The organism is Microbacterium sp. Y355, from assembly GCF_059445345.1.
Genome location: NZ_JCAIUD010000001.1, coordinates 852,165 through 964,102, shown reverse-complemented (window position 1 = coordinate 964,102; position 111,938 = coordinate 852,165). Strand labels below are relative to the sequence as shown.

The window sequence follows — 111,938 nt, the reverse complement described above, 5'->3', positions numbered from 1 at the left end:
TCGTCATCATCCTGGTCGTGGCCTGGAAGGTCGCGCTTCCGAACGTAGCGAAGATGCTCGACGAGCGGTCCGCCGCGATCGAGGGCAACATCGCCAAGGCTGACGAAGCTCAGAAGCAGGCGGAGGCGGCTCTCGAGGAGTACACCCGTCAGCTCGCTGAGGCACGCACCGAGGCCGGTGAGATCCGTGAGGCTGCCCGTGAGGACAGCAAGAAGATCGTCGCCGAGGCGAAGGATGCTGCGACCACCGAGGCTGCACGCGTCACCGCCGCAGCTCAGGCGCAGATTGAAGCAGAGCGCCAGACGACGCTCGTCGCGCTTCGCTCTGAGGTAGGCACGCTCGCCATCGACCTCGCCGGTGGCGTGGTCGGCGAAACGCTCTCGGACGACGCTCGTGCGACTGCTGTCGTTGACCGCTTCCTCGCTGACCTCGAAGCAGCAGAAAAGGCGGCCAAGTAATGGGCAGCGCGACCACTCAGGCTCTCGCGGTTTCGATGGCGGCCCTCGCTCAGGCGAAGGGCGTCACCCTCGACACGGCCAGTGAGCTTTTCACTGTGGCGCGTCTGGTGGGCGAATCCGGACAGCTGAGCGGCGCGCTTGCTGACCCGGCCGCTCCCGCAGGACTTCGGGAGCAGGTCGTGACGTCGGTATTCGGCGGCACGTCAGATGTCACGCGACAGCTGGTCACCGCGGCTGTCGGTCAGAGGTGGTCCGATGAGGACGGCCTCATCGCCGGCATCGAGGAGCTCGCGATTCGCGCTGCAGCCATCGCTGAGCCCAAGGCAGACATCGAGGGGGAGCTGTTCTCCTTCCTCCGCATCGTCGCCGCCAACGCAGAGCTCGAACTCGCGCTCGGCGGACGCCTAGGCGATGACACCGCGAAGGGCAGCCTCGTAGAGAAGCTGCTCGGTGGCAAGGTGAGCGCACCGACCACGTTGATCGTCTCATCGCTGGTGCGCCAGCCACGAGGCCGCCGCGTGCGTCAGCTCCTGAACCGAGCGATGAAGATCGTCTCGGCGCAGGGTGGCCGCATCGTTGCCACTGTGCACACCGCATCACCGCTGTCAGCTGCTCAGCGCACTCGCCTTGGCGAGTCGCTGGCGAAGCGCTACGACGGCCAGATCTCGATCAACGAGGTCATTGATCCCACAGTCGTGGGCGGACTGCGAGTGCAGGTCGCCGACGACGTCATCGACGGCAGCATCTCCGCGCGGCTCGCCGAACTTCGACAGAAGCTCGCGGGCTAATACGATTTCGCGCGGGGAACCGCGCAGACTCTCTCAATACAAAGGGAAGACAATGGCAGAACTATCGATCAGCCCCGACGTCATCCGCGACGCGCTGAAGGACTTCGCCGCTGCGTACGAGCCCTCAGGCGCCGCAGCGACCGAGGTCGGCACAGTCGTGGATGCCGCTGACGGCATCGCCCACATCGAGGGCCTGCCCGGCGTCATGGCGAACGAGCTCCTCACGTTCGCCAACGGCACGCAGGGCCTCGCACTGAACCTTGACGAACACCAGATCGGTACCGTGGTGCTCGGAGACTTCTCCGGTATCCAGGCAGGCCAGGAAGTTCGCCGTACCGGCGAGGTTCTCTCGGTCCCCGTCGGTGACGGTTACCTCGGTCGCGTCGTCGATGCGCTCGGCAACCCGATCGACGGCCTCGGCACCATCGCGTCAGAAGGTCGTCGCGAGCTCGAACTGCAGGCACCAGGCGTCATGCAGCGCAAGAGCGTGCACGAGCCGATGCAGACCGGCATCAAGGCAATTGACGCGATGATCCCCGTTGGTCGTGGTCAGCGCCAGCTGATCATCGGCGACCGCCAGACCGGCAAGACGGCCATCGCGATCGACACGATCATCAACCAGAAGGCCAACTGGGAGTCGGGCGACACGAACAAGCAGGTTCGTTGCATCTACGTCGCAATCGGCCAGAAGGGCTCCACGATCGCCTCCGTCAAGGGTGCGCTCGAGGACGCCGGTGCGCTGGAGTACACGACGATCGTCGCTGCTCCCGCATCCGACGCGGCCGGCTTCAAGTACATCGCTCCGTACACAGGTTCCGCCATCGGGCAGCACTGGATGTACGGCGGCAAGCACGTCCTCATCATCTTCGATGACCTGTCGAAGCAGGCAGAGGCCTACCGCGCCGTTTCGCTTCTCCTGCGTCGTCCGCCGGGCCGCGAGGCATACCCGGGTGACGTCTTCTACCTGCACTCCCGTCTGCTGGAGCGTTGCGCGAAGCTGTCCGACGAGCTCGGCGCCGGTTCGATGACGGGCCTGCCCATCATCGAGACCAAGGCGAACGACGTCTCGGCGTACATCCCGACCAACGTGATCTCGATCACCGACGGCCAGATCTTCCTGCAGTCCGACCTCTTCAACTCGAACCAGCGTCCGGCGGTCGACGTGGGAATCTCGGTCTCGCGAGTCGGCGGTGACGCTCAGGTCAAGTCGATCAAGAAGGTCTCCGGAACGTTGAAGCTCGAGCTCGCGCAGTACCGCTCGCTCGAAGCCTTCGCAATGTTCGCGAGCGACCTCGACGCGACTTCGCGTCGTCAGCTCGACCGCGGTGCGCGTCTGACCGAGCTGCTCAAGCAGCCCCAGTACTCGCCGTACCCGGTTGAGGACCAGGTCGTCTCGATCTGGGCCGGCACCAACGGAAAGCTCGACACGATCGAGGTCGCGGACGTGCTGCGGTTCGAGCGCGAGCTTCTCGACCACCTGCGTCGTAACTCCACAGTGCTCGACACCCTGCGCGAGACGAACCTTCTCACTGACGACACCGTCGCCGAGCTCGAAAAGCAGGTCGACGCATTCATCCTTGAGTTCCAGGGTGGCAAGGGTCAGTCCATCGGTGCCGTCGGCCACGAGGAGCACGCTTCTGCTGATGTGGATGACGTCAATCAGGAGAAGATCGTCAAGGGTCGTCGCGCTTAATCGCGTGAGGAACTAAAAACATGGGCGCTCAACTCAAGGTCTACAAGCAGAAGATCTCTTCTGCTCAGACGACCAAGAAGATCACGAAGGCGATGGAACTCATCGCGGCTTCGCGTATTCAGAAGGCGATGGCGCGTGTACGCGCGTCGTCGCCCTTCGCGCGCGCCGTGACTCAGGCTGTCTCTGCCGTCGCGACGTACTCCAATGTCGACCACCCGCTCACGCGAGAGCCGGAGGCGATCAGGCGGTCTGCCGTCGTCGTCTTCTCCTCCGATCGTGGCCTTGCCGGTGCCTTCAACTCGCAGATCCTTCGCGAGGCGATGGAACTGGGTGAGCTCATCCGCTCACAGGGCAGCGAGCCGGTGTACTTCCTCGTCGGACGCAAGGCTGTCGGTTACTTCCAGTTCCGTGGCATCCAGGCGGATGCCGAGTGGACCGGCGACACCGACACCCCGAAGTTCAAGACGGCGGAGGAGATCTCGGCCAAGCTGCTCGAGGCTTTCAACCGCGGTGGCGGCGAGGGCGGCGTGGACGAGCTTCACCTCGTCTATAACCGTTTCGTCAGCATGATGACGCAGACGCCCGAGACTGTGCGCCTGCTTCCGCTGGAGATCGTGGAGAACGAGGCTGCGGCCGAACCGAGTGGAGCGGTGTACCCGCTCTACGAGTTCGAACCGGATGCCGAGACGGTGCTCGACGCGATCCTGCCGGTGTACATCCAGAGCAGGGTCTTCAACGCCCTGTTGCAGTCGTCGGCCGCCAAGCAGGCCGCGACGCAGAAGGCGATGAAGTCTGCCAGCGATAACGCTGACAAGCTCATCACCGACTACACCCGTCTGCGCAACAACGCGCGTCAGGCGGAGATCACGCAGCAGATCGCTGAGATCGTCGGCGGTGCCGACGCCCTCTCCTCGAGCAAATAGACCATCAAGAAAGAGACGAAGATATGACCCCCACCGCCACAGCTGAGGCTGGGACCGCGGTCGTCGGGCGCGTCGCACGCGTCACGGGCCCGGTCGTCGACATCGAGTTCCCGCACGACTCGATTCCTGACATCTACAACGCGTTGAAGACAACCATCGTCATCGGCGAGGAGTCGACCGAGATTACCCTCGAGGTCGCACAGCACCTCGGTGACGATCTGATCCGCGCCATCGCACTGAAGCCCACCGACGGCATCGTCCGCGGCCAGGAGGTGCGCGACACCGGTGAGCCGATTTCGGTTCCCGTCGGTGACGTCACCAAGGGCAAGGTCTTCAACGTGATCGGCGAGGTGCTCAACGCCGAGCCTGGCGAGCAGATCGAGATCACCGAGCGCTGGCCGATCCACCGGCAGGCCCCGCCCTTCGACCAGCTTGAGTCGAAGACTCAGATGTTCGAGACCGGCATCAAGTCGATCGACCTTCTCACGCCTTACGTGCTGGGTGGAAAAATCGGTCTCTTCGGCGGTGCAGGTGTCGGCAAGACCGTCCTCATCCAGGAAATGATCCAGCGCGTCGCGCAGGACCACGGTGGTGTGTCGGTGTTCGCCGGCGTCGGTGAGCGTACCCGTGAGGGCAACGACCTCATCCACGAAATGGAAGAGGCAGGCGTCTTCGAGAAGACCGCCCTTGTCTTCGGCCAGATGGACGAGCCGCCGGGAACGCGCCTGCGCGTTGCCCTGTCGGCTCTGACGATGGCGGAGTACTTCCGTGACGTGCAGAAGCAGGACGTGCTGTTGTTCATCGACAACATCTTCCGCTTCACGCAGGCTGGCTCTGAGGTTTCCACGCTGCTCGGCCGCATGCCCTCCGCCGTGGGTTACCAGCCGAACCTCGCTGACGAGATGGGCCTCCTCCAGGAGCGCATCACCTCGACGCGCGGACACTCGATCACCTCGCTGCAGGCGATCTACGTCCCGGCCGACGACTACACCGACCCGGCTCCGGCGACGACCTTCGCGCACCTTGACGCGACGACCGAGCTCAGCCGTGAGATCGCGTCTAAGGGTCTGTACCCCGCTATCGACCCGCTGACCTCGACGTCGCGCATCATGGACCCCCGCTACCTAGGCGAGGACCACTACCGCGTTGCGACCACGGTCAAGCAGATCCTTCAGAAGAACAAGGAACTGCAGGAGATCATCGCCATCCTCGGTGTCGATGAGCTCTCCGAGGAAGACAAGATCGTCGTGTCTCGTGCACGTCGCATCCAGCAGTTCCTCTCGCAGAACACCTACATGGCGAAGAAGTTCACCGGTGTCGAGGGTTCGACGGTTCCGCTTAAGGAGACCATCGAGTCGTTCGACGCGATCGCCAAGGGTGACCTCGACCACGTGGCTGAGCAGGCCTTCTTCAACGTCGGTGGTCTCTCCGACGTGGAAGAGAAGTGGGCTCAGATCCAGAAGGACAACGGCTGATCATGGCGCTCAATGTCAGCCTCGTCTCTGCAGACGCGGAGATCTGGACGGGGCAAGCGACTCTCGTCGTCGCGAAGACCGTCGAGGGTGAAATCGGCATCATGACCGGCCACGAGCCGATCCTGGCCATCCTCGCTGAGGGCCAGGTGCGCATCACCCAGCTGGACGGCACCAAGGTGCTTGCCAACGCTCAGGATGGTTTCCTCTCCATGGAGGGAAATCAGCTGACGGTTGTCGCGGGCAACGCGGCGCTCATCGCCTGAAACAACTCATCGCGGACGCGTCCGCCCATCATCCTTGAGAGATGATGGGCGGGCGCGTTCTCGCCTGCTGGAGCAGCTCAGCCGAGTCGGCACTGTGGAGACCATGAAGATTCTGCTTCCTCCTTCGGAGACCAAGCGCGTTGGCGGACGTGGAAGGCCGCTGGACCTTGACGCTCTCGCCTTACCTGAGCTGGCTGCTCAGCGCACGGCAGTTGTCGACGCACTCATCGCCTTGGCGGGGGATTCGCTCGAAGCGCGCCGTGTGCTCAAGCTGAGTGATCGCCAGCTGGGTGACATCGAACACAACGCGGCGTTGCGCTCCGCGCCAACGATGCCCGCGATCGATCGCTACACCGGAGTGCTGTACGACGCGCTGGATGCCGCCGAACTTGATACCAGTGCAAGGCGATGGATCGGGCAGCACGCGTGGATCCACTCGGCACCGTTCGGCCCGGTCGGCGCGCTCGACCGCATCCCCGCGTACCGGCTCGCCGCAGGTGCATCGCTACCAGGAGTTGCGCCATTGCGCCGACACTGGGCGGATGCGACATCCGCCGCTATCGCGCAGGAAGCTCCATCCTTCGTTCTCGACCTCCGCAGCGAGGCTTATGTTGCGCTCGGTCCGCTGCCGGCATCCGTTCCGTCTGCGTATGTGCGCGTGGTCACCGAGCACGGACGCGCCCTCAATCACTTCAATAAGAAGGCGAAAGGGGAGTTGGTACGTGCGCTGTCTGAGGACCGACCGCGGGTCCGGGGAGTGAACTCATTGCGGGAATGGGCGAGTGCACGAGGGATCGACATTCGGCCGGGTGAGCAGCCAGGCGTGATCGAACTAGTCGTGGAGCAGTGACTCGACACGGCACGCTGGCATGGTGTGTCGACCCACAGGCACGCTAATGTGTTTCACGCGACGCGGAATGCGTCGCTTATTCCATGGAGGGGCTAATGGACTATTACTATAACGACAGCGGCGCTGCGGCAGCCGTACTGATCGTGGCGCTGCTGTTCGGCTTTATTTTCGCGGTCATCGCTTATGTGCTGACGTCGCTGTTCCTGATGAAGATCTTTGAAAAGGCTGGCGTCCAGGGCAAATGGCGCGCGTGGGTTCCGGTCTACAACTCGATGATCTTCCTCAAGCTCGGTGACCTGAGCCCCTGGTTGATTCTCTACAGCATCGGTGGCGCTGTCCTGTTGAGCTGGATCGGCATCGGCTACTTGTTCTCGGCTGCTGCTGGTGTGCTCATGGTGCTCGCCGCATACCGCGTAGGTCAGAAGCTTCAGAAGGAGGGCGCGTGGGTCGTTCTCTACATCTTCTTGTCTATCATCTGGCTTGGCATCAACGCCTTTGACAAGTCGCGTTGGAACACCCAGCTTCCGCCCGCTCCGTGGGCTGGCAACGCGTTCTTCGGCGACCGCACGGTCTGGGACGGGATCCCGGCTCAGTCCTCGGTGCAGGCAGCGCCCGGCTACGGCGCAGCACCTCAGGGCTACGCTCCGCCGCAGGGCTACCAGCCGCCCGCACCCGGATACCAGCAGCCAGCATCCCCCGGGTACCCGCAGCCTGCGGCGCCTGGTTACCAGCCGCCGGCTGGACCGGCCACGCCTCCCGCCGCGCCCGCAGCTCCGGCAGTGCCCCCGGTGACACCGCCTCCGTCAGCACCGACGGCGCCCCCGGCTCCTCCCGCGGCACCACCGGTTCCGCCCGCACCGCCGGTCGACCCGACGCAGCCGCCTGCGTGATGAGCTGAACTCGGCAACATGGTGGATGAAGGACTCTCGATTTCGATCGGGGGTCCTTCGTCGTGTCGCCCCGCATACTCCGATAGCGTTGACACATGGTCATGCCGCAGCGCCTTAGCGCACACCGCGCACAGTTCTACTACGATGTCTGAGTACCCTGCGGTTGCCCGATTCGCCGCATTCACACCGGAGGCCCCTTTTGTCTGACACGACCACGCAGACTCAACGCGTTGTCGTCGCCGACGGTGATGACGTCATTCTGACCTGGGCCGGTATTACTGACACTGGCCTTCGCCGTGACAACAACCAGGACGCTTTCCTCGCCCAGTATCCGCTGTTCGTCGTAGCGGACGGCATGGGCGGGCATGCGGGTGGCGAGATCGCCAGCCAGAACACCATCGCTCGCCTGCAAGAAGTCGTCGATTCAGGCACAGTGACGACCGGTGCGATCGAGAACGCACTCGAGCGTGCAGTCGAAGACATTGCGGCTCATCCAGAGACTACTGATGAGGGCACTGGAACGACGCTCACCGGTGTTTTCCTTGAAACGGCCACCGAGGAACCGCGGTGGGTATCTTTGAACATCGGCGACTCGCGGGTTTACCTCCTGCGCGAAGAGCGTCTGGTGCAGGTCACCACAGACCATTCCGTGGTTCAGGAGCTGATCAGTTCCGGCAAGCTCAGCCCAGAAGAGGCAGAGAGCCACCCCTACAGCAACGTCATCACTCGCGCGGTGGGCGCCAGCGAGCTCACCGCACCTGATTACCTCGGTATTGAGGTGCTCGACGGTGACCGTTTCGTGATCTGCTCGGACGGTTTGACCAAGGAACTCACCGATTACGGCATCCAGCATTTTTTGCGGGAGCAGCCGGATCCAGCGAAAGCGGCGGACGCGATGCTCGCGGCGGCGTTGGAGAACGGCGGGCGTGACAACGTGACTCTGATCATCCTGAAGGTTGAGCGTACCGGGACAGCGCATCTCACCGACGCGGTTGCCACGTCGGTGATTTCCACGGTCGATGACTCTTCCTCCACACCGGAGCAGACTGACCAATAGTCCGATCGGGCTGTGGACAACGGCATCCGTCGATATCGGATGTCGTGCAATAGGGGCATGGACCTCGAACCGCTCACGCTTCCGGTTGTCGCCGCGGAACCTCGCAAGCAGCCCGTGCCTGTGCTCGCTGCCGTCGTCCCTATCGCTGCGGGTGTGGTGTTGTGGCTGGTGACCGGATCGATCTTCTCTCTGTGTTTCGCCGCTCTCGGCCCGTTGATGATCGGCGCTTCCTTGCTGGATGGCCTGCGCACCAAGCGTCGAGATCGACGTGTAGCGGCCGAGGAAGAGTCTGCCGGATGGCGTCGTGCTGAGCAGGAGCTTCGCCGGCGGCACCAGCGCGAGCGTCGTGAGTTGCGGCGGGTCCATCCAGATGCCGCGGCGAGCGTGCAAGATCCGCCGCTTCGCGATCTACAGCCCATTGATGACTCCACAGCGTTGGTCATCGGCGCGGGATCTCAGCGCAGCGCACTGCGGGTGACGGGTGATGAGAGCGAACGGGCCCGAACCTTCCGGGAACGCGCGGCGAACGTCACGGATGTTCCAATCATCGTGCCGATGCGACGAGGTGTCTGCTTCCGTGGACCGACACCGATAACCGCGGCCGCTGCGCGCGCCCTCATCGTGCAGCTCTGCCTGCGGCATGCCCCTGCGCAGCTCGCACTGGTGGGTGACGGGCTTGAACCACTGGGGCTGAGTGGGTTTCCGCATGCAGGCCGGCCTCGTCGTGGTGCGTGGCGTCTCGCCGTAGTGATGGGCGACGGAGATGAGGGTTCGGATGCCTCGGCGCAGGTGCGGGTATGCCGCGGTGATGGTGATGTGCCAGAGGGAGTGACGACCGTCGTCGACTGCACTGATCCGACGCATGCGCGGCTTCGAACCAGCGCCGGTGTCGAGGAGATCGTCATTGAGTGCCTCTCACGTGCACAGGCTGTGGCCATCGCGTCGAGTAGCGTCGATCGTGAGGGTGATGTCGCACAGCTGCCGGACAGCGTCGCCCTGGCAGATCTGATGACCACTCCGAGTGATGACGCGCAGGGACTTCGTGCTGCGATCGGACGCACAGAGACTGCGGACGTGTTCCTCGATCTCGTCGAGGACGGCCCACACGCCATCGTGACCGGGATGACGGGGTCAGGAAAGAGCGAGCTTCTCGTCACGTGGATCGCGGCGATGGCCAGGTCACACGGTCCGGAGGAAGTGGCATTCGTGCTCGCGGATTTCAAAGGTGGTACGGCTTTCGACCCGTTGCGAGCGCTGCCGCATGTCGCTGCGGTGATGACCGATCTTGATGAAGAGGGTGCCAGGCGCGGTGTGCAGAGCCTCACGGCCGAGCTGCGGCGGCGGGAGGCGGTACTCGCGGAGCTGGGTGCCCGCAACGTCGCCGAAGCGAATGGTCAGCTGCCACGCCTCGTGATCGTGGTCGATGAGTTCGCCGCGCTCTTGCAGGAGCATTCTGATCTCGGGGTCGTGTTCACGGATATCGCGGCACGGGGACGAGCGCTGGGTATGCACCTGATCCTCGGCACGCAGCGAGCAGCCGGCGTGATCCGCGACGCGCTGGCGGCGAACTGTCCGCTCCGAGTGAGCCTGCGCGTGACGGAAGCGGCAGACAGCCGTCTCGTTATCGGATCGGATGATGCGGCAGAACTGCCGGGCGGCGCCGGTTCACGTGGACTCGCGTTCGTGCGTCGTCCGCAAGACTCGGAAGCTGTGGCCGTTCGCATCGCGCTGACGGGCGCGGCAGATCTGCGCGGAGCCGCGTCACGGTGGGAAAGCTCAGCGGAACCCCTGAGCCCGTGGATGCCACCGCTTCCCGGTCTACTGACCCTGAACGAACTGCGCAGCGCGCATGACCTTGAGGACGCATTGCTTCTCGGATTGGTTGACGAGCCGGATCGACAGCGTCAAACGCTGAGAATGCTGCGTCCCGGCGTTGACCGCGGCATAGCGGTGATCGGAGGCAGTGGATCAGGCCGATCGAGCGTGCTGCGGGTGCTGGCGGCGCAGAGCGACCGGGCGGTTCTGATTCCTGCTGATCATGAACGCGCCTGGGATGTTGTGGCGGAGTTGGCCGAGGGTGGCCAGGGGAGAGCAGATCTTGTGTTGTGTGACGATCTCGACCAGCTCACGGCGTCGTTCCCGGTCGAGCACGCGCAGGTGTTCATCGATCGCTTCGAGAAATTGGTGCGGTCAGCCGCCGCGCGCGGATGCACTGTCGTGATCACAACGGGGCGTGCATCAGGACAGATTGCTCGAGTTGTGGACTCGCTGCCGGCGCGAATGCTGTTGAGGATGGGCACCAAGATGGAGCACCTTGCTGCTGGCGGCGACAACGATGGCTACCGTCGTGATCGTCCGGCAGGACGTGGGCGAATCGAGGAGCTCGAGCTGCAGATCGCGTGGGTCGAGGCGGACGCCGCAACATCTGTCCCGACGAGCGCGGATGACATGAGTGTGGTCAACGGCGAAATAGCAGATTCTGCCACTCGCACGTGGGCGCCGGCCGCGGCCATCGTCGGGGTCATCGCGCCCGGGGTTCGTCGCAGCGTCGAGGCGCTGCGTAGCGCGTTCCCAGAGTGCGAAGTGGTGCCGGTGGGCGAGCGCACTCCGGATCCATCCGTGACGGCGCAGCAGACGTCGACCTTGACTTTCTCATCACCTGCAGCACCGATGATCTTGGTCGGTGATGCCGAGAGCTGGCAGCGGCAGTTCACTCTGTGGCAAAGGATTCGCGTTGAGGGGGAGATGCTGATCCTCGCCGAGTGCCCGAGCGAACTGCGGTCCCTGGCCGGCTGCCGCGAGCTGCCGCCATACGCTGAGACGCACATGGGGCGTGCCTGGTCGCTTTGCGACGGTGGCTCGCCACAACGTGTGATCGTTCCAGGGCTCGGTGGGCGATGACTCTCGGCGGCGATGACTACTGGAGAGCGGCAGCTATTGGAGAGTGGCGGCGAGCGTCTGCGCCTCCAGCCCGTGAGCCATTGCGACGCCCGCGTTGATCACGGCTCCTCCTGCTGTGTTCACACCGGCGGCGAGCGCGGGATCCGCCCGCAGGGCATCCTTCCACCCACGACCGGCAATCTGGCGGATGTACGGCAGGGTCGCGTTGGTGAGTGCGGACGTGGACGTGTTGGGCACGGCCCCTGGCATGTTGGCCACGCAGTAGAACACCGTGCTGTGGACGATGAAGGTCGGATCATCGTGCGTGGTGGGCCTGGTGTCTTCGAAGCATCCGCCCTGATCAACCGCGATGTCGACGAGAACGCTGCCTGGCCGCATCTGCGCGACCATTTCGTTTGTGACGAGCTTGGGTGCGCGTGCGCCAGGGATGAGCACAGAGCCGATGACGAGATCGGAGTCCAGTACGGCTCTTCGCAGGTCCAGCGGGTTGGATGCCGCAGTCTTCACTCGTCCGCCGAAGTGGTCATCCAGCATCCGCAGGCGAGGGATGTTCGTGTCGAAGATCGTGACGTCTGCACCCATGCCGCTGGCAATCACGGCCGCATTCGCACCGGCGACGCCGCCGCCGATCACGGTAACCGTCGCAGGCCTCGTCCCTGGCACGCCAGACATCAGCAGGCCGAGTCCTCCGTTAGAGCGCATCAGGGTGTTCGCGCCGACCAGGGGAGCGAGGCGTCCTGCGACTTCACTCATTGGGGCGAGCAGCGGCAGCCCGCCACCAGGTAGCTGCACTGTTTCATAGGCGATGGCGGTGACTCGATCGGCAATCAGCCGCTCGGTCAGAGCGCGGTTCGCTGCCAGGTGCAGATAGGTGAAGAGCGTCAGATCCTCGCGGAAGTAGTCGTACTCCGAGGCGATCGGCTCTTTGACTTTGAGGAGCAGCTCGGCGCGTTCCCAGACGTCGCTCGCGTCATCCACCAGCGTCGCGCCAGCTTCGACATACTCCGCATCCGGCATAGATGAGCCCGCACCTGCTCCGGACTGCACGAACACCTCGTGTCCTGCGCTGATCAGATCGTGCACACCCGATGGCGTCAGCGCGACGCGGTACTCGTTGTTCTTCACCTCGGCGGGGACGCTGATCCTCATCGTGGCTCCTCTCCACCCTCGACTTTGAGGGGATCATGGCCCTGGGTCAGGGCATCAAATGGCGGCGCCGGGACGGATCATCCCGACGTCGCTCCCGCCACCGAGTACGGCGAGGGGAAGTGCGTTGGATAGGGCGGACACATCAGCGTCGCTGAGGGCTCCGGCGTGTGCAAGCAGAGTCGCCGCGACGATCGTCGATGCCCGTGATGATCCGTCGAGCATCTTCAACGCGACGGTGGCACCGTTCGGCGCGACCATGACCATGATTCCTTCGGCGCCGCCCTTGGTGAATACGCCGACGGTCTCGATCGCGACGGTGTCCGGCTTGCCAGGACCTTCGATCGTCCACGGGTTCTCTTTGACAGCGCGAACGAGGGTGCCGGCAACGCGGTGCAGCGCAAATGGGGAACGCTCTGATGCCGTGCCGATGCGGTGGATGCCACGGGCGAGACCAGAAAGGGTCATGGCGTGCACTGGGGCACCGCAGCCGTCCACGGAAGTGTGTGCGATCTTCTCGCCGGTCAGCCGCTCGATGACTTCGCGGATGTGCAACTGCAACGGGTGCGAAGGGTCGAGATATCCCTTGACCGGCCAGCCGGTTGCAACGCAGGCGCGTAGCATCGCGGCGTGCTTGCCCGAGCAGTTCATGCGGATGCGCGACTGCTGGCCGTGTTCGCGGACGAGTTCGTCGCGGCTGGTGCTGTCACTGGGCCATGCCGACGGGCACGCCAGGTCGTCTTCAGTGAGTCCGCCGGCCATGAGTACTTCACGGACGACATCCGCATGCCGATCCGTGCCGACGTGACTTGCCGTCGCGAGGGCGAGCTGCTCACCGGCCAGATCTGCACCCGCGGTGACGCATGCGACGGCCTGCAACGGCTTCAGGCTGGATCGGGGGAGGATCAGAGCATCGGGGTTTCCGAGCTTTCGGAGGACCTCTCCGTCAGGGGAGAGCACGATCGCCGCCCCCGAATGACGGGATTCAACGAATCCGCTTCGTTCGACGACGGCAAGTTCGACAGCATCCGCGACAGTAAGAGTCTCCAGCACCTCACAAGCCTAGCCCCGTCGGCTTTCGCCACCGGTCTGGCGCACCGTGTTGGCACACGGCGTTGGCATACGACGCTGGCACCGTGTCGGCGCTCCGTGTCAGACTGACGACATGACTCTCGGTGAACACCACTACGCACTCACAGCCACTTGGGACGGCAACCGCGGCAGCGGCACCAGCGGGTACAGAGACTATTCCCGAGATGTCACCATCAAGGTCGATGGCAAGCCGCAGCTGCTGGCATCTGCCGACAAGCCGTTTCGCGGCGATCCCGAGCGGTGGAACCCAGAGGATCTGCTGTTGGCCGCGCTCTCGGAATGCCACCTACTTTCCTACCTGCATGCCTGCGTGACTGCCGGTGTAGTCGTGGTCTCGTACCGCGACGATGCAAGCGGTGTAATGACCGAAGACGGCAGAAGCGGCGGCGCATTCACCGACGTTCTGCTCCGACCAGAGGTTGTTGTCGCAGATGCGTCGATGATCGAGGCTGCAGAGCGCGCACACGAAGATGCACACCGCATGTGCTTCATCGCGAACTCAGTGAACTTTCCGGTTCGTCACGAGGCGACGGTCACGGCGGCCGCGTAGGTCAGCGTCGCTCGTGCGGCAGGGCCTGCTTGATCTTCTCGATCGCGCCCTGTGCAGGAGGCTCGTTGTAGACGCCGGCGAGTTCCTGACCGCTGAGAGCATGGATCGCTGTCATGATCTCGTCGGTGGCGAGGCGGCGAGCTTTGCCGCTCGTGGCAGGTCCGTGCACTGATACATCGATCGGGTCACCGAATCGGACGGTGACTCGCTTCTTCATCGAGGGCATCTTGGCATCCTTCGGCATCACCGTGTCAGTGTCGATGAGGCCGACCGGAACGACGGGGGCTCCCGTCTGCAGAGCGAGGAACGCCACTCCGGTGCGTCCTTTGTACAGACGCCCATCAGAGGAGCGGGTGCCCTCCGGGTAAAGCGCCACGGCGAGCCCTTCATCCAGCAGCTGTCGCTGCTGGTCCAACGCGTTGAGTGCTGCCTGACCCGCGCCGCGGCGAACAGGGATGGCACCGATGGACTGGAAGAACTTGCGCATCATCGTGCCGCGGAACCCGGTTCCTTCGAAGTACGTCGACTTCGCTAGGAAATGCACAGGGCGGGGTGCGGCGACCGGGATCGCGATCGAGTCGATGAAAGACAGATGGTTGCTCGCGAAGATCACGGGGCCATCTGTCGGGACCTTGCTACGACCCTCGACGTGCGGGCGGTACATGATGCGAGCCAGAGCGCGGCCTGAAGCATAGATTGCCCCTGGATGGCGTGGCGGCGCGGTCTCCTCTGCGTCGGATTCCGCTACGTCGGTCTCCTCTGCTTCCGGCTCCGTAGTCGTCTCAGGGGTCGACTCGGGAGTGCCGGACTGCTCAGAGGTCATCAGATTAGGCTACTCCGCGATCCATGCCATCGATGGCATGGACAAACAGCCGCCGACATCCATGTCGATCAAGGGTGCCTCTCAGCAGGGGCAAAGGCGAATGCGAGAACATGAGTTGTCTCTCCCTACGATCTTGAGGTCTCACTGTGCGCAACCGCTCGCTTATCGCTCTGTCCACCATCGCCGCCGCAACCCTGCTTCTGGCTGGATGCGCTGGCACCGAAGGCGTGACGGGAGACGAAGCCGATCCCAAGGCGACTGATCTCTGCTCATCAACGGTCGAGTCGGGTACAGCAGCCGAGGAGGTCACCATCGATGGTGACTTCGGCACTGCATCGACCGCCACTTTCGAACTCGGGCAGCAGGTTGACGAGGCCCAGCGCACCGTGCTCAGCGAGGGCGATGGCGCCACGATCACCGACGGCGACTTCGTCAGCTATGCGTTGAGCGCCTTCGACGGTGACACCGGGGAGCGCATCGGCGATGCCGGCTACGTCGGTGGCGAGCTCCTTCCCGCCGCGTTGACGGCGGATGCTCCGCTGGGTCAGCTCATCGGTTGCGCGAGCGTTGGCTCGCGCCTCTCCATCGTGTTCCCCACGTCCGAGGACGCAGCCGCACAGTTCTACGTCCTCGATGTTCTCGACATCGTCTCTGCAGCATGGGGTGAGGAGCAGGCGCCGGTGGACGGCATGCCGATCGTCACGCTCGACGAGGATGGCGCTCCGACCGTCGAGATCCCCGATGCTGATGCCCCCGCCGAACTGCAGATCGCTGTACTCAAGGAGGGTGATGGTATTGCCGTTGAAGATGGCGACACCACTCTGCTCCAGTACCACGGCGTCGGCTGGGACAGCGGCGAGGTCTTCGACTCCTCCTGGGCCAATGGTGCGCCGATCTCGAGCGAAGGCAACGGCTACGTTCCTGGCTTCGTTCAGGCACTCGCAGGGCAGAAGGTCGGCTCGCAGGTGCTCGTCGTCATCCCCCCGGCACTGGGCTACGGCGAGGGCGAAGTCAACGACGCTGACCTGAAGGGTCAGACTCTCGTCTTCGTGATCGACATCCTCGCGACCATGCACCCGGTGGCCGGATAATAGGTTCGCCGCACGTCGAGCGACGGGGCCGGGGCATAGGCTGGCGACATGCGTCGCATCATTGTTCTCGGCTCCACCGGCTCCATCGGCACCCAGGCGCTTGACGTCATCCGTGCCAATCCTCGTCGCTTCGAGCTGGTGGGATTGGCCGCTGGCAGCAATGCAGAACTCCTGAGTCAGCAGGCCGAGCAGTTCCAGGTCGATGACACTGCGCTCGGGGCCGAGCAGGCAGAACAACTCGTTCGGGATGTGGAAGCAGATGTCGTTCTCAATGCGATCACCGGATCGATCGGGCTCGGCTCGACACTGGCAGCGCTGAAGGCAGGACGCACGCTCGCCCTCGCTAACAAGGAGTCACTGATCGTCGGCGGTGCTCTCGTCACCGCGGCAGCAGCCGAGGGGCAGATCGTTCCCGTTGACTCCGAACACTCGGCGCTCGCGCAGGCGCTGCGCTCCGGTACGCACGATGAGATCCGTCGACTCGTCGTCACGGCATCCGGTGGTCCATTCCGCGGACGCACCCGTGAGCAGATGGCGTCCGTTACACCTGCTGAGGCGCTCGCGCACCCGACGTGGGACATGGGCCGCGTCGTCACGACGAATTCGGCGACGCTCGTGAACAAGGGGCTCGAGGTCATCGAAGCGCACCTGCTGTTCGACGTCGACTATGACGACATCCAGGTCGTCGTCCACCCGCAGTCGATCGTGCACTCGATGGTTGAGTTCATCGACGGATCGACGATCGCGCAGGCTTCGCCTCCCGACATGCGGCTGCCGATCTCGCTCGCGCTGGACTGGCCGCATCGCATCGGCGGCGTCGGACGGCCGCTGGATTGGACTCAGGCGAGCAGTTGGGACTTCGAGCCGCTTGACGACGAGGCATTCCCTGCCGTTGCGCTTGCAAAGAGTGTTGGTCGTGCCGGCCGCACGTTCCCTGCGGTGTTCAACGCGGCCAACGAGCAGGCCGTCGACGCGTTCCACGAAGGTCGGCTACCGTTCCTTGGCATCGTCGACACGATCGCACGAGTGGTCGACGCGCACGACTCACCGGACCAGCTGACTGTCGAGTCTCTTGCCGACGCTGAGGCCTGGGCCAGGGCGACAGCAGATCAGCTGATCGCCGCGAGCTGACGCTCAGTCGGGGTATGGCACAGGCCAGTGCGGCTCTGGCACTGGCCAGCCGGCGTCGCGGAGCGCACGACGAGCAAGCTCACGGGCCGAGTACGGCGTGCGCACCCCGCGGATGTCGCGGTAATCCTGGTGCCCTGGACCCGCCCACAGGATCGCATCCCCCTCGCCGACCATGCCGACTGCGGCGATGATCGCTCTCTCGGGTGGTGAGAACTCGTGGATCTCCGCATCCGGTTGCGCCAGCCGAGCGCCCTCGATCAGGGTTGCGCGGATCGATTCCGGATTCTCGAAACGAGGATGGTGATCGGTGACCACGAGGATGTCGCTGCCTTCGACCGCAGTGCGGCCCATGTCGTGGCGCTTCGTCGCGTCGCGGTCGCCATCGGCGCCGAACAGCATCACGGTGCGACCGGGGGTCACACGACGGATGGCGGCGAGTGTCTTCTCGAACGCGTCGGGAGAATGCCCGAAGTCGACGAACACTGCGGGGCCCGTGTCACCTGAGACGAGCTCGGTGCGTCCAGGCAAGTACGCGTTGATGCGGCCATCGCGCTCGAGCGCCGCGGTGATCCGCTCCCAGCCGTAGCCGCCTTCCAGCAGCATCACGATCGCGAGGGCAGCGTTGGCTGCCATGTGCGGGCCGATGACCGGAACGACCGTGGTGAGTGTGCGGCCTTCGGGACCGACCATCGTGAAGCGGGTACCGCGCTGGCGCTCCTCGTCGATCGTGACGACCCAGTCGGCTCGCGCCGCACTGTCGGCGTCAGCGGCTATAGACGGCGTGCCGACCGTCACCACGGGGATCTCCGCGGCGGCCACGACGTCGACGCCGGAGGCTGAGTCAAGGCAGATGACCGCGCGACGTGCGCGGTCTGGTCGGAACAGTGGCAGCTTCGCTTCGAAGTATTCCTGCATATCGACGTAGTCGTCGAGGTGATCGTGACTGAGGTTCGTGAAGCCGGCGACATCGAAGACGATGCCGTCCACGCGCTTACGCGAAAGTGCCTGTGCACTGACCTCTACGGCGACAGCTTCGACGTCGCGCTCGCGCATCAGCGCGAGCAGTGCATGCATCTCGGATGCCTCTGGCGTGGTGAGCCTGGAGACGATGACCTCGCCCGCGATGTGGCGCTCTGCTGTGGAGGACAAGCCGGTCACGACGTCAAGCTGGCCGAGGATGCCTTCGAGTAGATGCGAGACGCTGGTCTTGCCGTTCGTGCCGGTTGTGGCGAACAGCAATGGCAGGTTGTCATCCGCGCCGGTGCCGTAGACCCAGGCGCTCAGCGCGCCCAGAATTCCGCGTGGGTCATCGACGATCACGATCGGAAGTCCGGCCGCTGCGGCGATATCAGCGCCGGCTTCATCGGTGATGACCGCTACGGCGCCCTTCTCTGCTGCGGCTACGGCGAACTCGGCGCCGTGTTTGTTGACTCCCTGGATGGCGACGAACGCTTCGCCGGCCCGCAGATCAGCGGTGGCGAGAGTGATTCCGGTCAGGGTGATATCGGCGATCTCACCGCGGGTGGCGGTGGCAAAGCGCGAGGCGAGCTCCGTCAGTGCCCGCTGTGGCGGAGCGACGGGACGGAGCACGGGAGGAAGGCTGGGCTGAGTGGTCGACATAGCACCCTAATGATCTCATGAGCCGCTGTCAGGGACGTGCTCGCACACGCGGCGGGCGCGCCCCTGACAGGACTCCTGAGCGCTAGGTTCTTCAGCGCGACGCAGCGCGGCGGTACGCGAGTACAGCGACCACCAGGGCCGCAACGCCGGCGAGCAGCCCGCCAGCGCCGAGGATCGTACCGAGCGAGCCAGCGGCAGAATCTTCTGCCAGGACCGCGTCGTTCTCCTGAGCGCCGTTCTCCTGTGTATTGGCAGATTGTGTGTCGCCGTGGTCACCGTGGGTGGCATCCGGTGCGCTCTGATCATCTGCTGTCACGGTCACGACGGGTGCCGGGGCGTCGAGATCGTGCGGGTCGGCGCCGTCTTCGGCGATCTCCGTCCATTCCGCGACTCCGACCTCGCACTGCTGCTCCACCGGAAACGCGAGTGATTCAGGAGCGTCTTCTCCCACGCGGATGGCCATGCTCGCAGCGCCCCGCAGATCACCGGGGATGGGAGCGACAGCGGTGTAGGTGACCGCTGAGACGAGGCCGTTGTCTGCCCGCTCGACGGCGATGTCCCACGACGCATCCACCGTGGGGGAGACGGAACTCAGCCCCTCTGGCATCGTGATGCGCAGCGCCGTCGTGGGGGAGTTGTCGCAACCGTGCGTGAACGAGAAGGTGATCACGGCGGAGCCGTCGGGCTGAACAGTGTCGGGGCTGACGCCTACGTGTGCCTGCGCCGCAGCTGGCGCAATCAGGACAAGCCCCGCTGCGAGGGCAGCGATGGTGGCGCCGCGTCGGGTGAATCGGGATTTCGATGTTGAGGTCATGGGTGTTCTCCAGTGTGTGTGCGGGCGCGCCGATGGCGCGCGGAACCGCGAGAGGATGTGTCGACGTGTGCGGCCCTCAGCCGCAGGAGAACACCGGAGGGCCACGTCGGGAGACGTCGCTCGTGCGGATCGTGGCAATGAAGACGCGTGCTGTGTCCGGGACGGATGCGGGAACCGGCCAGTTGCTGTGCAGGGGGCGCGTTAGTCGTGTTCGGAGCACAGCGCGCATCCAGCGCGCGATGCCGCGCAGCATCCGCTCGCCACGCCACAGCAGGACGATCGTCAAGGCTGCAGCGAGGATGTGGGCGCCGAGCATCCCGGCATCCGGAGCTACCGTCGTCGTCAGCGGACCCAACGTCATGACGTGTTGATGCCCTGTGATGCCAGTGGCTGTGAGGGTGGCGCCCAGCGCGACGAACAGCACGTGGAAGATGGTCTGCGAGAGCACCACCGTGACGCTTAGCTTGCTGGCGCTCAGGGTTCGTCCCACCAGCAGTGCTGCGACGGGAGCGAGGAAAATGCTCAGCGCGATCACCAGCAGAGGGTGCGGGGGTGCGCCGCCTCCGATCGTGTGGGAGACAGCGGCGATGACCGTGGCGACCGACGAGGCTGCGGCTCCACGCACGAGTCGCAGCTGCCGAGAATTCACAGCTTCAGCTTATGCGGCGGATTCCTAGTTCTAGCGCAGTAGCGTGGGCACGTGGAAATCCTGTTGTACGTCGCTGGCATCCTGTTCATGCTGGTGGGCCTAGGTCTGTCGATCGGGCTGCACGAGATCGGGCATCTCGTGCCCGCAAAACTCTTCGGCGTACGCGTGGGACAGTACATGATCGGCTTCGGTCCGCGGCTGTGGTCGAAGCGGATCGGTGAAACTGAATACGGGTTCAAAGTGCTGCCCGTCGGCGGCTTCATATCAATGTCGGGGATGTATCCGGCATCTGAGGGCAAGCAGGTGCGTGGCCTGTTCCGCACTCTCGTGCAGGATGCCCGATCCGTGAACGACGAGACGATTGCTGGCGGCGCAGAGGATCGAGTCTTCTACAAGCTGCCGGTATGGAAGCGCATCATCGTTATGCTCGGCGGCCCGCTGATGAACCTGATCCTTGCGATCATCATCTTCACGGTGCTGGCGTCGGGTATCGGCCTACAGCAGGGTACGACGACGATCGCATCCGTCACCGAGTGTGTGCTTCCCGCCGGTACGACGCAGACCGAGTGCGAGCCGTCGGATCCGGCATCGCCCGCCGCAGAGGCAGGGATTCTTCCCGGCGATGTGCTGGTGTCGATCGACGGGACGTCGGTATCGAATTTCGCGGAGGCGACCTCGATCGTGCAGGCAGCACCGGGCGAAACTCTCGACATGGTCGTGTCACGTGATGGTGAAGATGTCGCACTGACGATCACGCCGATCGCGGCCGAGCGAGCACTCACTGATGCGTCAGGACAACCGCTGCTCGATGCCGAGGGTGAGCAGGTCATCGCCGAGGTCGGTTACGTCGGTATGGGGGCCCAGATGGGGTTTGTGCCGCAACCGATCGGCACCGGTATCGAGATGGCAGGTGAGAACACCGCGCGGGTCGCGAATCTGATCGTGCAGTTGCCGGTGAAGCTTTGGGATGTCGGCGTATCGCTGGTGACGGGGACTGAGCGCGACCCGAATGGCCCACTCAGTGTCGTCGGCGTCGGCCGGCTCGCCGGTGAGGTCGCAGCGACGGATGCTCCGGTGCTGAACCGGTTTGTCGTGCTACTGAGCCTGCTGGGGTCGCTGAACATCGCCCTTTTCGTTTTCAACCTCATTCCACTGCTTCCGCTGGACGGTGGTCACATCGCGGTGGCGCTGTGGGATGGCATCCGGCGAGTGTGGGCGAAGATCTTCCGGCGTCCGCCGCCTGCACCGGTCGACGCTACGCGTCTCGTGCCGCTTACCGTGGTCGTCGCAGTGGTGCTGATCGCCATGGGCGCCCTGCTGATGGTCGCCGACGTCGTGAACCCGGTGAACCTCTTCCAGTAGTGGTTGGACGGCGCCGTGTCGTGGCGGGATGCCGTGGCGAGGCGGGAATCCCGTGGCGAGGCGGGAATCCCGTGGTGAGGGGCCGAGGACGGGGCCTTGGCGGCATCGATCAGGAATCGAGAAGTGCGCCGGGATGGTGAGTCGTATCGTGGTCGTAGGCCCGGAAAACGGCCGCCGCACATCGAGAAGGAGCACGACATGGCTGAGAAGACCGCTGGACTGTCCAAGGACGAGCGCGACGCCGTCAAGCAGCGTGCCGCAGAATTGCGTGCGCAGGAAAAGGCAGGAAAGTCCCGAGCCGCTGGGGAGAAGGCGGTCCGCGAGGCGATCGCCGCGATGCCGGATGATGATCGGGCTCTGGCCGAGGGAATCGATCGGATCGTCTCCCAGGTCGCCCCGCAACTCGTTCCGAAGACCTGGTACGGGTTCCCGTCGTACGCCGATGAGGATGGCAAGATCGTCGTGTTCTTCAAGGCTGCCTCGAAGTTCACCACTCGCTATGCAACTCTCGGGTTCGAGGAATCAGCAAAGCTCGATGACGGCGACCTCTGGGTTACGTCGTTCGCTGTCGTCGCATTGACGCCCGAGACCGAGAAAACTATCGCGGCGCATATCCGCAAGGCAGCTGGCTGACCCGACGAATGCTCGCGTCTCAGACGGGGCACTTGTTCTGCACAGGTTTGGCGTTTTGTGGAGTTCTCCACCGTTCGTGAATGGCTTCTGATCTGGGTTTTATCTGGTGGATGAATGTCTGTGGCCTGCGGTTGAATGGAGGTATGACATCGCTTGTGCAGGAGTTGGAGAGCATCGATCGGCAGTTGGCCGATGCGATGTCTGCTTCTGCGGCGGGTGGCGGGATACGGCTCACCGATGATGGTGAACTGTTGGGCATCGTTCAGGCGCTCGGGAGTATTCAACGGCGGGTGGATGGTGCGATCGTTGAAGCGACAGACCGGGTGGTGGAGCGGGATCAGTGCGAACGTGACGCCCGGTTGACGACACAGCTCGGATGCCGGGATGCCGCCGAACTCCTGCGACGCACACTGCTGGTGGATGGGCATGCGGCCCGGCGATACGTCTCGGCCGTGGCGGCGGTGCACCGGGATCTGGACATCACCTCGGGCGAGTTGCTGCCGGCGGCGTTCCCGGAGTTGTCGGCCGCGCTGGCCGATGGGGTCATGTCGCTGAGTGGGTTCCTGGCCTGCACAACACCGTTGCTGAAGGCCAGACGCCTCGGGGCGGCGGATCGGTTGGCGGCGGATGCCGTGCTCGCACGATTCGCGCGCGGGCTGCCGTTGGATGGCGACAGCACCGGCACCTGCGAGACGGCACCACCGCCCACAACGGATGAGCTGGCCGGGTTGACCGCGCACATCATCGACCGGCTCGATCCGGATGGTGCGGAGCCGAAAGACCGGGCAGGCAAGCGCCGCCGGTACTTCACGATCGGGCGGCTCCGGGACGGATCCGTTCCTGTGCGCGGTGAGCTCCTCCCGGAAGTCGCAGCCCAGTTACAGAAACTCTTCGACAGTCTGATGAACCCCAAAATCGACGACGAGGCCAGTGCAGGAGGCGCGGTGCGATTCCGGCCGTCCGACGACGACGACGGCGACGGTGACGGTGCTGGTGACGGTGCTGACGACGGGGGTTCCACTGCTGACCGTGATCGCTTTGCCGCCAAGTACAGCACGGCACCCGGAACTGCGCCCGCGAGTGAGAGTGATGGTCTCTCTGGCCGTGCCGACGGTCTCCCGGACCACAAAGCCGCCTCGCCCCCACAACACGCCGCGGATCTGCGGACGCATGCGCAGAAACGGCACGACGCGTTCGCGAGCATCATCATGGTCGCAGCGGCATCCGATGGCATGCCCACGTTGGGCGGTGCCGCACCAACCCTCGTCGTCTCAGTCAACGCCGACGACTACATCCACCGCACCGGGCGCGCGACGGTCGAGGGCGCCGGATACGACGTGCCCCTCGGCGCCGCCGACCACGCCGCATGCGCAGGCGGCATCGAACGCGTGCTATTCGTTGAACACGGTGCGATCGTGGGAATCAGCACCACCGCGCGAATCTTCAACGCCCGCCAACGCCGGGCGATCGTGCTCCGAGACCGACAATGCCTCATCCCCGGGTGCGACATCCGTGCAGAATGGTGCGAAATCCATCACGTGACCGAACACGCCCTCGGCGGACCCACCCACACCAGCAACGGGGTACCCCTGTGCTGGCACCACCACCGCACCCTCGACGAGAACATCTGGCTCATCCGCATGCGCAACGGCATGCCCGAAATCCGCGGCCCAAACTGGTGGGACCCCTACGCCCGCTGGCGATCCCCACACCTCAACTACACCGCCATCGACGAAGCCGTCGACACCGAACGCGACCACGCCTGGAGTGCCTGGTAGTAATTCTCAGGCGAATGCTGAACTGATCAGCCGCTCGAGCGTGTGGATGCCGTCGCGGGACAGGATCGACTCCAGGTGTCCCTGCACGCTGGCGAAGCCAGGACCACGGAGCGCATAGACGTCGCCGTTGGTCGTATCCGCTGAGATCTCGGCGGAACCGGCGGCGGTTGTGCCGGGGGAGACTCGTGCGGTGAACGTGTTGTAGAAGCCGATCGAAGCGTCTTCGCCGAACACCGGAACGATCTTCTGCAGGCCCTGGTGCGGCGTATCCAGCGGAGCCAGTTCGATGCCGAATCGGTCAGCGAGGATCTGGTGACTCAGGCACACAGCGAGCAGAGGGGCGCCCTGCTCCAGTCGGCGCGCCACAATCTCGCGCATCCGAGCGATTCGAGGTATCGCGGTGTCACGCGGATCGCCGGGGCCGGGGCCGGCGACGAGCAGCTCTGTGGCAACCAGATCTGCGTCGGTGACCTTGTCCCAGGGGATGATCTCCGCGTCGAGCCCCAGATGACGCAGCTGATGGGCGAGCATCGTCGTGAACCGATCCTCGGCATCAATGACGAGCGCGCTGCGGCCGGTGAAGGGGCCGGTCGTACCGTCTTCCTGCGGGTTCAGCCAGAACTCGGCGAGACGCGTATTCCGGGAGGCGAGCAACTCGGCGACCTCGGGGTCGTCAGCGAGCGAAGTCTTCGTCGAGGGCTCGTCATCGTCGACTTTCGTCTCGGCGACACTGTCATGGGCGATCGCGCCGATGGCCCCGAGCACGCCGGCGGCCTTGCCATGCGTCTCGCTGACTTCACCGTGCGGATCGGAGTGGCGAACAAGCGTCGCGCCGACGGGGACGCGCAATTGCCCGTTCTCGAGGTACACCGTGCGAATCAAGATTGGGGCATCCAGATCGTGGCCGCCCTCGCCATTCGGGCTGAACAGCGCAGCGACACCGGAGTAGTAGCCACGGGGCTTGCTCTCATGGCGACGAATCACCGCACACGCGTTCTGCATCGGAGAGCCGGTGACAGTGGGGGCGAACATCGTCTCGCGAAGAATGTCGCGCGGGTCGAGGCGGCTACGCCCGCGCAGCATGTACTCGGTGTGTGTGAGGCGTGACATCTGCTTGAGGTGCGGGCCGGTGATGCGTCCGCCGTCGGAGCAAACCGCGCTCATCATCTTGAGCTCCTCGTCGACCACCATGAAGAGCTCCTCGGTCTCCTTCGTGGAGGAGAGGAACTCGACCAGGGTCTCCTTGGTGGCGCCCCCGGCCGGGTGCCGGAAGGTGCCGGAGATCGGGTTCATCGTGACGATCCCGCCGCGGGCGACAACGTGCGCTTCGGGACTTGCACCGACGGCGATGTGACCGGGCGTGACCACGGCAAACGTCCAGTAGGCACCACGCTCGTGAGTGAGCAGCGCGCGGAACCAGGTGAGGGCGGCCGTGCGCTCGTCGGTGTCGACGGATGCCATGTAGTCGCGGCGGATGACAAAGTTCGCGCCCTCACCGCGGCCGATCTCATCGGCGATGACGGTCTTGACGATCTCGGCATAGTCCTCGTCAGCGATATCGAACCCGGGATCAGTGAGCGGCACGGTGTCGTTGGGCAGCGCTTCAAGCACGTCTGCGAGTGGAAGATACAGGTGCTCGTCGACGAGCAGACAGCGCAGTGGCGTGCCGTCGTCCTGCGCGTCGAAACCGCGTTCGCGCACCTGGCGGTAGGGCACCATCGCGAAGACTTCGCGCGGGTCGCCGTCGACAGTGAGCGGGATGTCGGCGAGCAGGTCGACATCGTCGATCGCACCGGTAAGCAACTCGACGCTCTGGGCACCATCGCGTGCGATCAGAACGAAGGACGCAGTGGCATCCTGTGCCAAAGTGGCGAGCAGGGCAGCGGTATCAGTCATCGAGGTCTCCTGTGCAGGGCTCCGGCTCGGGCCACCAAAAAGACCGCCCCGGAGGCGGTCTGAATTCGTGGGAACGCGAATACACCGCCTAGAAGGCGGGCCACCAGGTGAAGTTCGCGGGCATGCGCTGAAACTATCACAGTGCGACGCGTCGGCTGTGCCGCTTCCAGCCTCTGTTGATCAGGTCAGCGTAATCTGGAGATGTGCCAGCAGTGAATCTTGGGATGCCGCGCGTCCCCGAAGTCCTGAGTCCTCGTCGCAAGACCCGTCAGATTCGGGTCGGCAAGGTGTTGGTCGGCGGCAATGCCCCCGTCAGCGTCCAGTCGATGACGACGACGAAGACCACCGACATCAATGGGACGCTCCAGCAGATTGCTGAGCTCACCGCATCCGGTTGTGAGATCGTTCGCGTCGCCGTGCCTCATCAGGATGACGCAGATGCGTTGAAGATCATCGCGATGAAGAGCCAGATCCCGGTGATCGCTGACATCCATTTCCAGCCGCGCTACATCTACACCGCGATCGACGCCGGTTGTGGTGCCGTGCGGGTGAATCCGGGCAACATCCGCGAGTTCGACGGCAATGTCGGAAAGATCGCAGCCGCCGCGAAGGCTGCGAACGTGTCACTCCGAATCGGCGTAAATGCGGGATCTCTCGACAGGCGCATTCTGGAGAAGTACGGCAAGGCCACGGCAGAAGCACTCGTCGAGAGCGCTGTCTGGGAGGCTTCGCTGTTCGAGGAGCATGACTTCCATGACTTCAAGATCTCTGTGAAGCACAACGACCCGATCGTGATGGTGAAGGCCTATCGTCTGCTCTCGGAGCGTGGCGATTGGCCGTTGCATCTCGGTGTGACTGAGGCTGGTCCTGCGTTCCAGGGCACGATCAAGTCTGCGACGGCTTTCGGCATCCTGCTGTCGGAGGGCATCGGTGACACGATCCGCGTCTCACTGTCTGCACCGCCCGCAGAAGAGGTAAAGGTCGGCCACCAGATTCTGCAGTCGCTGAACCTGCGTGAGCGCAAGCTCGAAATTGTCTCCTGCCCCTCATGCGGACGCGCACAAGTTGACGTTTACACTCTGGCCGACGATGTCACTGAGGGTCTGAAGGACATGACAGTGCCGTTGCGCGTTGCCGTAATGGGCTGTGTCGTGAACGGACCAGGTGAGGCACGAGAAGCGGATCTTGGCGTCGCTTCCGGTAACGGCAAGGGCCAGATCTTCGTGAAGGGAGAGGTCATCAAGACCGTTCCCGAGGCGGACATCGTGAAGACTCTGATCGAAGAGGCGAACCGCCTCGCCGCGGAGATGGGCCCGGATGCCGCGCTGGGTACCGCTCAGGTGATCACGGCCTGAAACCGATCCCGCAGACGACGGGAACGATGAAGGAGACGAAGATGTCTGATACTCCCGGACCAGTGCAAGCACTGGTGGATGCGATCAATGCTGCCGACACGGATGCGTTCGTTGCGGCGTTCACACCGGATGGATATGTCGATGACTGGGGTCGCGTTCTGCGCGGCGCGGACGGTGTGCGCAGCTGGGCAGGCTCAGACGCGATCGGCGCGGGCGCACGGATGACGGTGCTTTCGTCGACGACCGAGGGCGACACGACGACCGTGCATTTTTCGTGGACGAGCAATGTGTTCAATGGAGAATCCGATGGGATCTTCGTCATCGATGACAACCGTCTCGCGAGCTTTACAATCCCGCCGGTGCACTGAGATGGAGCTATCTCCGACCATGGTGATGACGACCAATGCAGTGCCTGCAACCTGACGCATGACGTTGCTCAACGCCATCAACACTGGTGCCGGTGAAAAGGTCGTGCTTCTCCTGCACGGAATGATGGGTTCGGCCGAGAGTTGGTGGCGGATCACGCCGGTGCTCGCCAATCGCGGGTATCGGGTGCTCGCGCTCGATCTTCCCGGACACGGGCTGTCGGACCGCGACCCAGAATCCTCAGTGGATTCCGCCGCCGATGCTGTGATCGACACGGTGCGGGCGCTGGCTCCGGATCGGCAGCTCGCAGCGATCGGGCATTCGTACGGCGGGACGGTCCTCGCCGCAGCCGCGGCGCGGATCCCGCTCGAACTCGCGGTGTACGTCGACACGGCGTGCTCGTTCCAAGGAGGGCAAGATCGGGCTGCGCTGATCGCCCAGTATGAAGCGGATCGGCAGCGCCGTCGAGATGTCGCCTGGCTGCGGGAGTCCCGGCCTTTTTACAGCGAGGCCGACGCGATCGTCGAGGCGAGAGCAGCCGACCGGTTCGACCCGGCGACGGCGGCATCGATCTCCTGCGGGGCAGATGTGGATTGGACGCCGCGCGCAGGTTCGATCGTCGTTCGCTCCGACCCGAGCAATTTCGTCAGCGCCGAAGACGAGGATCGCCTGCAATCTCGCGGCGTCGATGTGCGAAGGGTTCCCGGTGCTGCGCACACGATTTGGTACAGCCACTTCGAGGAGTTCGTTTCCTCGATTCCGGAGTTGTTCGGCGAGCGGTAGGGAAGCCGGCTCGGTCGTCCGAGACTAGGACCGTCGATGCCCATCGAGCGGTTTCGCGGGCGTTGCCGCCTCGAGGATGACACGGTCGATCGATTCATGCCGGGGCAGCGCAGCGATCTCGTCCGCGCGCATCCAATCGATCTCAATCAACTCCTCGACGTCGAGCCGGAGTTCTGCCACGCGCGGAAGCGAGCATTCGTAAGCCACCGTCATATACGAAACCCGGTCGCCGTTCGGATAGGTATTCACCAACTCCGGACCGCCATACGCGCCGATGATCCGTTCTATGACCGGGCGGATGCCCAGCTCTTCAAATACTTCGCGTTTGACGGCATCCGCAGGATCCTCGCCGGGTTCCACTCCGCCGCCGATCAGGCTCCACAGTTCGGAATCACGCTGACGCGCGATCAAGAATTGGTCACCGTCTCGGATCACGGCTGTCACGGCAGGCAATAGGAGCAGATCGTGTCCCACGCGCTCGCGAAGGGCTTTCACATACGGGGACAGTGGCATGAACCGAGCCTACGGGGCGGTCGGATTCGACTCGGCATCGCTCAGCCGTCCGCCGTGCCCGCCACTCATGCGGTTGCGAACTCCAGTTCACCGCGCGCGATGTCGGCACGCACCAAACGCAGCGACACGGTCGCCCCCGGCTTCGCTCCGGCCGGCACGGGAGCGGATGCCGTCACCGCAGGCTCGGCGATCTGAACCTCCGCGCGTTCGCCGCCATTGCGCAGTTCGATCACCGTGGCCTCGATCGTTGACCCCACTAGCGGAACCATGAGAGCCGCCTCTACATGGTTGATCGTGTCGGAACTCAGCCTCGAGGCACGTTGACCCGACTCCTGCATGAGGTTTGGCAACTCCGAGAGGGACTCGCGCGCCCATGCCGGCACCTCTGCGCCTCGAGAAGCCGCAAGACAGATCGCCAGCGACCACCGATCCACCAGTCGGCGCAGGGGAGCTGTGGCGTGCGCGTACGGTGCCGCGATCGCGGCCTGTTCGATATCTGCCGGCACCGAGCCGTCGAATGTCACGTATCCTGCACCGCGAAATAGCGACGCGGCCGCTTCGAGCACAGGGAGAGTCATCGGATCCGCGCGGTCGAGCGTGCGCAAATATGCTCCGTACTTTCCGGTCTTCCACGGGCGGCCGAGTGCTTCGGTTTGCCGGCGGAACGCGTTGAATGCCGTTTCGTCCGGCTCAGGCATCGTGCGCAGTACACCGACCTTTGCTTCGACCATGAGTGATGCTGCGGCCATCCCGGTCATCAGAGACAACTGCGCGTTCCAATCCTCGATGGGCAGCGGATGCCGGCGCTCGATGCTGTACGTGCCGTCCTCATGCTGCACGACCTCCTCGCCTGGCAGGTTCAGACTCGCTCCGCCGCGCTGAGCCTCAAGTTCTTGGCGCAATCCGCCGATTACCGGCAGCAGAGACAGCGGCAATTCTTCGCCGTTATCGATCGACCTCTGCGCCGTGACGTATTCCAGTTGCGCGCGTGAGCGAATCAACGCACGTTCGAGGCGGAACTCCGACACGACTCCGGCGTCATCCAGGTCGAAGGTCCAGACCAGGGCCGGACGGTCCTGGTCTGCCAGTAGAGACGCGTGATCTTCGCTCAGAATGCGGGGATGCAACGGGATGGACCCGTCTGCCGCATACAGAGTCTGACCGCGTTGACGCGCTGCTGCATCCAAAGCGCCGCCGGGTCTGACGAACCCAGGAACGTCCGCGATTGCGTAGCGGACTTCGAAACCTGAGCCGCTCTTGGCGAGATACAAAGCCTGATCCAAATCGCGGGACCCTTCAGGGTCAAGCGTGATGAACGGGATGTCTCGCAGATCGAGATCAGAAGCAGGCGCGACTGCGGCTTCGGCTTCGGCTATTGCTTCCGCAGAGAAATCCACGGGTACTTCCAGCTTCTCCCGCAGCTTTGTGAGCGCTGAAGCAAGCTCACTCTGCGCTGCGGATGGTGCGATATGTGATCGACGCTGAGGCATGACTTCACCCTAAGCCGCCCATCCGCACGCGGTCGGTATTAGCGTGGACTTATGACCATTGCAGAGAAGGCTCAGACCCTCGTCGGACTCCACGAAGCACCGGAGATTCTCCGTCTAGTAAATGTCTGGGATGCCGTCTCGGCGAAGGCGATTGCAGCCCTCCCCGAGACCAAGGCCCTCGCCACCGCGGGCCATTCGATTGCCGCCACCTTCGGCTACGCTGACGGCACGATCCCGCGTGATCTCATGCTTGATATGGTCTCGCGCATCGCCGCAGCTACAGACCTGCCGGTGAGCGCTGACCTCGATGATGGCTACGACGACGCGGGGGAGACCACGCGCCTCGCGATCGCCGCTGGCGCAGTCGGCGCGAACATCGAAGACCGCCTGAAGCCCCTTGCCGAGTCGGTCGCGAACGTCGAGGCAATCGTGAAGGCGGGCGAGGCAGAAGGGGTCAACTTCGTACTGAACGCTCGCACAGACGCCTTCGTGCGCGCCGGTGATCGGCCGCTCGAAGCGAGCATCGCGGATGCCATCGAGCGCGGCCGAGCGTATCTCGCGGCCGGAGCGACGACCATCTTCGTGCCAGGCATCCTGAATGCTGATGTCACTCGCCAGCTCGTCGAGGGCATCGGCGAACGCAAGATCAGTGTCATCGGGCTTCCAGGTGCGCTGACCGCCGCCGAATATGAGGCGCTCGGAGTCGCTCGAATCTCCTACGGCCCCACAACGCAGCGCGTTGCACTCACAGCGTTGCAGGATCTCGCTACGAGCCTGTACGCCGACGGCGTCATCCCGGAGGGAACGCGCGCGCTGAACTGAATCGTCCGAGAACGAGTGACCTCGGGTCACTAGACTTGACCCGTGGTCACTCGTCTCTCGAAATTCTTCCTCCGTACGCTCCGTGAAGACCCCGCCGAGGCGGAGGTTACGGGTCACAAGTTGCTGATCCGCGCTGGATATATCCGGCGTCAGGCTGCAGGCATCTTCGCCTGGCTCCCGCTGGGTCTGAAGGTCAAAGCAAAGATCGAGACCGTCGTCCGCGAGGAGATGGCGAACGCAGGCGCGCAGGAAGTCCACTTCCCGGCTCTCATGCCGCGCGACCCCTACCAGGCGACGGGACGCTGGGATGAGTACGGCGATCTGCTGTTCCGTCTGCAGGACCGCAAGGGTGGCGACTACCTTCTCGCCCCCACCCACGAGGAGGCGTTCACGCTTCTCGTGAAAGACCTGTACTCCTCGTACAAAGACCTGCCGTTGACGCTCTTCCAGATCCAGGATAAGTACCGCGATGAGGCTCGGCCCCGCGCGGGCCTGCTGCGCGGTCGCGAGTTCACGATGAAGGATGCCTACTCGTTCGACGCGTCCGACGCAGGACTTGAGATCAGCTACCAGGCGCAGCGTGATGCCTATGAGCGCATCTTCCAGCGTCTCGGCCTGGAGTACGTCATCGTGCAGGCGGATGCAGGAGCCATGGGCGGCTCGCGCAGCGAGGAATTCCTTCACCCGACGCCCGTTGGCGAAGACACGTTCGTGCGCAGCGACGGCGGCTATGCCGCGAACGTCGAGGCATTCACCACGGCTATTCCCGATGCGGTCTCGTTCGACGACGCCTCAGAGGCGACGATCTTCGACTCTCCGAACACCCCAACGATCGAGACGCTCGTCGCGCACTCGAACGCGGTACTCGACGGCGAATACACGGCCGCTGACACGCTCAAGAACGTCGTCCTCGCGCTCACTCACCTGGATGGGACTCGTGAGCTCGTAATCGTCGGAATCCCCGGCGACCGTGAGGTTGACGAGAAGCGTGCAGAGGTCGCCTTCGCACCGGCGGAGGTCTCCACCGCGAACGAGGACGACTTCGAGAACAACCCCCTACTCGTCAAGGGCTACATCGGACCCTGGTCGCCTACCGGCGCCGTGCTCGGCGAGGAATCTGCAACCGGCATCCGCTACCTCGTCGACCCACGCGTCTCTGAGGGCACCCGCTGGATCACCGGCGCCAACATCGATCAGAAGCACGCACACACCGTCATCGCCGGTCGCGACTTCGAGGCCGACGGCATCGTCGAGATCGCGAACGTCCGCGCCGGTGACCCCGCTCCTGATGGTTCCGGACCTGTGACGTTGGCACGCGGCATGGAGATCGGTCACGTTTTCCAGCTCGGCCGCAAATACGCCGAGGCGCTGGGACTCAAGGTTCTCAACGAGAACGGCAAGCTCGTCACCGTCACGATGGGCTCCTACGGCATCGGTGTCACCCGCATCCTCGCGATCATCGCCGAGCTCAACAACGACGACAAGGGCCTCATCTGGCCTGCATCCGTCGCGCCCTTCGACGTGCACGTTGTCGCAGCCGGCCGCGATCAGATCGCGTACGAGGTTGCCGAGCAGGCATCCGCGCAGCTCGAGGCCGCAGGTCTTGACGTGCTCTACGACGATCGTCCGAAGGTGTCGCCCGGCGTGAAGTTCGGCGACGCCGAGCTTGTCGGCGTCCCCCGCGTACTCGTTATCGGCCGCGGTGCAGCCGAAGGGCAGGTCGAGCTCTGGGACCGCCGCACGGGGGAACGCGACGCGCTCTCACTGGACGACGCCATCGAACGACTCAGCCGCTGATATGACCGCCCCGCAGCCCGACGAGCTCACCGCCGCAGTCGATAAGATCATGGCCGAGTCCGCGATCACCACCAACCGCGCGCTAATCCGCCGAATGCTGAGTACCAGCATCCTGCTCGGCCAAGAAAACACCGACCGACTCGATCTGAAGATCGCATCGGCGGCGCTCGTCGAGATGCGTGATGCGTTCCGGTTGTTCCGCCCTTATGCAGATGTGCCGAAGGTGACCGTCTTCGGCTCTGCCCGCACCAGGCAGGACGACCCGCTTTACGTGCAGGCGCGGTCGGTCGCATCGGTACTCGCCGAACGCGGCTGGATGGTTGTCACTGGCGCGGGCCCTGGCATCATGCAAGCAGCAGCCGAAGGCGCGGGGGAGCAGATGGCGCTCGGCGTCTCGATCAAGCTGCCATTCGAAGAGAAGCCGAATGCCGTGATTGCGGACGACACGCACTCGGTGGAGATGAAGTACTTCTTCACCCGCAAACTCATGCTCGTCAAGGAGTCGACCGGCTTCATCTGCCTCCCTGGCGGCTTCGGCACAATGGACGAGATGTTCGAGCTGCTGACTCTCCAGCAGACCGGCAAGGCCGAGCCCATGCCGATCGTGCTGCTGGATGAGCCCGGAGGCACGTTCTGGAAGGGCCTGGAGCGCTTCATCTCGGAGAGTCTGATTCCGGCAGGAGTCATCTCCGCCGATGATTTCGACCGTGTGCTCGTCACTGACTCCGCAGAAGCCGCGGTCGCCGAGATCACCGAATTTTGGCGCAACTACGACTCACTGCGATGGATCGACGACGTGCTCGTACTGCGTCTGAAGCACACACCAACCAGCGCTGAGGTCGAGAGCCTCAACGCCGAGTTCGCACCGCTGTTGGCTGAGGGGCGCATCGAATCCACCGACGCGCTTCCCATCGAGATCGTGGACAAGGACCGTGTCGATCTGCCGCGGCTGCGTCTGCGTCTGCGTCAGCGAGAGGTCGGCGGCCTCTACCGGCTCATCGACGCGATCAACGCGCTCGGTTCCGCGCGCTGAAACGCACAGCACAAGACCGGCGCCGCAGTCGCGACGCCGGTCTTGTGCTGTTCATCAGATCAGCTGCGTGCGCGGCGCCGGGATCGGAACGCCATTAGCCCACCTCCAGCGAGAAGTGCACTCGCCAACGCCAGCAGCGACAGCCAGACGGATTGCTGCAGCCCGGTGGCGGGCAGCGAGCCTTCCGCTTCGCCGTCCGAGCCTGTGCCCGGATCCGAGCCTGGCCCAGTTCCGGGCTGTTCCTGGCCTGGCTGCTCCTGGGCTGGCTGCTCGTTGCCTGGCTGTTCCTCACCTGGCTGCTCTTCGCCTGGCTGCGCGTCGCTTGGCTGTTCCTCGCCTGGCTGTTCCTCGCCTGGTTGCTCTTCGCCTGGCTGCTCATTGCCTGGTTGCTCTTCGCCTGGTTGCTCTTCGCCTGGCTGCTCCTCGCTTGGGTGTTCCTCGCCTGGCTGCTCGTTGCCTGGCTGTTCCTCGCCTGGCTGCTCGTTGCCTGGCTCTTCCTCGCCTGGCTCTTCCTCAACGGGCGGTTCCGGTTCGACTGGTGCTGCGGCGATCTCGAAGGAAAACGAGACCGAACCGCTCATGCGCGCGCCGAGCGCCTGGGCGACTCGGGCGTCGTGCGTTCCGGCGGTTAGGTCCGAGAGAGTGAACGTCCACGTGCCATCCGCGCCCACTGTTGTAACAGGCGAAGATGGTGGTTCAGCCGCAGCGGATACGGTGCGGGCAATCGCGGTCGATGTCGAGACGTGGACGTCGGCGCCAGGGAACCCTGTTCCACTGAGCTCCAAAGAATCGGTGCCGGCCGGCAGGATGCCGGTGGGGAGTGAAGCGATCCCCAACCCGCTCAGGTCAGCGCGCTGCGTCAGCCACTCATCTGGCGTTGTCGCCCGATCGATGATGCGCGTCTCGCCGATGCATCCGTGCCAGCCGTTGCGTGCGGAGTCATCGACCCAATCAGAGCCGAGAATCCAAGGCATCCCTTCATTCCAGGTCATCCCGACTGTGTCTACGGCGTTGCGCAGTACGGGTGCGCCGTCGACGTACATGGTCGTGGACTTCGACTCAGGGTCATTCACGATCGCGACGTGCGACCAGCTGTCGGTCATGATCTCGCCCGACCAGTTGACACGGTCGCCCTTTGCCGCATTCTCGGAGAGGCTGGAGTACTGAAACTCGCGCAGATTCGAGATGCCGAGCGCCGTCGGCGAGGCGGTGTAGTCCCAGGGGCTCTGTGGCATGTCGGTCTGGGACCGATTGCCGGTGCGCACGAGCGCCTTGGACCAGCCATTCTGTGAGGCGTCCCAGTCGACGTCCATTTTCACGAAGGTCTCGAGGGTGTATCCGTCGCTGAGGTCGGCGTCGTTGATCGAGGCATCCGCTGCGGTGGTCAGGTAGCTGTACCGCGCACCGGAGGAATCTGCGAAGCAGACTGCTGCGCCATCGGATGAGAACCCGTGCACGTCTGTGCTTTCTATGGTCACGTCCGACCATTCGGCGCCGACGGCGTTGGTCTCGGATGGGTCAACCCGCCGCAGGTCGTTGTCGCCCGCAATGTCGGGAACGACTGTGTCAGCGTCGACGATGCCGTCGAGTCCGTTGAAGCGCCAGTGCGCGACCGTGCCGGGAACCTCGGAAAAGTCGAGCTCGTTGCCAGGATGCGCCGTGTCGATGGGATCCGGGCCTTCGAAACCGTCCAGAAGAATATCGCGGGCACGCTGCGTCAATGACGGCTCATCGGGCGTGATTCCTACGCCGAAATCGGGGCTGAATCCGGCGAACCGCTCCGCGAAGTCGATGTCGATGGTGTACTGCTGCTGCGCACCTTCGAGGAACGGCTGGTCGTAACTGGTCAGTGTCTCCCGCGGCTTGGCGACGACCCACGGCGAAGCCGTCTGCGCGTTGATCTGGCCGTTGGTCAGATCGAATTCGAGCAAGCCGAGGTATCCGTTGCCGCCTTCGAACGCCATCTGGTAGTCGATGAGCACCTCATGGACCTCGTTGCCGAAGTTGTTGACCTTGGCCAGTCGAGTGGCGCCGTGGAAGTGCCCATTGAAGGTGAGGAAGATCTGGTCGTTGTCAGCGATGAGCTTGTCCCACAGCATCAGGCCGTACTCCGTCTCGCGGGGACTTTCGCCATCGGCGTCGATGTTGAGCACCTCGTGGCTGGTGAGGATCACCGGCAGAGTCGGATGCTCCGCCATCACCGAGTCCGCCCATGCCAGCGTTGTGTCAGAGACGCGCCAAGGGAGGGTGAGGACCATGAACTGCTGTCCTTCCGCCTCGAAGATGTGGTAGCGACTCAACCCAGTGGGGTCGCTACCCCGGTATGAAGGATCGGACGCGGCGCGGTCGGTTCCGAACCATTTCAGAAACGGCTCAGCGGACAGGTCGTAGTCGGTATCGACGAGAGAAGAGCTGCTGTTGAGCACGTCATGATTGCCGGTGAGGATCGAGTAGGGCTGTCCGGCATCGTCAAGGTTCTGCATCGCGCGGTCCGCGGCCTGCCATTCTGCGTCCACAGTCGCGCGGTCGACGACGTCGCCGACGTGGGCTGTGAATGGGATGTGGAGCGTATCTGCGTTGTCTGCGATCCACTGTGTCTGCGTGCTGAACGGATCCGTGCCGTATCGAGGCTGGAACTGATCCGCTGAGTACCGCGAATAGAACTGCGTATCGGGTAGGACGGCGAATGTGAAACGTGACGCCAGGTCGGCGCCATCTTCGACCGACGACTGTGCCGAGGCAGGTAGGGCTGAGGTGACGAGCAGGCTTGTGGCGAGGCCGACTGTAAGAGCGCCGGCTGTACATCGAGCCAGTAGCCGGGCGCGACGTGTGGAACGAGAATGGGGGGATCGCAAAAGGTAATCCTTCGGATGGGGGGATGAGAAAAGACGGCGATCGGTCTCTACAGGTCCGTGATCGCCTAGGTGCCCCGGCCACCATCGCGTGCTGAGGTTGCCGACTGGTGGCCATCGAGTCGACATTGGGTGCACATCGGCGGCCAACGAGATGTGCGTGTCCTGCCGCACACGGACGCCAGCGCTGAAGAGCGGGTATCGTAGTACGGTGCCGCGCGTGCAGGATGCTGCGGCGAGAGCTGAATATGGAGGCCGTTATGGACATCGAACTGGGGCTGCTGCGCGGTATCGAAAAGGAAAAGGCAATTCCTTTCAACGAACTAGTCGCGATCATTGAGCAGGCCGTTCTCACGGCTTACGGAAAGCACGTGTCTGAAGACGGTGCCATCCCCGCTGGCGTTCGCGTCGAGCTCGACCGCAAGTCGGGACACGTTTCCATTCTTCAGCCGGTCACCGACGAAGAGGGCGCCATCATCGGCGAAGAAGATGCCACGCCGGACGACTTCGGCCGCATCGCTGCCTTCGCAGCCAAGCAGGTCATCAGTCAGCGACTCCGCGACATCGCCGATGACGTTGTGCTCGGTGATTTCAAGGACAAGGAAGGCGACATCGTCGCCGGCGTGATCCAGCAGGGCCCGAACCCGCGCATGATCCACGTCGATCTCGGCAGCGTCGAGGCAATTCTTCCTCCTGAGGAGCAGGTACCTGGCGAAGACTATGCACACGGCTCCCGCCTGCGTGTATACGTCACCGCTGTTTCCAAGGGGCTCAAGGGCCCGCAGATCACCGTGTCCCGCACTCACCCTGGCCTCGTGCGAAAGCTCTTTGCTTTAGAGGTGCCCGAGATCGCGGCCGGTTTGGTCGAGATTGTCGCACTCGCCCGTGAAGCAGGTCACCGCACGAAGATCGCGGTGAAGGCCAACGATCCGTCGATCAATGCCAAGGGCGCCTGCATCGGTGAGCTCGGTCGTCGCGTGCGCGCCGTCACCGAGGAACTCGCAGGGGAGAAGATCGACATCGTCGATTACGACGAGGATCTTTCGACGTTCGTGGCTCATGCGCTTTCGCCCGCGAAGGTCACGAGCGCCTTCGTTCTGGATGCGAACACCAAGGCAGTGCGTGCGCTGGTGCCGGACTACCAGTTGTCGCTCGCGATCGGCAAGGAAGGTCAGAACGCCCGACTTGCGGCCAAACTGACCGGTGCGAAGATCGACATTCAGCCCGACAGCATCCTCGACTGACCGGAAGGTCGCGGAGTTGTCACCCGGCGGCACGGTGTAAGATGGATCCAGTACGAACATGCGTTGGTTGTCGCGTGCGTGCTTCCCGCTCCGCTCTACTCAGAGTGGTGGCTCAGGGCGACGTTCTCATCATTGATGAGGGTGCCGTGCTGCCAGGGAGGGGCGCGTGGCTGCATCCGACGCAGGAATGCATGACAGCTGCACTGCGGCGTCGTGCTTTCGCACGAGCACTCCGTGTGTCCACATCTCTGGATACGCAGACCATCGAGAAACGGCTAAATGGCTATGGAATCAAAGTGAACGGCTCGAAATGAGACCCGTCCGCAACTAGTGGTCTGCCCTGTCTGGGTAGACCAACCCAGACAGGAGAATTGTGGCTGCCAAACCACGCGTACACGAGATTGCCGCCGAACTCGGCGTCGACAGCAAGTTCGCACTTGCAAAGCTGAAGGAAATCGGCGAATTCGTCAAGAGCCCTTCATCAACCATCGAGCCTCCAGTGGCTCGCAAGCTTCGCGCGGCCATCGAGGCCGACAGCGCTGCCAAGCCCAAGGCTGAAGTCAAGCCGTCGGCTGACAAGCCCGCAGCTGACAAGTCGGCGACGGACAAGCCCGCAACGGCCAAGCCTGCAGGGGCCAAGCCTGGCCCCAAGGCGCCGACTCCCGGGCCCAAGCCGGGTCCGAAGCCAGCTCCGGAGCCTGCACCGGCGGCACCTGCCCCCGAGGCAGCCCCCGCTGCTCCCGCAGCTACTCCCACCGAGCCTTCTGCAGAGAAGCCCGCTGAGTCTGCTGCACCGTCTGCCGAAAAGGGCGCTCCGACGCCCGGCGCACCGCGCCCCGGCAACAACCCCTTCTCCTCCTCGCAGGGCATGGGCCAGCGCCCAGCGGGTCCGCGTCCGGGTAACAACCCGTTCGCATCCGCTCAGGGCATGGGCCAGCGTCCGACGCCCGGCAACATTCCTCGCCCGCAGGCGCCGCGACCCGGCGCACCTCGTCCTGGCGCTCCGCGACCGGGCGCACCTCGTCCCGGCGCTCCGCGCGGCGGTCAGGGTGGTCGCCCCGGTGGTGCACCGTTCCAGCAGCGTCCAGGCGGCCCCGGCCGTCCCGGCGGTGCCGGTCCCGGTGCCGGTGGTGCACCCGGTGCACGCCCAGGTGGTGGCTTCGCAGGTCGCCCCGGTGGCGGCGGTGGCCGCGGTCGTGGACCTGGCGGTGGCACCGCAGGTGCCTTCGGTAAGGGTGGCGGCAAGTCCAAGCAGCGCAAGTCGCGTAGGGCGAAGCGGCAGGAATTTGAAATGCGGTCGGCTCCGATCGTTGGTGGCGTCAATGTCACCCGCGGTAACGGAGAGATCATCCGGATGCGTCGCGGCGCATCGATCGCCGACTTCGCGGACAAGATCGAGACGCTGACCGGCTATACAGTGCAGCCGGGCACCCTGGTCACGATTCTCTTCAACCTCGGCGAGATGGCAACGGCCACCGAGTCGCTGGATGAAGCGACCTTCGAGGTTCTCGGTGTCGAGCTGGGCTACAAAATCCAGATGGTTTCGCCAGAGGATGAGGACAAGGAGCTCCTCGAGGGCTTCGGTCTTGACCTCGATCGCGAACTGGGCGAGGAAAGCGACGACGATCTTGAGATTCGTCCGCCGGTCGTCACCGTCATGGGTCACGTCGACCACGGTAAGACGCGCCTCCTCGACGCGATCCGCAAGACCAACGTCATCGACGGTGAAGCCGGAGGCATCACCCAGCACATCGGTGCCTACCAGGTCTGGACCGAGCACGAGGGCAACGAGCGCGCCATCACCTTCATCGACACACCGGGTCACGAGGCGTTCACCGCCATGCGTGCCCGTGGTGCACAGGTCACCGACCTTGCGATCCTGGTGGTCGCAGCCGATGACGGCATCATGCCGCAGACGGTTGAGGCGTTGAACCACGCGCAGGCGGCCGGCGTTCCGATCGTCGTCGCAGTGAACAAGGTCGACAAGCCCGATGCCAACCCGGCCAAGGTTCGTCAGCAGCTCACCGAATACGGTCTCGTCGCAGAAGAGTATGGCGGAGACGTCATGTTCATCGATGTCTCGGCACGTGCGAACACCGGCATCCAGGAGCTTTTGGACGCTGTGCTGCTCGTAGCGGACGCGGGTCTCGACTTGACCGCCAACCCGAACAAGGCTGCCCGTGGTGTCGCCATCGAGGCGAAGCTCGACAAGGGCCGCGGTTCGATCGCGACGGTGCTCATTCAGTCCGGAACGCTGCGCATCGGCGACTCGATCGTGGCAGGCACGGCTTATGGCCGCGTCCGCGCCATGCTCGATGAGAACGGCGATGCTGTCGAAGAGGCATACCCGTCTCGTCCGGTGCAGGTGCAGGGTCTGAACTCTGTGCCGCGCGCCGGCGACGTCTTCATCGTCACCGAGGAAGACCGCATGGCCCGCCAGATCGCTGAGAAGCGTGAAGCCGTACAGCGCAATGCTCTGCTGGCCAAGGCCCGCAAGCGCATCTCGCTCGAAGACTTCACCCGTGCTCTCGAAGAGGGCAAGGTCGAGACGCTCAACCTCATCATCAAGGGTGACGTCTCCGGTGCCGTTGAGGCGCTGGAAGAGTCGCTGCTCAAGATCGAGGTCGACGACTCCGTGCAGCTGCGCATCATTCACCGCGGCGTCGGTGCGATCACCGAGTCGGATGTGAACCTGGCCACGATCGACAACGCGATCATCGTCGGATTCAACGTCCGCCCTGACGCCAAGGCCCGTGAGGCTTCGGCACGTGAGGGTGTGGATGTCCGGTTCTACTCGGTCATCTACGCGGCGATCGACGAGATCGAGGGCTCCCTCAAGGGCATGCTCAAGCCGGAGTTCGAAGAGGTCAAGTCTGGTGTGGCCGAGATCCGCGAGGTGTTCCGCTCCTCGAAGATCGGCAACATCGCGGGTGTTATCGTCCGCTCGGGCACGATCACGCGAAACGCCAAGGCTCGTGTCATTCGCGATGGTGTCGTCGTCGCAGATGGCCTGGCCATCGAGTCGCTGCGCCGCTTCAAGGATGACGTCACCGAGGTCCGCACGGACTTCGAGGCCGGCATCGGACTCGGCAAGTTCAACGACATCCAGGTCGGCGACGAGATCGAGACCACAGAGTTGATCGAGAAGCCTCGCGGCTGATCTGATCGATCTATGAGGGGCGCCCGCGGGCGCCCCTCATTCGTCACAGAGGAGAAGGAAATGGCTGGAGAACGACAGGCTCGTCTGGCAGACCGCATTCGTGTCATCCTTGCGGAGCGACTCGACAAAGGTCTGCGGGATCCCCGACTCGGCTTCGTCACGATCACGGACGTCCGCGTCACGGGTGATCTGCAGAACGCGTCGGTGTTCTATACGGTGCTCGGTACCGAGGAAGAACGCATCTCCAGTGGCGCTGCGCTCGCTTCTGCGACCGGGCTGCTGCGCAGTGAGGTCGGGCGACACCTGAACACTCGCCTTGTGCCTACGCTCGAATTCATCCTGGATGCTCTCCCGGACAACGCGAGCAACATCACGGCGTTGCTGCATCAGGCGCAACAGCGCGATGCCGAAGTGGCCAAGCTCGCCGTCGGTGCAGAGCACGCGGGTGAAGCTGATCCCTACGCGCACGCCGATGACGAAGATGACGACACAAAGTAGTCGAATTCTCGCTGTCTGATACCCTGATCCCCACTGTCGGCAAGGCTGGCACTGACCTGATCACGGGTGCTCAGAGGGGAGCGGGCTTGTGTCGACTGCGGGGCAGGACGCAATACGCCTGCGGCCGACCGCCGTCGATGAACGCGAGCTCGTCGCCGAACTCACAGCCAGCCTGCTTGAGCGTGGAATCGCCACCGCACCGCATGTCGTGGCGAAGCTCGGTAGGCGGCTGAACGGCGACGCACAGACGGTGTGCGAGGTCGCGGCTGCGCTGACGTCCGCACAGCGCAGTGGACACCGGATGCTTCCGCGACCACTCCCACTCGTTCCGTCGATCTCGTTGCGGTTCGATTCGGTTCTGCTGACTCCGGAAGAGTTCTTCGTACTTCTGCTCGCAGCGCTGTGCACTGACGACCACCTCGACCTGTTGCTTGCCGCATCCGAGCGAAGCGCAGAAGACGTCATGACGGGTGAACTCGGTGCACATCTGAGCGTTGCGCGCGGACGCTTCGCATTCCTCGATTCGCGGATGCCGGTGTGGCTACGTCATACGGCTACGGCCTCAGACAGCGGTAGGGCGCACGGCCGACTGGCGACGGCGCGACTCGCACGGGGGGAGCAGATCCCTGCACAGTGGCACAGAGCGCGCGGTGCGGTTGAGCGCACACCCCAGCTTGTCCCTGATCTGATCGCGTGTGCGCGGGACCTCTCCGAGAGTGGGCACCCGGACTGGGCATTCGTCGTCGCTACGGAAGCAGCCGACCACGCCACCGATGAGCATCGCGACGAGGCGAGGCTGATCGCCGGCGCCGCGGCTGTCGGAGCGGGGTGCATCGAGGATGCCGCCGACTGGCTGGGCAGTCTGTTCCCTAGCGGCTCGCCAGAGCATCGAGTGCACGCCCTGGCGAGCCTGCTGATCGCCGAAACGGGTCTTCACGGCGTTGTTCCGGTTCTTGACCCGACTGAGCACCGCCCGCCTGTCTCAGACATTGCGCACTGGCGCGCCTGGGCGCGCACGGCCGGCATTGCGGCCGTGCTGTGCGCGGAGCGAGGCACCATCTCTGCGATGCGGTCGTGGCTCAGCGAGCTTCGTGAAGCAGATCTGCGAGCGGGCGCGAACGGTACGATCCGAGACGCGGCCGTCACGCTGTGTTGGACGCTCACCGGAGAATCGGAGAACCCGGGCTCGCCGTCGGATGGCCCATTCTCAGGCGGAATGATCAGTGCTCTACGTGCAGCACTGGACGGCGATATCGACCGAGGGCTACAACTGCTCGGCAGGGCACAGACGGGTCTGGTCCGCGAGATCGATCCGTTGATTGCCGGTTTCGAGCACAGCCCCGTCATCGACGCATACCTTGCCGTGACGGAGGTGCTGCTGCACTTCTGGCGTGGCGATGTGGCGACTGCTAGAGATCGGCTGTTCGCCGCTTCAGTGGACCTGCCCGTCGGGCTTCCATTCGCTGGACTCGGTGCGACACTTGCGCAGCGTCTTGATATCGCCGTGCTCGGCACGGCGGGGCCAATCGCTCAGTCGCTTGTGCAGACGTTGCCGGGAGGAAATCGTATCGATCGACTCATCGATACTGGACTCGAGGCGTATCTCGCAGGCAACACGGAGAGCGCTGCGATGGCGACGACTCTGTGGCATGACCGTGGCGCACCGCAGCATCCCATCGCGGTTCCTGGCCTTGACGAGATCGGTCCTGTGGTGATTGCGCGTGCGTATGCGGAACCGTGTGAGTTGGGCGAAGCCAGGGTATTGCGCCGACGCATCCGTTTGTTGCCAGAGGCAAGCTGGCGGCGCGAGTGCGCTGACATCGCCGACGCCGCGCGGCAGCTACAATCGCCATTTGCTCGCGCACGGGTCGAAGCGATGCTCGGCTCAGCAAACATCATCAGAGGGGATACGCGTGCCGGTCGGCGCTTTCTCCGCGCAGCGCGGAGTCTGTTCGAAGACGCCGGAGCTATTGCGTGGCGTGACGCCGTCGAAGAGCGATTAGGGCGGTTGAACACGCAGATCGAGGCGAATGCCCAGATCGCCACGGTACCCATTGCCATCATTCACGACGTCGACCCGCTCGAAGCCAGTCGGATGGTCTGGGCGCCGTTACTCACCGAGAGAGAACTCGAGGTGGCTATGCGGGTCGTCGAAGGATCCTCGAACCGTGAGATCGCTGACGAACTCGATGTCTCAGTACGCACGATCGAGGTGCACACAGGTCGTATCTTCGCCAAGCTCGGAGTGCGTAAGCGCGTCGAGCTCACGGTGCTCGCGCATCGCACGGGACGGCACGTCTGAACCTGCGCTGCCGTAGTCAGCGAGGCAGTCGCAGCGTGCCCTCGACCGCCTCGACGAGACCGTCCACGATCAGCGAGTCGATCGCACGGTCTCGCTGTGCAGGATCCGCCCAGTCGTGAATAACGGCATCGAAGGGGGCCGTGCTGTCGTCCGCTGCGCGCAGCGTCTTGAGTACTGCTCCGCGTGCCTGTCGATCTGATCCTTCGTATCGTGCCTGGCGACGCCGGTCGTCCCCAGTGTCAGGGCGTCCGGATGCCACCCACAGGCACTGCGCGACAATCGGACACTGCTCGCACTTCGGCGCACGGGCGGTGCACACCGTGGCCCCGAGCTCCATCATCGCGGCGTTGAAAACCGCGGATTCGGATTCGGGCGTTGGGAGCACTGCATCCATCACTGCGAGGTCGCGGCGTGCAGCCGGTCCAGGCTGAGACTTGCCGTCGAGCACACGGGCCAGCACCCGCCGAGTATTGGTGTCGACGACGGGGTGTCGATCGCCAAAGGAGAAGACCGCCACTGCTCGTGCGGTGTAGTCACCGATTCCTGACAGAGCGAGAAGTGCGTCGACATCGCGCGGCACCTTTCCGCCGTGGCGTTCGGTGATCTCGATCGCGGAGCGGTGCAGCCAGAGCGCGCGCCGCGGATACCCCAGATTTTCCCACTGCTGTACGACCTGGGCCGGTGTCGCCTGCGCCATCGCGGGCGGCGTCGGCCAGCGCTCTAGCCACGCTTCGAGATGGGGGATCACCCTGGTCACCGGAGTCTGCTGCAGCATAAACTCGCTGACGAGTGTTCCCCAGGCGCCGAAACGATCATGGAACTCAGACCGTCGCCATGGCAGATCCCGTGCGTTGGAGCCGTACCAATCTGCAAGCACCGGGGCCAGCTGCAGCGGAGATGTCGAGGTCGTGCGCACCCCGTTAGCTTATGCGGAGTATTTTATGAGGCACGCCCGGCACCCAAGCAGTCTCGGATGAGATCTTCGGCTGACCTGGCCAGGAGGCTCGAGCAACTCTCGGTAGGCTTGAGGGATGGTCTCGCCAGGCATACTTCTCGTTGACAAGCCCGGTGGGCTGACCAGTCACGACGTCGTCGCTCGAACCCGCAAAGCGTTCGGGACGCGCAAGGTCGGGCACGCAGGCACGCTCGACCCGATGGCCACGGGTCTTTTGGTGATCGGCATCGAAGGCGCGACTCGATTGCTCACGTATGTCGTCGGTGCCGACAAGACCTACTTCGCGACGATCAGACTCGGACAGGCGACCTCGACGGATGACGCCGAGGGAGAGGTCACAGAGACAGCGGATGCCGCATCCGTGAGTGCAGTGACCGACACGCAGATCGCCGACGGTATCGCGGCGCTCACCGGTGCTATCTCGCAGGTTCCCAGTGCAGTCTCGGCGATCAAGGTCGACGGGCGGCGCGCCTATGACCGAGTGCGCGCAGGCGAGCATGTCGAACTCAAGGCGCGCGAGGTCACTGTCTCACGGTTCGAGGTTCTGGAGCAGCGCGGTAACGACGGCATCCTCGATCTTGACGTCGTCGTCGACTGCTCATCCGGCACCTACATCCGCGCTCTCGCCCGTGATCTGGGGGCGGCACTCGGAGTCGGTGGACACCTCACCGCCCTGCGCCGCACGCGGATCGGCCCGTTCGACGTCGCGGAGGCCGTCGATCTGGAAGGTCTCGCCGGTGCAATGACATTGACGCCCGCCGCAGCCGCAGCGCAGATTCTGCAGCCGCTGGAAGTTTCCGCCGACGAAGCACGCGATCTCGGGCACGGGAAGCGTCTTGCTGATCAGGCATCCAGGCTCGACGGTGCGCTTGCCGCCGCGATTGATCCGGCTGGGGCGCTCGTGGGAATCGTAGAGAAGCGAGGGCGCGACCTGAAAAGCGCCATGAACATGCCGAGGGAAGCATCATGATCCTGTGGTTCACGATCATTCAGATCATCGTGGCTGTCGCTGTGGGCCTGTTCTGCGTGATTGCGGGACTTGTCGGCCGCCGCCCGAGCGACTTCACCGTCGGGGCCCTCGCGTTAGTCGAGGTGCTGCTGATCGTTCAGGTCATCGTTGCGATCGTCGCGCCATTGACCGGCAACCCTCCTGCCGGTGATCTCCTTGAATTCTGGGTCTATCTCGTCTCTGCCGTTCTCATTCCGGTCGGCGGTGCGATCTGGGCGCTGCTGGATCGTACCCGCTGGAGCACGGTGATCCTGGGCGTGGCAGCGTTCGCGATCGCGATCATGGTGTGGCGTATGGACGTCATCTGGACGGTTCAGGTCGTGTAGCTGCGGCGCTGGACTGCGCCGCGCGCGATTAGGATGGAGGATGCTATGAGCATCACCGAAACTCGCACTCGGATGACCGGCATCGGCCGTGTCCTCGTCATCGTCTATGCCGTGATGGCACTTGCTGCCACTGGACGAAGCTTCGTTCAGATCGTCCGCAAGTTCGATGAGGCACCGCTGGCGTATTCGCTTTCGACTCTCGCCGCGGTCGTCTACATCGTTGCGACGCTCGGGCTCATGTTCGCCGGCCGCCGAGGTTGGTACACGGTCGCGTGGATCGCGATCATCTTCGAGCTCGTCGGCGTGCTCGTCGTAGGAACGCTGAGCCTTGCACTGCCGGAACTTTTCCAACACGATTCCGTCTGGTCGATGTTCGGGCGCGGATACCTGTTCATTCCGCTGATTCTTCCGCTGTTCGGGATCTGGTGGCTGCGCACCCACAAGCCTGTCGAGGCGAGCGCATGATCGTCTTCCGCAGCCCCGGCGAAGTGCCGGACGACTTCGGCCCCGCAGCCGTCGCCATCGGCAAGTTCGACGGCGTGCACGCGGGGCATCGGGCAGTCATCGAAAGGCTGAAGGCTGATGCTGCGGAGTCTGGCGCGCGCGCTGTCGCCGTAACTTTCGATCGCAACCCGCTCGCTCTGCTGCGTCCTGAGCTGTGCCCGGAGAACGTGGTGACCACAGAGCGCAAGCTTGAGCTGCTCGGTGAACTCGGACTCGATGCCACACTGCTGCTCACGTTCGATCGGGAGCTCGCATCGCGTGATGCGGAAGATTTCGTGGCGGACATCCTGGTGGGCGCATTGCATGTGTCGACTGTGCTGGTGGGCAGTGATTTCCGGTTCGGGCATCGTGGAGCGGGAACACCGGATCTGCTTCGCCGACTCGGTCCGAAGTACGGCTTCACGGTCGATGTGGTCGAAGACGTCCATCTCGAAAACTCTGAGCGTCGAGTCTCCTCCAGCTGGATTCGCGAGTTGCTCGCCGAGGGCGACGTCAAGGCAGCGGGAGAAGTTCTCGAACGTCCGGTCGATGTCCGAGGCGTTGTGGTGCACGGGCTCAAGCGCGGACGGGAACTCGGCTTCCCTACGGCGAACCTCTCCGAGACCGTCGATGCGCTCGTTCCGGCCGACGGTGTCTACGCAGGCTGGCTGGTCGACCACGACACCGGCGTTCGTCATCCCGCTGCCGTGTCGGTCGGTACGAACCCGACCTTCGATGACGTGCTGATCCGACAGGTCGAGGCTCATGTGCTCGACGAGGATGCCCTCGACCTGTACGGCCATGACGTCACAGTTGAATTCACGGAGCGGCTGCGCGGCATGGTCGCCTTCAATGGCATTGATGCGCTGAAGGACCAGATGGCGGCCGACGTCGTGGCTGCACGTGCACTGCTAACAGGTGAAGTGCGAGCCTGAATGCCGCGATTCGGCGTTTTCTCGCGGGTATGACCTAAACTAGTATCAGATCTTCTTCTGGTGCGCGCCTCAACGGTGCCCCGATGAAGACCAGACAGCGTTCGCACGGTCCTGGCTCACGCCACACGCGGACTATTCGTACGGCACGAACCGCCTCTCATGGTGATTCGATTTCACGCTCAGGAGGAGCATGCCGACTACGGCAACCGCCGCAACACGGCGCAAGAAGACATCCCGTCGCGACGACGAGGCCCCGCTGATCCCGATCCTCGCACGCAAGGTGCGCGAGATCGAGGCGAAGGCCCAGCGTGGCAAGCTCGGTCCCACCAATCGCGTCAAGTTCCAGGTGATCGCGTTCCTGGTGCGCGAAGAGCGTGCCAGGGTGAAGGCGGATGCCACGTTCACCGCGGCCGCACGTGCCGAGTTGCTCAAGCGGCTTGACGGAGTTGCGACGATTCTCGCGAAGACCGCCGCGCGCGATACCTCGCTCATTCAGCTGCTCGAGGCAGACCAGGCCACCAGCCCCGTCGCCAAGCGGATGCGCCGTGATTGGCTGCTGGAATCCGGCGCTGAACTCGCCCCGGAAGAGCTCATCATCACCGATGTGGCCCCGGTGCAGGCACCAGTGGTGCCCGCCGCACTCGCAGAGCGACAGGTGACTCCGGCTGCTGTCGAATCGCGACAGCTCGCCAACCCGTTCCTCGCTCCAGACCTCACGCCGCGAACGACGACGACACCTCGTCGCCGTTTGGATGGCTGGGAACTCATGGGTCCGCTGTACAAGGCGTTCGAGACCGGAGCCGGTGGATCAGCGGCATCCATGGATCTCCCCCCGGTACCGGAGTATGACCACATCTCGCCCAAGGGCCTCGAGGTTATGGTGCATCAGTCGCGCTTCCTTGAAGCTGTGCGCGGCGGACACCGCAGCTTCCTGCTCGCAGATGAGCCAGGCCTTGGCAAGACAGCTCAGTCCGTGCTCGCCGCATCCATCGTGGACGCGTACCCGTTGCTCGTCGTAGTTCCGAACGTCGTCAAGATGAACTGGGCGCGCGAAGTCGAGCGCTGGACGCCGCAGCGGCGCGCCACAGTTATCCAGGGTGATGGAACGGACATCGACGCGTTCGCCGACGTGTTCATCGTGAACTATGAGATTCTCGACCGCCACCTGTCATGGCTCAGCTCGATCGGGCTGAAGGGCATGGTTGTCGATGAGGCGCACTTCATCAAGAATCTCTCTTCGCAGCGTTCGCAGAATGTGCTGGCGCTGGCATCCCGCGTGCGGGAACACACGCGTGATCCGCTGATGTTGGCACTCACCGGCACGCCGCTGATCAACGATGTCGAAGACTTCGATGCGATCTGGCGCTTCCTGGGCTGGACCACTGGTGACAAACCGGGGCCCGAGCTGATGGAGAAGCTGGATGCGACCGGGCACACGCCCGCAGACAAGGCGTTCTATCCCGAGGCCCGCGATGCTGTGATCTCTATGGGAATCGTCCGGCGCAAGAAGAAGGACGTCGCCGCCGACCTGCCAGACAAGCTCATCGCCGATCTGCCTGTGCAGCTAGATGACGAATTCGGTCGGGGCATCCGCCAGGCCGAACGCGAGTTGGGGGAGCGGCTGGCCGCCAAGTATCGCCGCATCATCGAGGCCCGCGGCGACCGCGGTCTTGCGCCAGGTGAGATCGACGAAGATATCGTCCGTCTCGTGGCGCACAACGAACTGGAAGAGTCGAAGGCAGCAGGCACCGGTGGAGACAATGTCTTCACGATGGTGCGCAAGATCGGCCAGGCCAAAGCTCAGCTCGCCGCGGACTACGCCGCGCAGCTGCAGCGGTCGGTGGGCAAGGTCGTCTTCTTCGCCAAACACATCGATGTCATGGATCAGGCGGAGGCCCACTTCGCGGCATCCGGCATCCGGTACGTTTCGATCCGCGGTGACCAGACGACACCCGCTCGACAGCAGGCGATCGACGACTTCAACGACGATGAAAGTGTCGGCATCGCGGTGTGTTCGCTCACTGCTGCCGGCGTCGGCCTCAACCTGCAGGCGGCGTCAAACGTCGTACTCGCAGAGTTGAGCTGGACTGCAGCCGAGCAGACTCAGGCGATCGACCGCGTGCACCGCATCGGCCAGGATGAGCCGGTCACTGCCTGGCGCATCATCGCTGCGCACACGATCGATACGAAGATCGCTGAGCTCATCGACCAGAAGCAGGGGCTTGCCGCTCGTGCTCTGGATGGCGAGGCATTCGATGAAACCCCGAGTGAATCTGTACAGGTGGCAGCGCTCATGCATCTGCTGCGTCAAGCCCTCGGCGCGTGACACAGGGACGCTGAGTGGCGTAAAAACCGCACTTCTTGCGCAATGATTTGAGATTTTTTGCATGTTTTCTAGAAGATCTGCAATCGGAGCCGAATCGTTGCGCAAGATCGACGGTTCTCATCGCTTGCCGAATGGCGCGGTGCGCTGATGCCCACTAGTGTCGAGAGCAGGCAACGTCGCCCGTCCCACTCCCGAAACCTCTGAAGGCATCAGCATGAAGATCGGTATTCTCACCAGCGGCGGCGACTGCCCCGGGCTCAATGCGGTCATCCGCGGCATCGTGCTGAAGGGCACCACCGCGTACGACCTCGAATTCGTCGGCATCCGCGACGGGTGGCGCGGCATCGTCGAGGGCGACTTTATGCCCCTCACCCGCCACGAAGTGAAGGGCCTCTCTAAGGTCGGCGGCACGATCCTTGGAACCAGCCGCACCAACCCGTATGAGGGCGATCGCGGCGGCGCCGAGAACATCGCCAAGACGCTCTTCGGCCACAAGATCGACGGTATCGTCGCGATCGGCGGCGAAGGAACGTTGGCCGCGGCCGACCGGCTCGCTAAAGACGGCCTGAACGTACTCGGCGTGCCGAAGACGATCGACAACGACCTGCGCGCGACTGACTACTCCTTTGGGTTCGACACCGCGGTGAACATTGCCACGGATGCAATGGATCGACTGCGCACCACCGGTGACTCGCACCAGCGCTGCATGGTCGCCGAGGTCATGGGCCGCCACGTGGGCTGGATCGCTCTGCATGCGGGAATGGCTGCCGGCGCGCACGTCATCTGCATCCCTGAGGTTCCGATGTCGATCGAGGAGATCACCGAGCTCGTTGCCAGCGCTCATGACCGTGGTCGTGCGCCTCTCGTCGTGGTCTCTGAGGGCTTCAAGATCAAGGGCATGGACGAGGCCTTCAGCGACAAGGGCCTGGACGCCTTCAACCGTCCGCGTCTCGGTGGCATCGGCGATCTGCTCGCACCCGAGATCGAGCGCATCACTGGCATCGAGACACGTGCGACAATTCTTGGCCACATCCAGCGTGGTGGCTCGCCGTCGGGCTTCGACCGCGTTCTTGCGACACGACTCGGACTGCATGCGGCTGACGCCATCGTCGAAGGCGCGTGGGGCCAGATGGTTGCGTTGAAGGGCACCGACATCGTGCGGGTGCCGTTCGAAGAGGCGCTGGGCGAGCTCAACACGGTGCCGCGCTACCGCTATGACGAGGCTGCCGCGCTGTTTGGGTGATTGCCCTTGCGTGGGTTGCATCGCGCGCCCGTAGCGCCGAAATCAGGACATCCGCCCCAGATCAGGAGAAAATGGCAGATCCCTCCTGATCCGGGGACTTTATCCTGATTTCGGATGCCGTTAGGCAGCCAGGTGCAGTCCCTGAGCCATCGCAGTGCGGACGGATTCCAGTACAAACTCTGGCTGGAACAGCACCTGCTGGTAGTCGAAGCGAAGCACAGTGAAGCCGAGCAGTCGGAGCCTGACGTCCGCGGCGATATCGCGGCGGCGGTCGGCCGCATCTCTGTGGAAAGCGAACCCATCAAGTTGGACGATCAAACGGTCGCCTATCAACGCGTCGACCGGGTGGCTTCAACATGGGCTGGGACCCAAAGTTCGAGTGCCTGGGCAGCGCTGATGCAGGTCAGACGACCTCCGACGCGAGCCGCGGCGAGGCGCGCTGGATCGCATTCACGAAGAACCAGCCACGATCGTCGTACGCGCAGCATCCGCCCGCTTCTCACTAAAGCGGCGACCGCGTGCTTGCTGAACCCGGCGGCGTAGATCTGGGAACTGTGCGCGACGCCGTCATGCGATCGCATCCATTCTTCGAGGAACATGCGTCCACACTGCAGCGTCAGCCATGCGGTGCGGAGGGCTGAACCCACGAACCGGGGATAAGTACCGCCCTGCGGTGATTGTGCAGAATAGGATGCCGCGGCCCAGATCAGGACATCTGCCTCAGATCAGGAGGGAGCTGCAGAATCCTCCTGACCTGGGGACTTCGTCCTGATTTCGGACGGCGAAGCGCGCCTCAGGCGAGCCCCAGGGTGTCGAGCATCCACGCGAGCTCGAACGCCCGCTCCTTCCAGGAGTTGTATCGGCCGCTGACGCCGCCGTGGCCCGCAACCATCTCGCACTTCAAAAGCACGTCGGATGCACCGGCCTCGCGCAGTCGCGCGACCCACTTCGCCGGTTCGACGTACAACACGCGGGTGTCATTCAGCGATGTCACGGCGAGGATGCGCGGGTAGGCGGCGCCGTCCTGGACGTTCTCGTACGGCGTATACGACTTCATGTACTCGTACACATCGGCGTTGTGCAGCGGGTCGCCCCACTCGTCCCACTCGATCACCGTGAGTGGCAGCGACGGATCGAGAATCGAAGTCAGCGGGTCAACGAAGGGGACGGATGCCAGGATGCCGGCGAAGCGGGTAGGCGCGAGGTTCGCGACCGCGCCCATCAGCAGGCCGCCTGCGCTGCCGCCCTCGGCGACCATCTGCTCAGGACTTGTCACTCCGGTACTGATGAGGTGCTCCGCGCATGCGACGAAGTCGGTGAACGTATTGCGCTTGTTCAGCATCTTCCCGTCTTCGTACCACTTGCGGCCCATCTCCCCGCCGCCGCGCACGTGTGCGACAGCGAAGATGACGCCGCGGTCGAGCTCCGAAAGTCGCGCTACCGAGAAACCAGGGTCGATGGAGTGCTCGTACGATCCGTAGCCGTACAGGTGCACGGGGCGCGGCTCTGAGCCTGGCTCACCGAACGAGCGCTTCCAGACCATCGAGATCGGCACCTGAGTGCCATCTGGGGCGGTCGCCCAGGCGCGGGCCTGGTCGTAATCGGCCGGGTCATAACCGCCGAGGACCGGCTGCTGCTTGCGCAGCACCAGTTCGCGCGTTGCGAGATCCAGGTCATACACGGTGCCCGGCGTCACGAACGAGGTGTAACCGAGGCGCAGGAACGGTGAGTGCCACTCGGGATTTCCGCCCACTCCTGCCGAGTACAGCGGCTCGTCGAAAGACAGCTCCTCGACGGCATCCGTCGCGTAGTCGAGCAGGCCGACCTGCTCCAGGCCGTCGCGGCGATATTCCACTGTCGCGAAATCGCGGAATGCCTCCATTCCGAGCAGGCGTCGTCCTGGCTCATGTGCGACCACGATGTGGCGCGCGCCCCGCGGATCGGATGCCGCCACGGAGACGAGCTCGAAGTCCAAGGCATCCTGATTGTGCAGGATGTAGATACGGTCTTCGCCATCAACGATCGCATGCTCGATCGAGTACTCGACACCCTCGGTGCGCGGCCATAGCAACTGCGGCTCAGCGGTGATCTCGCCTTGCAGATCGACCAGATACTCCTCGCTGGTGATGCTCGATCCGACGCCGATCACCAGATACCGCCGACTGTGGCTGATGCCAGCGCCGAGCCAGAAACGCTCATCCGGCTCGTGGAACAGCTTCACGTCTTCCTCGACCGGTGCGCCCAGCCGGTGGAGCCACAGCGTATCGGGGCGCCAGGAGTCATCCAACGTGGTGTAGACGATGCCGGAGCCATCCGGGGTGAAGAAGGCACCACCGGTGTTGGGAATCTCGTCGGCGAGCAGACTGCCCTCGGTGAGATCACGCACGTGGACCGTATACCGCTCATCGCCATCGAAATCGGTCGACCAGAGCAGCTTTGTCGCATCATCTGAGACGCTGAATGATCCGAGCGAGAAGAATTCGTGACCTTCTGCTTCGACATTGCTGTCCAGCAAGATCTCCTCGCCTGCCACTGGCACACCTGGCGCGAGTACCGGGGGAGTCCAGTCGCCTGCGACCGCGGCGGCGCGGCACTGGATGCCGTACTGCGAACCTTCCTCAGTACGTCCGTAATACCACCAGTCACCCTTGCGAGTCGGCACAGACAGATCTGTCTCCTGTACGCGGCCCTTGATCTCTTGGAACAGCGTCTCGCGGAGCTGCTCGAGATGCGCAGTCTGAGCCTCGGTGTACGCGTTCTCCGCTTCGAGATGCGCGATGACCTCGGTTGAGTCCTTATCGCGCAACCATTCATACGGATCGTTGAAGGTGTCGGCGTGATGTGTGCGGATGTGGGTGCGGCGAGCGGCGATGGGAGCATTGGTCACCGTTCAACGGTAGTCCCTGTCAAGTTGACCGATGCCGAGGAGGGTGCGAGGATTTATCGGGCCCGGTTAACGGAAGTAAAACCCACGGTGAACTTTTCGTTCAACACGCCGATTTCGTCGGCATCTGTCTTCCTTCACACCAACCCGAAAGCGAATGGTGGAAACCGCAGCCCTCATTGTCGTGCTGGTCATCGTGCTGGCGCTGTTCTTCGACTTCACCAACGGGTTTCACGACACCGCGAATGCGATGGCGACGCCCATTGCAACCGGCGCTCTGAAGCCCAAGACCGCAGTCCTTCTCGCCGCCGTGCTGAATCTTGTCGGCGCCTTCCTGTCGACAGAGGTTGCCAAGACGGTCTCCGGCGGCATCGTCCGCGAAGACGCCATCATCGAGATGGGTGCTGATGTCTTCCTGCCGCTGATCTTCGCGGGACTCATCGGAGCGATCACGTGGAACATGCTCACCTGGCTTCTCGGCCTGCCGTCGAGTTCGTCGCACGCGCTCTTCGGCGGTCTCATCGGAGCGACACTCATCGGCGTCGGCGCCAGCGGCATCGACTTCGGTATGGTCCTGTCCAAGATCATTCTTCCTGCACTCATCGCGCCGCTCACTGCCGGAATCATCGCGCTGACCGTGACGAAGCTCGCTTACTCGATCACCCGGCGGTATGACAACAAGCCGGACGGCCGTGACGGGTTCCGCTGGGGTCAAATCTTCACTTCGTCGCTCGTCGCCCTCGCGCACGGAACCAACGATGCTCAGAAGACGATGGGTGTGATCACGCTCGCGCTCATCACCGTTGGGTGGCAGTCGAGTGAGCACCACGAACCAGAGTTCTGGGTGATCGTGGCCTGTGCCTGCACGATCGCTCTGGGTACCTACCTCGGCGGCTGGCGGATCATCCGCACGCTCGGCAAAGGACTCACCGACGTCAAGCCGGCGCAGGGCTTCGCGGCCGAGAGCTCTACTGCGGCGACGATCCTCGCATCCAGTGCTCTGGGCTTCGCGCTCTCGACGACACAGGTCGCCTCCGGATCTGTCATCGGTTCCGGTCTGGGACGTCGCGGTGCAACGGTGCGCTGGGGTACTGCGGGCCGCATCGCAATCGGCTGGGTTCTGACCCTTCCGGCCGCGGGCGGCGTCGGCGCACTCGCAGCGCTGATGGTGATATGGCTGGGCGGGTGGGGCATCGCGATCGACGCGGTTCTCGCCGTCGCTGTGATCATCTGGGTCTTCCTGCGTTCCCGCCGTGACGCGGTGACTTCAGAGAATGCGATGAGCGATGTCGCAGAGTCCGGCCACGCGATCGAGCTGCCGGACACACCACCTCCCACGCGTCGCCGGCAGCGTATTGAGCAGGCCAAAACTGAGGCCAGGGTCCGCGCCAAGGCAAAGGCTGATGCAAAGGCCAAAGCGAAAACAGACGCGAAGGTTAAATCCAAAGCAGACGCTAAGGCCGCAGCGAAAGCGAAGGCCAAGTCCGATTCCAAGACGCAGGAGAGCGCACAATGAGCGTCGTCATTGACTGGGCCGCATTCCTGCAGGTGTTCGGCGCTGCGCTTATCGGCGCGACTGTCATCGTCACGTTCTACGCGCTCGGGCTGCGACTCCTCGTGCGCGCCGGCCATGCGCCGGTCGTGACTCCTGCGGAGTTCACTGATGCGATCACCGTGATTTCCGAGAAAGAAGCCAATCGCGCCGCCAAGCAGGCGGCAAAGGCTGCGCGGAAGAATCCGCTGACGGACGGGCAGAAGCGCGTCGCGCTTGTCGGTGCCTATGCGTGTTTCGCGGTGTGTGCCGCGGCTGTGGTCGCCGGTATCGTCCTCATCGTGGTGGGTCACTGAGGCGACAATCCGTATGCGGGTGCGCGAGGCCTAGACTGGGACTATCACCCGAAACCCGCCACGACCCACAAGGATGTGACATGGCTTCTGCCGCGCCCACCACCACTCGCACCGAGACCGATTCCCTCGGGAGCATGGAAATTCCCGCCGAGGCGTATTGGGGCATCCACACCGCCCGCGCTGTCGCGAACTTCCCGATCGCGAAACGACCGATCTCGGTCTATCCGGATCTGATCCGGGGCTTGGCAATGGTCAAGCAGGCAAGCGCCAGGGCCAACAAGGAGATCGGCGTTCTGGATGCCGAGCGGGCGAACCTCATCGACGCCGCCGCGCAGCGCGTCATCGACGGCGAGTTCCACGAGCAGTTCACTGTAGGTGTCATCCAGGGTGGTGCCGGAACCTCGACGAACATGAATGCCAACGAGGTCATCACCAATGTTGCCCTCGAGATGGCTGGTCGCGAGAAAGGCGATTACGCGTTTCTCAGCCCCATCGACCACACCAATCGCAGCCAGTCCACGAACGATGTCTACCCGACAGCGATCAAGATCGGGCTCTCGCTGAACCTGCGCTCGCTGCTGGATGAACTCGACCTCTTGCGTCGCTCGTTCCTCGGTAAAGCAGGTGAATTCCACAATGTCCTGAAGGTGGGGCGCACCCAGCTGCAGGATGCCGTGCCGATGACGCTCGGGCAGGAGTTCCACGGCTTCGCGACGACGCTGGGGGAGGATCACAGTCGTCTTACTGAGAATGCCAAACTCATGTTCGAGATAAACATGGGCGCAACCGCGATCGGCACGGGGATCACGACCCACGCAGGTTATGCACCATACGTGTTGAAGCACCTGCGCGAGATATCCGGGCTCGATCTGGAGACTGCGACAGATCTCGTCGAATCGACGAGCGACACCGGTGCCTTCATGTCGTTCTCGTCAACGCTCAAGCGCAATGCCATCAAGCTTTCGAAGATCTGCAATGACCTGCGTCTGTTGTCGTCCGGCCCGCAGGCGGGCCTCGGCGAGATCAATCTGCCGGCGAAGCAGGCTGGGTCAAGCATCATGCCGGGCAAGGTCAACCCCGTGATCCCCGAGGCAGTGAACCAGGTGGCTTTTGCAGTGGTCGGTGCAGATATGACCGTCACCATGGCGGTCGAGGCCGGTCAGCTGCAGCTCAACGCCTTCGAGCCGGTGATCGCGCACTCGATCTTCCAGTCGATCACGTGGATGCGCCAGGCAATGTGGACCCTCCGCGTCAATTGCGTGGATGGCATTACCGCAAACGAAGACCGTCTCGGTGCCATGGTTGGCGCGTCGGTGGGCGTCATCACCGCGCTGACGCCGTTCATCGGCTATGCGGCGGCCGCGGCTCTCGCGAAGGCTGCGCTGCTGACGAACCGCAACGTCGCAGATCTCGTCGTGGAGGCCGAACTGATGTCTCGTGAAGAAGTCACGAAGCAGCTGTCGCCGGCACGGCTTTCGGGGCTGGAGGCCGTCACCTCGGCCATCCCCATCATCTTGCCGGACGATCTGATTCAGATCTGACGCTGGCTGCTTTCAGCCGGGGCTGCTGCCTGTCTTCGGTCGGCCCCGGCTGACTCCACTCGGGGCCGGCTGGCTTCAGTCGAGGATGCGACAGTGCGTGGTCAGTTCCCCGATGCCGTCGATACCGACTGTGACGGTGGAACGGTCACGCAGGAAGATCTGTGGGTTGCGTGAGTAACCGGCGCCGCCTGGACTCCCCGTGGAGATCAGTGTTCCCGGCTGCAGCGTGATCGACTGCGACAGATGGGCGATGAGCTTGGCAACAGACCTGACCATCTGCTCGGTCGAGGCATCCTGCACGGTGTGGCCATCCACGATGGTCCAGATATGCAGGTCCTGCGGGTCCGGAATCTCGTCTGCGGTCACTACGAACGGTCCAGTCGGTGTGAAGCCGTCGAAGGACTTGCAGCGCGACCACTGCGCCTCGGCGAACTGGATGTCGCGGGCGGTGATGTCGTTGACGACCGTGTAGCCCCAGACGTGGTCGAGGGCTTCCTCTGTGGAAACATTCTTCGTCGGCTGCCCGATCAGCACGCCGAGCTCGGCCTCGTAGTCGATGGACTCGCTCAGGCTGCGGGGCCACTCAGTCGTGGCCTCGTGGCCCGTGAGCGAGTTCGGCCAGAGCGTGAACACGGTTGGGGCGGTGTCTGTCTTCAGGCCGAGCTCACTGGAATGGGCGGCATAGTTCAACCCGACAGCAAGGATCACCGGCGGGTTCAACACGGCAGAGGCGAAGCCGAAACCGGAGAGCGGATGCCGCGCTGCGGTGCTGTCGGCGAGTGCTGTCCGTAGCGCAGTGAGTGTCTCATCACCGCCCTCGATGAGCTCTTGCAGTGTGGCGGGAGCGGGGGAGAGGAGATCAGCGACCATGATGGCCTCGGAGTCCTCGATGACCGCGAGCTGGGCGTCGGAGCTATCTGGCCGGCGCAGGTGGGCGAAACGCATGATGTCTACGCTACCTGCCGCGCGTTGCCACTGGTGTGGACAGTACCCCTAGGCTTTGGCTATGACATTCGGAGGACCGGCACAGCCGCAGTACACGCCGCCGGCTCAGCAACACACATATGCTTCAGCACTCGCGCAGCCCGTGAGCTACTCGCCGCCGGCTCCGGTCGCGCCAGCATCGGGCCCTGCACTGCCGTCACTGCCGGTTCCCGTGAAACAGGGACGCACGGTGTCCGTGTGGCTTTTCGGTGTGTTGGGCTTCGCGCTCGTCATCCTGATCGGCTATTTCGTCTGGGCTCTCGGGTTCGTCGCATCCGGAGTCGGCCTCGTCCTCGCGCTGATTCCGTTGACCATCGTGTTCCTCGGTGTGTACATCATCGATCGATGGGAGCCCGAACCGAAGCTGTTCATCGCGTTCGCCATCGCCTGGGGAGCTATCGCCGCAGTTGGCATCACGCTGCTCGTCGACCTCGCAATCACTTTGCTCATCGGCCTCCGAGCAGAGTCGCTCGCCGCCGTCATCCAAGCGCCGATCGTGGAAGAGCTTGCCAAAGGCTTAGGGATCTTCCTCATTTTCGTGATCGGCAAGCGGGCATTCGATGGGCCGGTCGACGGCATTGTCTACGGCGCATTGATCGGTGGTGGCTTCGCATTCACTGAGAACATCCAGTACTTCGCGATCAGTCTGATCGAAGGAGGTGGAGTGAACTTGACTGCGACGTTCGTGATGCGCGGATTGCTCTCACCTTTCGCTCATGCCATGTTCACTGCCCTGACCGGGTTCGCGATGGGGCTCGCGGTGCGCCGCCACGCTTCTGCCGGTGCAGTGCTCGGCGCGGGTGCACTCGGACTGCTCGGGGCCATGCTGCTGCACGGTCTCTGGAACGCCTCGGCGATGTTCGCCGACTTCTTCGCGCTGTACGTCACCCTTCAGGTGCCGCTGTTCATCGGCTTCATCCTTGTGATCGTCGCGCTACGCAAGGAGGAGGCGCGCGTCACCAGAGAGCGGCTCGGTGAGTATGCCGGGGCGGGCTGGTTCACTCCGGAGGAGGTGACGATGCTGGCGACTCCAGCCGGACGCAAGGTCGGACTCAACTGGGCCGCTTCGCTGCGTGGTGACCGTCGCCCGCTGATGAAGCAGTTCATCAAGGATGCGACTGCTCTCGCTGCCGTCCGCCAGCGCGCGCTCACCGGTCGTGATCCTCTCGCGACAGAGGATGAGCGCGCGCTGTTGACGCGCACACGCGCGACGCGCGCGGCATTGCTGGCGTACTGAGCGCGACGCCCATGGCAAGACTCAGCGCCCGGTGCTGCGGCGATGCCTGCGAGACTCCCGGGCGCTGAGTTGATCTGACACTAGGGTGCACCCGACCGCGGATGATGTCAATAGCCTCGTCACTATGCCCGCCGAAGTGTTCGCTCTGGGCTGGTGTCCTCGCATTGACCGCGCCTCGTCGCTCCGGTTGGATGGAGTCATGACTGATCGCACAAAGCCCGAGTTCGACGCCCCCACCGGCCCCGCGCCCGCAGAGCTCGTCATCCGAGACCTCATCGAAGGTGACGGTGCTGAAGCCAAGCCCGGCGACACCGTGACCGTGCACTACGCCGGAGTCGAGTTCGACTCTGGCGAAGAGTTCGACTCCTCCTGGGGTCGTGGCGAGACGATCCAGTTCCCGCTGCGCGGCCTGATCCAGGGCTGGCAGGACGGCATCCCCGGCATGAAGACCGGTGGTCGTCGCGAACTGGTCATCCCGCCGCACCTCGCATACGGTCCTGCCGGTTCAGGCCACTTCCTGTCCGGGAAGAGCCTCATCTTCATCATCGACCTGGTCGCCGTCGGCTGATCTGATCGCATTGAGTGAAGGCCTCTGTCCCCTCTGGGACAGGGGCCTTCACTTTTTTCGCCATTCCGTGGAATAGATGCAGCCGCATGTAAGTTGTGTCTATGTGAACGCCGCCAAGCGGCCCCAATCTTTGAGGAGAAACTCCATGACTGCAATTGACGTCCCCGGCTACCGTGCAGGCACCTGGATCCTTGACCCCGCACACAGCGAGGTCACCTTCAGTGTCCGCCACATGATGATCTCGAAGGTGCGCGGCACCTTTGGTATGAAGAGCGCGACGCTGGTCGCTCCCGAGAACCCACTCGACGCACGGGTTGATGCGTTGGTCGATGTCACCTCGATCGACACCAATGATGAGGGTCGCGACGGCCACCTGCGTTCAGCGGACTTCTTCGACGTCGAGACCTACCCGACCATGGAGTTCGTCTCCACCGGTGCGCGCGTCGACAACGGCGACTTCTTCATCGATGGCAACCTCACGATCCGTGGCACGACCAAGCCGGTCAGCTTCGAGTTCGACTTCGGTGGCTTCGGCACCGACCCGTACGGCAACTACAAGGCCGGTGCATCCGCGACGACCACTATCAACCGTGAGGAGTTCGGGCTCACCTGGAACGCTGCGCTCGAGACCGGCGGCGTGCTCGTCGGCAAGGACATCACGATCAACCTCGACCTGCAGGGCGCTCTGCAGCAGGATTGATCACACTCCTCAGAGAACCCCGGGTCCGTCAGGGCTCGGGGTTCTCTGCGTCGTAGTCGCGGAATCGAGGCGTGAGCCGGACGAGCATCGCCACCATCACGATCACGACGAAGCCGCCGAGGAGGGGCGGGAACCAGAGTGAGGTGAGAGTTGCGAGTGTTCCGGCGTAGAGCGCGCCGATGCGCGGACCGCCGGCGACCACGATGATGAAGATTCCTTGGAGCCTGCCGCGGATGCTGTCGGGCACAGACGACTGCATCATCGTGTTGCGATAGATCGAGCTGATGTTGTCAGATGCTCCGGATGCCGCGAGTGCGATGCACGCGGCGATGATGAGGCCGAGATTCGCCGTAGTTTCACTGACCGGCGGCATCCACACACCGGTCAACAGGACCGCGCCGAATACAAGAATGGATGCCCCGTAGGCCTGTATAGCACGCTGGATGCCTCGACCGTGCCAGCGATAGCGCACGATTCGGCCGGAGAACAGGCTCGACAGGAATGTTCCGGCCGCTACCGCTGCCGTCAGCGCTCCCGTCGTCACGGCGCCGCCACCCAGTAACAGCGTGCCGAGTGCGGGGTACAGCGCAAGCGGGTTGCCGAACGTCATCGCGATGATGTCGAGGATGTACTGCATCCGAATGTTGTGGGCGCGCTTGAGGAATCGCCAGCCATCGACGAGTGATTCCAGCCCAGGGCGCACGATCGTGCCTTCTGGGCGCAACGGCGGCAGGGTCCAGAGCCCCATGAACATCGCCAGCATCAATACGACGTCGATCGAATAGGTCCAGCCATAGCCCGTCGCTGCGACGAGAACTCCTGCCAGAGCGGGACCGACCATGACCATCACGCCGATCGTGATGCCGTTCAGAGCCGATGCTGCGGCCAGCAGTTCGCGCGGAATCAGGCGTGGGATGATCGCGCTGCGAGTTGCCATCCCGACGGAGTTCCCCGCGGCGTTGACTGCGCTGAGCGCATACAGCCACCAGATGGTCTCGAGTTCGCCCCAGGTGAGAGCGGCGAGCACGACAGTGGAGGCGAATGTGATGACCGCGGCGACAAGTGCCACTGTGCGACGATCGAACGCGTCGGCCAGCATCCCGCCGTATAGCCCGGCCAGGATCATCGGGATGAGTCCTGACACTGCGACCATCGAGACTGCGAACGTACTGGCAGTGAGCTCGTATACGTGCAGCATGACGGTGACGAGGGTGAGCTGGCCTCCGAGTCCGGAGAGGGTCGACCCGATCCACATTCTCGTGAACGCCTTGCTCGCGCGAAACGGTCGCAGGTCGATGAGGGCGTTGTGCACGTCACGAGGCTATCTGTTCGGCTGTCGATGCCGGTCCGTGAGCGTGCTGCGGGCTGGTAAGCTGTACAGGTTGCCGTTTGATCGGCCGCGGATAAAGAGAGCCCACGCATCAGGTGTTGGGCGCCGCGCAACGAACTGAAAGGGGATCCCATCTATGCCACTCGAGTCTGACGCCAAGAAGGCGATCATGGAAGAGTACGCGACGCACCCCGGTGACACCGGATCCCCCGAGGTGCAGGTCGCGATGCTGACGCAGCGCATCAAGGACCTCACCGAACACCTCAAGGAGCACAAGCACGACCACCACTCGCGTCGTGGCCTGTTCCTTATGGTGGGTCAGCGCCGTCGTCTGCTCGGCTACCTCCAGGACATCGACATCGCGCGTTACCGCACGCTGATCGAGAAGCTTGGACTTCGCCGCTAAGGCAGCGCACCAGCGTAATATCGCACTTCTTCCGAAGGCCGTCCCAGGTGTGGGGCGGCCTTCGTCGTTGTATGGCGGGTCGCTCGTTGACCGAACGCGGACTTTCCGGTGCGCTCACGGCGTGAAGAGCGCATCGATCGCCGGGCACTCGCTCTGATGTCGCTGGTGAACGCGATCGTTCTGTCGATCTACGTGACGATCGCTGCCTTCGCGATCGGCGTGACGCAGGTGAACTTGTCGTTCATCGTACTTGTGGCGCTCTTCATGCTCTGGATCCAGTTCAGCACCGAGTACCGCGAAAGTCATGGAATGCTGGGCTCGCCGCTGGCGCAGTCTAGGTCGGTGAACCTCGGATTCGTCGCGGTGCTGCTCGTCGTTGTGGTCGGTGGGTTCGTAGTCTCCGCCATCGGCGTGGAGGTTCCCGTGATCGTGCGCCTCATCCCCGGAGTCGTCACGCTCCTCATCATGGGGATCCCCGCTCTCCGTGACATCCGCCGGTCTGCACCTATCGACACCAGCGTGAAACGCAGGCGACTGACGCTTTCTGAGCGGTGGGCGACCATCGTCGCAGGTGTGATCATGGCTGCGAGCATCTGGGTTCTTGGTGCCGGTGGTCCGGTGCTGACCCCCTTCTTCGCAATGTCCGTGATGATTTACTATCTCGGCTGGTGGGTCGCCGGACGGATCAGCGAACGGCTCCCGGCCCTTGGCGCTGTGTGGGCGTGGCCGCAATGGCTGGTGTTCGCTCTCGCCGGCGCGGCCGTGGCCGCGTTCATCGCCACGCAACTTCTTGGCCTTGCAGCATCCATCGCAGCACTGGCACCTTTCGGCGCCGTGACCATCCTGCTGCTTTTCGTGGGCAGCGCATTCTTGGACGGTCGAGATGGCTGAGAAGCACCCGCGTCTGCGGTTGGACGACAACTTCGCCAGCCCTATCCGCTTCTCGCTGATGGCTGCACTTCTCGACGGGAACGAACTCGATTTCGGTACCGTTTCCGACATCCTTCAGGTGGGGGACTCGGCGCTCAGCAAGTCGATCTCGCATCTGAATGTCGCTGGCTACGTCGCGACGCGGAGGGGCGATGTCGGAAGTCGCCCTCGGACATGGGTGCGCTCGACGGCGAAAGGCGAGCGCGCCTTCGCCGCACACCTCCAGGCGCTTCAGGAGATCGTCGAGTTCGGTGGTCAGCGCGGTTGAGCCGTTCCCACCAGATCCGCATGGTGGATCGCGGCGACATCGGGGTGCGCGCGCAGACGCGACTTCAGAGCGTTCTCCCCGTACAAGCTGTGGATCGGGTTGCTCGGGTCTTCGGACACCCCGGTCGCTTCGGATTTAAGCTCGTCCGGCAGCTCGATCAGCGGCAGCTTCGCATCCAGCGCCGGGCTGAAGAAGAACGGCGCTGAGATGCGGTCCTCCGGAGCCTTCAATGAGATCACACGATGGTTCGTGGCTTTCAGATAACCACCGGTGGCGTACTCGAGCATCTCACCGATGTTGACGATGAAGGCATCATCGACGGGAGGGGCGTCGACCCAGTCGCCGTCGCGCTCGACCTGGAGGCCGCCCTTGCCCGGCTCCACCCAGAGCAGCGTCAGCACGCCGGAGTCCTTGTGCGCTCCAACACCCTGTTGGGGCTCGGGCTCGTGGGTTCCTGGGTAGCGGACGATCTTCAACAGACTGGCCGGGTCGCCAAAATCGGCGTCGAAGTGGGTTGGCTCTGCACCGAGCGCCTGAGCCCAGCTGCGCAGCAGCTTGCGGGAGATCCCGGTGAGGTGCTCACGCCATTCCTCGGCGACCTCGCGCAACTCCGGCTGATTGGCCGGCCACAGGTTCGGGCCGATGAGTCGGTTGAACGCCGGGCCGTCCTCGATCGGCTCTCGCTCCGGGCCGATGTCGATCTGCTCACGCCAGTCGACTTCGCCCTGCGTGCGCTCTCCGCCGACGCGTGTGTAGCCGCGGAAGTGCGGGCTCGTCACATTCTCGATCGCGAGCTTCTCGTCCTCCGGGAGATTGAAGAAGTCGACGGCAGTTCGGTGCAGCCGGCGGAACAGCTCGGGGGCGATTCCCGTGCCGGTGAGATAGAAGAAGCCGACGTCGTGTGCGGCCGTGGCGAGTTCGTCCCGGAAACGCGCGGCCGCCTCCGGGCCCCTGTCGAGTTCGGACAGGTCGAGGACGGGGAGATTCAGATCAGCCATGACCCTGAGGCTAAACCGACACTGCGCTGCGACGGGCGAGTGTTACGGATAACGTCGGCCGATAGCCTGGATGCATGGCTCGTCTATGGATCTCACTACGTCTCGTGTTGCCTGCCGTCTGGATCGGTCTGATCATCGGCTTGAGCTTCATGGAGACGCCCTTGAAGTTCCATGCACCGGGAATCACTACGGCCCTCGGCCTTGGCATAGGTCGCCTCGTATTCATCGCCCTCTCGGTCGCCGGTTGGATAATTCTCGTTGTACTCACATTGGTCGCTCAGGCCCGACCTCGCGAGACAAGAAGTGGTTGGATGCTGATCGCTGCCATGTGGGTGATCATGGCGGTCGAGTCATTCGTCATCAGGCCGACACTTGCCGCGCGCAGCGACGTCATCATCGCCGGTGGTGATCCGGGCGAGTCCTGGCTGCACTACGGCTACATTGCTGCCGAGCTACTGCTGCTCGCAGCGCTCGTCTGGTACATCGTGCTCGGCGCGCGTCGCATCAAAATAGCCTGATCAGCTGTCGCGAGAGCGGCGCGAGCCCGTCGGATCTTCGCGTCGTGAGGTGTCGATGCCGAGTCGTTCATCAGAGAACAGCCAGCGGGCCCGCGGCTCGACGAGCGGACGGAACAGCCACCTGACCGGCTTGGTTGCCAGCACCAGCGCGATCACGATGGAGAGCACGATCACGGTGGGCAGCCAGATCCAGGTCGGCTCTGCGTCGCGAAGGATGCCGGACTCGCGGAACGGGTAGAGCACGAACGAATGCAGCAGATACACATACATCGTGTACTGCCCGAACCTGGTCCACCAGGTGGTTCGACGGGGAATCAGCACGAAGAAGGCAGCGCTGAGCAGCAGTCCGATGGCGATCAGAAGCAGACGGATTCCGCCTGACCACCACTCATCTCCGCCGAGGTCTGCGTAGGTGTCGTCGTAGAAGAACCACTTGTCCAGGTCGATGCTGGCCCAGAGTTCAACCCAGTTCCACGCCACGAAGGCATCCACTGCGAAGATCAGCACGGCGACCAAACGCAGCCACCATGGCCGGAAATCGATCAAGCGGAATCGGTCCACAACATCGTGCTCTCGCATCCACCATCCGAGCACGAAGAACGGCAGGAACCCGAGCGTGCGCGAGAGAGAGAATGTGCTGTCGACGTTGGTGAGGTAGCCCGCGCCGATCGAGATCAACAGGCTCCACAGGAGCGGCCAGCGCAACAGGGCAAGGTATGGCAGCACCAACCGGAAGATTCCGAGGGCGAGCAGGAACCACAGTGTCCAGGACGGTTCTGTGAGGTTCGGATTCGCTTGCCCCTCGACGAGCCATTTTGTCAGCGTCCACAGCAGCTCGAAGATCACATACGGCACCAGGATGTCGGTGATGACGCGAGCCATCTGTTTCCTCGTCGGGGGCGCAGACTTGGAGAAGTAGCCGGCGATGATTGCGAACGCCGGCATATGGAAGGCGTAGAACGCGAGATACATCGCCATTGCGATGTCGGAGTCGTAAGTGAGGCGCTGGATTGCGTGACCTAGCACAACCAACACGATGCAGGCGTAACGAGCGTTGTCCCAGAACGGCACACGTCTCCGGGGCCTTGCAACGCTCCCGGTGATCGGTCCGGTCGGCGTTTGTGCGGTACTGCTCATTCAATGAGGCTACCGGTCGGGAATAAAGTTGCGTGGATGGTGTTATCTCATATACATTCATTTGCATGGAAGTGGATGCCATCAGCACCCCTCGAATCATGGAGAACATAATGAGCGAACCAGCCGACACCTCAGGCATCCAGTTCGGACTCTTCACTGTCAGCGACATCACGCAGAACCCCGTGACGGGCGAGACTCCCAGCGAAGGTCAGAAGATCAAGGACGCGATCACCATCGCGAAGCACGCCGAAGAGGTCGGTCTCGACGTGTTTGCCGTCGGTGAGCACCACAACCCGCCGTTCTGGTCCTCATCGCCCACGACGACGCTGGCTGCCATCGCTGCCCAGACCGAGCGCATCATCCTCTCGACGTCGACGACGTTGATCACGACGAACGACCCGGTGAAAATCGCCGAGGACTTCGCGATGCTGCAGCACATCTCCGACGGTCGCACTGACCTCATGCTGGGCCGCGGCAACACCGGCCCGGTCTACCCGTGGTTCGGCAAGGACATCCGCCAGGGCCTGCCCCTCGCAATCGAGAACTACGCTCTGTTGCGCAAGCTCTGGGACGAAGACGTCGTCGACTGGGAGGGCAAGTTCCGCACGCCGCTGCAGGGCTTCACTTCTACGCCTCGTCCGTTGGACGGCGTCGCCCCGTTTGTCTGGCACGGTTCCATCCGCACCCCGGAGATCGCAGAGCAGGCCGCGTATTACGGCGACGGCTTCTTCGCGAACAATATCTTCTGGCCGAAGGAGCACTACCAGCGCCTCATCGAGCTCTACCGTCAGCGCTTCGCGCATTACGGCCACGGCACGCCTGAGCAGGCGATCGTCGGAATCGGTGGTCAGGTCTTCATGCGCGCCAAGTCGCAGGATGCCGTGAACGAGTTCCGTCCGTACTTCGACAATGCACCAGTCTACGGTCACGGCCCGAGCATGGAGGACTTCACCGAGATGACGCCGCTCACTGTGGGCTCACCGCAGCAGGTCATCGATCGCTACGCGGCGATGCGCGACACGTTCGGCGACTATCAGCGTCAGCTGTTCCTCATCGATCACGCCGGGCTCCCGCTGAAGGTCGTGCTCGAGCAGCTCGACATCCTCGGTGGGGAAGTGGTGCCGGCTCTCCGCAAGGAACTGGCGAAGAACCGTCCGGCGAGCGTGCCGGATGCTCCGACCCACGCCGCCCGCGTGAAGGCGGTCTACGGGGATGGTCCCGCCCGGCAGGCGGTCCCAGGCGCCAACCGCGGCGACAACCTCACCGCTGGTTCTCCCTATCAGGACACCCCAGCCCCCGCTGGTGCCGCATTCGGTCTCGGCAGGAAGGAAGCATGAGCATGAGCGCACGTCGTATCGCCGTCATTTCGGCGGGACTTTCCAATCCCTCATCCACCCGGATGCTGGCAGATCGTCTGGCCGCGGAGTCAGTGAAGCAGCTTGCAGAGCGTGACATCGAGGCCACCGTCGATTTCATCGAGCTTCGCGATTTTGCGCACGACATCACCAATAACCTGCTCACCGGATTCGCGCCGGCCGCGCTGGAGTCTGCCATCAACTCGGTGTACTCCGCGGACGCGCTCATCGCGGTGACGCCGATCTTCTCGACTAGCTACTCCGGACTGTTCAAGTCGTTCATCGACGTGCTCGATCCGGATGCCCTCACTGGCAAGCCGGTATTGATCGGTGCGAACGCGGGCACGCCGCGGCACTCGCTGGCGATCGATTACGCGATTCGTCCGCTGTTCGCCTACCTGCACGCCGAGCCGGTATCGACGGGCGTGTTTGCGGCGTCGAGCGACTGGGGTGATTCCGGTGACCAGATCGCCCCGCTCGCGAAGCGCGTCGAGAAGGGCACGCGCGAACTCGCCGAGGCCATCGCGCGCAAAGCACCGGTCACCTCTGCCGACCCGTTCGACCCGGCGAACTACCTCGGTGAGGGGCGCTCATTCGGACACCTGCTCGGAGGGCTCGCGGGGGAGTAGAGCTGCTCAGCGCCATCGGTACTCGGTCTCTGGGCGACCTCGGCCCCGGTACCGGGCGGCGCGCTCAAGCCTGCCCTCGTCCGCGAGATGCTCGAGGTAGCGGCGGGCCGCCACACGCGACATCCCCAGTTGCTCTGCGGCCTCGCTCGCCGACAGAACGCCCGCCGTGCGCGCGGCCGAAGTCACACGAGCGAGCGAGGTCGCGGAGAGGCCCTTGGGTACTCTGATGCTTCCGGTGGGGCGTGACGCGCCCAGAAGTGCATCGATCTCGGCCTGGCTGGCTTGTCCAGCAGCAGCGACAGCTTGCTCACGGTACGCGCGGTGCTGGTCCATGCGGTCTCGGAACGTCGCGAAAGTGAACGGCTTCACGAGGTACTGCACGACGCCCAGAGCGGCCACCTGACGCACCGTCTCGGCATCGCGGACACCGGTGATGGCGATGACGTCGACCGGGACCGAGCGTGCGCGCAGATGGCGTAGGACATCGAGTCCTGAGCCATCAGGCATTGTCATGTCCAACAGAACCAGATCGATCCCCTCTTGAGGTGGGTCCTCGATAAGTGCGTGCAATGCGGCACGGGCGCCGGAGCACTCTCCGACGACGTCATAGCCGTCCAGCCGCTCGATGTAGTCGCGGTGCAGTTCGAGCGTGAGTGCATCGTCATCGACGAGGAGGGTATGGATCATGGTCGGGTGATCTCCTCGAATGGACGGGACTTGTGAGCTCCGGGCAATGTCACCCGGAATGTCGTCGGGTTGGCTTCGATCACCACGGCGCCGCCGACACCGGTGACGATGGAGCGCACGAGCGCGAGCCCGACGCCCCTGCCGTCGGCGTTGGTGGGCTTCGTCGAGAACCCGTGCTGGAAGATCTGGTCGCGCAGCGAATCGGGAATGCCGGGGCCGCTGTCCGTGACCTCCAGCACCACCCAGCCGTTCGGCGCGGCGCTGACCGTGACCCGGACCCAGCGTTCGTCCGCACCGGCAGCCGCATCGAGTGCATTGTCGATCAGGTTTCCGATCACCGCGACGCTGTCGACCGGAGCAAGCACTGAGCGCGGCGCATCGGGGGCGATTCTCGCAGTCCAGTCGACACCGCGCTCCTTCGCCTGGGATGCCTTGCCCAGCAACAGCGCCCCGACGGTTGGGTCGCCGTCTCGTCGCGCAGTAACCTGATCCACGAGCGACTGGCTCTGCTGTGAAGTCTCGGCGAGGATGTCGATGGCTTCCTTCGTGCGTCCGAGTTCCAGCAGCGCGATGGCAGTGTGCATCCGGTTCCCGTGCTCGTGTGTCTGCGCGCGCAGGGCCTCGCCGAGGGTGCGAACCGATTCGTAGGAGGCCACCGCGTCGCGTACCCGTCCTGCCGGCAGGTCGCCAGCGATGCGGCGGGTGTAGCGGCGAGCGAGGAAGGCGCCGAGGGAGCCTGCCGCAACGATGAGCACTGAGATGACGATTGCAGACGGCAACCGACGAAAGAACGACTCTGCGATGGATTCGACTGTGACACCGGCCGCCACCCAGCCGACATTTTGATCGTCTGCGTTCACAACAGGGGTGATCGTTCGGATGGATGCTCCGAGGGTGCCGGTGAACTCCTCGGTGAGGGCGACCGGGGTGGTCGGGATCGTGCCCAGATAGTGGGCGCCGAGCTGAGTGGGGTCGGGATGTGTCACACGCATTCCGGTGGGAGTCATCACAGTGATGAAGTCCAGCGCGGAATGCTTCACGACGGCCATGGCATAGGGCTGAAGTGCGGCGGATGCGCCGTCGATGTCATCTCCGTCGAGAGCATCGATGACGCTCGGAGAATCGGCGATCGACTGTGCCAGCGCGATGGTGAGCTGTTCAGCCTCGGCGCGTGATGCGCGCTGGCTCTCGAAGGCGAGAATGATCGCGGCTAGGGCTCCTACCAGGACCGCAGTGATGAGCAGCACGAGGAAGACGTGCGATGCAGCACTGCGGCTGCGCTCCGAACGCGTCATCGCGATCTCCTCCTGCATCCTTGACCGGCTCCGCGGTCCACGACCAATACGACCACAAATGGTGCGCATCTGAGAACCCCGAGAGGGTGATACCCATTCACCGGCGACGTGCCGGATGTCATGCGACGACGCAGTTCATGATCACGGAGGAACAACATGGCTATCACAACGGGGTTCACACTTCCCGGCTACAACTGGCGAAAGGGCAAGCGCGCCTGGGACAAACACACCTGGCTTTATGTCTCGGTTCTCATCGCCGTCGTGCTGGGCGCTGCGATCGGACTGATCTGGCCGGAATTCGCCCAGAGTCTTGAGCCACTGGGCAAGGGATTCGTCTCACTGATCAAGATGATGATTGCCCCGATCATTTTCTGCACGATCGTGGTGGGCGTCGGGTCCATTGCGAAGGCCGCGACGGTAGGGAAGATCGGCGGGCTCGCGCTGGCGTACTTCATGGTGATGTCGACCTTCGCGTTGGCGATCGGCCTTGTCGTCGGCAACATCATCCATCCTGGATCCGGCCTCGACATGGCCGGCGCATCCTATGACGCTTCGGCCACCGAAGCGAAGACGACTCAGGAGTTTATTCTCGGGATCATCCCCACCACGTTCTTCTCCGCGTTCACCGGCGAGAGCGTGCTGCAGGTGCTCTTCATCGCGCTGCTGGTCGGGTTCACCGTGCAGGGGCTGGGGACGAAGGGTGCACCGATTATGGGTTTCGTGAAGCACCTCCAGGTGCTCGTGTTCCGCATCCTCGGCATGATCCTGTGGCTGGCACCGATCGGCGCATTCGGTGCGATCGCCGCCGTCGTCGGAAAGACCGGTGTCGCGGCGATCTGGAGCTTGGGACTCCTGATGGTCGCCTTCTACATCACTTGCATCCTGTTCATCGTCGGCGTGCTCGGTACGCTGCTGTACCTCGTCACGCGGCTGAACATCTTCCAGCTCATCAAGTACCTGGCACGTGAATATCTATTGATTGTCGGCACGTCGTCCTCCGAGTCGGCTCTGCCCCGACTCATCGCGAAGATGGAGCACATCGGCGTGTCCAAACCGGTCGTCGGGATCACTGTGCCGACCGGCTACTCGTTCAACCTCGATGGCACGGCGATCTACCTGACGATGGCGTCACTGTTCATCGCGTCGGGGATGGGACAGCCGATGTCGATCAGCGAGCAGATCGGCCTACTAGCCTTCATGATCATCGCGAGCAAGGGCGCAGCGGGGGTGACCGGCGCGGGGCTCGCCACACTCGCTGGTGGCCTGCAGGCATATCGCCCTGACCTCGTCGACGGCGTCGGCGTCATCGTCGGTATCGATCGCTTCATGTCGGAGGGTCGCGCGCTGACGAACTTCACCGGAAACGCAGTGGCGACCCTCCTCATCGGTACATGGACCAAGGAGATCGACCCGGAGCAGGCACGACGCGTGCTCCGCGGTGAGCGGCCCTTCGATGAGTCGATGCTCGAGGGGTCGTCTCACGACGGGATGTCCACCGCGACTGACGCTGTCGGCACACAGGGCCTGGAAGAAGCGGCCGTCGCAGAACTCGCGGCGAAAGAACAACGTGCCCGCGCCCGCGCCCAACGCTGAGCAATAACACCCCGCGAACGGAAGATCGCGAACGGAAAAAGATGAGGGCCACCCCGATCGGGGTGGCCCTCAGACGGTCAACCGCTCTTGCGTCGGAACTCGCGCCGCGTCTGCGGGGCGTTTGCCGCATGGACGGCGGAGTCGCCATCCAGATGCGTCTCACCACTGCGGTGATGTGCGTTCTTCTTCTCGAGCGCTTCCTTAAACTTGCGCTTCATGTCCTCAGAGGAGGAGGCTGCGCCTTCTTCGGTGCTCATGGGATCAGCCTACTCTGACGGGGGCTCGGCCGGGAAGGAATTGGGACTGCCAGCCCGTCGCCTGATGAGCAGATCGATGAGCGCGCCAATGGCCATCGCGACGGCGACCGACACGAGGATCGCGACGATAGGGCCGCCTGGCAGGATCGCGGCGAAGAATGCGCCCACCGCGACCTGGTAGGTGGCCCAGCCTGTGGTGGCGAGGACGACGAGGCCTACGTACCGTCCGATCGGAATTCGGGTTGCACCGGCGACGAGGTTGATGGCGAGGCGTGCAAAGGGGATGAAGCGTGCAGTGAACAGCACCACGGCCGTTCCTGATTCCAGACGCCATCTCGCCCAGTGTTGTGCGCGCTGCACGCGCTCGGCGCGCATCCACCGCCAACGATCAACACCCACCCACCGGCCGACGCTGTAACAGAGCAGGTCTCCGATGGTGGCGGCTGCCGCGGCGCACACGATCACCAGCCATAGTGGGGGACTCCCCGTGGATATCGACAGAGCGCCGAGCGCCGTCACCGCGATCTCACCTGGAACCACCACTAAGAAGGCATCTCCGAGTACGAGCAACGCCATCACGCCCAGGGCCCAAGGACCGTTCGCCGCGTCCGCGAGTGCATCCAGATTCACTCCGCCAGAGTGTCTGGCGGAGGTGAACGGAAACCGAATTGGGGACGGCTGGTGAAGGACAGCCATGCAACAGGTGAACACTCGATGCCAGCCCCCGTCTGTGCGCGGAAGTGGCGACTTTGCACGGCATCCTGACATCGTGAGAGTCGCAATCGTGACCGAATCCTTCCTGCCACACATGAACGGTGTGACGGGGTCTGTGCTGCAGATCCTGCGCCACCTCGAGCGCGCCGGACACGAGGCGCACGTGATCGCTCCGGATGCCGTAGGTATTCCACGAACGATGCACGGCGCCCACGTCGAGCCGGTGACGAGCGTCCCCCTGCCTGGTTACCGCGATGTTCGGGTGGGAACGGCGACCACCCGCCGCATTGCAAACTCGCTCGACCGTTTCCGCCCGGATGTCCTGCACCTCGCCTCGCCGTTCGCTCTGGGGTGGCGTGGCGTGTCGGCGGCATCGCACCGTGGCATCCCCGCGGTCGCGGCCTACCAGACTGATATCGCCGCCTATACCGAGCGCTACCATGTTGCGGCGACCACGGCATTCGCTCAGAACCACATCGTCCGCCTGCACCGTCGGGCGACGCTCACTCTGGCGCCCTCCGCCGAATCCGAACACCAGCTCGCCGCGCTGGGCGTCGACCGCCTGCGCCGCTGGGGACGGGGAGTCGATGCGGAACGCTTCCACCCCTCGCGTCGTGACGAGCGGTGGCAGCGCGATGATGCCGGCGAGGTGATCGTCGGCTATGTGGGACGACTTGCCGCAGAGAAGCAGGTGGAGGATCTGCGCGTCGTGCAGCAGATCCCTGGTGTTCGGCTTGTGATCATCGGTGAGGGCCCGTCGCGCGCTCGATTGCAGGCGCTGCTTCCGAATGCTGTGTTCCTTGGCCACCTCGACGGTGATGCGCTTGCGCAGGCGATGGCCTCGATCGATATCTTTGTGCATCCGGGCGAAAGCGAGACCTTCGGGCAGACGCTGCAGGAGGCCCACGCCAGTGGAGTCCCGGTGATCGCGACCGGACGCGGCGGACCTCTCGATCTGGTGCGGATGGGAATCGATGGATGGTTGTACCGCCCCGGCGACCTCGACGACCTTCGGATGCGGGTTGCTGACCTCGCCGGCGATGCGCGCAAGCGCCGTGCCTTCGGCGTCGCAGGCCGTACTGCTGTCGAGGGACGCAGCTGGCAGGTGATCTGCGATCAGCTGCTCGGCCATTTCGATGAGGCGCGGGAACTGCACGGTGTGGACCGTTCGCTTCGCTCACCTCGGCAGAGGCGGCCAGAATTGTCGACACCGAGCGTGGGGCGTCGTTGGCAGCGCTATGTCGCACTGGGCGACTCCTTGACAGAGGGACTGTGTGACCCGGCCCCCGATGGTGCGCTGCGCGGCTGGGGCGACCGTCTCGCCCTGCTGCTTTCCGCTCGGGGCGGACTCCATTTCGCTAACCTCGCGGTGCGCTCACGTCGGGTTCGTGATGTGTGTGGAGAGCAGCTCACCAGGGCACGGGAGCTGCGACCCGATCTGGTCTCGATCCTGATCGGCGCCAACGACCTGGTGAAGTCGCACGTAAATGTCGAAGGGCTCGCCGCACAGCTTGAAGTCGCGGTTCGCATACTTCGCGAAGATGGTGCGGACGTGTTGCTCGTCACACCCTTCCTGCCTGACCGCCGCGCCGCGCGCCTGTTCAGCGCACGCTTCGCAGAGTTTGCCGGCCTGCTTGCACGCATCGCACAGCGGCATGGGGCGATCCTGCTTGACACCGACCTGCATCCGGAGCTGCCCTCAAGGCCCAACTGGGGTGAGGACCTCGTGCATCTGAGCAGCCGAGGTCATCGCTTCCTCGCGTACCGCGCGGGGGAGCTGCTTGGCGTGCCGCACGCTGAGACGCTCGGGGCGCTCGACCAGGTGCTGCACGATGTGGATGTGACGTCGCGAGCGGCCTGGTGGCGTCAGCACGCGCTGCCGTGGGTGTGGCGACGCATGCGCGGACGTGTAGCCGGTGACGGGCTGGTCGCCAAGCATGACGACTACGTCTATATCGGCCGCGCATCGATCATGCAGCGGCATACTGCCGGGCGGTGAACGTACGCCGCGATCCCAGATGATCACAGGAATTCAGGCGCTCGCTGATAGGGTAAACGGTGGACTGCTGTGTGCAGTTTGCGTGCTTCAATGTTCACGCTTACGTAATATCTCGCCCGTCACACGGATGGACGAGTCTAAACAAAGAAGGAGAGACCTCTTGGAAGGTCCTGAAATCACTGCCGCCGAGGCCGTTCTTGACAACGGCCGCTTCGGCACCCGCACCATCCGCTTCGAAACTGGTCGTCTTGCTCAGCAGGCACAGGGTTCAGTTGCGGCATACCTCGACGGCGAGACGATGATTCTCTCCGCCACCAGCGCTGGCAAGCACCCGCGCGAGGGCTTCGACTTCTTCCCGCTGACCGTTGACGTTGAAGAGCGTTCCTACGCAGCAGGCAAGATCCCCGGTTCGTTCTTCCGTCGTGAGGGTCGTCCCTCGACTGAGGCGATTCTGGTCTGCCGTCTGATCGACCGTCCACTGCGTCCGTCGTTCGTTGACGGTCTTCGCAACGAGGTCCAGGTTGTCATCACCGTGCTGTCGATCGCTCCCGGCGAGTACTACGACGCACTTGCGATCAACGCGGCTTCCGCATCGACGCAGATCTCTGGTCTGCCGTTCTCTGGCCCCATCGCCGGTGTTCGCCTCGCACTCATCCCCGGCCAGGGCGAGAACGCTGACCAGTGGGTCGCGTTCCCGAACCAGGCTCAGGTCGCTGAAGCAGTGTTCGACCTGATGGTCGCCGGTCGCGTCGTCAAGAAGTCCGACGGCACCGAAGACGTAGCCATCATGATGGTCGAAGCTGAGGCAACCGAGAACAGCTGGAACCTCATCAAGGGCGGCGCAGTAAAGCCGAACGAAGAGGTCGTCGCCGGTGGCCTCGAGGCCGCCAAGCCGTTCCTCAAGCAGCTCGTCGAGGCGCAGGCCGAGATGGCTTCGCATTCCTCGAAGGCTCCGGGCGTCTACCCGGTCTTCCCGGCGTACGAGCAGGCTACGTACGACTTCATCGCTGCCTCCGCACAGGCTGACCTCGAGAAGGTCTACCTGATCGCCGACAAGATCGAGCGTCAGACGGCCGATGACCAGGTCAAGGACCGCGTCAAGGCTGAGGTCGCTGCCGCTGTTGAGGCTGGCACTCTGCCGGCATCCGCCGCTGGGGAGGTCTCCGGTGCCTACAAGTCGCTGACGAAGAAGATCGTTCGCGGCCGCGTGCTGGCTGAGGGCGTCCGTATGGACGGCCGTGGCCTTGCTGACATCCGCCCGCTGGATGCAGAGGTACAGGTCATCCCGCGCGTGCACGGTTCCGCGATCTTCCAGCGCGGCGAGACCCAGATCATGGGTGTCACCACGCTGAACATGCTCAAGATGGAGCAGCAGATCGATTCGCTGTCTCCGACCACGAGCAAGCGCTACATGCACCACTACAACTTCCCGCCCTACTCGACCGGTGAGACCGGCCGCGTTGGTTCGCCGAAGCGTCGCGAGATCGGGCACGGCTTCCTCGCCGAGCGCGCCCTCGTGCCGGTGCTGCCGAGCCGCGAGGAGTTCCCCTACGCGATCCGCCAGGTGTCTGAGGCTCTCAGCTCCAACGGATCGACGTCGATGGGTTCCGTCTGTGCATCGACTCTGTCGCTGCTGAACGCGGGTGTGCCGCTGCGCGCAGCCGTTGCCGGTATCGCCATGGGTCTTGTCTCTGACGAGGTTGACGGTCAGACGCGTTACGCCGCTCTCACCGACATCCTGGGTGCAGAAGATGCTCTCGGTGACATGGACTTCAAGGTCGCAGGCACCAGCGAGTTCATCACCGCGATCCAGCTCGACACGAAGCTCGACGGCCTCCCGTCTGACGTCCTCACCGGCGCACTGACGCAGGCTCGCGACGCACGTCTGACGATTCTCGGTGTCTTGAACGCTGCGATCGACACGCCTGACGAGATGGCGCCGACCGCGCCTCGCGTCATCAGCGTGCAGATCCCGGTCGACAAGATTGGTGAGCTGATCGGCCCGAAGGGCAAGACGATCAACTCGATCCAGGACGAGACCGGCGCACAGATCTCCATCGAGGAAGACGGCACCGTGTACATCGGTGCAGTCGACGGTCCGTCGGCCGAGGCCGCTCGCGCCCAGGTCAACGCGATCGCCAACCCGACCAACCCTGAGATCGGCGAGCAGTTCCTCGGCACAGTCGTGAAGATCGCATCGTTCGGTGCGTTCATTTCACTGCTGCCTGGCAAGGATGGCCTGCTGCACGTCACCGAGGTGCGCAAGCTCGCCGGTGGCAAGCGTGTGGAGAACGTCGACGACGTTCTCTCCGTCGGCCAGAAGATCCTCGTCAAGATCACGAAGATCGATGACCGCGGCAAGCTGTCGCTGGAGCCCGTCGTCGACGGAGCTGCTGCAACAGAAGCTGCGCCCGAGGCGGAGTCCGCTGAGGCGTAAGTAGTAGACGTCGGCCCGGCTTCTGCTCCTCGAGAGCGGAAACCGGGCCTTCTTCGTGTCTGAAGTGATCAAAACGTTATGAGAACTTTGCCAGCTGTTACCTGTAATGGCGGGTTAGGTCACGGTTCTCGCTTACCCTCGAATTACGCACCGGGGGGTGCATGCATAGCTCGCAGGTCTCCACGGGGAGACAGGCGCGGAGGTGGATGAGAGATGCGATTGTTCGGCACAGGGGCAGATGCTCAGCCAGTGAGCGCTGAGGAACGCCAGCTCGAGCATCCGTCTGCTCCGATTCCTGTCGTTGGCCCCGGCATCGGCGAAAGTATTCGCGTGGCGATCGGCGAGACCGGCATTGAGACCTTCCCGCTCATGCTCGGAGCCGCCGAGTTCGGCTGGAATGTCGATCTCGAAACCAGCCATGCGATCCTTGACCGGTACATCGAGTTCGGTGGGAATGCAGTTCACACCGCTGACGGGTTCTCCGGAGGCCGTAGCGAGCACATTATCGGTCAGTGGCTTCGATCCCGTGGTCTTCGCGACCGGGCGGTGCTGAGCGTACGCATCGGCGCTCACGCTGACAACCCCGGGCTTGGCTCCACCAACCTGGTGCGTGCGGTCGAAGGCTCCCTCACCAGGCTGGGGGTCGAGCGTATCGATGTGCTCTACCTCGACGCGACGCTCGATAAGACGACGAACCTCGAAGACACCCTTTCGACCGCTGAATGGCTGAAGGATGCTGGCAAGATCGGTGCGTTAGGTGCCTTCCGCTTTGCCCCGGAACGGCTTGTGGAGGCACGCATCCTCGCCTCCGCCGGTTACCCACGCATCGAGGTTCTCGATGAGCCGTACAACCTTATTCGGCGTGAGGCCTTCGAAGGTGATTTGAGGCTCGTCGCCGGGGCTCAGAACCTCGCGGTCACACCGTCACACGCGCTGGAACACGGATTTCTCTCTGGTCGTCACCGCAGCAAGGCGCTGGTCTCGCAGGGGGTGCGCGGTGAGCAGCTTCGCGGGCACCTGAATCGCCGAGGCATCCGGATTCTTCGTGCGCTCGATCTGGTCGCCACTGAACTCGGAGTTCCGGTCGCGGCTGTGTCCATTGCGTGGCTACTCGCGCAACGCACCGTCGCCGCTCCCATCGTCAACACGTTTGCGACGCAACACGTGGAGGAACTGATGCAGGGCGCCGGTATCAGCCTTTCTCGTGGGCAGATCGCTGAACTCACGCGCGCCGGAAACTGAGACACTCCCACCGACTGTCGGGGGCTCCGGGTAGGGTGGAATGACGCCTGGGCGAAAGCCGACGACGAATTGAGTGGTTTGTGACGCATTACATTTATCTGGTCAGACACGGCGAACATCAGGATGCCGAGTACGGCATCGACGACGGACCTCTCTCATCTCGGGGGCAGCGACAGGCAGAATTGATCGCCGACCGGCTCTCTGGTCTTCCACTCGACCGGGTCTGGCATTCGCCGCTGCTGCGGGCGACAGAGACCGCGCGAGCGATCGCTGAACGGCTCCCGTCCGTTGTCCCAGAGCCGTCTGCGCTGCTGTTCGACTGCGTGCCCACGGGCATGACGGAGGAGACGCCGTCAGCCTACGAGCCATTCTTCGGCTCGGTGACTGACGCGGAAATTGAGGCTGGCAACGCTCAGATGGCAGATGCCGTGAACGAGTTTCTCGTCCGCAAGCAGGGCGATGTGCACGAGGTACTGATCACACACAACTTTGTGATCTCATGGTTCGTGCGTGAAGTGCTCGGGGCCCCTGAATGGCGTTGGATGACGCTGAACCAGGCCCACTGTGGATTGACGGTGATCGCGCAGAAACAGGGTCGACCCTGGACGCTGATCAATCACAACGATCTCGGGCACCTGCCGGTCGAATTGCGAACCGGTCTGCCAGATCCGATTCCGGTTTGAGCCGACACTCTCAGAGAGCTTTGCGGTACCAGCGGGTCGCGTTCGGGTTGTCGTTGTAGCGCTCGACCGGCTCGAACCCGTTGCGGACATACAGCGCGCCGGCGGCCTCGAGCGTGTGGTGGGTGTCGAGCACGAGCTCGGCAGCGTCCCACTCGCGTGCGCGGCGCTCCAGCTCGTCCAGGATCGCGCGACCCCAACCCTGGCCTCGCGTCTCTGGACGCAGGAACAGGTGCTTGACCTCGTAGCGGATGCCGGCGGGGGAGTCGTCGAGGCGTCGGATGCCGCCGCATCCCACCGGTGCACCTGATGGGCCGGCGAGGAGGAACACACCGGCCGGAGGCTGGAAGGCCGACTCCGTCGGGAAGGTTGGTGTGTACGTGCCGCCGGGGAATTCTTCTGCGCGAAGAGTGAAATAGTCGACGAGGATTGCGTGAGCCTCGACGGCGGTGGGTGATGCGGGGTGGAACTCGAGCATGAATCAACGCTACTCGTGTGTCGGTCCCTGCCGTGTGCCTGGCGCTGGCGCAGTGCTGGTCTAAATAGACTGGAGCTATGACCAAGCAGGTGGCACTTGTCGGCAGTACGGGGAAGCTCGGGACGATCATCAAGCAGGTGATCAATGACCTTGATGGCTTCGAGGTGACGCGAGTGCTCTCCTCCTCGAGTGATCTCGCCGAGCTCGAGGGCGCGGACCTCGTCGTGGATGCATCGACTCCGCAGGTGAGTGTCGAGGTCGTTCGTACCTCTATTGACCTCGGCATCAACGTGCTCGTCGGCACCTCCGGATGGTCATCCGAGCGCATCGCGCTGGTGCGTCCGCTGGTGGAAGCTGCCGGAACCGGCGTGGTCTTCATTCCGAACTTCTCGCTGGGGTCGGTACTCGGCTCAGCTTTGGCAGCCGCTGCCGCTCCGTTCTTCCCCTCCGTGGAGATCATCGAGGCGCACCGTGACACCAAGATCGATTCGCCCAGTGGCACGGCTGTGCGCACGGCCGAGCTCATCGCCGCAGCTCGCGCGGATGAGGGGCCGGTCAATGCGCCCCATGTCGACCAACGTGCGCGCGGGCAGCAGGTGGCGAGCGTGCCGATCCACTCGCTGCGCCGTCCTGGTGTGATCGCTCGTCAGGATGTCATCCTCTCCGGGCCGGGAGAATCACTCACGATCACTCACGACACGGTGGAATCCGCGCAGGCTTATGCCCCCGGCATCCGTCTCGCTGTCCCGTTTGCGGCAGAGGCACGCGGTGTCGTTGTCGGGCTGGAGAACATGATCGACATCGGAATTCAGGCCCGCTCGTGATGACGCGCATCGGGGTGGCGCTGATCGGGGCTGCCCTGATCCTCTACTTCGTGCTCATGGGACAGAAGGCGGTGCTGTTCATCGCGAGTGGTGACCCGGTCGGCATCGCGATGGGGATCGCACTGATCGTGCTTCCGCTGATTGGAGTCTGGGCTCTTGTGCGCGAGATCCAGTTCGGCGTGCAGGCCGAGAAGCTCGGTACGAAGCTCAATGCCGAGGGCGGCATGCCGGAGGCTGAGACCGAACTGAGCGCCAGTGGCCGCATCGCCAAGGCAGACGCGGAGCCGCTCATTCAACGTTACGCAGCTGAGGCTGATGCCGCATCAACCGACTGGCGCGCAATGTATCGACTGGGCGTGGTCCAGGATGCCGCGGGCCGCCGCAAGGACGCGCGCGCCAGCATCCGAACCGCGATCACCCTCTCCAAAAACTAACCGCGAGTGGTGGTGAGAGGTTAGGCGAGCGTCGCCTCAAGCGTGATCGTGATGCCAGCAAGGGCCTGAGAGACCGGGCAACCGATCTTCGCGCCCTCGGCGATCTCCTGGAACTGCTCCTGCGTGAGCCCGGGGACGGTGGCATTGACATTGAGGTGGCTGCCGCTAATGCCGACGCCTGGCTTGAAGGTGACTGACGCGCTGGTGTTCACGCGATCCGGCGGGGTGCCGTTCTCGCTCAGCGCGTGCGAGAGCGCCATGCTGAAGCAGGAGGCGTGAGCAGCCGCGATGAGCTCTTCCGGCGTGGTCGTGGTGTCAGATCCCTCGCTGCGGGCCTTCCAATTGATCGGGAAGGTGCCAAGGTTCGAAGACGAGAACTGGACGGTGCCTGATCCTTCGGCAAGAGAGCCGGTCCAGGTGGTTGTTGCTTCACTGGTGACGGGCATGATTCCTCCGGGGGTCGTGGCGGGTTGTTGAGCCAGCCTATCCATCCCGGGGCATGCGGGGAACCGGTGCTTCAGGCGGCAGCAGCAGCCCTGCCGATGACTCCGGCACGCTGTAGCAGCAGATAGATCTGGCAGCCGAGGCAGAACGCGAACGCCGCGTTGAGGAAAGCGGCGATGAAGGCGGCGCCAGCGGCGATCGGAAGCGCCCACGGCACGCCGATCAGGTGCAGCACAAGGCCAACGAGGACAACGAAGAGGCCGACGCCCTGCGCGAAGCGCGGTGGGCGGGGGTCTTCCAATTCAGTGGGGGCGGCGAGGCGCGGCCGTACGAACCTGCGGAAGATCGCACCCCACGGGGCAGTACGCGGTGAGACGACGCCCCACAGAAACAGCAACGCGATGACTACGAGGAGCAGGAAGCCGGGGTCGAGGATGCGCTGCAACACACTTGCGGACTGGATCGCCCAAGTGTCACCGGGAGCGAACGCGGATCCGTTGGACGGCATGATCGCGAACCATCCAGCGGAGGCCCGTGCTGTCGACAGTCCGATCAGGCTGAGCACGAGGGCGATGAGCAGCAGCACAGAGGTGACCGTGGCGGCGAAGCGGGGCCCCCTCGGGTCGATTCCGGTGGGATGGGTCATCTCTGCTCCTGTGTCCAAACGGCGGGGATGGTTGAGAGCGCGTCCTCGATCGCTCGACGGTCCGGCACGCCACCCCAACGGGAAAGTACTGCGCCGGATGCATCGACCAGGAACGTGGTCGGAGTCTGCAGCACGTGATAGCGGGTGGCGAGATCGTTGCGATCCGTCAGATCGATCTCGACATGGGTGATGCCGTCTTTGCCGTCGGCGATCGCGGTGAGCATGCGACGCACCTGAGGGCAGCGGGCGCAGAACTCCGTGCTGAATTGCACCAGGCTCGCACGCGGCGCCAGCATTGCATCGGTAAGATCTTCGGACCGGACCCGTAAATGTCCGCCGGAGCGCCTGCGGCCATCTTGTGCGCGCAGGACGAGACCCACCAACACCGCGAGCGCGAGGACAGCGCCAGCGATCAGGAGGGCGGTGAAGATGGGCATCTCCTGAGGATAAGTCGCCACGCGGTGACGGAGGCCGATATGACCGATGATGACGCGACAGAGTGCTCCACATCCGCCTGCGATGTGCCTCGGCCAGGTATCGTGGCAGGCATGAGCGCAGCTGTCCCCACGCCGTATGAAGATCTACTCCGCGATGTGCTGGAGCACGGCACGCACAAAGACGACCGCACCGGAACCGGCACCACAAGTGTGTTCGGCCGGCAGATCCGCTTCGACCTGTCGAAGGGCTTTCCGCTGATCACGACGAAACGCGTGCACTTCAAGTCGATCGCTTATGAGCTGCTGTGGTTCCTGCGTGGCGAGTCCAACGTGAAGTGGCTGCAGGACAACGGCGTCTCGATTTGGGATGAGTGGGCGGACGCCGACGGCGATCTCGGTCCGGTGTATGGCGTGCAGTGGCGCTCCTGGCCGACCCCCGACGGCGGCCACATCGACCAGCTGTCTCAGGTGATCGAGCAGATCAAAGCGACGCCGGATTCTCGACGTCTGATCGTTTCGGCCTGGAACCCCGCTGACATTCCCGACATGGCGCTGGCGCCGTGCCACGCGCTGTTCCAGTTCTACGTCGCCGACGGGAAGCTCTCCTGCCAGCTGTATCAGCGCAGTGCAGACATGTTCCTCGGCGTGCCGTTCAACATCGCGAGCTACGCGCTGCTGACCATGATGATCGCGCAGCAGGTGGGGCTTGAGCCTGGTGACTTCGTATGGACCGGCGGCGACTGCCACGTCTACGACAACCACCTTGAGCAGGTGAGCGAGCAGCTGACGCGCGATGCCTATCCGTACCCGACGCTCCGCTTCGCACGTAAGCCAGAGTCGGTGTTTGACTACGACTTCTCCGATTTCATCGTCGAGGACTATCAGCATCATCCTCCGATCCGGGCGGCGGTGGCGGTATGACCTGGGTCGGCCTGATCTGGGCTGAAGCTGCTGGCGGTGTCATCGGCGCCGACGGCGGGATGCCGTGGCATGTGCCGGAGGATATGGCGCACTTCAAGGAGGTCACGCTGACCGCACCGGTCGTCATGGGGCGCAAGACCTGGGACTCGCTCCCGGAGCGCTTCCGACCGCTGGTAGGGCGCGAGAACATCGTGGTCACACGTCAACAAGACTGGGTTGCCGACGGTGCACGTCGGGCGGCAAACGTCGCCGAGGCTGTGCGCGGGCTTGAGCGAGTGTGGATCATCGGTGGTGCGGAGATCTATGCGCAGGTCATCGCGGGCGCCGATCGGCTCGAGATCACGGAGATCGACCTCGAGGTTGAAGGTGACGCCTTCGCTCCAGCGAAGATCGGCTGGCGGCTGGCCTCCGAGGGTGAGTGGCAGACCTCGCGCACCGGCATCCGCTACCGCTTCCTCGCATACGAACGCTGATGCCCACCGCTCTCATCACGGGCGCCAGTGCCGGTCTAGGCGCGGAGTTCGCTGGTCAGCTTGCTGCTCGCGGTGCGGACCTCGTACTGGTGGCTCGCTCGGCCGCGACGCTAGAGGATCTTGCCGACCAATTGCGAGAGCGTCACGGAGTGGCCGTTGAGGTGCTCGTCGCTGACCTGGTGATCGATGATGACGTGGCTCGCGTGGCGGCGCGGATCGCTCAGTCGCAGAACCCGATCGATCTGCTGGTCAACAACGCCGGCTTCGGACTCCCGCTGCACTTCGCGGACAACGATGTCGAAGCCGAGGTGCGACACCTGCGCCTCCACGTCGAGACTCCGCTGCGGCTCATACATGCTGCGCTCGGTGCGATGCGCGGTCGCGGCGGACGCATCATCAACGTCGCCTCCGTCGCTGGATTCATCTCGCGTTCGACCTATTCCGCATGCAAGCAATGGCTCATCGGGTTCAGCCGCTGGGCAAACGCCGAGTATGCACGTGACGGTGTCACCGTCACCGCACTCTGCCCTGGATTCACGCACACGCGTTTCCATGAGCGGATGGGCCTGGCTCCTGGGCGCGAGGGGATCCCCTCGTTCGGATGGCTGCACGCGAAGGACGTCGTAAGCGAAGGCCTCCGCGACGCTGCGCGCGGCAACGCGGTGTCGGTCCCATCGTTGCGCTACAAGCTCGTTGTGGCGCTCACGAAGGTGCTGCCCGCGTCGCTCACCGCGGGCGCCGCCCGTCGCGGGCGCGTCTGACCGGAGGCGGGTCGCGTGTCAGCGGAAACGGCCGAGATGGATGCCCGCATAGGCGAGAGCGGCGATGGTCTCACCATCTGTGATTCGCCCGTCCGTGACCATTCGCAGGACCTCCTCGAACGGGATCCACGCGACCTCCTCTATGCCCTCCTCTTCGCGCGCCTCACCGTCAGCAGGGTGCAGGTCGAGCGCAAGGAAGATGTGCTCGGGTGCCACAGTCACGCCGTTGAGTGCGTGCATGGTGCCGATAGCGGTCCACTCATCGGCACGAAGGCCGGTCTCCTCGAGTAGTTCGCGCTGGGCGGCAACCAACGGCTCTTCACCGTCGGTGCCTCCGGCCGGCACCTCAATGGAGCGTCCAACCGTGTAGCGATCGAGTGTGATGAGACACACACGCTCCTGCTTGTCGATGGCAACGATGAACACGGCCGGATTCGCCATCGTCACCACGCCGTAGATGCCGTCACCGGCGGGTCCCGTCACCGCATCCTCACGCACCGAGATCCAAGGGTTCTCGTACACGAGTCGAGAGTCATTGGTCTGCCACGTCATGTCCGTGAGCCTATCCGGCGCGATGCGTCTGGGCCTCGAACCTATACGCTGGGACTATGACGCACTCGAGCAATCCTTTCGGACAGGTTCTCGTCGCGCTCGTCACTCCAATGACGGCCGACGGTGAAGTCGATTGGCCCGCCGTCGAGAAGCACATGGATGACGTCATCACCGCTGGTGCAGACGGAATCGTTGTGACGGGAACGACAGGCGAGACCTCGACCCTGACGGATGCCGAGAAGCTCAAACTCGTCGAGGTAGGCAAGTCCGTATCTGCGGGCCGCGCCAAGATCATCACCGGCGGCGGCTCCAACGAGACCGCGCATGCGATCGAGTTGTACAAGGCCAGTGAGAAGGCCGGCGCCGACGGCATCATGATCGTCACGCCGTATTACAACAAGCCCACTCAGGCCGGAATTCTCACCCACTTCCGCCTGGTTGCGGACGCTACCGACCTGCCCGTGATCCTCTACGACATCCCCGGCCGCACCGGCGTGCCGATCAACTACGAAACGATCCTGCGCCTGGCCAAGCACCCCAACATCCTTGCGGTGAAAGACGCCAAGGGTGACTTCAGCGAGGTCAGTCGCGTGCTGAACCAGACCGACCTGATGTACTTCTCCGGCGACGACGCGAATGCGCTGTCGCAGCTGGCGATCGGGGCGACCGGTCTGATCGGCGTCACGGCGAACATCACCGCAACCCCGTACCGCACGATTGTGGATGCGGTGAACCGCGGCGATCTCGCCACGGCGACCGCCGAGCACAAGCGCCTTGAGCCGCTGGTGCGAGCCACGATGACTCACGTACCCGGCACTGTGTCGGCGAAGTACATCCTGCATGGCCTCGGCCGTATCTCCAGTCCACGTGTGCGCCTGCCGCTGGTGGGACCGGAGGAATGGGAAGCCGCGCTCATCGAAGACGAGCTCTCGCTCGTCACCGACGTGCCCGGCGCCGATTTCTCAAACTTCCGTCCAGACCGCAATGCGGCCGCCGGCGGTGCCCTGCCCAAGGTGCACGGCACAACGCGCTGAGAAGCGTCCAAAACGAGTGCGCCCAACGCGTGCGCTGAACGCGTCAAAAGAATAAACGGACACCAGAACTGTCCGACTGAGGAGACAATATGTCAATCCCGCTAGCTGATCCAGCACCCCTCGCAGACGGGACCCTTCGCGTCATCCCGCTTGGCGGTCTCGGTGAGATCGGTCGCAACATGACCGTGTTCGAGTACGGCGGCAAGCTTCTCATCGTCGACTGCGGTGTGCTCTTCCCTGAGGAGCACCAGCCAGGAGTCGATCTGATCCTGCCCGACTTCGACCCGATTCGTGATCGTTTGGACGACATCGTCGGCGTCGTCCTCACACATGGACACGAAGACCACATTGGCGCAGTGCCGTACCTGCTTCGGCTGAAGAACGATATTCCACTGATCGGCTCCGGACTCACCCTCGCCTTCATCGAGGCGAAGCTGAAGGAACACCGAATCAAGGCTTTCACTCTTACGGTGACGGAGGGCCAGAACGAAAAGGTCGGCCCGTTCGATCTTGAGTTCGTTGCGGTCAACCACTCGATTCCGGATGCTCTCGCCGTCGCCATCCGCACTCCCGCGGGTCTCGTGCTGGCCACCGGCGACTTCAAGATGGACCAGCTGCCGCTCGACGGCCGTCTCACCGACCTCCGCGCCTTCTCGCGTCTGGGGGAGGAGGGCATCGACCTCTTCCTGGTGGACTCGACCAACGCCGATGTTCCTGGGTTCACTCCGACGGAACGCTCCATCGGACCAGTCCTCGATCAGGTCATCGCCAAGGCGCCACGCCGCGTGATCGTCGCCAGCTTCTCCAGCCACGTGCACCGCGTTCAGCAGGTGCTGGATGCCGCGCATGCCAACGGACGCCGGGTCGCGCTGCTCGGCCGCAGCATGGTGCGCAACATGACGATCGCCGAAGACCTCGGATATCTCAAGGTGCCCGAGAACGTCCTCATCGACTACAAGAAAGCGCGCGATCTGCCGGACGACAAGATCGTCTACATGTCGACGGGGTCACAGGGCGAGCCGATGGCTGTCCTCAGCCGGATGGCGAACCTCGACCACGCGATCGAGGTTGGTGAGGGCGACACCGTCATCCTCGCGTCGAGCCTCATCCCGGGCAACGAGACCGCCATCTACCGCGTCATCGACGGGCTCACCAAGCTGGGTGCGAATGTCGTGCACAAGGCGAACGCCAAGGTGCACGTCTCCGGTCACGCCACCGCGGGCGAGCTGCTGTATTGCTACAACATCCTCAAGCCCAAGAACGTTCTCCCGGTGCACGGCGAGTATCGGCACCTCATCGCCAACGCGAGGCTTGCGCAGGAGACCGGTGTCCCGGCCGAGAACACGATCATCGCCTCCAATGGCACGATCATCGACCTCAAGGACGGCGTAGCTCAGGTCGCTGGCCAGCTCGACATCGGCTTCGTCTACGTCGACGGTTCGACCGTGGGCGAGATTACTGACGCTGACCTAAAGGATCGCCGGATCCTCGGCGAAGAGGGCTTCATTTCCGTGATCGTCGTGGTGGACGCCTCTACCGGCCGCATCATCAGGGGTCCGGAGATCCAGGCGCGCGGCGTGGCCGAGGACGACTCGGTGTTCGACGATGTGCTGCCCAAGATCGCCGCAGCACTCAAAGAGGCATCCGGCAACGGCGTCCGCGACACGCACGCGCTCTCACAGATCGTTCGTCGTACGATCGGCCGCTGGGTGAATCAGAAGCTGCGGCGTCGTCCGATGATCGTTCCGCTGGTCATCGAGGCGTAGCCGATTCGGCAGAAAGCCGCGTCATTACGCGGCAGTGTCGGTGCCCGAACGTAGTCTTCTCGTATGCCCAGGAGTACCCCGAAGACCTCGCGCGCGTCCGAGAAGACACCGACGCGCGCGTCCGAGAAAGCTCCGGCGCGCGCGTCCGAGAAAACTCCGACGCGTGCCAAGGCACCGGCGGCCCCGAAGAAGTACGTCGACGAGGCCGAGAGGCCGGCATTGGCCGTACGGGCATGGGTCGGCATGGCGCACGGCGTCGGCGGACTATTTCGCGCGTTCGGGCCCGAATCGCTGGAGAAGGACGATCGCCGCGACGGCTTCCCGTTCCTCCTCGTTCTGTTCGCGATCGCTGGGGCGGTCAATGAATGGTTCTTCATCGGCAACGAGATCGCGCAGAACATCAGTGCCTACTCGGTCGGCCTATTGATTGGGCGCACGGCATTCCTGATGCCCGTGCTGCTGCTTGTGCTTGCGGGCTGGTTGTTCCGGCATCCGTCGTCCGTGCACGACAACGGTCGGATCGGAATTGGGTTCGGGTTGTTCGTGCTCGCCATCGCCGGCATCTGCCATGTCGCAGGCGGGCGTCCTGAGCCGAAAGATGGCATGCCTGCGCTCAGCGCGGCGGGTGGTCTGTTCGGCTGGATGCTGGGTGAACCGCTGTCCTACCTCACCGAGATCGTTGCCTACATCGTCCTGGCGCTGCTAGCTGCGCTCAGCATTCTGATCATCACGAAGACTCCACCGAACCGCATCGGTGCTCGTCTGGGCGACCTGTACGCCTGGATGTTCGGAGCCGAGCGCACCGAGCCCCAGCCCGAGAAGGTCGTTGAAGAAGCTTCCAGCAATGAGACGGATGACTCGCTGCCCTGGTGGCGACGAAACAAGACTGGCCGTGAGGAAGACCCCGACGAGGGTCTGAGCTCGCAGGACCTCACCGAATTTCTGCTGCCGACAGACAACATGCCGATTGAAAACCTTCCGGCAGCGACCAAGCCGGTGGACAAGACTGCCTACGATCAATCAGTCATCGTCGCGGACGCATCGGATGCCGCGACTGAGATTCTGACTGATGTTCGGGGCGTCACGGCCGGTCTCGGCGAGCAGGGGAGCACTGCCCTGCTCGACGATTTCGGTGACACCGGTGAGCAGCCCGACCTCCCTGGACTCTCTGGCTTCGGCACGGAGGGCCCAGGCGACCACGGGCTGCAGGCTCCCATCGCCCCGTACATTCTGCCGTCGCCGGGTATCCTCAGCGCCGGGCCGCCGTCAGTGGCCCGCTCCGAGGCGAACGACAAGATCGTCGAGCAGATCACCAGCGTGCTGTCGCAGTTCAAGATCGACGCGAAGGTGACTGGCTTCTCCCGAGGCCCGACGGTGACGCAGTACGAGGTGGAAGTCGGTCACGGCGTCAAGGTCGAAAAGATCACGCAGCTGAGCGCCAACATCTCGTACGCCGTCGCATCGAATGACGTGCGCATCCTTTCGCCGATCCCTGGCAAGAGCGCCATCGGTATCGAGATTCCGAACACCGACCGCGAGACGGTTGCCTTGGGCGATGTCATCCGCTCACAGGCAGCCATTAAGAGTGCACACCCGATGACGGTCGGCGTCGGCAAGGATGTCGGGGGCAACTTCGTCGTCGCCAACCTCGCCAAGATGCCCCACCTTCTCGTTGCTGGTTCTACTGGATCTGGTAAGTCCAGCTTCGTCAACTCAATGATCACGAGCATTCTGATGCGTGCCCGTCCCACGGACGTGCGCATGGTGCTCATCGACCCGAAGCGGGTGGAGCTCACCAGCTACGCAGGTGTCCCGCACCTGATCACACCCATCATCACGAACCCGAAGAAGGCTGCGGAAGCCCTGCAATGGGTCGTGAAAGAGATGGACATGCGGTACGACGACCTTGCGTCGTTCGGCTTCCGCCACATCGACGACTTCAACAAGGCTGTTCGCGCCGGTGAGATTGTGCTTCCGGTGGGCAGTGAGCGGGTGCTCAAGCCGTACCCCTATCTACTTGTCGTCGTCGATGAGCTCGCCGACCTCATGATGGTCGCCCCGCGTGACGTAGAGGACTCGATCGTTCGCATTACGCAGCTTGCTCGTGCCTCCGGTATCCACCTGGTGCTTGCCACGCAGCGACCGAGCGTCGATGTCGTCACCGGGCTCATCAAGGCCAACGTGCCGTCGCGACTCGCGTTCGCCGTGACCAGCGTCACCGACAGCCGAGTGATTCTTGACTCGCCTGGCGCTGACAAGCTGATCGGCCAGGGTGACGCCCTGTTCTCACCGATGGGCTCCTCCAAGCCTTTCCGCCTCCAGGGTGCCTGGGTCGAGGAAAGCGAAATTGACGCGGTCGTCAAGCACGTCACGGCGCAGGCGCGGCCGGAGTATCGTCCGGACGTGCAGGAAGCGCTCGAACCGACCAAGAAGAAGGAAGTTGATGAGGACATCGGCGATGACCTCGAGGTTCTCCTTGCCGCGGCTGAGCTCATCGTCTCGTCGCAGTTCGGTTCGACATCGATGCTGCAGCGCAAGCTGCGCGTCGGTTTCGCGAAGGCCGGGCGTCTGATGGATCTGTTGGAGTCTCGCGAGATCGTCGGCCCGTCTGAAGGATCAAAGGCGCGTGATGTGCTGGTGGCGCCCGAACAGCTGTCTGCTGTCATGGCGCAGTTGCGCGGCGAGGATGGACCCGCCGCCTCCAATGCCCCGCCTGCGGCGCAGGCTGCGCCGGCGATGCCGGCCGCTCCGGTCGCTCCGGCCGCTCCGGTCGCTCCGGCGTACGATCCGATTGAGGCGCAGTTCGAAGGACTACCGGTCGTAAACGAAGATGACGGCGATGAAGACGCCTGGGGATTGACGGGACGCGACTGATGATGATTCCGCGGCAATTGCCGAACGCGATCACGATCGCCCGCATCCCGCTGGCAGTCGTCTTCTTCGTACTGCTCCTGATGGGCGGCAGTTACGGTCTCGACGACCTGGTCATTCGCTGGATCGCGGGCGGATTGTTCATCCTCGCGATCTCCACCGACTGGGTTGACGGATATCTCGCCCGCAAGTACGACATCGTCAGCGACTTCGGGAAGCTCTGGGACCCGATCGCAGACAAGCTGCTGACCGGTGCCGGCTTCGTCGGGCTGGCCATCCTCGGTGAATGGCCGTGGTGGGTTGTCATTGTCATCCTCATCCGCGAGTGGGGCATCACTGTGCACCGCTTCATCGTCTCGAGCAACCACATCGTCGCGGCCGCGTGGATGGGCAAGCTCAAGACTGCACTGCAAGGCGTCGCCCTCGGGTGGTGGCTGCTGCCACTTCATCAGCTGATCGGCATGGACTGGTGGACAGGTATCGGCGTGGTGCTGATGTACGCCACGCTCGCCCTGACGATCGCCAGTGGCATCGACTACGTCATCTCGCAGATGCGTGGTGCGCGGGCGCCGCATGAGTGACGTCTATGAGTGATACCGCCGAGTTAGTCGCCGTTCTTCGGGAGCGCAACTGGACGCTCGGTGTTGCCGAATCTCTCACTGGTGGTGCTCTTGCCGCCGAGATCGTCTCGGTACCTGGCGCGTCGGCGACATTTCTCGGGGCGGTGGTCGCGTATGCCACCCCGGTCAAAGCGACGTTACTCGGCGTGGATTCCGCTCTGCTTGACGAGCATGGCCCCGTGCACCCGCAGGTCGCAGAACAAATGGCCGTGGGTGTGCGGTCGGCTGTCCAAGTTGCGGGCCGACCTGCGGATGTCGGGATTTCGACAACAGGCGTAGCCGGCCCTGACTCGCCTGATGGACAGCGAGTGGGAACCGTGCACATCGGCGTCGCGACGCCAGATGGCGTGCACGCCCACGCATATCTTTTCGATGGTGATCGCGCGGCGATCCGCGCGCAAGCTGTGGATGCGGCGATCGCTGCCGTGCTTCACCAGGTACGGGAATAGCCGAGTGCATGCGACTGTTGCGTCTAATGTGCCAATGAAAGATGTGCTCACAACCAAAGCACAGCGTGAAACGATAGCGTTTTCATCAGGGAGTCAGGTTAGACTGGCGATCCGTTTAGAAGGAGCTCCGTTGAGGGGACTGGAGAGGAGGTTCCGATGATTCTTGTACGACAGGAAATCGGCGATGTACTGAGGGACTTCCGCCTGCAGAAAGGGCGTACGCTCCGGCAGGTCGCGAGCAAAGCTTCGGTTGCGCTCGGATACCTCAGCGAGGTCGAACGTGGGCAGAAAGAAGCATCCAGCGAGATTCTCGCCTCGGTTGCCGATGCGCTCGACGTACCCATCTCCTTGATCATGCGTGAGGTCGGCGACCGCATGTCTGTGCTCGAAGGCATTCAGGTCTTCCCGGATGTTGTTCCGGATGACCTCGTGGCATCGATCGAGCCTGAGCTCTCGCTGCACTGATCAACCTCTATGCGACGCAGTGAACTTCTTCGCGCGGTCGAACTTGAGTTCGGTGCGCGCGGATCCACTTTGATGAAGGATCTCGTTCTGGAGGCGCTGGGCAATCGCTCAGCGCTGGACGCGCTGGACGCGGGTGTGCCGCCGCGCGAGATCTGGTTGGCGCTGTGCATTGATACCGACGTGCCGGCAGAACGACGCTACGGCGTCGGCCGGCTGGAGTCGCGCAAGCGCTGAAGGCTCGGTCTTTCCACGCCCATCCGTCGATCAACACACTCGGCGTGTCGTCGAAGATGTGTTCGAAATACGCGTAGTGTTCTGCACAAGTGGTTTCGAGGTGTTGTTTTCCACCGTTCCTGGAATCTCCGACGCAATGTCTGAGGCTCCTCCTACGGTGAAGACAGGCCGAAAAGCCATACGCCTTGTCGGAGAGCTCGCCCCAGTCGGGGCGGCCGCGACAGCCTACAGGCGGCACCATGCGAACACGAGGAGCACGTCATGCCATCACCCGCAGACCGCGAGAAGTCCCTGGAATCAGCTCTCGCTCAGATCGACAGGCAGTTCGGAAAGGGCTCAATCATGCGATTGGGCAGCGACGAGCGCGCACCTGTCGCCGTCATTTCGACCGGCTCCATCGCCCTCGATGTCGCTCTCGGTGTTGGCGGGCTTCCGCGTGGCCGCATCGTTGAGATCTATGGCCCTGAGTCGTCGGGTAAGACGACGTTGACGCTACACGCGATCGCCAATGCGCAGCGCAATGGCGGTATCGCGGCCTTCATCGATGCTGAGCATGCGCTTGATCCCGAGTACGCGAAGAAGCTCGGGGTCGACATCGATGCGCTTCTGGTGTCGCAGCCTGACACTGCCGAGCAGGCACTTGAGATTGCAGACATGCTGGTGCGTTCCGGTGCCATCGACCTCATCGTCATTGACTCCGTCGCGGCCTTGGTGCCTCGCGCTGAGATCGAGGGCGAGATGGGTGACTCGCACGTGGGTCTGCAGGCGCGCCTCATGTCGCAGGCGCTCCGTAAGCTCACGGGTGGTCTCAGCCAGACGAACACCACGATGATCTTCATCAACCAGCTGCGTGAGAAGATCGGCGTCTTCTTCGGCTCTCCTGAGACGACCGCTGGTGGAAAGGCGCTGAAGTTCTACGCCTCGATCCGTTTGGACATTCGCCGTATCGAGACGTTGAAGGACGGCACCGATGCAGTCGGAAACCGTACGCGTGTCAAGGTCGTCAAGAACAAGATGGCGCCGCCGTTCAAGCAGGCGGAGTTCGACATCCTCTATGGCATCGGCATTTCGCGTGAAGGCAGCCTGATCGACTTCGGCGTCGAGCACACGATCGTAAAGAAGTCCGGCTCGTGGTACACCTACGATGGCGACCAGCTGGGGCAGGGCAAGGAGAACGCGCGCAACTTCCTGCTCAAGAACCCTGACATCGCGCTGACCATCGAGACGAAGATCAAGCAGAAGCTCGGCATTGGCGGCGCGTCCGCCGAGGTCGCTCCGGCATCTGCTGACGAGCTCGCACAGCGTCGTCCGGCCTGATTGTGATCAACTCGAACGGGGGCGAGGATCGCCTCGCCCCCGTCATCCCTCTTTTCGGCGGGAAGATGGCTTCGGCTTCGGCGCCCGCTCCGGCTCCGGCTTCGGCTCAGGATCCGTCGTCGCCTCTGCCCGAGCGGGCGCATTCCACCGGTGGCGAGATGCACGCGCCGGTCGATGGCCCTACCTCCATTGATGAAGACGATGACGATGACGACACGCGCAAGACGGCAGAAGCGGCTCTGGTCCGCAAGCTGAGGGCGCGCTCGCTTTCCATCTCAGAGGCCCGACAGGTGCTTCGTGGAAATGCACTGAGTGCCGCCCAAATCGATGACGTAATCGATGACTTCTGTCGGCGGGGCTACCTCGACGATGTGGGGCTGGCCGAACAGCTGGTGATCTCCGGCATCGAGCGCAAGGGGCAGGGGCGCGTGGCGCTCTCACGCTCTCTTTCGCAACGAGGCATCCCTCGCGACGTGATTGATGCGGCGCTGGACGAAGTGCCTGATGACGATGCGGAGCGCGCGCTGGAGTTTGCGCGCACGAAGGCGCGTTCGATGTCTCGACTCGACTTTGAGACAGCCCTGCGCCGGCTTGTCGGACAATTGGCCCGTCGCGGCTACGGCGGTTCTGTCGCCACGACCGCTGCGCGTACAGCGCTGAGCGAAGCGTCATCTGGCACTCCGACCAGAGGCGTACGGTTCGTCGATTCGTAGTGACGCTCTTCAACGGTTCGGAGATAGTCTCAGATTCCGCTCGTAGAATGGGTTCATCATGACTATTCCGCGCAGTGAACCGACGATCATCACGGCCTCGTCGGCAGCCGTCGACGCTGACGGACATCAGCGAACGTACGAAGTGCGCACCTTCGGGTGCCAGATGAATGTGCACGACTCTGAGCGTCTTTCCGGTTCGCTCGAGAGCGCGGGCTATCTCCGCGCTGACGACGGGGCGGAGGCCGATGTCGTCATCATCAACACCTGCGCAGTTCGCGACAACGCGGCAGGCAAGCTCTACGGCACGCTCGGTCACCTCGCGTCGGTGAAACGGCGCAAGGACGGTATGCAGATCGCCGTCGGCGGGTGTCTGGCACAGATGGACAAAGACGTCGTACTCGACAAGGCGCCCTGGGTTGATGTCGTGTTCGGCACGCACAACATGGGCTCGCTGCCCGGCCTGCTCGAGCGCGCGCGTCACAACGGTGATGCCGAATTAGAGATCCTGGAATCTCTCGAGGTGTTTCCCTCGACGCTGCCCACCAAGCGTGATTCCGCACACAGCGGCTGGGTGTCGATCTCGGTCGGCTGCAACAACACGTGCACGTTCTGTATCGTCCCCAGCCTTCGCGGCAAGGAGAAGGACCGCCGGCCTGGCGACATCCTGAACGAGATCCGACTCCTCGTAGATGATGGTGCAATCGAAGTCACGCTTCTTGGCCAGAACGTCAACTCATACGGTGTCGAGTTCGGTGACCGTCAGGCTTTCGGGAAGCTGCTGCGCGCAGCTGGGGAGATCGACGGCCTGGAGCGTATTCGTTTCACGAGCCCACATCCGGCTGCCTTCACTGACGATGTCATTGACGCGATGGCAGAGACGCCGAATGTGATGCCGCAGCTGCACATGCCGTTGCAGTCAGGCAGCGACCGTATTCTGAAGTCGATGCGGCGTTCGTATCGCAGCTCGAAGTTCCTCGGCATCCTCGACAAGGTGCGCGAGCGTATTCCGTACGCGGCGATCACTACTGACATCATCGTTGGTTTCCCGGGCGAGACCGAAGAAGACTTCGAAGACACGATGAGAGTGGTCGAGCAGGCGCGCTTCGCAAGCGCCTTCACCTTCCAGTACTCCATTCGCGAGGGCACTCCCGCCGCGACCATGGAGAATCAGATCCCGAAGGCAGTGGTACAGGAACGCTACAACCGCTTGCTCGCCCTGCAGGAGCGGATCGCGCTGGAAGAGAACCAGAGTCAGATCGGTCGTGAGGTCGAAGTTCTCGTCGCCAGCGGCGAAGGCAAGAAAGACGCCTCAACGCACCGTCTGACCGGCCGCGCCGAAGACAACCGGCTGGTTCATTTCGAGGTCACGGCTGGATCGGAGATTCCGAGGCCAGGAGACGTGGTCACAGTGAAGATCACGCACGGGGCGCCTTTCCACCTGCTCGCCGATGACCCGACAGGTGCGCCGTTGCGCATTCGACGCACACGAGGTGGTGACGCCTGGGATCGGTCACAAACGGAATCCTGCGGTATTCCGACACCTGCTGGTGAGCCGGGCGCTCCGCGCGCCGTGTCGCTGGGCCTTCCCACTCTGCGCGTCGGTGTCTGACACACCCCTGGGCGCGAGGCCGCGCCTTTGGGCTGTCGTCGGCGCGACGGGCACGGGTAAGAGCGATCTGGCTCTCGACCTCGCCGAGACTCTTCGTAGCGCCGGAAATCCCGCCGAGGTAGTCAACGCTGATGCCATGCAGCTTTACCGCGGTATGGACATAGGCACCGCCAAGCTTCCGATCGACGAGCGCCGCGGCATCCCACATCACATGTTCGACGTGCGCGAGGTGGAGGAGGACGCGGCAGTCGCCTGGTACCAGCCCCTAGCGCGCGCCGCGATCTCCGACATTCATGCGCGTGGTGGCGACGCGATATTGGTTGGTGGTTCCGGGCTGTATGTATCGAGCGTGATCTTCGATTTCCAGTTCCCTCCGCGCGATCCTGCGGTACGCGAGCGACTCGAACTCGAACTCGAAGAGTATGGTGCTCCCGCACTTTTCGCCCGGCTGCAGCTGGCCGATGCCGTGACGGCGGCGCGCATCGACCCGAAGAACGGCCGTCGCGTGATGCGTGCGTTGGAAGTCATTGAACAGGGCGCAGAGACACACGGTGCGGCTCTTCCGGACAAGCCTCAGCTCTGGCACGCGGCTACACGCATCCTTGGCCTACATGTCGAACGCCCTGAACTCGTTGAACGCCTTGATCGCCGAGTGGAACGGATGTGGCAGCAGGGCATGCTGGGCGAGGTCACCCTGCTGCGCGAAGCAGGGCTGGAGCGGGGTACGACCGCGCCGCGAGCCATCGGTTACGCCCAGGCGCTCGCGCAGCTGGCGGGGGAGAAGTCAGAGGCAGACGCGATCGCCGAGACTCAGACGCTGACGCGACGCTACGCACGCCGTCAGGTTTCGTGGTTCAAACGCTATCCGGACCTGCAATGGGTCAGCCCTGGAACGGATCCCGCGGCCGCGTTCTGACCGATGTCAGTGGTGGGTGCGAGCATGCTTGTATGGCGACTCACTATTTCACGGCGTCCAGCCTCGACGGTTTCATCGCGACGACTGAGCATTCGCTCGACTGGCTGCTGAAGCAAGATGTCGATCCTGACGGGGCGATGGCCTATCAGCAGTTCGAAAAGACGATCGGCGCGCTGGCGATGGGAGCATCCACCTACGAGTGGGTGCTCGAACACGAAGGTGGTAGATGGGGTTACACCCAGCCTGCGTGGGTGTTCACGCATCGTACGCTTCCCATACCTGATGGTGCGGATGTCACGCTCACTCAGGCGCCCATCGCCGAGGTTCATGCGGCGATGTCCGAGGCAGCGGGGGAGCAGGATCTCTGGATCATCGGGGGCGGTGATCTAGCAGGGCAGTTCGCCGACGCCGGCCTGCTCGATGAAGTTTGGGTGCAGTTCGCTCCCGTCACGCTCGGAGCCGGTTCCCCGCTGCTCCCGCGCACGCTGGATCTCGAGCTCTTGGAGGTCGCTCGAAACCGCGATTTCCTGTGTGGGCGTTACCGGGTATCGCGTCTGACACCGAACACGAAGTAGATGGCGGGACCGATCCAGTTCACCAGGATGACGGGGATCCAGGCGGGCTTCGGGCCCCGCAGTTCCTCGTCCGCCCGATGTGCCAGATCCCAGAATGCCAGCGCCGCGAAGGCGACCTGCACGGTTCCGAGCGCTGCGAGCGCCGCCTTGCCTGTCGGGCTCACCTGGCTGATGTCTTTCTTCGCGCGACCCATGTCTCGACCTCCTGGGTTCTATCCTCGGCCTCTGACGCGCTGTGCGCCAGAGCGGCGGCCGTATTCGCTGTAGAGTTCTGCGGTGACTTCGCAGATACGCGCTTTCGTCCGGGAGGATACCGATTCGGTCGTCGGTCTTTGGCAGCATGCCGGACTCGTACGGCCGTGGAATGACCCGTACCTCGATATCGAGCGCAAGCTGAAGGTGCAACCGGAACTGTTCCTCGTCGCCGAGGAGGCCGGAACGATTGTCGGCACTGTCATGGCCGGTTACGACGGCCACCGGGGCTGGCTGTACTACCTCGCGAGCGCGGGAGATCGCCGTGGCGAGGGCATCGGACGTGCGCTCGTCGTCGAGGTAGAACGTCTGCTTGAGGCGATGGGATGCCCGAAAGTGCAACTGATGGTGCGCGAAGGTAACGAGCAGGTCCTCGGCTTCTATGACGCGCTCGGCTACGAGCGCTTCGACGTCTCCAACACCGGCAAGCGGCTGATCGCCGACTGAAGTAGTCAGCGTGCAGTCCACGCAGAAGCGAGCTGTTTGGCGCGCAGGTGCTGATCCGGCGACAGGACCAGAACCAGTCGGTGGTCATGATCGCTGTACTGCACGAGGGTGTCGATCCTGGAGTCGGCAAGCATACGAGTAAAGGCGCCGAGCTGACCTGGTTTCTCCTGGTCGAGTCTCACCATGACGACGTCGCTGATGGTGACGGGGCCGATCCCGTGGGAATTCAACGCCGCGACGGCAGTGTCGGCATCATCCACGAGGAAGTGCGCGATCGATGCATCTTGATGCGTGAACACGCCTCCGCCGTCGAGGCTGACGCCTGCGGCGCGGAGAATCTTGCCGAAATCAGCCAGTGACCCTGGACCCGTGCGCAGCAGCAAGCCGATGTCCCGCAGCACGGCGCTCCGGGCATTGTCGTATGTGTGCAGTGTCATGCCCGCACAATACTGCGGAGACGTTTCGGGATGCACCGAAGTGTGCGCGCGTACGATGGCGACATGTCGCGTGATCTCTCGGTGATCGGGCATGCGCTGTCAGCGCCGACCCGCTCCACTTTTCTCAACATTCTGATGGACGGTTCGGCCCGCCCTTCAGGAGAACTGGCTTCTGCCGCAGGTGTCAGCGCGTCGACGGCGAGCGAGCACCTGTCGGTGCTGCTCGATGCGGGTCTCATCGAATGCAGACCCCGCGGTCGCCAGCGGTTCTATGCGATCACCGACGCAGAGGTCGCTAGCGCGCTCGAACGGCTGGGGCATCTGTGTCCACCGGCGCCGGAGATCAGCTACAGGCAGGCCGCGGGTGCGCGCGAGTTGGCCCACGCCCGGCTCTGCTACGACCATCTCGCCGGGCGGCTAGGAATCGCGCTTGCAGAGAGCCTGACGGAGAACGGGTGGGTCGATCGTGATATGGCCGCTGTGACGCCGAAGGGGGCAGCACACCTGCGGGCACAGGGCATCGAGGTGAACGAACTCACCGGATCCCGTCGTCTCTTGGTGCGCGGGTGTCCGGACTGGACCGAGCGCAGACCGCACCTCGCCGGCTCACTGGGATCCGCGATCGCGACATCCTTCCTCCAACGCGCATGGGTGGTTCGGAGGCCGGCCGGTCGCGGTCTGGACATCACTCGTGTCGGGCATGTGGCTTTGAAGGAGACGTGGCGGGTCACCGATCCTCTCTAGACTGTTGGGCATGGTCGCATTCACCAAAGGACACGGCACCGGCAACGATTTCGTCATCATCGCCGACCCTGATGGAGAGCTCGTACTCACTGCCGATCAGGTTGCCGCGCTCTGCGACCGGCACTTCGGCATCGGCGCCGACGGTGTGCTGCGTGTTGTTCGTTCCGCCTCGATCGCCGAGGGAGCCGCGTCGCTTGAGGAAGAGCCTGCGGCCGAATGGTTTATGGATTACCGCAACGCCGACGGATCCATCGCCGAGATGTGTGGCAACGGCGTTCGCGTATTCGCGCACTATTTGGTGCGCGCCGGGCTCGCAGTGATCGAACCGGGCTCCACGCTGCCGATCGGCACGCGTGCAGGGGTGCGCGACGTCACGAGCAGCAGCAACGGCTACCAGGTTGATCTCGGGCGCTGGCGCCTGTCCGGTGTTGACCCACTAGCCAAGGCACGCGGTCTCTCCGTCGCACGCCCAGGCCTCGGCATTGACGTCGGGAATCCGCACGTGGTCGTCGCGCTTGCTTCTGAAGAGGAGCTCGCTGGCTTGGAGCTCGAGTACATCCCCGAACTCGAGCCCGCGCTGCCGGCTGGAGCGAACGTGGAGTTTGTCGTGCCGGGGGAGCCGCTCGTGCGCGATGGCATCGGTCACGTCGGCATGCGCGTGTTCGAGCGTGGCGTTGGCGAGACGCTCAGCTGCGGAACCGGAGTCGCAGCCGCCGCCCTCGCGGTGCGCTACTGGGCAGGCGACAACGCACCCGACAACTGGCGCGTCCAGGTGCCTGGTGGCACGCTGGGGGTGCGTATGTTCGCTGCAGAGGATGGCGAGCACGTCGCGCTATCAGGGCCGGCACAGCTGGTCTACAGCGGTGAGGTCGATCTGTTCTGACCTGATGATCTGAAGCGGTCAGCCATTCTGAGTCGCCAGATGACCGCCGATGAGGTGTCAAACCAAACCATCGGGCACCATTGCCGGTATGACCAAGCAGATCCGCTTCAACGCCTTTGACATGAACTGTGTTGCCCACCAGTCCTCTGGCATGTGGCGGCATCCGCTCGACCAGTCAGCGCGCTACAAGGAACTCAGCTATTGGACCGAGCTTGCCACGCTCCTTGAGCGCGGCAACTTCGACGGGCTGTTCATCGCCGATGTGCTCGGCACGTACGACGTTTACGGTGACTCCAACGAAGCCGCTATCCGCCACGGTGCGCAGGTGCCGGTGAACGATCCGATCCTCCTCGTCAGCGCCATGGCGGCAGTAACTGACCACCTCGGCTTCGGAGTGACCGCGGGCACCGCCTATGAGCATCCATATCCGTTCGCGCGGCGCATGTCGACGCTCGATCACCTCACCGGCGGACGCGTGGGCTGGAACGTCGTCACCGGCTACCTGCCGTCCGCCGCGCGCAACATGGGACACGACGATCAGCTCGAGCACGACCAGCGCTATGACGTCGCTGACGAGTACCTCGAGGTCACCTACAAGCTGTGGGAGGGATCCTGGGAGGACGACGCGGTCATACGAGATCGTGAGAGCGGCGTCTTCACCGATCCGTCGAAAGTGCACGAAATCGACCATCATGGCACGCACTTCACGGTTCCAGGCATCCACATCTCCGAGCCGTCGCCGCAGCGCACCCCGGTGATTTACCAGGCAGGCGCATCCCCTCGTGGCATCGCGTTCGCCGCCGGCAACGCAGAGGCGATCTTTGTCGCCGCTCCGACCAAGGGGGTACTCACGGGTGTCGTCAAGAGAATCCGCGATGCTCTTGAGGGCGCGGGCCGCGACCGTTACTCCGCGAAGATCTACACGCTCTTGACGATCATCACAGACGAGACGAGCGAGAAGGCGCACGCCAAGCACGAGGACTACCTGCAGTACGCCAGCGACGAGGGTGCGTTGGTGTTCATGTCCGGATGGATGGGCATCGACCTGTCCCAGTACGACCTCGATGATCCAATCGGTAACGTCAAGAGCAACGCCATCCAGTCCACCGTCGCGAACTTCCAACAGGCAGGTGACGACGGCAAGGAGTGGAAGGTCCGTGATATCGCGCGGCTCGGAAACATCGGCGGCCTCGGACCTCGCGTGGTCGGTTCGCCGACGGAGGTCGCAGACTTTCTGCAGGACTGGGTGGAGGAGACCGACGTCGACGGGTTCAACCTCGCCTACGCGATTACTCCCGGCACGTTCGAGGACATCATCGAGTTCATCGTTCCCGAGCTGCAGCGCCGTGGCGTCTACCAGAACGAATACACTCCAGGCACGCTTCGCCATAAGCTGCATGGCCGTGGTGATCGGCTTCCTGACGAGCACCGCGGAGCGAGCTTCAGCCTGCGCCACACATCCACGGTGTGACGGTGTTCAACCGATCGTGATCGGCTCCGTCGGAGGGTTGCCGTGCTTGCGAACCTTGATCACACGGTAACCCTTGCTCGTCGCTGTGCGGAACACGCTGTAGCCGGGGTGGAAGGTCGAGCCGACCCACCGCTGCAGCGAATCTGCACCGAGGTTTCGCTGCACGACGAGCCAGGCGTCACTGTGTTCATCGAGGCGGGGGATCCAGCGCTCTAGCATGTCGTGCAACATGTCCTTGCCGACCCGGATCGGCGGATTCGAGCGGATCGTCCGGAAGGCGACGTCGTCGGGAACATCGTCGGGCAGTACAGCGTTGATGTTTGTAAGGCCCAACGCGCTGGCATTGCGACGGACGAGATCGAGCGCACGCTCGTTCACATCGACGGCCCACACCGTGGCGTGCGGGGAGGCGAGCGCCATAGTGATACTGATCGGGCCCCAGCCGCTTCCGAGGTCGAGAAAATTGCCGCTCGGAGGCAGCGGTGGCATATTGGCGAAAAGAACTGCTGTACCGGCATCCAGGCGGTCAGGACTGAAGACGCCACCAGCGGTGGTCATCTCGAGTTCTCGACCTGCGAGCGAAACCCGAATGGTTCGCAGGTTCTCCGGACTTGCCGGGGTCGCAGTGAAGTAGTGATCGGACCCCATATGGCGAGCGTACCGGACAGGCGGGTTAAGGTTAAGGCGCCGCACACAGAAGGCAGAGGATGACGAAAGCAACAGACGAAACTCGCACCGACGAGACGCTGGACCGCGTGCTCGCTAACGCGGAGACGCGCACCGAGGCGCGCGTGTTCGGCGCTGCGCAGGCGCTGCACGACAACACGACCGCCGCTCACACCAATCGCGACGGCGACCAATGGGATTTGGAAGACCGACATGCGCTGCGTCGCGTCGTCGGTCTGTCCACCGAACTCGAAGACGTCACCGAGGTCGAGTACCGCCAGCTGCGGCTTGAGAATGTCGTGCTGGTCGGGGTCTATCCGCAGGGAGCACAGACGGACGCCGAGAACTCGCTACGCGAGCTGGCAGCCCTCGCAGAGACGGCGGGCGCTGTCGTTCTGGATGCTGTGCTGCAGAGGCGTCCGAACCCGGATCCCGCTACATATCTCGGCCGTGGCAAGGCGCAGGAACTCAAAGACCTCGTCGCCGCGACCGGTGCTGACACCGTGATTGCCGACACCGAGCTCGCACCCAGCCAGCGGCGTGCTCTCGAGGATGTTGTCAAGGTGAAGGTGATCGACCGCACGACGGTGATCCTGGACATCTTCAGCCAGCATGCCAAGAGCCGCGAGGGCAAGGCACAGGTCGAGCTCGCCCAGCTCGAGTATCTGCTGCCGCGTCTGCGCGGTTGGGGTGACTCGATGAGCAGGCAGGCCGGTGGCCAGGTCGGAGCCGGCGGCGCAGGTATGGGTTCGCGTGGTCCCGGTGAGACGAAGATCGAGCTCGATCGTCGGCGCATCCGCACGAAGATGGCGCTGCTGCGCCGGCAGATCCGTGATTTCGGGCCGGCTCGCGAAGCGAAGCGTGCCGAGCGCAAACGCAACACGATTCCGTCTGTCGCGATCGCTGGCTACACCAACGCGGGCAAATCAAGTCTGCTCAACGCGCTCACCAGCGCGGGCGTACTGGTCGAGAACGCGCTGTTCGCGACGCTGGATGCCACGGTGCGTCGCTCCGAGACTTCTGACGGCCGTGTCTACACGTTCACTGACACCGTCGGGTTCGTTCGGAACCTGCCGCATCAGTTGGTTGAAGCGTTCCGGTCGACGCTGGAAGAAGTCGCGGACGCCGACATCGTTCTGCACATCGTCGATGGCGCGCATCCTGATCCCGCTGGGCAGCTGCTGACGGTGCGTGACGTGATGGGGGATGTCGGAGCGCGCGATCTTCCTGAGATCGTCGTGTTCAACAAGGCTGATCTGATCTCTGACGATGACCGTTTGGTGTTGCAGGGCCTTGAACCGCACGCGCATTTCGTCTCTTCACGCTCTGGCGAGGGCATTGAAGAACTGCGTGCCGCGATTGATGAGGCACTGCCGAAACCTGCGGTGGAAGTGCATGCGCTCGTCCCGTACGACCGTGGAGACCTCGTCGCTGCCGTGCACGCGACCGGGATGCTGCTGTCTTCGGAGCATGGCGAGCACGGTACGAGCATCCACGCGCATGTGTCAGAGCGCCTTGCGGCGGAGTTGGCGCCTTTCGCGCAGTAGCTGCCGTTTTCGGTCGTCCCGACTTCGGGACGACCGAAGACACTAGCGTGCGGTGAAGCGACCCTCGACGGTCGCTGCAACCACGATGTCGTCCGGTTCGTACTCCATCGAAGGCCCGGAGTCCGCTGAAGCGGAGAACGCGAGACCGCGCGCTTTCATAGCCTGAAAGCCCGCGGGCGGCTGACCGCTAGAGATGAGTCCGACATCGGCGATCTCCAGTGGAGTGACGCTGGCGAGGCCCAGGGCGCTGGCATAGGCCTCAGCGCGGGCTACCGCGATGCCGACGGCGGTGGATGCCACTTCCCGCTCGACGCGCGCACGAGTCTCGGGCGTGAGCTGCCAGTTCACTGTGCCGACTTCGACACCGTCCCACGCGGAGATGTCCGACACCCAGATCGACAGTTCTGATGCTTCCGTGAAGGTCGCGCTGAAGTCGATGGTGGCGTGGAACACGAGTGCGAGGCGCTTGCCCTCGCTGTTCCATGGGCGTTCGGCACGCACGGCCAGACGCTTGCTGGCCCATTCGGCAACAGTGCCGGCATCCTTGCGTTCGGTGATGCTCGTTCGCAGTGGTTCGGCCAAACTCATCGCCTGTTCGACGACGGCAGTACGTTCTGATCCCTCAGTGCGAACGGTGACGCGGATGGTGGCGCGTTCGGGCGCGATACGTGCCTCGTTCTCGCCGCGGACAGTGATGGTGACATCGCTCATGGGAGCGACTCTACGCCAGGAATAGCATGCCGCCCGGATCCGTTGTATCCTGTGATGCTCGGGTGTTTAAGTAGTCCGAGGTGATAAATCCACAGAGTGACAGCGGTCCCTTCGAAAGAAGGACCACGGGGCTGATCGGTTTCGACAGCGCTTGTGAATCCACGTGAAGCGGGCCGAGGATGCAGGGTTATCTCGTGAACGCTCCCTGCAAAACTATAGTTGCCGAAACAAAGCGCAACGACTTCGCCCTCGCTGCATAAGCGAGCCCGATAGTCCGTCAGGCCGTATGTGATTCCGATACGGATCCTGGCGTCATTTAGGAATCTTGCTGTGTGATGGCGTTTGGACGTCACACGGGACTCTTCCCAGGCTGGGCTTGTCGACTTAGGTGTCTGTGACAAAGGTCGGAGCCGAGTAGAACGTCTGCACAGACTGCGCCCGGAGAAGCCGTGAATACTCAGCGTTGGACGGGGGTTCGATTCCCCCCAGCTCCACCGTGCCGCTGTCACAAGAATGAAGGCCTGCCTCTCTGGTGAAAACCAGGGAGGCAGGCCTTTTTTCATGCCTGCGCGAAAGCTGGCTCAGGGGAACGAGATCAGCACCAGGCTCTGCCTCGTGTCTGCCAGAGTCGTCCAGCCGTCGCCGAATTCATAGGTCATGCCGTATCCGTCGTCGTCTGTGGCGATTGCGAATTCAGGATTCTCTGTGACGTAGACATGGCCGTCGATGTCTGCTCGCACCCAGCCTTCGGAAATCAGCTTCTGCTGTGCGGCGCTGGCGGCTGAGGCGTCGAGGGGAGCCCAACCGAAGACCTGTACGTGATCCGAAGCGATAGTGAAATCACCCCAGACGCATTCGATCCCGCCTTCGATGACGTCGGCGCCGAAGCGGAATTCCCGTTTTTCGTAGGTCCAGTCCTGATCGGTCAGGGCGCTGATCGTGCTGGGCTCGATAATCGTTTCGCAACTCGGTCCGGCCTCGGCCTCCTGAGGGGGAGCCGAGGTGGAGCATGCGGTCAAGGTCAGTGTGATCGTCAGTAGAGCGAGGGCGGCGGTAGGGATGCGGGGAATCATCTCGGCCTGTCGGTCAGCGGTTCGTTGAGTCAGTCGTTTGTCGGGGGATGGGTGAGTTCGAGGAACGCTTCGTGAAGGATGCTGTTGGTGGCCAGCGATGAGCGAGCGGAGATCGTGTCGACGCCGTCGAAGGAGGTGAAAGTTCCACCGGCTTCACGCACGATGGGCACCGCAGCGGCGATGTCGTACTCCTTGACGTCGAACTCTGCGACCATCTCCAGGCGTCCCTCGGCGAGCAGCATATACGCATACACGTCGCCATACGCGCGGTCACGCCACACACGGTCGGCGACACGCAGGAGTGCAGGAAGGTGCCCGGCATCCGCCCATTGGGTGATGCTCTGGAAGCTGACGGCCGCCTCATCGAGTGAAGCCACCGCTGACGTTGTGAGGCGCCGCGGTGCAGCATCCATCGTGGTCCATGCGCCAGCGCCCGTTGCGGCCCACCAGCGGCGTTCGAGAGCCGGCATGCTGACCACGCCGACCTGGGGCACCCCGTCGATCGCGAGCGCGATCATCGTGCCCCACAGCGGAACTCCGCGCATGAAGTTCGCGGTGCCGTCGATCGGGTCGATGATCCACTGGCGATGGGTGCTGCCCTCGACGCCGAACTCCTCGCCGAAGATGCCATCGCCAGGGCGCGCGTCTGCCAGCAAAGCCCGGATGGCACGCTCTGTGGCGAGATCTGCATCGGTGACGTGTGTGCGATCGACCTTGGTTGAGATCTTTAGATCGGCAGCATCGAAACGCGGAAGGGACTGCGCATCGGCGGCATCAGCGAGCCTGAGTGCGAGTTCGAGATCGTCCGAGAAATCAGTCATAATGGGGGAGGCGCTCACGTTCTCAGGATACTGGGCGCCGCGCCACGCCGGTTCCTCGCTCGATTTCACATGAGCTTGAATCGCTGGTAATGTAATTCCTCGGCCGGGGAAATCCCAGCCACGCACCTCTAGCTCAATCGGCAGAGCAATTGACTCTTAATCAATGGGTTTCGGGTTCAAGTCCCGAGGGGTGCACGGATAAGCCTCGAAAACACTCTCGCCAGTGTCTTCGAGGCTTTTCTGCTTCCTGCTCTCATCTGCTGCCTCGGTAGAGTACGTGCATGGGTGCGATGAAAGTGTTGTTCATAGGCGGGACAGGGATTATTTCCTCGGCAGCGAGTGAGCTCGCATCGACGCGTGGCATGGACGTGACGCTGCTGAATCGCGGACAGTCGCGCCGCGCGCCCGCGGACGGGGTCGAGGTGCTGAGGGCAGACGTCTCGGATGCTACTGCAGTCGATGCTGCGCTCGCGGGTCGCGAGTTCGACGTCGTCGTCGACATGGTTGCCTTCACTCCTGACCAGGTACAGCGCGATATCGAACGCTTCGAGGGGCGCACGGGACAATACGTCTTCATCAGCTCCGCATCCGCCTATCAGAAGCCGGTCGCGCGCCTGCCGATTACCGAATCGACGCCGTTGCGCAATCCGTACTGGCAGTATTCTCGCGACAAGATTGCGTGCGAGGACCTCCTCACCACGGCGTACCGCGACCGCGCGTTTCCCGTGACCGTGCTGCGTCCATCGCACACCTATGACAAGTGGACGATCCCCGCATTCGGAGGCTGGACGGCGATCGATCGAATCCGTCGAGGCGAGGAGATCGTCGTTCACGGTGATGGCACATCTCTGTGGACCCTCACTCATGCGAGCGACTTCGCGGTTGGATTCGTGGGGCTTCTTGGCAACTCGCTCGCGTACGGAGACACGTTCCAGATCACGAGTGACTTCGTCTACACATGGAACGAGATCTATTCGATCCTCGGGCGCGCGGCCGGGGCAGAACCGAAGCTCCGCTATGCGACCAGCAGCTCGATCGAGCGGGCCGCGCCGGAACGCGCGGGTCAGCTCACCGGCGACATGGCGCACTCAGTCGTCTTCGACAACACGAAGATCCGGCGGTTGGTGCCCGACTTCAACCCAACCATCGCGCTCCACCACGCGGCGAATGAAATCATTGAGTGGCACGACGCGCACTCGGAACTGCAGCGCATTGACCCGGGCATGAACGCGCTCTTCAACGGGCTCGTCGGCTAGGGCGTGTCTGACAAATAGATCGGCGGCTACGACAAGCACGCGGTCATCTACCGTGCCGCGGTCGTCCTCAATGCTGTCGTTACCTGGTCCCGACGGCTGTCCCAGTCGTCCTAAGCTGCAGGCTTCCTCTGCGCGGCGATAGCGGCACCGAGAAGCCCGCCCGCAGATGCCAGCAGCAAGAGCGCTCCGGCGATCATCGCGATCTCGTCCGGCATCGGCAACTGGCATCGAGACCCCGCCGCAGGGTTAGGCATGCAAACTCGTCGTGCCTGGTCCCCGAGCGTCCACAATTGCGCGGTGTCGTCGGTGAGGTCTTGACCATGTGCCGACAACACACTGTCTACTTGCGAGCGCGGTGACGAGGGTTGTGATGACTTCTTGGTGCTGCCCTTCGACCAATGCAAGAAGACATGGAGAACGAATGCGTTCCATAGTTCCCGACTACCTGACCGATGTGCTGGGAGATGTGGAAGCGGATGCCTCGGGGGAGATGGCGGGATACATTCCCGAACTCGCCTCGGCCGATCCCGAACGCCTCGGTGCGGTCTTCGCCACCGTCGACGGTGAGGTCTACGGTGCGGGCGACATTGATATCGAGTTCACGATCCAATCGATCTCCAAGCCGTTCACGTATGCATTGGCCCTTTCTGATCGAGGATTCGATTCGGTGCTCGCCAAGGTGGGAGTTGAGCCATCAGGAGAGGCATTCAACGAGATCTCCCTCGAAAGCGACACCGGGCGTCCCCGCAATCCGATGATCAACGCAGGTGCGATCACCACTCACTCACTCGCGGGAACGGAGAGCCTGAATCCGCTTGAGCGCGTTGAGCGCGTTGTTCAGGGGCTTTCGGCGTTCGCTGGCCGTCAACTGCGGGTAGATGAGACGATATGTGCCTCAGAGATGGGGAGCGCGCATCGCAACCTCGCCATCGCACATATGCTGCGCAGCCATGGCATCCTCACCGAGGATCCGAGGGCCGTCGTCGATGGGTACATTCGGCAGTGCTCGGTGCTCGTGACCGCGCGGGACCTCGCGATGATGGCCGCGACGCTGGCCAACCGCGGGGTGAATCCGCTCTCGAACGAGCAAGTGGTGGACCAGACAGTGGTGCGCCAGGTGCTCAGCGTCATGGCCACGTGCGGAATGTACGACGCGGCAGGGGACTGGGCGACCCAGGTTGGCATACCTGCGAAGAGCGGCGTGGCCGGCGGGCTGATCGGCGCCCTGCCAGGCCAGCTCGGCATCGCCACCTTCTCTCCTCGGCTGGATGTACATGGGAACAGCGTTCGCGGGGTGTCGTTGTTCGAACGGTTCTCGTCCGATATGGGCCTGCACGTCATGGAGGTGCCGCCTGCTGCGCGTGCGGTGGTGCGTTCTAACCGTGTCCGCGCCGGAGTGGAAGGGATGACGCGCATCTTCCGACTTCAGGGCGGGATCCGTTTTGCCGGAGCGGAGCGGATTGTTCGCGAGGTACTCGAAAGCGCGCCTTCGGAACCCCGGGTGGTGCTCGACGTCTCGCTGGTGCATTCGATTGATGACGTGGCAAGGCGGATGCTCCTAGAGGTCGCACGCCGACTCACGCTGGACGGTCACGAGGTCATTTTCGTCGGTCCGGAGGAGATAATTCCGGCCCCGAAGCTCGGCGACGAGAAGTTCTGGTGAAGCCGCGCCGGGATAGGACTGCTCGACGAGCCTGAGAGTCCCGCGGCGGGGAAGGTGCGTCCCAGTGCAACCTCGACGATACCAATACAGTGTATTGAAATCCGTGGTACCATCGATCAAGTCCACCAATACACTGTATTGGTTGCTGTATCGATCGAAGGGAATGTGCGCATGCTGAGCGATCACCAGCGTCGAAAGGGCGCGGAAGACACACGTGCCGGCGACGGGCGGCCGCTCGAGCCGTTTCGCTGGTGGCATCTGCTCTCAGGGCGGAAGCTGCTCCAACTGCCGCTCACCTACGCAGATGGCAGCCGTATCGACTACGTCGTTGACGTCCGCACGTCCGGTAAGCAGGCCCGAGACGACGACATGGACCTGCACGAAGGCATGGTGCACCTGTATCTCGATGGTCGGCACCATGCCGCGTCGCCCCTGCCCGCTGTTATGCCCGTCGAAGGGGGCGTGATCGAGGTGTCCCTGGGGTCAGCCGGACTACGACGTGCCCACTATCTGCCGGACGGCGGCACCGGCCAGCGTATGATTCCGCACCCGAAGACAGCGATCGGCCGCAGGCTCCGTTTCCATCGAGATTATCCCGCGCTCAGCCGCCTGTTGGGCGCGATCTCGATCGTCGTGCTTGTGGTTGGCGCGGGAGTGAACGGAGTACAGCTGCTGGAGGTTCTCTCTGAGATTCCGCCGGTCGCCGAGCGCTTCGGGCGTTTTCACTCGCCGCTGGACCTCCCGCTCTGGCAAAACATCGCACTGGGTTTCGCGGCCGGCCTCGCGGCCACTGAACGTGCGCTCCGCCTGAAGTTCCACTGGCTGCTCGACGCTTTCGGCACCTGAGTACGTACGTCAGCCCACCACTTTTCCGCGCAATATTCGTTCAATTCGAAAGGAACCATCTTCATGAACAAGCGCACGAAGAACATTGCGCCGAACGTTGAATACCACCGTGTACTCGCCGGGGAGAAACGACGAATCGGTCGCGGCATCCTCGCGATCGTGCTCCTCATCGGCGGGATGCTGCTCTTCGGCGTCGTCCTCGCGGCCATTGCGGCAGCAGTGAACGCCGCAATAGGCGCAGACGGCCCTGCAGCGAACAACCCCCTTGTTTACGCTACGGGGATGCTCTCGCTCGCGTTGCTCATTCCCTGGAGCATGCTGATTCAGCGTTGGCTCTACGGAGTGAAGGGGGCGTCGCTCCACTCGGTGCTCTCGCGATTCCGATTCGACATTTTCGGGCGGGCGCTGGTTATCATTCTTCCCGCGTGGATCGTCTTCATCGGCGTGCAATACCTGGCGCCGGGGTCGGTGCCGGAGGGCATCGCCTGGAGGAATACGGACGTTCTCCTGTTCATCCTTGCCACGCTGTTACTCACCCCACTCCAGGCTGCGGGCGAGGAGTACGGTTTCCGCGGGCTGATCTTCCGGGTCGCCGGCGGGTGGGCGCGCGGAGCACGGGCGGGCCTCGTCGTCGGCATCCTGGTTTCGGCTGTGGCCTTCGCGTTCATCCACTTGTCGACCGACCCGTGGTTGAACGTCCACTACGTCATCTTTGCCGTCGGGACCGCGTTGATCACCTGGCGCACCGGCGGCATCGAGATCGCCGTGGTGCTGCACGGGGGGATCAACACGCTGGTCTTGATGATGGAAGCTGCGCTGCGTCAAGATTTCCAAGCCGCGGTGGATCGCTCCGCGGGCGTAGGAGAGATTGCGATCATCCTCGCGCCCGCCATCGTCATTATCCTCACGACTGTGGTGGTATTTATGATCACCTGGCGCAGCGGACCGGCCCGAACACCTGCCCTGCCCA

Annotated in this window: 109 protein-coding genes, 1 tRNA gene and 1 other RNA gene (2 of these 111 cut by a window edge); 78 read left to right on the top strand and 33 right to left on the bottom strand. The window is 63.5% G+C overall.

From position 1 onward, the window contains the following. The 10 genes from AC1C2O_RS04805 to AC1C2O_RS04760 all read left to right on the top strand — a co-directional run. A protein-coding gene (locus AC1C2O_RS04805; protein WP_495429307.1) for a F0F1 ATP synthase subunit B crosses the window boundary here: on the top strand, window positions 1-458 show its 3' portion. The gene continues 94 nt to the left of window position 1, outside the view; the window shows 458 of its 552 coding nt (coding positions 95-552); the start codon falls outside the window, past its left edge; it ends in the stop codon at window positions 456-458. Further along, window positions 458-1,246 carry a F0F1 ATP synthase subunit delta gene (locus AC1C2O_RS04800; protein WP_495429306.1) on the top strand — a complete coding sequence of 263 codons (789 nt, stop codon included), beginning with the start codon at window positions 458-460 and terminating at the stop codon, window positions 1,244-1,246. The genes AC1C2O_RS04805 and AC1C2O_RS04800 overlap by 1 nt, the downstream gene beginning before the upstream one ends. A gap of 52 nt (window positions 1,247-1,298) precedes the next feature. After that, window positions 1,299-2,939, top strand: coding sequence for a F0F1 ATP synthase subunit alpha (gene atpA, locus AC1C2O_RS04795; RefSeq protein WP_495429305.1), 1,641 nt, complete (start codon window positions 1,299-1,301; stop codon window positions 2,937-2,939). 20 nt (window positions 2,940-2,959) lie between these two features. After that, window positions 2,960-3,862 (top strand): F0F1 ATP synthase subunit gamma, encoded by a 903-nt coding sequence (locus tag AC1C2O_RS04790; protein WP_495429304.1) that lies wholly within the window; start codon window positions 2,960-2,962, stop codon window positions 3,860-3,862. Between the two features lie 23 nt (window positions 3,863-3,885). Then, entirely contained in the window at window positions 3,886-5,337 is a 1,452-nt protein-coding gene (gene atpD / locus AC1C2O_RS04785) for a F0F1 ATP synthase subunit beta (protein WP_495429303.1), read from the top strand. Window positions 5,338-5,339: 2 nt separating this feature from the next. Next, window positions 5,340-5,600 carry a F0F1 ATP synthase subunit epsilon gene (locus AC1C2O_RS04780; RefSeq protein WP_439278533.1) on the top strand — a complete coding sequence of 87 codons (261 nt, stop codon included), beginning with the start codon at window positions 5,340-5,342 and terminating at the stop codon, window positions 5,598-5,600. A 103-nt stretch (window positions 5,601-5,703) separates the two neighbouring features. Next, entirely contained in the window at window positions 5,704-6,450 is a 747-nt protein-coding gene (locus AC1C2O_RS04775) for a YaaA family protein (protein ID WP_495429302.1), read from the top strand. 95 nt (window positions 6,451-6,545) lie between these two features. Next, the gene (locus AC1C2O_RS04770; RefSeq protein WP_495429301.1) at window positions 6,546-7,340 is read left to right on the top strand and encodes a large exoprotein; all 795 of its coding nucleotides are present in this window, start codon (window positions 6,546-6,548) and stop codon (window positions 7,338-7,340) included. Window positions 7,341-7,539: 199 nt separating this feature from the next. Next, complete coding sequence (locus AC1C2O_RS04765) at window positions 7,540-8,397, top strand: PP2C family protein-serine/threonine phosphatase (protein WP_495429300.1); 858 nt, start codon at window positions 7,540-7,542, stop codon at window positions 8,395-8,397. A gap of 57 nt (window positions 8,398-8,454) precedes the next feature. Next, on the top strand, window positions 8,455-11,298 hold the full coding sequence (locus tag AC1C2O_RS04760; protein WP_495429299.1) for an FtsK/SpoIIIE domain-containing protein: 2,844 nt from the start codon (window positions 8,455-8,457) through the stop codon (window positions 11,296-11,298). A gap of 33 nt (window positions 11,299-11,331) precedes the next feature. On the opposite strand, the gene ald is transcribed toward AC1C2O_RS04760, so the two are convergent. Both ald and AC1C2O_RS04750 read right to left on the bottom strand, forming a co-directional pair. Continuing rightward, the gene (gene ald / locus AC1C2O_RS04755; RefSeq protein WP_495429298.1) at window positions 11,332-12,447 is read right to left on the bottom strand and encodes an alanine dehydrogenase; all 1,116 of its coding nucleotides are present in this window, start codon (window positions 12,445-12,447) and stop codon (window positions 11,332-11,334) included. 54 nt (window positions 12,448-12,501) lie between these two features. Then, the gene (locus AC1C2O_RS04750; protein WP_495429297.1) at window positions 12,502-13,497 is read right to left on the bottom strand and encodes an asparaginase; all 996 of its coding nucleotides are present in this window, start codon (window positions 13,495-13,497) and stop codon (window positions 12,502-12,504) included. Window positions 13,498-13,609: 112 nt separating this feature from the next. Between AC1C2O_RS04750 and AC1C2O_RS04745 the strand changes: the two genes are divergently transcribed. Then, window positions 13,610-14,086 carry an OsmC family protein gene (locus AC1C2O_RS04745; protein WP_495429296.1) on the top strand — a complete coding sequence of 159 codons (477 nt, stop codon included), beginning with the start codon at window positions 13,610-13,612 and terminating at the stop codon, window positions 14,084-14,086. Between the two features lies 1 nt (window position 14,087). Here the strand turns inward: AC1C2O_RS04745 and AC1C2O_RS04740 are convergent, their stop codons facing one another. Continuing rightward, a complete protein-coding gene (locus AC1C2O_RS04740; RefSeq protein WP_495429295.1) occupies window positions 14,088-14,909 on the bottom strand; it encodes a lysophospholipid acyltransferase family protein in 822 nt (273 codons plus the stop codon). Between the two features lie 146 nt (window positions 14,910-15,055). Here AC1C2O_RS04740 and AC1C2O_RS04735 point away from each other — a divergent pair, with 146 nt between their 5' ends. Together AC1C2O_RS04735 and dxr are read left to right on the top strand one after the other, a co-directional pair. Further along, window positions 15,056-16,000: an FKBP-type peptidyl-prolyl cis-trans isomerase gene (locus AC1C2O_RS04735; RefSeq protein ID WP_495429294.1), complete on the top strand. Its 945-nt coding sequence runs from the start codon at window positions 15,056-15,058 to the stop codon at window positions 15,998-16,000. A 48-nt stretch (window positions 16,001-16,048) separates the two neighbouring features. Beyond that, complete coding sequence (dxr, locus tag AC1C2O_RS04730; protein ID WP_495429293.1) at window positions 16,049-17,131, top strand: 1-deoxy-D-xylulose-5-phosphate reductoisomerase; 1,083 nt, start codon at window positions 16,049-16,051, stop codon at window positions 17,129-17,131. Between the two features lie 3 nt (window positions 17,132-17,134). On the opposite strand, the gene AC1C2O_RS04725 is transcribed toward dxr, so the two are convergent. The 3 genes from AC1C2O_RS04725 to AC1C2O_RS04715 all read right to left on the bottom strand — a co-directional run bounded on the left by AC1C2O_RS04725 (window position 17,135) and on the right by AC1C2O_RS04715 (window position 20,214). After that, window positions 17,135-18,751 carry a Mur ligase family protein gene (locus tag AC1C2O_RS04725; RefSeq protein WP_495429292.1) on the bottom strand — a complete coding sequence of 539 codons (1,617 nt, stop codon included), beginning with the start codon at window positions 18,749-18,751 and terminating at the stop codon, window positions 17,135-17,137. A gap of 91 nt (window positions 18,752-18,842) precedes the next feature. Next, window positions 18,843-19,565, bottom strand: coding sequence for a YcnI family copper-binding membrane protein (locus tag AC1C2O_RS04720; protein ID WP_495429291.1), 723 nt, complete (start codon window positions 19,563-19,565; stop codon window positions 18,843-18,845). Window positions 19,566-19,641: 76 nt separating this feature from the next. Beyond that, window positions 19,642-20,214 carry a hypothetical protein gene (locus AC1C2O_RS04715; protein WP_495429290.1) on the bottom strand — a complete coding sequence of 191 codons (573 nt, stop codon included), beginning with the start codon at window positions 20,212-20,214 and terminating at the stop codon, window positions 19,642-19,644. 51 nt (window positions 20,215-20,265) lie between these two features. Between AC1C2O_RS04715 and AC1C2O_RS04710 the strand changes: the two genes are divergently transcribed. The 3 genes from AC1C2O_RS04710 to AC1C2O_RS04700 all read left to right on the top strand — a co-directional run bounded on the left by AC1C2O_RS04710 (window position 20,266) and on the right by AC1C2O_RS04700 (window position 23,987). After that, window positions 20,266-21,576, top strand: coding sequence for a M50 family metallopeptidase (locus AC1C2O_RS04710; RefSeq protein ID WP_495429289.1), 1,311 nt, complete (start codon window positions 20,266-20,268; stop codon window positions 21,574-21,576). A gap of 198 nt (window positions 21,577-21,774) precedes the next feature. After that, entirely contained in the window at window positions 21,775-22,209 is a 435-nt protein-coding gene (locus AC1C2O_RS04705; RefSeq protein WP_495429288.1) for a hypothetical protein, read from the top strand. A 143-nt stretch (window positions 22,210-22,352) separates the two neighbouring features. Next, the gene (locus AC1C2O_RS04700; RefSeq protein WP_495429287.1) at window positions 22,353-23,987 is read left to right on the top strand and encodes an HNH endonuclease signature motif containing protein; all 1,635 of its coding nucleotides are present in this window, start codon (window positions 22,353-22,355) and stop codon (window positions 23,985-23,987) included. A gap of 6 nt (window positions 23,988-23,993) precedes the next feature. Here AC1C2O_RS04700 and AC1C2O_RS04695 read toward each other — a convergent pair whose 3' ends face one another. Continuing rightward, window positions 23,994-25,883, bottom strand: a complete 1,890-nt coding sequence (locus AC1C2O_RS04695; RefSeq protein ID WP_495429286.1) for a chorismate-binding protein — start codon at window positions 25,881-25,883, stop codon at window positions 23,994-23,996. Window positions 25,884-26,086: 203 nt separating this feature from the next. On the opposite strand from AC1C2O_RS04695, the gene ispG reads away from it, so the two are divergent. The 3 genes from ispG to AC1C2O_RS04680 are packed head-to-tail and all read left to right on the top strand — an operon-like array spanning window position 26,087 to window position 28,387. After that, window positions 26,087-27,238: a flavodoxin-dependent (E)-4-hydroxy-3-methylbut-2-enyl-diphosphate synthase gene (ispG, locus tag AC1C2O_RS04690; RefSeq protein ID WP_495429285.1), complete on the top strand. Its 1,152-nt coding sequence runs from the start codon at window positions 26,087-26,089 to the stop codon at window positions 27,236-27,238. A 41-nt stretch (window positions 27,239-27,279) separates the two neighbouring features. Then, window positions 27,280-27,606: a nuclear transport factor 2 family protein gene (locus tag AC1C2O_RS04685; RefSeq protein WP_495429284.1), complete on the top strand. Its 327-nt coding sequence runs from the start codon at window positions 27,280-27,282 to the stop codon at window positions 27,604-27,606. 58 nt (window positions 27,607-27,664) lie between these two features. Continuing rightward, window positions 27,665-28,387, top strand: a complete 723-nt coding sequence (locus AC1C2O_RS04680; RefSeq protein ID WP_495429283.1) for an alpha/beta hydrolase — start codon at window positions 27,665-27,667, stop codon at window positions 28,385-28,387. 24 nt (window positions 28,388-28,411) lie between these two features. Here AC1C2O_RS04680 and AC1C2O_RS04675 read toward each other — a convergent pair whose 3' ends face one another. Both AC1C2O_RS04675 and AC1C2O_RS04670 read right to left on the bottom strand, forming a co-directional pair. Beyond that, the gene (locus AC1C2O_RS04675) at window positions 28,412-28,900 is read right to left on the bottom strand and encodes an NUDIX domain-containing protein (RefSeq protein ID WP_495429282.1); all 489 of its coding nucleotides are present in this window, start codon (window positions 28,898-28,900) and stop codon (window positions 28,412-28,414) included. A gap of 65 nt (window positions 28,901-28,965) precedes the next feature. Beyond that, window positions 28,966-30,390, bottom strand: coding sequence for an RNB domain-containing ribonuclease (locus AC1C2O_RS04670; protein WP_495429281.1), 1,425 nt, complete (start codon window positions 30,388-30,390; stop codon window positions 28,966-28,968). A gap of 51 nt (window positions 30,391-30,441) precedes the next feature. Between AC1C2O_RS04670 and AC1C2O_RS04665 the strand changes: the two genes are divergently transcribed. Genes AC1C2O_RS04665 through AC1C2O_RS04655 form a run of 3 tightly spaced genes read left to right on the top strand, consistent with a single transcriptional unit; the run spans window position 30,442 to window position 34,042 of the window. Next, window positions 30,442-31,212: an isocitrate lyase/PEP mutase family protein gene (locus AC1C2O_RS04665; RefSeq protein ID WP_495429280.1), complete on the top strand. Its 771-nt coding sequence runs from the start codon at window positions 30,442-30,444 to the stop codon at window positions 31,210-31,212. A 42-nt stretch (window positions 31,213-31,254) separates the two neighbouring features. Then, window positions 31,255-33,009 (top strand): proline--tRNA ligase, encoded by a 1,755-nt coding sequence (locus tag AC1C2O_RS04660; protein ID WP_495429279.1) that lies wholly within the window; start codon window positions 31,255-31,257, stop codon window positions 33,007-33,009. A 1-nt stretch (window position 33,010) separates the two neighbouring features. Next, window positions 33,011-34,042, top strand: a complete 1,032-nt coding sequence (locus tag AC1C2O_RS04655; protein WP_495429278.1) for an LOG family protein — start codon at window positions 33,011-33,013, stop codon at window positions 34,040-34,042. A gap of 59 nt (window positions 34,043-34,101) precedes the next feature. Here AC1C2O_RS04655 and AC1C2O_RS04650 read toward each other — a convergent pair whose 3' ends face one another. Next, window positions 34,102-36,897, bottom strand: a complete 2,796-nt coding sequence (locus AC1C2O_RS04650; RefSeq protein WP_495429277.1) for a LamG-like jellyroll fold domain-containing protein — start codon at window positions 36,895-36,897, stop codon at window positions 34,102-34,104. Window positions 36,898-37,154: 257 nt separating this feature from the next. Between AC1C2O_RS04650 and nusA the strand changes: the two genes are divergently transcribed. The 5 genes from nusA (at window position 37,155) to AC1C2O_RS04625 (ending at window position 44,098) form a co-directional block, all read left to right on the top strand. Further along, complete coding sequence (gene nusA, locus AC1C2O_RS04645) at window positions 37,155-38,138, top strand: transcription termination factor NusA (protein ID WP_495429276.1); 984 nt, start codon at window positions 37,155-37,157, stop codon at window positions 38,136-38,138. 41 nt (window positions 38,139-38,179) lie between these two features. Then, complete coding sequence (locus AC1C2O_RS04640) at window positions 38,180-38,452, top strand: YlxR family protein (RefSeq protein ID WP_495429275.1); 273 nt, start codon at window positions 38,180-38,182, stop codon at window positions 38,450-38,452. Between the two features lie 59 nt (window positions 38,453-38,511). Continuing rightward, the gene (gene infB / locus AC1C2O_RS04635; RefSeq protein ID WP_495429274.1) at window positions 38,512-41,298 is read left to right on the top strand and encodes a translation initiation factor IF-2; all 2,787 of its coding nucleotides are present in this window, start codon (window positions 38,512-38,514) and stop codon (window positions 41,296-41,298) included. 60 nt (window positions 41,299-41,358) lie between these two features. Next, complete coding sequence (rbfA, locus tag AC1C2O_RS04630) at window positions 41,359-41,796, top strand: 30S ribosome-binding factor RbfA (RefSeq protein WP_495429273.1); 438 nt, start codon at window positions 41,359-41,361, stop codon at window positions 41,794-41,796. 88 nt (window positions 41,797-41,884) lie between these two features. After that, window positions 41,885-44,098, top strand: a complete 2,214-nt coding sequence (locus tag AC1C2O_RS04625; RefSeq protein WP_495429272.1) for a helix-turn-helix transcriptional regulator — start codon at window positions 41,885-41,887, stop codon at window positions 44,096-44,098. Window positions 44,099-44,114: 16 nt separating this feature from the next. On the opposite strand, the gene AC1C2O_RS04620 is transcribed toward AC1C2O_RS04625, so the two are convergent. Next, complete coding sequence (locus tag AC1C2O_RS04620; RefSeq protein WP_495429271.1) at window positions 44,115-45,014, bottom strand: HhH-GPD family protein; 900 nt, start codon at window positions 45,012-45,014, stop codon at window positions 44,115-44,117. A gap of 115 nt (window positions 45,015-45,129) precedes the next feature. On the opposite strand from AC1C2O_RS04620, the gene truB reads away from it, so the two are divergent. The 6 genes from truB (at window position 45,130) to AC1C2O_RS04590 (ending at window position 51,375) form a co-directional block, all read left to right on the top strand. Beyond that, window positions 45,130-46,023: a tRNA pseudouridine(55) synthase TruB gene (truB, locus tag AC1C2O_RS04615; RefSeq protein WP_495429270.1), complete on the top strand. Its 894-nt coding sequence runs from the start codon at window positions 45,130-45,132 to the stop codon at window positions 46,021-46,023. Further along, window positions 46,020-46,388 carry a hypothetical protein gene (locus tag AC1C2O_RS04610; RefSeq protein ID WP_495429269.1) on the top strand — a complete coding sequence of 123 codons (369 nt, stop codon included), beginning with the start codon at window positions 46,020-46,022 and terminating at the stop codon, window positions 46,386-46,388. The genes truB and AC1C2O_RS04610 overlap by 4 nt, the downstream gene beginning before the upstream one ends. Before the next feature lie 45 nt (window positions 46,389-46,433). Further along, window positions 46,434-46,853, top strand: coding sequence for a hypothetical protein (locus AC1C2O_RS04605; protein ID WP_495429268.1), 420 nt, complete (start codon window positions 46,434-46,436; stop codon window positions 46,851-46,853). Next, window positions 46,850-47,806: a bifunctional riboflavin kinase/FAD synthetase gene (locus AC1C2O_RS04600; RefSeq protein WP_495429267.1), complete on the top strand. Its 957-nt coding sequence runs from the start codon at window positions 46,850-46,852 to the stop codon at window positions 47,804-47,806. The genes AC1C2O_RS04605 and AC1C2O_RS04600 overlap by 4 nt, the downstream gene beginning before the upstream one ends. 190 nt (window positions 47,807-47,996) lie before the next feature. Next, entirely contained in the window at window positions 47,997-50,132 is a 2,136-nt protein-coding gene (locus tag AC1C2O_RS04595; protein ID WP_495429266.1) for a DEAD/DEAH box helicase, read from the top strand. Window positions 50,133-50,346: 214 nt separating this feature from the next. Next, window positions 50,347-51,375: a 6-phosphofructokinase gene (locus AC1C2O_RS04590; RefSeq protein ID WP_495429265.1), complete on the top strand. Its 1,029-nt coding sequence runs from the start codon at window positions 50,347-50,349 to the stop codon at window positions 51,373-51,375. Window positions 51,376-51,495: 120 nt separating this feature from the next. On the opposite strand, the gene AC1C2O_RS04585 is transcribed toward AC1C2O_RS04590, so the two are convergent. Next, window positions 51,496-51,693, bottom strand: coding sequence for a DUF559 domain-containing protein (locus AC1C2O_RS04585; RefSeq protein ID WP_495429264.1), 198 nt, complete (start codon window positions 51,691-51,693; stop codon window positions 51,496-51,498). 475 nt (window positions 51,694-52,168) lie between these two features. After that, window positions 52,169-54,262 (bottom strand): S9 family peptidase, encoded by a 2,094-nt coding sequence (locus AC1C2O_RS04580; protein WP_495429263.1) that lies wholly within the window; start codon window positions 54,260-54,262, stop codon window positions 52,169-52,171. Window positions 54,263-54,419: 157 nt separating this feature from the next. Between AC1C2O_RS04580 and AC1C2O_RS04575 the strand changes: the two genes are divergently transcribed. From AC1C2O_RS04575 to AC1C2O_RS04565, 3 genes are all read left to right on the top strand, one after another. Continuing rightward, complete coding sequence (locus AC1C2O_RS04575; RefSeq protein ID WP_495431670.1) at window positions 54,420-55,775, top strand: inorganic phosphate transporter; 1,356 nt, start codon at window positions 54,420-54,422, stop codon at window positions 55,773-55,775. Next, window positions 55,772-56,107, top strand: a complete 336-nt coding sequence (locus AC1C2O_RS04570; RefSeq protein ID WP_495429262.1) for a peptidase — start codon at window positions 55,772-55,774, stop codon at window positions 56,105-56,107. Before AC1C2O_RS04575 ends, AC1C2O_RS04570 begins: the two co-directional genes overlap by 4 nt. Before the next feature lie 80 nt (window positions 56,108-56,187). Beyond that, a complete protein-coding gene (locus tag AC1C2O_RS04565; protein ID WP_495429261.1) occupies window positions 56,188-57,648 on the top strand; it encodes an aspartate ammonia-lyase in 1,461 nt (486 codons plus the stop codon). A gap of 75 nt (window positions 57,649-57,723) precedes the next feature. Here AC1C2O_RS04565 and AC1C2O_RS04560 read toward each other — a convergent pair whose 3' ends face one another. Continuing rightward, on the bottom strand, window positions 57,724-58,593 hold the full coding sequence (locus AC1C2O_RS04560; protein ID WP_495429260.1) for a fumarylacetoacetate hydrolase family protein: 870 nt from the start codon (window positions 58,591-58,593) through the stop codon (window positions 57,724-57,726). 61 nt (window positions 58,594-58,654) lie between these two features. Between AC1C2O_RS04560 and AC1C2O_RS04555 the strand changes: the two genes are divergently transcribed. The 3 genes from AC1C2O_RS04555 (at window position 58,655) to AC1C2O_RS04545 (ending at window position 61,137) form a co-directional block, all read left to right on the top strand. Then, window positions 58,655-59,869 carry a PrsW family glutamic-type intramembrane protease gene (locus AC1C2O_RS04555; RefSeq protein WP_495429259.1) on the top strand — a complete coding sequence of 405 codons (1,215 nt, stop codon included), beginning with the start codon at window positions 58,655-58,657 and terminating at the stop codon, window positions 59,867-59,869. 199 nt (window positions 59,870-60,068) lie between these two features. Further along, a complete protein-coding gene (locus tag AC1C2O_RS04550) occupies window positions 60,069-60,437 on the top strand; it encodes an FKBP-type peptidyl-prolyl cis-trans isomerase (RefSeq protein WP_495429258.1) in 369 nt (122 codons plus the stop codon). Window positions 60,438-60,582: 145 nt separating this feature from the next. Further along, a complete protein-coding gene (locus tag AC1C2O_RS04545) occupies window positions 60,583-61,137 on the top strand; it encodes a YceI family protein (RefSeq protein WP_495429257.1) in 555 nt (184 codons plus the stop codon). 28 nt (window positions 61,138-61,165) lie between these two features. Here the strand turns inward: AC1C2O_RS04545 and AC1C2O_RS04540 are convergent, their stop codons facing one another. Beyond that, a complete protein-coding gene (locus AC1C2O_RS04540) occupies window positions 61,166-62,449 on the bottom strand; it encodes an MFS transporter (protein WP_495429256.1) in 1,284 nt (427 codons plus the stop codon). A 154-nt stretch (window positions 62,450-62,603) separates the two neighbouring features. On the opposite strand from AC1C2O_RS04540, the gene rpsO reads away from it, so the two are divergent. The 3 genes from rpsO (at window position 62,604) to AC1C2O_RS04525 (ending at window position 64,071) form a co-directional block, all read left to right on the top strand. After that, window positions 62,604-62,873: a 30S ribosomal protein S15 gene (gene rpsO, locus AC1C2O_RS04535; protein ID WP_495429255.1), complete on the top strand. Its 270-nt coding sequence runs from the start codon at window positions 62,604-62,606 to the stop codon at window positions 62,871-62,873. 108 nt (window positions 62,874-62,981) lie between these two features. Further along, a complete protein-coding gene (locus AC1C2O_RS04530; protein WP_495429254.1) occupies window positions 62,982-63,764 on the top strand; it encodes a hypothetical protein in 783 nt (260 codons plus the stop codon). Continuing rightward, window positions 63,757-64,071, top strand: a complete 315-nt coding sequence (locus AC1C2O_RS04525; RefSeq protein ID WP_495429253.1) for a transcriptional regulator — start codon at window positions 63,757-63,759, stop codon at window positions 64,069-64,071. The genes AC1C2O_RS04530 and AC1C2O_RS04525 overlap by 8 nt, the downstream gene beginning before the upstream one ends. Here AC1C2O_RS04525 and AC1C2O_RS04520 read toward each other — a convergent pair. Further along, complete coding sequence (locus AC1C2O_RS04520; RefSeq protein ID WP_495429252.1) at window positions 64,059-65,069, bottom strand: isopenicillin N synthase family dioxygenase; 1,011 nt, start codon at window positions 65,067-65,069, stop codon at window positions 64,059-64,061. The genes AC1C2O_RS04525 and AC1C2O_RS04520 overlap by 13 nt on opposite strands. 74 nt (window positions 65,070-65,143) lie before the next feature. Here AC1C2O_RS04520 and AC1C2O_RS04515 point away from each other — a divergent pair, with 74 nt between their 5' ends. Continuing rightward, the gene (locus AC1C2O_RS04515; protein ID WP_495429251.1) at window positions 65,144-65,587 is read left to right on the top strand and encodes a hypothetical protein; all 444 of its coding nucleotides are present in this window, start codon (window positions 65,144-65,146) and stop codon (window positions 65,585-65,587) included. On the opposite strand, the gene AC1C2O_RS04510 is transcribed toward AC1C2O_RS04515, so the two are convergent. Beyond that, complete coding sequence (locus tag AC1C2O_RS04510; RefSeq protein WP_495429250.1) at window positions 65,588-66,724, bottom strand: acyltransferase family protein; 1,137 nt, start codon at window positions 66,722-66,724, stop codon at window positions 65,588-65,590. It abuts the gene before it with no gap. Window positions 66,725-66,834: 110 nt separating this feature from the next. On the opposite strand from AC1C2O_RS04510, the gene AC1C2O_RS04505 reads away from it, so the two are divergent. Both AC1C2O_RS04505 and AC1C2O_RS04500 read left to right on the top strand, forming a co-directional pair. Further along, window positions 66,835-68,061, top strand: coding sequence for an LLM class flavin-dependent oxidoreductase (locus tag AC1C2O_RS04505; protein ID WP_495429249.1), 1,227 nt, complete (start codon window positions 66,835-66,837; stop codon window positions 68,059-68,061). 2 nt (window positions 68,062-68,063) lie between these two features. Further along, window positions 68,064-68,708, top strand: coding sequence for an FMN reductase (locus AC1C2O_RS04500; protein WP_495429248.1), 645 nt, complete (start codon window positions 68,064-68,066; stop codon window positions 68,706-68,708). A 6-nt stretch (window positions 68,709-68,714) separates the two neighbouring features. On the opposite strand, the gene AC1C2O_RS04495 is transcribed toward AC1C2O_RS04500, so the two are convergent. Next, window positions 68,715-69,395 carry a response regulator gene (locus AC1C2O_RS04495; protein ID WP_495429247.1) on the bottom strand — a complete coding sequence of 227 codons (681 nt, stop codon included), beginning with the start codon at window positions 69,393-69,395 and terminating at the stop codon, window positions 68,715-68,717. Then, window positions 69,392-70,690 (bottom strand): sensor histidine kinase, encoded by a 1,299-nt coding sequence (locus AC1C2O_RS04490; RefSeq protein WP_495429246.1) that lies wholly within the window; start codon window positions 70,688-70,690, stop codon window positions 69,392-69,394. The genes AC1C2O_RS04495 and AC1C2O_RS04490 overlap by 4 nt, the downstream gene beginning before the upstream one ends. Window positions 70,691-70,846: 156 nt before the next feature. Between AC1C2O_RS04490 and AC1C2O_RS04485 the strand changes: the two genes are divergently transcribed. Further along, window positions 70,847-72,283: a cation:dicarboxylate symporter family transporter gene (locus AC1C2O_RS04485; protein ID WP_495429245.1), complete on the top strand. Its 1,437-nt coding sequence runs from the start codon at window positions 70,847-70,849 to the stop codon at window positions 72,281-72,283. Window positions 72,284-72,360: 77 nt separating this feature from the next. Here the strand turns inward: AC1C2O_RS04485 and AC1C2O_RS04480 are convergent, their stop codons facing one another. Together AC1C2O_RS04480 and AC1C2O_RS04475 are read right to left on the bottom strand one after the other, a co-directional pair. Then, window positions 72,361-72,540 carry a DUF5302 domain-containing protein gene (locus tag AC1C2O_RS04480; RefSeq protein WP_495429244.1) on the bottom strand — a complete coding sequence of 60 codons (180 nt, stop codon included), beginning with the start codon at window positions 72,538-72,540 and terminating at the stop codon, window positions 72,361-72,363. Window positions 72,541-72,549: 9 nt separating this feature from the next. After that, window positions 72,550-73,170: a DedA family protein gene (locus tag AC1C2O_RS04475; RefSeq protein ID WP_495429243.1), complete on the bottom strand. Its 621-nt coding sequence runs from the start codon at window positions 73,168-73,170 to the stop codon at window positions 72,550-72,552. 154 nt (window positions 73,171-73,324) lie between these two features. Between AC1C2O_RS04475 and AC1C2O_RS04470 the strand changes: the two genes are divergently transcribed. The 4 genes from AC1C2O_RS04470 (at window position 73,325) to AC1C2O_RS04455 (ending at window position 79,615) form a co-directional block, all read left to right on the top strand. After that, window positions 73,325-75,253, top strand: coding sequence for a GDSL-type esterase/lipase family protein (locus AC1C2O_RS04470; RefSeq protein WP_495429242.1), 1,929 nt, complete (start codon window positions 73,325-73,327; stop codon window positions 75,251-75,253). Window positions 75,254-75,413: 160 nt separating this feature from the next. Beyond that, entirely contained in the window at window positions 75,414-77,690 is a 2,277-nt protein-coding gene (locus AC1C2O_RS04465; RefSeq protein WP_495429241.1) for a polyribonucleotide nucleotidyltransferase, read from the top strand. Between the two features lie 213 nt (window positions 77,691-77,903). Further along, window positions 77,904-78,932: an aldo/keto reductase gene (locus AC1C2O_RS04460; RefSeq protein ID WP_495429240.1), complete on the top strand. Its 1,029-nt coding sequence runs from the start codon at window positions 77,904-77,906 to the stop codon at window positions 78,930-78,932. 80 nt (window positions 78,933-79,012) lie between these two features. Beyond that, on the top strand, window positions 79,013-79,615 hold the full coding sequence (locus AC1C2O_RS04455; RefSeq protein WP_495429239.1) for a histidine phosphatase family protein: 603 nt from the start codon (window positions 79,013-79,015) through the stop codon (window positions 79,613-79,615). 10 nt (window positions 79,616-79,625) lie between these two features. Here AC1C2O_RS04455 and AC1C2O_RS04450 read toward each other — a convergent pair whose 3' ends face one another. Continuing rightward, a complete protein-coding gene (locus AC1C2O_RS04450) occupies window positions 79,626-80,090 on the bottom strand; it encodes a GNAT family N-acetyltransferase (protein ID WP_495429238.1) in 465 nt (154 codons plus the stop codon). A 77-nt stretch (window positions 80,091-80,167) separates the two neighbouring features. Here AC1C2O_RS04450 and dapB point away from each other — a divergent pair, with 77 nt between their 5' ends. Both dapB and AC1C2O_RS04440 read left to right on the top strand, forming a co-directional pair. Beyond that, window positions 80,168-80,914, top strand: coding sequence for a 4-hydroxy-tetrahydrodipicolinate reductase (gene dapB / locus AC1C2O_RS04445; RefSeq protein ID WP_495429237.1), 747 nt, complete (start codon window positions 80,168-80,170; stop codon window positions 80,912-80,914). After that, window positions 80,914-81,348 carry a hypothetical protein gene (locus AC1C2O_RS04440; protein ID WP_495431669.1) on the top strand — a complete coding sequence of 145 codons (435 nt, stop codon included), beginning with the start codon at window positions 80,914-80,916 and terminating at the stop codon, window positions 81,346-81,348. Before dapB ends, AC1C2O_RS04440 begins: the two co-directional genes overlap by 1 nt. A 20-nt stretch (window positions 81,349-81,368) precedes the next feature. Here the strand turns inward: AC1C2O_RS04440 and AC1C2O_RS04435 are convergent, their stop codons facing one another. The 3 genes from AC1C2O_RS04435 to AC1C2O_RS04425 all read right to left on the bottom strand — a co-directional run bounded on the left by AC1C2O_RS04435 (window position 81,369) and on the right by AC1C2O_RS04425 (window position 82,875). Next, on the bottom strand, window positions 81,369-81,794 hold the full coding sequence (locus tag AC1C2O_RS04435) for an OsmC family peroxiredoxin (protein WP_495429236.1): 426 nt from the start codon (window positions 81,792-81,794) through the stop codon (window positions 81,369-81,371). A gap of 71 nt (window positions 81,795-81,865) precedes the next feature. Next, window positions 81,866-82,438 (bottom strand): DUF4395 family protein, encoded by a 573-nt coding sequence (locus tag AC1C2O_RS04430; RefSeq protein WP_495429235.1) that lies wholly within the window; start codon window positions 82,436-82,438, stop codon window positions 81,866-81,868. Next, the gene (locus tag AC1C2O_RS04425) at window positions 82,435-82,875 is read right to left on the bottom strand and encodes a thioredoxin family protein (protein WP_495429234.1); all 441 of its coding nucleotides are present in this window, start codon (window positions 82,873-82,875) and stop codon (window positions 82,435-82,437) included. The genes AC1C2O_RS04430 and AC1C2O_RS04425 overlap by 4 nt, the downstream gene beginning before the upstream one ends. Before the next feature lie 111 nt (window positions 82,876-82,986). On the opposite strand from AC1C2O_RS04425, the gene AC1C2O_RS04420 reads away from it, so the two are divergent. Genes AC1C2O_RS04420 through AC1C2O_RS04410 form a run of 3 tightly spaced genes read left to right on the top strand, consistent with a single transcriptional unit; the run spans window position 82,987 to window position 85,030 of the window. After that, window positions 82,987-83,796, top strand: coding sequence for a thymidylate synthase (locus AC1C2O_RS04420; RefSeq protein WP_495429233.1), 810 nt, complete (start codon window positions 82,987-82,989; stop codon window positions 83,794-83,796). Beyond that, window positions 83,793-84,269 carry a dihydrofolate reductase gene (locus tag AC1C2O_RS04415; RefSeq protein ID WP_495429232.1) on the top strand — a complete coding sequence of 159 codons (477 nt, stop codon included), beginning with the start codon at window positions 83,793-83,795 and terminating at the stop codon, window positions 84,267-84,269. The genes AC1C2O_RS04420 and AC1C2O_RS04415 overlap by 4 nt, the downstream gene beginning before the upstream one ends. Next, window positions 84,269-85,030: an SDR family NAD(P)-dependent oxidoreductase gene (locus tag AC1C2O_RS04410; protein WP_495429231.1), complete on the top strand. Its 762-nt coding sequence runs from the start codon at window positions 84,269-84,271 to the stop codon at window positions 85,028-85,030. The genes AC1C2O_RS04415 and AC1C2O_RS04410 overlap by 1 nt, the downstream gene beginning before the upstream one ends. Before the next feature lie 18 nt (window positions 85,031-85,048). Here AC1C2O_RS04410 and AC1C2O_RS04405 read toward each other — a convergent pair whose 3' ends face one another. Continuing rightward, window positions 85,049-85,582 (bottom strand): NUDIX domain-containing protein, encoded by a 534-nt coding sequence (locus AC1C2O_RS04405; protein ID WP_495429230.1) that lies wholly within the window; start codon window positions 85,580-85,582, stop codon window positions 85,049-85,051. 56 nt (window positions 85,583-85,638) lie between these two features. Here AC1C2O_RS04405 and dapA point away from each other — a divergent pair, with 56 nt between their 5' ends. From dapA to AC1C2O_RS04345, 12 genes are all read left to right on the top strand, one after another. Beyond that, window positions 85,639-86,616 (top strand): 4-hydroxy-tetrahydrodipicolinate synthase, encoded by a 978-nt coding sequence (gene dapA / locus AC1C2O_RS04400; RefSeq protein WP_495429229.1) that lies wholly within the window; start codon window positions 85,639-85,641, stop codon window positions 86,614-86,616. 89 nt (window positions 86,617-86,705) lie between these two features. Beyond that, complete coding sequence (locus tag AC1C2O_RS04395) at window positions 86,706-88,382, top strand: ribonuclease J (protein ID WP_495429228.1); 1,677 nt, start codon at window positions 86,706-86,708, stop codon at window positions 88,380-88,382. Between the two features lie 63 nt (window positions 88,383-88,445). After that, window positions 88,446-91,256: an FtsK/SpoIIIE family DNA translocase gene (locus tag AC1C2O_RS04390; protein ID WP_495429227.1), complete on the top strand. Its 2,811-nt coding sequence runs from the start codon at window positions 88,446-88,448 to the stop codon at window positions 91,254-91,256. Continuing rightward, window positions 91,256-91,834 carry a CDP-diacylglycerol--glycerol-3-phosphate 3-phosphatidyltransferase gene (gene pgsA, locus AC1C2O_RS04385; protein WP_495429226.1) on the top strand — a complete coding sequence of 193 codons (579 nt, stop codon included), beginning with the start codon at window positions 91,256-91,258 and terminating at the stop codon, window positions 91,832-91,834. Before AC1C2O_RS04390 ends, pgsA begins: the two co-directional genes overlap by 1 nt. A gap of 5 nt (window positions 91,835-91,839) precedes the next feature. Beyond that, the gene (locus tag AC1C2O_RS04380; RefSeq protein ID WP_495429225.1) at window positions 91,840-92,322 is read left to right on the top strand and encodes a CinA family protein; all 483 of its coding nucleotides are present in this window, start codon (window positions 91,840-91,842) and stop codon (window positions 92,320-92,322) included. Between the two features lie 156 nt (window positions 92,323-92,478). Continuing rightward, a complete protein-coding gene (locus AC1C2O_RS04375) occupies window positions 92,479-92,787 on the top strand; it encodes a helix-turn-helix domain-containing protein (protein WP_495429224.1) in 309 nt (102 codons plus the stop codon). A 9-nt stretch (window positions 92,788-92,796) separates the two neighbouring features. Beyond that, window positions 92,797-93,021, top strand: coding sequence for a DUF3046 domain-containing protein (locus AC1C2O_RS04370; RefSeq protein WP_495429223.1), 225 nt, complete (start codon window positions 92,797-92,799; stop codon window positions 93,019-93,021). A 261-nt stretch (window positions 93,022-93,282) separates the two neighbouring features. Then, window positions 93,283-94,338, top strand: coding sequence for a recombinase RecA (gene recA / locus AC1C2O_RS04365; RefSeq protein ID WP_495429222.1), 1,056 nt, complete (start codon window positions 93,283-93,285; stop codon window positions 94,336-94,338). A gap of 65 nt (window positions 94,339-94,403) precedes the next feature. Further along, window positions 94,404-95,051, top strand: coding sequence for a regulatory protein RecX (locus tag AC1C2O_RS04360; RefSeq protein WP_495429221.1), 648 nt, complete (start codon window positions 94,404-94,406; stop codon window positions 95,049-95,051). 58 nt (window positions 95,052-95,109) lie between these two features. Then, the gene (gene miaB / locus AC1C2O_RS04355; RefSeq protein WP_495429220.1) at window positions 95,110-96,660 is read left to right on the top strand and encodes a tRNA (N6-isopentenyl adenosine(37)-C2)-methylthiotransferase MiaB; all 1,551 of its coding nucleotides are present in this window, start codon (window positions 95,110-95,112) and stop codon (window positions 96,658-96,660) included. After that, entirely contained in the window at window positions 96,653-97,576 is a 924-nt protein-coding gene (gene miaA, locus AC1C2O_RS04350; protein ID WP_495429219.1) for a tRNA (adenosine(37)-N6)-dimethylallyltransferase MiaA, read from the top strand. The genes miaB and miaA overlap by 8 nt, the downstream gene beginning before the upstream one ends. Window positions 97,577-97,608: 32 nt before the next feature. Beyond that, window positions 97,609-98,151: a dihydrofolate reductase family protein gene (locus AC1C2O_RS04345; protein WP_495429218.1), complete on the top strand. Its 543-nt coding sequence runs from the start codon at window positions 97,609-97,611 to the stop codon at window positions 98,149-98,151. Here AC1C2O_RS04345 and AC1C2O_RS04340 read toward each other — a convergent pair. Next, complete coding sequence (locus tag AC1C2O_RS04340) at window positions 98,115-98,345, bottom strand: PLDc N-terminal domain-containing protein (RefSeq protein ID WP_495429217.1); 231 nt, start codon at window positions 98,343-98,345, stop codon at window positions 98,115-98,117. The two genes, AC1C2O_RS04345 and AC1C2O_RS04340, sit on opposite strands and share 37 nt — an antisense overlap. An 82-nt stretch (window positions 98,346-98,427) precedes the next feature. Here AC1C2O_RS04340 and AC1C2O_RS04335 point away from each other — a divergent pair, with 82 nt between their 5' ends. Continuing rightward, the gene (locus tag AC1C2O_RS04335) at window positions 98,428-98,850 is read left to right on the top strand and encodes a GNAT family acetyltransferase (RefSeq protein WP_495429216.1); all 423 of its coding nucleotides are present in this window, start codon (window positions 98,428-98,430) and stop codon (window positions 98,848-98,850) included. A 5-nt stretch (window positions 98,851-98,855) separates the two neighbouring features. Here AC1C2O_RS04335 and AC1C2O_RS04330 read toward each other — a convergent pair whose 3' ends face one another. After that, on the bottom strand, window positions 98,856-99,287 hold the full coding sequence (locus AC1C2O_RS04330) for a hypothetical protein (protein ID WP_495429215.1): 432 nt from the start codon (window positions 99,285-99,287) through the stop codon (window positions 98,856-98,858). A 63-nt stretch (window positions 99,288-99,350) separates the two neighbouring features. Here AC1C2O_RS04330 and AC1C2O_RS04325 point away from each other — a divergent pair, with 63 nt between their 5' ends. From AC1C2O_RS04325 to AC1C2O_RS04315, 3 genes are all read left to right on the top strand, one after another. Beyond that, window positions 99,351-100,031 carry an ArsR/SmtB family transcription factor gene (locus tag AC1C2O_RS04325; RefSeq protein WP_495429214.1) on the top strand — a complete coding sequence of 227 codons (681 nt, stop codon included), beginning with the start codon at window positions 99,351-99,353 and terminating at the stop codon, window positions 100,029-100,031. A 10-nt stretch (window positions 100,032-100,041) separates the two neighbouring features. Then, entirely contained in the window at window positions 100,042-100,914 is an 873-nt protein-coding gene (gene dapF, locus AC1C2O_RS04320) for a diaminopimelate epimerase (RefSeq protein ID WP_495429213.1), read from the top strand. 88 nt (window positions 100,915-101,002) lie between these two features. Continuing rightward, the gene (locus AC1C2O_RS04315) at window positions 101,003-102,385 is read left to right on the top strand and encodes an LLM class flavin-dependent oxidoreductase (RefSeq protein ID WP_495429212.1); all 1,383 of its coding nucleotides are present in this window, start codon (window positions 101,003-101,005) and stop codon (window positions 102,383-102,385) included. 6 nt (window positions 102,386-102,391) lie between these two features. On the opposite strand, the gene AC1C2O_RS04310 is transcribed toward AC1C2O_RS04315, so the two are convergent. After that, the gene (locus AC1C2O_RS04310; protein WP_495429211.1) at window positions 102,392-103,033 is read right to left on the bottom strand and encodes a class I SAM-dependent methyltransferase; all 642 of its coding nucleotides are present in this window, start codon (window positions 103,031-103,033) and stop codon (window positions 102,392-102,394) included. A gap of 59 nt (window positions 103,034-103,092) precedes the next feature. On the opposite strand from AC1C2O_RS04310, the gene hflX reads away from it, so the two are divergent. Then, a complete protein-coding gene (hflX, locus tag AC1C2O_RS04305; protein WP_495429210.1) occupies window positions 103,093-104,598 on the top strand; it encodes a GTPase HflX in 1,506 nt (501 codons plus the stop codon). 42 nt (window positions 104,599-104,640) lie between these two features. Here the strand turns inward: hflX and AC1C2O_RS04300 are convergent, their stop codons facing one another. Continuing rightward, window positions 104,641-105,309: an SIMPL domain-containing protein gene (locus AC1C2O_RS04300; protein ID WP_495429209.1), complete on the bottom strand. Its 669-nt coding sequence runs from the start codon at window positions 105,307-105,309 to the stop codon at window positions 104,641-104,643. 127 nt (window positions 105,310-105,436) lie between these two features. Here AC1C2O_RS04300 and ssrA point away from each other — a divergent pair. Beyond that, window positions 105,437-105,806: a transfer-messenger RNA gene (ssrA, locus tag AC1C2O_RS04295) on the top strand. 84 nt (window positions 105,807-105,890) lie between these two features. Here ssrA and AC1C2O_RS04290 read toward each other — a convergent pair. Continuing rightward, window positions 105,891-106,382, bottom strand: coding sequence for a hypothetical protein (locus AC1C2O_RS04290; RefSeq protein ID WP_495429208.1), 492 nt, complete (start codon window positions 106,380-106,382; stop codon window positions 105,891-105,893). 29 nt (window positions 106,383-106,411) lie between these two features. After that, window positions 106,412-107,203, bottom strand: coding sequence for an inositol monophosphatase family protein (locus AC1C2O_RS04285; RefSeq protein ID WP_495431668.1), 792 nt, complete (start codon window positions 107,201-107,203; stop codon window positions 106,412-106,414). A gap of 122 nt (window positions 107,204-107,325) precedes the next feature. Between AC1C2O_RS04285 and AC1C2O_RS04280 the strand changes: the two genes are divergently transcribed. Next, window positions 107,326-107,398, top strand: a tRNA-Lys gene (locus AC1C2O_RS04280). A gap of 86 nt (window positions 107,399-107,484) precedes the next feature. Further along, window positions 107,485-108,459, top strand: a complete 975-nt coding sequence (locus AC1C2O_RS04275; protein WP_495429207.1) for an SDR family oxidoreductase — start codon at window positions 107,485-107,487, stop codon at window positions 108,457-108,459. Between the two features lie 110 nt (window positions 108,460-108,569). On the opposite strand, the gene AC1C2O_RS04270 is transcribed toward AC1C2O_RS04275, so the two are convergent. Next, window positions 108,570-108,713: a hypothetical protein gene (locus tag AC1C2O_RS04270; protein ID WP_495429206.1), complete on the bottom strand. Its 144-nt coding sequence runs from the start codon at window positions 108,711-108,713 to the stop codon at window positions 108,570-108,572. A gap of 167 nt (window positions 108,714-108,880) precedes the next feature. On the opposite strand from AC1C2O_RS04270, the gene AC1C2O_RS04265 reads away from it, so the two are divergent. The 3 genes from AC1C2O_RS04265 to AC1C2O_RS04255 all read left to right on the top strand — a co-directional run. Further along, window positions 108,881-110,122, top strand: a complete 1,242-nt coding sequence (locus AC1C2O_RS04265) for a glutaminase (RefSeq protein ID WP_495429205.1) — start codon at window positions 108,881-108,883, stop codon at window positions 110,120-110,122. A gap of 171 nt (window positions 110,123-110,293) precedes the next feature. Beyond that, entirely contained in the window at window positions 110,294-110,968 is a 675-nt protein-coding gene (locus tag AC1C2O_RS04260) for a hypothetical protein (protein WP_495429204.1), read from the top strand. A gap of 63 nt (window positions 110,969-111,031) precedes the next feature. Then, window positions 111,032-111,938, top strand: the 5' portion of a protein-coding gene (locus AC1C2O_RS04255; RefSeq protein WP_495429203.1) for a CPBP family intramembrane glutamic endopeptidase. It continues 95 nt past the right edge of the window; 907 of the gene's 1,002 nt are visible here — the first part of the coding sequence; its start codon is at window positions 111,032-111,034; its stop codon lies off the right edge, out of view.

What these genes read in the sequence shown, in the direction of transcription:
- AC1C2O_RS04315 (WP_495429212.1), top strand. Translation starts at nt 101,003, where the DNA reads ATGACCAAGCAGATCCGCTTCAACGCCTTTGACATGAACTGTGTTGCC.
- AC1C2O_RS04325 (WP_495429214.1), top strand. Translation starts at nt 99,351, where the DNA reads ATGTCGCGTGATCTCTCGGTGATCGGGCATGCGCTGTCAGCGCCGACC.
- truB (WP_495429270.1), top strand. Translation starts at nt 45,130, where the DNA reads ATGGTCTCGCCAGGCATACTTCTCGTTGACAAGCCCGGTGGGCTGACC.
- AC1C2O_RS04510 (WP_495429250.1), bottom strand. Translation starts at nt 66,724, where the DNA reads ATGAGCAGTACCGCACAAACGCCGACCGGACCGATCACCGGGAGCGTT.
- AC1C2O_RS04550 (WP_495429258.1), top strand. Translation starts at nt 60,069, where the DNA reads ATGACTGATCGCACAAAGCCCGAGTTCGACGCCCCCACCGGCCCCGCG.
- AC1C2O_RS04450 (WP_495429238.1), bottom strand. Translation starts at nt 80,090, where the DNA reads ATGCTCGAGTTCCACCCCGCATCACCCACCGCCGTCGAGGCTCACGCA.
- AC1C2O_RS04435 (WP_495429236.1), bottom strand. Translation starts at nt 81,794, where the DNA reads ATGCCCGTCACCAGTGAAGCAACAACCACCTGGACCGGCTCTCTTGCC.
- AC1C2O_RS04555 (WP_495429259.1), top strand. Translation starts at nt 58,655, where the DNA reads ATGACATTCGGAGGACCGGCACAGCCGCAGTACACGCCGCCGGCTCAG.
- AC1C2O_RS04430 (WP_495429235.1), bottom strand. Translation starts at nt 82,438, where the DNA reads ATGACCCATCCCACCGGAATCGACCCGAGGGGGCCCCGCTTCGCCGCC.
- AC1C2O_RS04480 (WP_495429244.1), bottom strand. Translation starts at nt 72,540, where the DNA reads ATGAGCACCGAAGAAGGCGCAGCCTCCTCCTCTGAGGACATGAAGCGC.
- AC1C2O_RS04260 (WP_495429204.1), top strand. Translation starts at nt 110,294, where the DNA reads ATGCTGAGCGATCACCAGCGTCGAAAGGGCGCGGAAGACACACGTGCC.
- AC1C2O_RS04310 (WP_495429211.1), bottom strand. Translation starts at nt 103,033, where the DNA reads ATGGGGTCCGATCACTACTTCACTGCGACCCCGGCAAGTCCGGAGAAC.
- AC1C2O_RS04440 (WP_495431669.1), top strand. Translation starts at nt 80,914, where the DNA reads ATGACGCGCATCGGGGTGGCGCTGATCGGGGCTGCCCTGATCCTCTAC.
- AC1C2O_RS04570 (WP_495429262.1), top strand. Translation starts at nt 55,772, where the DNA reads ATGAGCGTCGTCATTGACTGGGCCGCATTCCTGCAGGTGTTCGGCGCT.
- AC1C2O_RS04420 (WP_495429233.1), top strand. Translation starts at nt 82,987, where the DNA reads ATGAGCGCAGCTGTCCCCACGCCGTATGAAGATCTACTCCGCGATGTG.
- hflX (WP_495429210.1), top strand. Translation starts at nt 103,093, where the DNA reads ATGACGAAAGCAACAGACGAAACTCGCACCGACGAGACGCTGGACCGC.
- rpsO (WP_495429255.1), top strand. Translation starts at nt 62,604, where the DNA reads ATGCCACTCGAGTCTGACGCCAAGAAGGCGATCATGGAAGAGTACGCG.
- AC1C2O_RS04380 (WP_495429225.1), top strand. Translation starts at nt 91,840, where the DNA reads ATGAGTGATACCGCCGAGTTAGTCGCCGTTCTTCGGGAGCGCAACTGG.
- AC1C2O_RS04515 (WP_495429251.1), top strand. Translation starts at nt 65,144, where the DNA reads ATGGCTCGTCTATGGATCTCACTACGTCTCGTGTTGCCTGCCGTCTGG.
- AC1C2O_RS04410 (WP_495429231.1), top strand. Translation starts at nt 84,269, where the DNA reads ATGCCCACCGCTCTCATCACGGGCGCCAGTGCCGGTCTAGGCGCGGAG.
- AC1C2O_RS04600 (WP_495429267.1), top strand. Translation starts at nt 46,850, where the DNA reads ATGATCGTCTTCCGCAGCCCCGGCGAAGTGCCGGACGACTTCGGCCCC.
- AC1C2O_RS04695 (WP_495429286.1), bottom strand. Translation starts at nt 25,883, where the DNA reads ATGACTGATACCGCTGCCCTGCTCGCCACTTTGGCACAGGATGCCACT.
- AC1C2O_RS04590 (WP_495429265.1), top strand. Translation starts at nt 50,347, where the DNA reads ATGAAGATCGGTATTCTCACCAGCGGCGGCGACTGCCCCGGGCTCAAT.
- AC1C2O_RS04685 (WP_495429284.1), top strand. Translation starts at nt 27,280, where the DNA reads ATGTCTGATACTCCCGGACCAGTGCAAGCACTGGTGGATGCGATCAAT.
- AC1C2O_RS04505 (WP_495429249.1), top strand. Translation starts at nt 66,835, where the DNA reads ATGAGCGAACCAGCCGACACCTCAGGCATCCAGTTCGGACTCTTCACT.
- AC1C2O_RS04375 (WP_495429224.1), top strand. Translation starts at nt 92,479, where the DNA reads ATGATTCTTGTACGACAGGAAATCGGCGATGTACTGAGGGACTTCCGC.
- AC1C2O_RS04545 (WP_495429257.1), top strand. Translation starts at nt 60,583, where the DNA reads ATGACTGCAATTGACGTCCCCGGCTACCGTGCAGGCACCTGGATCCTT.
- dapB (WP_495429237.1), top strand. Translation starts at nt 80,168, where the DNA reads ATGACCAAGCAGGTGGCACTTGTCGGCAGTACGGGGAAGCTCGGGACG.
- miaB (WP_495429220.1), top strand. Translation starts at nt 95,110, where the DNA reads ATGACTATTCCGCGCAGTGAACCGACGATCATCACGGCCTCGTCGGCA.
- AC1C2O_RS04390 (WP_495429227.1), top strand. Translation starts at nt 88,446, where the DNA reads ATGCCCAGGAGTACCCCGAAGACCTCGCGCGCGTCCGAGAAGACACCG.
- AC1C2O_RS04495 (WP_495429247.1), bottom strand. Translation starts at nt 69,395, where the DNA reads ATGATCCATACCCTCCTCGTCGATGACGATGCACTCACGCTCGAACTG.
- AC1C2O_RS04330 (WP_495429215.1), bottom strand. Translation starts at nt 99,287, where the DNA reads ATGACACTGCACACATACGACAATGCCCGGAGCGCCGTGCTGCGGGAC.
- AC1C2O_RS04665 (WP_495429280.1), top strand. Translation starts at nt 30,442, where the DNA reads ATGACCATTGCAGAGAAGGCTCAGACCCTCGTCGGACTCCACGAAGCA.
- dapA (WP_495429229.1), top strand. Translation starts at nt 85,639, where the DNA reads ATGACGCACTCGAGCAATCCTTTCGGACAGGTTCTCGTCGCGCTCGTC.
- AC1C2O_RS04720 (WP_495429291.1), bottom strand. Translation starts at nt 19,565, where the DNA reads ATGACCTCAACATCGAAATCCCGATTCACCCGACGCGGCGCCACCATC.
- AC1C2O_RS04610 (WP_495429269.1), top strand. Translation starts at nt 46,020, where the DNA reads ATGATCCTGTGGTTCACGATCATTCAGATCATCGTGGCTGTCGCTGTG.
- recA (WP_495429222.1), top strand. Translation starts at nt 93,283, where the DNA reads ATGCCATCACCCGCAGACCGCGAGAAGTCCCTGGAATCAGCTCTCGCT.
- rbfA (WP_495429273.1), top strand. Translation starts at nt 41,359, where the DNA reads ATGGCTGGAGAACGACAGGCTCGTCTGGCAGACCGCATTCGTGTCATC.
- AC1C2O_RS04405 (WP_495429230.1), bottom strand. Translation starts at nt 85,582, where the DNA reads ATGACGTGGCAGACCAATGACTCTCGACTCGTGTACGAGAACCCTTGG.
- AC1C2O_RS04670 (WP_495429281.1), bottom strand. Translation starts at nt 30,390, where the DNA reads ATGCCTCAGCGTCGATCACATATCGCACCATCCGCAGCGCAGAGTGAG.
- AC1C2O_RS04800 (WP_495429306.1), top strand. Translation starts at nt 458, where the DNA reads ATGGGCAGCGCGACCACTCAGGCTCTCGCGGTTTCGATGGCGGCCCTC.
- AC1C2O_RS04265 (WP_495429205.1), top strand. Translation starts at nt 108,881, where the DNA reads ATGCGTTCCATAGTTCCCGACTACCTGACCGATGTGCTGGGAGATGTG.
- AC1C2O_RS04300 (WP_495429209.1), bottom strand. Translation starts at nt 105,309, where the DNA reads ATGAGCGATGTCACCATCACTGTCCGCGGCGAGAACGAGGCACGTATC.
- AC1C2O_RS04290 (WP_495429208.1), bottom strand. Translation starts at nt 106,382, where the DNA reads ATGATTCCCCGCATCCCTACCGCCGCCCTCGCTCTACTGACGATCACA.
- dapF (WP_495429213.1), top strand. Translation starts at nt 100,042, where the DNA reads ATGGTCGCATTCACCAAAGGACACGGCACCGGCAACGATTTCGTCATC.
- AC1C2O_RS04275 (WP_495429207.1), top strand. Translation starts at nt 107,485, where the DNA reads ATGGGTGCGATGAAAGTGTTGTTCATAGGCGGGACAGGGATTATTTCC.
- AC1C2O_RS04520 (WP_495429252.1), bottom strand. Translation starts at nt 65,069, where the DNA reads ATGGCTGATCTGAATCTCCCCGTCCTCGACCTGTCCGAACTCGACAGG.
- AC1C2O_RS04780 (WP_439278533.1), top strand. Translation starts at nt 5,340, where the DNA reads ATGGCGCTCAATGTCAGCCTCGTCTCTGCAGACGCGGAGATCTGGACG.
- AC1C2O_RS04760 (WP_495429299.1), top strand. Translation starts at nt 8,455, where the DNA reads ATGGACCTCGAACCGCTCACGCTTCCGGTTGTCGCCGCGGAACCTCGC.
- AC1C2O_RS04605 (WP_495429268.1), top strand. Translation starts at nt 46,434, where the DNA reads ATGAGCATCACCGAAACTCGCACTCGGATGACCGGCATCGGCCGTGTC.
- dxr (WP_495429293.1), top strand. Translation starts at nt 16,049, where the DNA reads ATGCGTCGCATCATTGTTCTCGGCTCCACCGGCTCCATCGGCACCCAG.
- AC1C2O_RS04340 (WP_495429217.1), bottom strand. Translation starts at nt 98,345, where the DNA reads ATGGGTCGCGCGAAGAAAGACATCAGCCAGGTGAGCCCGACAGGCAAG.
- AC1C2O_RS04595 (WP_495429266.1), top strand. Translation starts at nt 47,997, where the DNA reads ATGCCGACTACGGCAACCGCCGCAACACGGCGCAAGAAGACATCCCGT.
- AC1C2O_RS04700 (WP_495429287.1), top strand. Translation starts at nt 22,353, where the DNA reads ATGACATCGCTTGTGCAGGAGTTGGAGAGCATCGATCGGCAGTTGGCC.
- AC1C2O_RS04640 (WP_495429275.1), top strand. Translation starts at nt 38,180, where the DNA reads ATGGATCCAGTACGAACATGCGTTGGTTGTCGCGTGCGTGCTTCCCGC.
- atpD (WP_495429303.1), top strand. Translation starts at nt 3,886, where the DNA reads ATGACCCCCACCGCCACAGCTGAGGCTGGGACCGCGGTCGTCGGGCGC.
- AC1C2O_RS04705 (WP_495429288.1), top strand. Translation starts at nt 21,775, where the DNA reads ATGGCTGAGAAGACCGCTGGACTGTCCAAGGACGAGCGCGACGCCGTC.
- atpA (WP_495429305.1), top strand. Translation starts at nt 1,299, where the DNA reads ATGGCAGAACTATCGATCAGCCCCGACGTCATCCGCGACGCGCTGAAG.
- AC1C2O_RS04490 (WP_495429246.1), bottom strand. Translation starts at nt 70,690, where the DNA reads ATGACGCGTTCGGAGCGCAGCCGCAGTGCTGCATCGCACGTCTTCCTC.
- AC1C2O_RS04680 (WP_495429283.1), top strand. Translation starts at nt 27,665, where the DNA reads ATGACGTTGCTCAACGCCATCAACACTGGTGCCGGTGAAAAGGTCGTG.
- AC1C2O_RS04675 (WP_495429282.1), bottom strand. Translation starts at nt 28,900, where the DNA reads ATGCCACTGTCCCCGTATGTGAAAGCCCTTCGCGAGCGCGTGGGACAC.
- AC1C2O_RS04655 (WP_495429278.1), top strand. Translation starts at nt 33,011, where the DNA reads ATGACCGCCCCGCAGCCCGACGAGCTCACCGCCGCAGTCGATAAGATC.
- AC1C2O_RS04485 (WP_495429245.1), top strand. Translation starts at nt 70,847, where the DNA reads ATGGCTATCACAACGGGGTTCACACTTCCCGGCTACAACTGGCGAAAG.
- AC1C2O_RS04270 (WP_495429206.1), bottom strand. Translation starts at nt 108,713, where the DNA reads ATGCCTAACCCTGCGGCGGGGTCTCGATGCCAGTTGCCGATGCCGGAC.
- ald (WP_495429298.1), bottom strand. Translation starts at nt 12,447, where the DNA reads ATGAGGATCAGCGTCCCCGCCGAGGTGAAGAACAACGAGTACCGCGTC.
- nusA (WP_495429276.1), top strand. Translation starts at nt 37,155, where the DNA reads ATGGACATCGAACTGGGGCTGCTGCGCGGTATCGAAAAGGAAAAGGCA.
- AC1C2O_RS04360 (WP_495429221.1), top strand. Translation starts at nt 94,404, where the DNA reads ATGGCTTCGGCTTCGGCGCCCGCTCCGGCTCCGGCTTCGGCTCAGGAT.
- AC1C2O_RS04560 (WP_495429260.1), bottom strand. Translation starts at nt 58,593, where the DNA reads ATGCGTTTCGCCCACCTGCGCCGGCCAGATAGCTCCGACGCCCAGCTC.
- AC1C2O_RS04770 (WP_495429301.1), top strand. Translation starts at nt 6,546, where the DNA reads ATGGACTATTACTATAACGACAGCGGCGCTGCGGCAGCCGTACTGATC.
- AC1C2O_RS04725 (WP_495429292.1), bottom strand. Translation starts at nt 18,751, where the DNA reads ATGTCGACCACTCAGCCCAGCCTTCCTCCCGTGCTCCGTCCCGTCGCT.
- AC1C2O_RS04395 (WP_495429228.1), top strand. Translation starts at nt 86,706, where the DNA reads ATGTCAATCCCGCTAGCTGATCCAGCACCCCTCGCAGACGGGACCCTT.
- AC1C2O_RS04370 (WP_495429223.1), top strand. Translation starts at nt 92,797, where the DNA reads ATGCGACGCAGTGAACTTCTTCGCGCGGTCGAACTTGAGTTCGGTGCG.
- AC1C2O_RS04745 (WP_495429296.1), top strand. Translation starts at nt 13,610, where the DNA reads ATGACTCTCGGTGAACACCACTACGCACTCACAGCCACTTGGGACGGC.
- AC1C2O_RS04285 (WP_495431668.1), bottom strand. Translation starts at nt 107,203, where the DNA reads ATGACTGATTTCTCGGACGATCTCGAACTCGCACTCAGGCTCGCTGAT.
- AC1C2O_RS04345 (WP_495429218.1), top strand. Translation starts at nt 97,609, where the DNA reads ATGGCGACTCACTATTTCACGGCGTCCAGCCTCGACGGTTTCATCGCG.
- AC1C2O_RS04415 (WP_495429232.1), top strand. Translation starts at nt 83,793, where the DNA reads ATGACCTGGGTCGGCCTGATCTGGGCTGAAGCTGCTGGCGGTGTCATC.
- AC1C2O_RS04525 (WP_495429253.1), top strand. Translation starts at nt 63,757, where the DNA reads ATGGCTGAGAAGCACCCGCGTCTGCGGTTGGACGACAACTTCGCCAGC.
- AC1C2O_RS04775 (WP_495429302.1), top strand. Translation starts at nt 5,704, where the DNA reads ATGAAGATTCTGCTTCCTCCTTCGGAGACCAAGCGCGTTGGCGGACGT.
- pgsA (WP_495429226.1), top strand. Translation starts at nt 91,256, where the DNA reads ATGATGATTCCGCGGCAATTGCCGAACGCGATCACGATCGCCCGCATC.
- AC1C2O_RS04500 (WP_495429248.1), top strand. Translation starts at nt 68,064, where the DNA reads ATGAGCGCACGTCGTATCGCCGTCATTTCGGCGGGACTTTCCAATCCC.
- AC1C2O_RS04790 (WP_495429304.1), top strand. Translation starts at nt 2,960, where the DNA reads ATGGGCGCTCAACTCAAGGTCTACAAGCAGAAGATCTCTTCTGCTCAG.
- AC1C2O_RS04740 (WP_495429295.1), bottom strand. Translation starts at nt 14,909, where the DNA reads ATGACCTCTGAGCAGTCCGGCACTCCCGAGTCGACCCCTGAGACGACT.
- AC1C2O_RS04460 (WP_495429240.1), top strand. Translation starts at nt 77,904, where the DNA reads ATGCGATTGTTCGGCACAGGGGCAGATGCTCAGCCAGTGAGCGCTGAG.
- AC1C2O_RS04425 (WP_495429234.1), bottom strand. Translation starts at nt 82,875, where the DNA reads ATGCCCATCTTCACCGCCCTCCTGATCGCTGGCGCTGTCCTCGCGCTC.
- AC1C2O_RS04565 (WP_495429261.1), top strand. Translation starts at nt 56,188, where the DNA reads ATGGCTTCTGCCGCGCCCACCACCACTCGCACCGAGACCGATTCCCTC.